The organism is Psychrobacter sp. AH5 (assembly GCF_040371085.1).
GTDB lineage: Bacteria > Pseudomonadota > Gammaproteobacteria > Pseudomonadales > Moraxellaceae > Psychrobacter.
In genome coordinates this window covers 865,074-980,416 of record NZ_JAMBMT010000001.1, presented here as the reverse complement: position 1 = coordinate 980,416, position 115,343 = coordinate 865,074, and the positions used below count along the sequence as shown (strand labels likewise).

99 protein-coding genes, 1 tRNA gene and 2 pseudogenes (2 of these 102 cut by a window edge) are annotated in these 115,343 nt (G+C 43.6%); 46 read left to right on the top strand and 56 right to left on the bottom strand.

Annotated features, from left to right (window positions below; all coding sequences use genetic code 11):
• A protein-coding gene (gene pdxA / locus M0N77_RS04205; protein WP_353103811.1) for a 4-hydroxythreonine-4-phosphate dehydrogenase PdxA crosses the window boundary here: on the bottom strand, positions 1-114 show its beginning. It extends 969 nt beyond the left edge of the window; 114 of the gene's 1,083 nt are visible here — the first part of the coding sequence; its start codon is at positions 112-114; its stop codon lies beyond the left edge, outside the window.
• A 302-nt stretch (positions 115-416) separates the two neighbouring features.
• On the opposite strand from pdxA, the gene dnaB reads away from it, so the two are divergent.
• The 3 genes from dnaB (at position 417) to argF (ending at position 4,135) form a co-directional block, all read left to right on the top strand.
• On the top strand, positions 417-1,817 hold the full coding sequence (gene dnaB / locus M0N77_RS04200; RefSeq protein ID WP_353103809.1) for a replicative DNA helicase: 1,401 nt from the start codon (positions 417-419) through the stop codon (positions 1,815-1,817).
• Positions 1,818-1,906: 89 nt separating this feature from the next.
• Entirely contained in the window at positions 1,907-3,061 is a 1,155-nt protein-coding gene (alr, locus tag M0N77_RS04195) for an alanine racemase (RefSeq protein ID WP_353103807.1), read from the top strand.
• Positions 3,062-3,217: 156 nt separating this feature from the next.
• The gene (argF, locus tag M0N77_RS04190; RefSeq protein WP_353103805.1) at positions 3,218-4,135 is read left to right on the top strand and encodes an ornithine carbamoyltransferase; all 918 of its coding nucleotides are present in this window, start codon (positions 3,218-3,220) and stop codon (positions 4,133-4,135) included.
• 444 nt (positions 4,136-4,579) lie between these two features.
• On the opposite strand, the gene rpiA is transcribed toward argF, so the two are convergent.
• On the bottom strand, positions 4,580-5,239 hold the full coding sequence (rpiA, locus tag M0N77_RS04185) for a ribose-5-phosphate isomerase RpiA (RefSeq protein WP_353103803.1): 660 nt from the start codon (positions 5,237-5,239) through the stop codon (positions 4,580-4,582).
• Between the two features lie 431 nt (positions 5,240-5,670).
• On the opposite strand from rpiA, the gene ilvA reads away from it, so the two are divergent.
• The 8 genes from ilvA to M0N77_RS04145 all read left to right on the top strand — a co-directional run bounded on the left by ilvA (position 5,671) and on the right by M0N77_RS04145 (position 12,323).
• Positions 5,671-7,224, top strand: a complete 1,554-nt coding sequence (gene ilvA, locus M0N77_RS04180; protein WP_353103801.1) for a threonine ammonia-lyase, biosynthetic — start codon at positions 5,671-5,673, stop codon at positions 7,222-7,224.
• Positions 7,225-7,350: 126 nt separating this feature from the next.
• Positions 7,351-7,767, top strand: coding sequence for an excalibur calcium-binding domain-containing protein (locus tag M0N77_RS13185; protein ID WP_371834186.1), 417 nt, complete (start codon positions 7,351-7,353; stop codon positions 7,765-7,767).
• A gap of 123 nt (positions 7,768-7,890) precedes the next feature.
• Positions 7,891-8,331, top strand: coding sequence for a S4 domain-containing protein (locus M0N77_RS04170; RefSeq protein WP_353103800.1), 441 nt, complete (start codon positions 7,891-7,893; stop codon positions 8,329-8,331).
• Positions 8,332-8,567: 236 nt separating this feature from the next.
• On the top strand, positions 8,568-9,065 hold the full coding sequence (locus tag M0N77_RS04165) for a low molecular weight protein-tyrosine-phosphatase (protein WP_353103798.1): 498 nt from the start codon (positions 8,568-8,570) through the stop codon (positions 9,063-9,065).
• 182 nt (positions 9,066-9,247) lie between these two features.
• Positions 9,248-10,372, top strand: coding sequence for a UDP-N-acetylmuramate dehydrogenase (murB, locus tag M0N77_RS04160; protein ID WP_353103796.1), 1,125 nt, complete (start codon positions 9,248-9,250; stop codon positions 10,370-10,372).
• Entirely contained in the window at positions 10,362-11,132 is a 771-nt protein-coding gene (locus M0N77_RS04155; protein ID WP_353103794.1) for a YdcF family protein, read from the top strand. Before murB ends, M0N77_RS04155 begins: the two co-directional genes overlap by 11 nt.
• Positions 11,133-11,212: 80 nt before the next feature.
• Positions 11,213-11,467, top strand: a complete 255-nt coding sequence (ccoS, locus tag M0N77_RS04150; RefSeq protein ID WP_353103792.1) for a cbb3-type cytochrome oxidase assembly protein CcoS — start codon at positions 11,213-11,215, stop codon at positions 11,465-11,467.
• Positions 11,468-11,513: 46 nt separating this feature from the next.
• Positions 11,514-12,323 carry a sulfite exporter TauE/SafE family protein gene (locus tag M0N77_RS04145; RefSeq protein ID WP_353103790.1) on the top strand — a complete coding sequence of 270 codons (810 nt, stop codon included), beginning with the start codon at positions 11,514-11,516 and terminating at the stop codon, positions 12,321-12,323.
• 118 nt (positions 12,324-12,441) lie between these two features.
• On the opposite strand, the gene M0N77_RS04140 is transcribed toward M0N77_RS04145, so the two are convergent.
• Together M0N77_RS04140 and M0N77_RS04135 are read right to left on the bottom strand one after the other, a co-directional pair.
• Positions 12,442-13,596 carry a DEAD/DEAH box helicase gene (locus M0N77_RS04140; RefSeq protein WP_353103788.1) on the bottom strand — a complete coding sequence of 385 codons (1,155 nt, stop codon included), beginning with the start codon at positions 13,594-13,596 and terminating at the stop codon, positions 12,442-12,444.
• Positions 13,597-13,833: 237 nt separating this feature from the next.
• Positions 13,834-14,049 carry a cold-shock protein gene (locus M0N77_RS04135; protein ID WP_353103786.1) on the bottom strand — a complete coding sequence of 72 codons (216 nt, stop codon included), beginning with the start codon at positions 14,047-14,049 and terminating at the stop codon, positions 13,834-13,836.
• A 516-nt stretch (positions 14,050-14,565) separates the two neighbouring features.
• On the opposite strand from M0N77_RS04135, the gene aroQ reads away from it, so the two are divergent.
• Together aroQ and M0N77_RS04125 are read left to right on the top strand one after the other, a co-directional pair.
• A complete protein-coding gene (aroQ, locus tag M0N77_RS04130; RefSeq protein ID WP_353105564.1) occupies positions 14,566-15,030 on the top strand; it encodes a type II 3-dehydroquinate dehydratase in 465 nt (154 codons plus the stop codon).
• A 159-nt stretch (positions 15,031-15,189) separates the two neighbouring features.
• Positions 15,190-16,485 (top strand): AarF/ABC1/UbiB kinase family protein, encoded by a 1,296-nt coding sequence (locus M0N77_RS04125; protein ID WP_353103785.1) that lies wholly within the window; start codon positions 15,190-15,192, stop codon positions 16,483-16,485.
• 21 nt (positions 16,486-16,506) lie between these two features.
• On the opposite strand, the gene M0N77_RS04120 is transcribed toward M0N77_RS04125, so the two are convergent.
• Positions 16,507-17,337, bottom strand: coding sequence for an ion transporter (locus M0N77_RS04120; protein ID WP_353103784.1), 831 nt, complete (start codon positions 17,335-17,337; stop codon positions 16,507-16,509).
• Positions 17,338-17,566: 229 nt separating this feature from the next.
• Between M0N77_RS04120 and M0N77_RS04115 the strand changes: the two genes are divergently transcribed.
• Complete coding sequence (locus tag M0N77_RS04115; RefSeq protein ID WP_353103782.1) at positions 17,567-18,316, top strand: YebC/PmpR family DNA-binding transcriptional regulator; 750 nt, start codon at positions 17,567-17,569, stop codon at positions 18,314-18,316.
• A gap of 101 nt (positions 18,317-18,417) precedes the next feature.
• On the opposite strand, the gene M0N77_RS04110 is transcribed toward M0N77_RS04115, so the two are convergent.
• Together M0N77_RS04110 and ftsY are read right to left on the bottom strand one after the other, a co-directional pair.
• Positions 18,418-19,005, bottom strand: a complete 588-nt coding sequence (locus tag M0N77_RS04110) for a methylated-DNA--[protein]-cysteine S-methyltransferase (protein WP_353103781.1) — start codon at positions 19,003-19,005, stop codon at positions 18,418-18,420.
• Positions 19,006-19,075: 70 nt separating this feature from the next.
• Positions 19,076-19,987, bottom strand: a complete 912-nt coding sequence (gene ftsY, locus M0N77_RS04105) for a signal recognition particle-docking protein FtsY (RefSeq protein ID WP_353105563.1) — start codon at positions 19,985-19,987, stop codon at positions 19,076-19,078.
• Positions 19,988-20,983: 996 nt separating this feature from the next.
• Here ftsY and M0N77_RS04100 point away from each other — a divergent pair.
• The 3 genes from M0N77_RS04100 to M0N77_RS04090 all read left to right on the top strand — a co-directional run bounded on the left by M0N77_RS04100 (position 20,984) and on the right by M0N77_RS04090 (position 24,357).
• Entirely contained in the window at positions 20,984-21,175 is a 192-nt protein-coding gene (locus M0N77_RS04100) for a hypothetical protein (protein ID WP_353103779.1), read from the top strand.
• A 67-nt stretch (positions 21,176-21,242) separates the two neighbouring features.
• Positions 21,243-22,748, top strand: a complete 1,506-nt coding sequence (locus tag M0N77_RS04095; protein ID WP_353103777.1) for a pitrilysin family protein — start codon at positions 21,243-21,245, stop codon at positions 22,746-22,748.
• Positions 22,749-22,809: 61 nt separating this feature from the next.
• Positions 22,810-24,357 (top strand): pitrilysin family protein, encoded by a 1,548-nt coding sequence (locus M0N77_RS04090; RefSeq protein ID WP_353103776.1) that lies wholly within the window; start codon positions 22,810-22,812, stop codon positions 24,355-24,357.
• Positions 24,358-24,410: 53 nt separating this feature from the next.
• On the opposite strand, the gene M0N77_RS04085 is transcribed toward M0N77_RS04090, so the two are convergent.
• On the bottom strand, positions 24,411-24,977 hold the full coding sequence (locus tag M0N77_RS04085; protein ID WP_353103774.1) for a hypothetical protein: 567 nt from the start codon (positions 24,975-24,977) through the stop codon (positions 24,411-24,413).
• 60 nt (positions 24,978-25,037) lie between these two features.
• Entirely contained in the window at positions 25,038-26,039 is a 1,002-nt protein-coding gene (locus M0N77_RS04080; protein ID WP_353103772.1) for a D-Ala-D-Ala carboxypeptidase family metallohydrolase, read from the bottom strand.
• 385 nt (positions 26,040-26,424) lie between these two features.
• Here M0N77_RS04080 and rodA point away from each other — a divergent pair, with 385 nt between their 5' ends.
• Together rodA and M0N77_RS04070 are read left to right on the top strand one after the other, a co-directional pair.
• The gene (gene rodA / locus M0N77_RS04075; protein ID WP_353103771.1) at positions 26,425-27,567 is read left to right on the top strand and encodes a rod shape-determining protein RodA; all 1,143 of its coding nucleotides are present in this window, start codon (positions 26,425-26,427) and stop codon (positions 27,565-27,567) included.
• 723 nt (positions 27,568-28,290) lie between these two features.
• Positions 28,291-28,632 (top strand): annotated as a pseudogene (locus M0N77_RS04070) (septal ring lytic transglycosylase RlpA family protein); the annotation flags it as partial.
• 115 nt (positions 28,633-28,747) lie between these two features.
• On the opposite strand, the gene radA reads toward M0N77_RS04070, so the two are convergent.
• The 15 genes from radA to M0N77_RS03995 form a co-directional block, all read right to left on the bottom strand.
• Positions 28,748-30,190, bottom strand: a complete 1,443-nt coding sequence (radA, locus tag M0N77_RS04065; RefSeq protein ID WP_353103769.1) for a DNA repair protein RadA — start codon at positions 30,188-30,190, stop codon at positions 28,748-28,750.
• A gap of 321 nt (positions 30,191-30,511) precedes the next feature.
• Positions 30,512-31,237, bottom strand: a complete 726-nt coding sequence (lptB, locus tag M0N77_RS04060) for an LPS export ABC transporter ATP-binding protein (RefSeq protein WP_353105562.1) — start codon at positions 31,235-31,237, stop codon at positions 30,512-30,514.
• Between the two features lie 226 nt (positions 31,238-31,463).
• Positions 31,464-32,027: a lipopolysaccharide transport periplasmic protein LptA gene (gene lptA / locus M0N77_RS04055; RefSeq protein WP_371834185.1), complete on the bottom strand. Its 564-nt coding sequence runs from the start codon at positions 32,025-32,027 to the stop codon at positions 31,464-31,466.
• A 129-nt stretch (positions 32,028-32,156) separates the two neighbouring features.
• Positions 32,157-32,753 carry an LPS export ABC transporter periplasmic protein LptC gene (gene lptC, locus M0N77_RS04050; RefSeq protein ID WP_353103767.1) on the bottom strand — a complete coding sequence of 199 codons (597 nt, stop codon included), beginning with the start codon at positions 32,751-32,753 and terminating at the stop codon, positions 32,157-32,159.
• Entirely contained in the window at positions 32,750-33,337 is a 588-nt protein-coding gene (locus M0N77_RS04045; RefSeq protein ID WP_353103765.1) for an HAD hydrolase family protein, read from the bottom strand. The genes lptC and M0N77_RS04045 overlap by 4 nt, the downstream gene beginning before the upstream one ends.
• 75 nt (positions 33,338-33,412) lie before the next feature.
• Positions 33,413-34,405: a KpsF/GutQ family sugar-phosphate isomerase gene (locus M0N77_RS04040; RefSeq protein WP_353103763.1), complete on the bottom strand. Its 993-nt coding sequence runs from the start codon at positions 34,403-34,405 to the stop codon at positions 33,413-33,415.
• A 246-nt stretch (positions 34,406-34,651) separates the two neighbouring features.
• Positions 34,652-35,197 carry an RNA chaperone Hfq gene (gene hfq, locus M0N77_RS04035; protein WP_353103761.1) on the bottom strand — a complete coding sequence of 182 codons (546 nt, stop codon included), beginning with the start codon at positions 35,195-35,197 and terminating at the stop codon, positions 34,652-34,654.
• A 447-nt stretch (positions 35,198-35,644) separates the two neighbouring features.
• A complete protein-coding gene (miaA, locus tag M0N77_RS04030) occupies positions 35,645-36,850 on the bottom strand; it encodes a tRNA (adenosine(37)-N6)-dimethylallyltransferase MiaA (RefSeq protein WP_353103759.1) in 1,206 nt (401 codons plus the stop codon).
• Positions 36,851-36,895: 45 nt separating this feature from the next.
• On the bottom strand, positions 36,896-38,809 hold the full coding sequence (mutL, locus tag M0N77_RS04025; protein WP_353103757.1) for a DNA mismatch repair endonuclease MutL: 1,914 nt from the start codon (positions 38,807-38,809) through the stop codon (positions 36,896-36,898).
• Between the two features lie 7 nt (positions 38,810-38,816).
• Positions 38,817-39,329 carry a tRNA (adenosine(37)-N6)-threonylcarbamoyltransferase complex ATPase subunit type 1 TsaE gene (tsaE, locus tag M0N77_RS04020; protein WP_353103755.1) on the bottom strand — a complete coding sequence of 171 codons (513 nt, stop codon included), beginning with the start codon at positions 39,327-39,329 and terminating at the stop codon, positions 38,817-38,819.
• A 199-nt stretch (positions 39,330-39,528) separates the two neighbouring features.
• Positions 39,529-39,990, bottom strand: a complete 462-nt coding sequence (locus M0N77_RS04015; protein WP_353103753.1) for an isoprenylcysteine carboxylmethyltransferase family protein — start codon at positions 39,988-39,990, stop codon at positions 39,529-39,531.
• Between the two features lie 28 nt (positions 39,991-40,018).
• On the bottom strand, positions 40,019-40,645 hold the full coding sequence (locus M0N77_RS04010; protein WP_353103751.1) for a hypothetical protein: 627 nt from the start codon (positions 40,643-40,645) through the stop codon (positions 40,019-40,021).
• A 313-nt stretch (positions 40,646-40,958) separates the two neighbouring features.
• The gene (locus tag M0N77_RS04005; RefSeq protein WP_353103749.1) at positions 40,959-41,234 is read right to left on the bottom strand and encodes a hypothetical protein; all 276 of its coding nucleotides are present in this window, start codon (positions 41,232-41,234) and stop codon (positions 40,959-40,961) included.
• Positions 41,235-41,555: 321 nt separating this feature from the next.
• A complete protein-coding gene (ppk2, locus tag M0N77_RS04000) occupies positions 41,556-42,680 on the bottom strand; it encodes a polyphosphate kinase 2 (protein ID WP_353103747.1) in 1,125 nt (374 codons plus the stop codon).
• Between the two features lie 370 nt (positions 42,681-43,050).
• Positions 43,051-43,872, bottom strand: coding sequence for a BPL-N domain-containing protein (locus M0N77_RS03995; RefSeq protein ID WP_353103745.1), 822 nt, complete (start codon positions 43,870-43,872; stop codon positions 43,051-43,053).
• 123 nt (positions 43,873-43,995) lie between these two features.
• On the opposite strand from M0N77_RS03995, the gene M0N77_RS03990 reads away from it, so the two are divergent.
• Positions 43,996-44,559, top strand: a complete 564-nt coding sequence (locus M0N77_RS03990) for a biotin transporter BioY (protein ID WP_353103743.1) — start codon at positions 43,996-43,998, stop codon at positions 44,557-44,559.
• A gap of 142 nt (positions 44,560-44,701) precedes the next feature.
• Here the strand turns inward: M0N77_RS03990 and M0N77_RS03985 are convergent, their stop codons facing one another.
• The 4 genes from M0N77_RS03985 to M0N77_RS03970 form a co-directional block, all read right to left on the bottom strand.
• Complete coding sequence (locus M0N77_RS03985) at positions 44,702-46,378, bottom strand: GMC family oxidoreductase N-terminal domain-containing protein (RefSeq protein ID WP_353103741.1); 1,677 nt, start codon at positions 46,376-46,378, stop codon at positions 44,702-44,704.
• 159 nt (positions 46,379-46,537) lie between these two features.
• Positions 46,538-46,744 carry a DUF2905 domain-containing protein gene (locus M0N77_RS03980; RefSeq protein WP_353103740.1) on the bottom strand — a complete coding sequence of 69 codons (207 nt, stop codon included), beginning with the start codon at positions 46,742-46,744 and terminating at the stop codon, positions 46,538-46,540.
• A 116-nt stretch (positions 46,745-46,860) separates the two neighbouring features.
• Positions 46,861-48,132, bottom strand: a complete 1,272-nt coding sequence (locus M0N77_RS03975; protein ID WP_353103738.1) for a saccharopine dehydrogenase family protein — start codon at positions 48,130-48,132, stop codon at positions 46,861-46,863.
• Between the two features lie 256 nt (positions 48,133-48,388).
• Positions 48,389-49,660: a carboxynorspermidine decarboxylase gene (locus tag M0N77_RS03970; protein WP_353103736.1), complete on the bottom strand. Its 1,272-nt coding sequence runs from the start codon at positions 49,658-49,660 to the stop codon at positions 48,389-48,391.
• 199 nt (positions 49,661-49,859) lie between these two features.
• Here M0N77_RS03970 and M0N77_RS03965 point away from each other — a divergent pair, with 199 nt between their 5' ends.
• Positions 49,860-50,525 (top strand): DUF924 family protein, encoded by a 666-nt coding sequence (locus tag M0N77_RS03965; RefSeq protein ID WP_353103735.1) that lies wholly within the window; start codon positions 49,860-49,862, stop codon positions 50,523-50,525.
• Positions 50,526-50,545: 20 nt separating this feature from the next.
• On the opposite strand, the gene M0N77_RS03960 is transcribed toward M0N77_RS03965, so the two are convergent.
• Genes M0N77_RS03960 through lpxB form a run of 3 tightly spaced genes read right to left on the bottom strand, consistent with a single transcriptional unit; the run spans position 50,546 to position 54,061 of the window.
• Positions 50,546-51,835, bottom strand: coding sequence for a CAP domain-containing protein (locus tag M0N77_RS03960; RefSeq protein ID WP_353103733.1), 1,290 nt, complete (start codon positions 51,833-51,835; stop codon positions 50,546-50,548).
• Positions 51,832-52,716: a ribonuclease HII gene (locus M0N77_RS03955; RefSeq protein ID WP_353103732.1), complete on the bottom strand. Its 885-nt coding sequence runs from the start codon at positions 52,714-52,716 to the stop codon at positions 51,832-51,834. Before M0N77_RS03955 ends, M0N77_RS03960 begins: the two co-directional genes overlap by 4 nt.
• A gap of 43 nt (positions 52,717-52,759) precedes the next feature.
• The gene (gene lpxB / locus M0N77_RS03950) at positions 52,760-54,061 is read right to left on the bottom strand and encodes a lipid-A-disaccharide synthase (RefSeq protein ID WP_353103730.1); all 1,302 of its coding nucleotides are present in this window, start codon (positions 54,059-54,061) and stop codon (positions 52,760-52,762) included.
• A 177-nt stretch (positions 54,062-54,238) separates the two neighbouring features.
• Between lpxB and M0N77_RS03945 the strand changes: the two genes are divergently transcribed.
• Positions 54,239-55,321 carry a 3-deoxy-7-phosphoheptulonate synthase gene (locus M0N77_RS03945; protein WP_353103728.1) on the top strand — a complete coding sequence of 361 codons (1,083 nt, stop codon included), beginning with the start codon at positions 54,239-54,241 and terminating at the stop codon, positions 55,319-55,321.
• 192 nt (positions 55,322-55,513) lie between these two features.
• Here M0N77_RS03945 and M0N77_RS03940 read toward each other — a convergent pair whose 3' ends face one another.
• The 3 genes from M0N77_RS03940 to pepN are packed head-to-tail and all read right to left on the bottom strand — an operon-like array spanning position 55,514 to position 61,567.
• Complete coding sequence (locus tag M0N77_RS03940) at positions 55,514-57,250, bottom strand: Na/Pi symporter (RefSeq protein ID WP_353103726.1); 1,737 nt, start codon at positions 57,248-57,250, stop codon at positions 55,514-55,516.
• A 60-nt stretch (positions 57,251-57,310) separates the two neighbouring features.
• Positions 57,311-58,879, bottom strand: a complete 1,569-nt coding sequence (locus M0N77_RS03935; RefSeq protein ID WP_353103724.1) for an inorganic phosphate transporter — start codon at positions 58,877-58,879, stop codon at positions 57,311-57,313.
• A 45-nt stretch (positions 58,880-58,924) separates the two neighbouring features.
• Positions 58,925-61,567 (bottom strand): aminopeptidase N, encoded by a 2,643-nt coding sequence (gene pepN, locus M0N77_RS03930; RefSeq protein WP_353103722.1) that lies wholly within the window; start codon positions 61,565-61,567, stop codon positions 58,925-58,927.
• A gap of 193 nt (positions 61,568-61,760) precedes the next feature.
• Between pepN and M0N77_RS03925 the strand changes: the two genes are divergently transcribed.
• From M0N77_RS03925 to M0N77_RS03915, 3 genes are all read left to right on the top strand, one after another.
• Positions 61,761-62,432: a DUF6231 family protein gene (locus M0N77_RS03925; RefSeq protein ID WP_353103720.1), complete on the top strand. Its 672-nt coding sequence runs from the start codon at positions 61,761-61,763 to the stop codon at positions 62,430-62,432.
• A gap of 257 nt (positions 62,433-62,689) precedes the next feature.
• Positions 62,690-63,226 carry a peptidoglycan-associated lipoprotein Pal gene (gene pal / locus M0N77_RS03920; RefSeq protein ID WP_353103719.1) on the top strand — a complete coding sequence of 179 codons (537 nt, stop codon included), beginning with the start codon at positions 62,690-62,692 and terminating at the stop codon, positions 63,224-63,226.
• A gap of 180 nt (positions 63,227-63,406) precedes the next feature.
• Positions 63,407-64,045 (top strand): 4'-phosphopantetheinyl transferase superfamily protein, encoded by a 639-nt coding sequence (locus M0N77_RS03915; protein ID WP_353103717.1) that lies wholly within the window; start codon positions 63,407-63,409, stop codon positions 64,043-64,045.
• A gap of 142 nt (positions 64,046-64,187) precedes the next feature.
• Here the strand turns inward: M0N77_RS03915 and M0N77_RS03910 are convergent, their stop codons facing one another.
• Positions 64,188-65,027: a hypothetical protein gene (locus tag M0N77_RS03910; RefSeq protein WP_353103715.1), complete on the bottom strand. Its 840-nt coding sequence runs from the start codon at positions 65,025-65,027 to the stop codon at positions 64,188-64,190.
• A 567-nt stretch (positions 65,028-65,594) separates the two neighbouring features.
• On the opposite strand from M0N77_RS03910, the gene M0N77_RS03905 reads away from it, so the two are divergent.
• Positions 65,595-66,362: an IclR family transcriptional regulator gene (locus M0N77_RS03905; RefSeq protein WP_353103713.1), complete on the top strand. Its 768-nt coding sequence runs from the start codon at positions 65,595-65,597 to the stop codon at positions 66,360-66,362.
• 42 nt (positions 66,363-66,404) lie between these two features.
• Here the strand turns inward: M0N77_RS03905 and mmsB are convergent, their stop codons facing one another.
• The 6 genes from mmsB to M0N77_RS03875 form a co-directional block, all read right to left on the bottom strand.
• The gene (gene mmsB / locus M0N77_RS03900; RefSeq protein WP_371834184.1) at positions 66,405-67,355 is read right to left on the bottom strand and encodes a 3-hydroxyisobutyrate dehydrogenase; all 951 of its coding nucleotides are present in this window, start codon (positions 67,353-67,355) and stop codon (positions 66,405-66,407) included.
• 174 nt (positions 67,356-67,529) lie between these two features.
• A complete protein-coding gene (locus tag M0N77_RS03895) occupies positions 67,530-68,765 on the bottom strand; it encodes an enoyl-CoA hydratase/isomerase family protein (protein WP_353103711.1) in 1,236 nt (411 codons plus the stop codon).
• Between the two features lie 65 nt (positions 68,766-68,830).
• Positions 68,831-69,991 (bottom strand): acyl-CoA dehydrogenase family protein, encoded by a 1,161-nt coding sequence (locus tag M0N77_RS03890; protein ID WP_353103709.1) that lies wholly within the window; start codon positions 69,989-69,991, stop codon positions 68,831-68,833.
• A 71-nt stretch (positions 69,992-70,062) separates the two neighbouring features.
• A complete protein-coding gene (locus M0N77_RS03885) occupies positions 70,063-71,550 on the bottom strand; it encodes a CoA-acylating methylmalonate-semialdehyde dehydrogenase (RefSeq protein ID WP_353103707.1) in 1,488 nt (495 codons plus the stop codon).
• A 220-nt stretch (positions 71,551-71,770) separates the two neighbouring features.
• Positions 71,771-73,444: a fatty acid--CoA ligase gene (locus M0N77_RS03880; RefSeq protein ID WP_353103705.1), complete on the bottom strand. Its 1,674-nt coding sequence runs from the start codon at positions 73,442-73,444 to the stop codon at positions 71,771-71,773.
• Positions 73,445-73,565: 121 nt separating this feature from the next.
• On the bottom strand, positions 73,566-74,774 hold the full coding sequence (locus M0N77_RS03875) for an MFS transporter (RefSeq protein WP_353103703.1): 1,209 nt from the start codon (positions 74,772-74,774) through the stop codon (positions 73,566-73,568).
• A gap of 220 nt (positions 74,775-74,994) precedes the next feature.
• On the opposite strand from M0N77_RS03875, the gene M0N77_RS03870 reads away from it, so the two are divergent.
• The 4 genes from M0N77_RS03870 to M0N77_RS03855 all read left to right on the top strand — a co-directional run bounded on the left by M0N77_RS03870 (position 74,995) and on the right by M0N77_RS03855 (position 78,151).
• Entirely contained in the window at positions 74,995-75,993 is a 999-nt protein-coding gene (locus M0N77_RS03870) for an alpha/beta hydrolase (RefSeq protein ID WP_353103701.1), read from the top strand.
• 179 nt (positions 75,994-76,172) lie between these two features.
• Complete coding sequence (locus tag M0N77_RS03865) at positions 76,173-76,919, top strand: hypothetical protein (RefSeq protein ID WP_353103700.1); 747 nt, start codon at positions 76,173-76,175, stop codon at positions 76,917-76,919.
• A 115-nt stretch (positions 76,920-77,034) separates the two neighbouring features.
• On the top strand, positions 77,035-77,778 hold the full coding sequence (locus tag M0N77_RS03860; RefSeq protein WP_353103698.1) for a hypothetical protein: 744 nt from the start codon (positions 77,035-77,037) through the stop codon (positions 77,776-77,778).
• A 61-nt stretch (positions 77,779-77,839) separates the two neighbouring features.
• Entirely contained in the window at positions 77,840-78,151 is a 312-nt protein-coding gene (locus tag M0N77_RS03855) for a DUF1244 domain-containing protein (protein ID WP_353103696.1), read from the top strand.
• A gap of 53 nt (positions 78,152-78,204) precedes the next feature.
• Here M0N77_RS03855 and M0N77_RS03850 read toward each other — a convergent pair whose 3' ends face one another.
• Positions 78,205-78,648, bottom strand: a complete 444-nt coding sequence (locus M0N77_RS03850; protein WP_353103694.1) for an SRPBCC family protein — start codon at positions 78,646-78,648, stop codon at positions 78,205-78,207.
• A gap of 449 nt (positions 78,649-79,097) precedes the next feature.
• Here M0N77_RS03850 and M0N77_RS03845 point away from each other — a divergent pair, with 449 nt between their 5' ends.
• On the top strand, positions 79,098-79,841 hold the full coding sequence (locus M0N77_RS03845) for a hypothetical protein (RefSeq protein ID WP_353103692.1): 744 nt from the start codon (positions 79,098-79,100) through the stop codon (positions 79,839-79,841).
• 72 nt (positions 79,842-79,913) lie between these two features.
• Here M0N77_RS03845 and M0N77_RS03840 read toward each other — a convergent pair whose 3' ends face one another.
• The 4 genes from M0N77_RS03840 to M0N77_RS03825 all read right to left on the bottom strand — a co-directional run bounded on the left by M0N77_RS03840 (position 79,914) and on the right by M0N77_RS03825 (position 83,936).
• Positions 79,914-80,426 (bottom strand): Rrf2 family transcriptional regulator, encoded by a 513-nt coding sequence (locus M0N77_RS03840; RefSeq protein WP_353103690.1) that lies wholly within the window; start codon positions 80,424-80,426, stop codon positions 79,914-79,916.
• Between the two features lie 197 nt (positions 80,427-80,623).
• On the bottom strand, positions 80,624-81,859 hold the full coding sequence (locus tag M0N77_RS03835; protein WP_353103688.1) for an NnrS family protein: 1,236 nt from the start codon (positions 81,857-81,859) through the stop codon (positions 80,624-80,626).
• Between the two features lie 209 nt (positions 81,860-82,068).
• Entirely contained in the window at positions 82,069-82,506 is a 438-nt protein-coding gene (locus M0N77_RS03830) for a DUF3429 domain-containing protein (RefSeq protein WP_353103686.1), read from the bottom strand.
• A gap of 80 nt (positions 82,507-82,586) precedes the next feature.
• Entirely contained in the window at positions 82,587-83,936 is a 1,350-nt protein-coding gene (locus M0N77_RS03825) for a DASH family cryptochrome (protein ID WP_353103684.1), read from the bottom strand.
• Between the two features lie 260 nt (positions 83,937-84,196).
• On the opposite strand from M0N77_RS03825, the gene M0N77_RS03820 reads away from it, so the two are divergent.
• The gene (locus tag M0N77_RS03820) at positions 84,197-84,427 is read left to right on the top strand and encodes a hypothetical protein (RefSeq protein WP_353103682.1); all 231 of its coding nucleotides are present in this window, start codon (positions 84,197-84,199) and stop codon (positions 84,425-84,427) included.
• Between the two features lie 168 nt (positions 84,428-84,595).
• Here M0N77_RS03820 and M0N77_RS03815 read toward each other — a convergent pair whose 3' ends face one another.
• A complete protein-coding gene (locus M0N77_RS03815; RefSeq protein WP_353103681.1) occupies positions 84,596-86,086 on the bottom strand; it encodes an aldehyde dehydrogenase family protein in 1,491 nt (496 codons plus the stop codon).
• A 225-nt stretch (positions 86,087-86,311) separates the two neighbouring features.
• Between M0N77_RS03815 and M0N77_RS03810 the strand changes: the two genes are divergently transcribed.
• The 5 genes from M0N77_RS03810 (at position 86,312) to M0N77_RS03790 (ending at position 91,133) form a co-directional block, all read left to right on the top strand.
• Complete coding sequence (locus M0N77_RS03810) at positions 86,312-86,959, top strand: TetR/AcrR family transcriptional regulator (protein ID WP_353103679.1); 648 nt, start codon at positions 86,312-86,314, stop codon at positions 86,957-86,959.
• 199 nt (positions 86,960-87,158) lie between these two features.
• Complete coding sequence (locus M0N77_RS03805; RefSeq protein WP_353103677.1) at positions 87,159-88,373, top strand: iron-containing alcohol dehydrogenase; 1,215 nt, start codon at positions 87,159-87,161, stop codon at positions 88,371-88,373.
• 179 nt (positions 88,374-88,552) lie between these two features.
• Positions 88,553-89,605 (top strand): NADP-dependent oxidoreductase, encoded by a 1,053-nt coding sequence (locus M0N77_RS03800; RefSeq protein WP_353103675.1) that lies wholly within the window; start codon positions 88,553-88,555, stop codon positions 89,603-89,605.
• Between the two features lie 154 nt (positions 89,606-89,759).
• On the top strand, positions 89,760-90,437 hold the full coding sequence (locus M0N77_RS03795) for a type 1 glutamine amidotransferase domain-containing protein (protein ID WP_353103673.1): 678 nt from the start codon (positions 89,760-89,762) through the stop codon (positions 90,435-90,437).
• A 48-nt stretch (positions 90,438-90,485) separates the two neighbouring features.
• Positions 90,486-91,133: a glutathione S-transferase gene (locus M0N77_RS03790; protein ID WP_353103671.1), complete on the top strand. Its 648-nt coding sequence runs from the start codon at positions 90,486-90,488 to the stop codon at positions 91,131-91,133.
• A gap of 77 nt (positions 91,134-91,210) precedes the next feature.
• On the opposite strand, the gene M0N77_RS03785 is transcribed toward M0N77_RS03790, so the two are convergent.
• The 8 genes from M0N77_RS03785 to cysS all read right to left on the bottom strand — a co-directional run bounded on the left by M0N77_RS03785 (position 91,211) and on the right by cysS (position 103,743).
• A complete protein-coding gene (locus tag M0N77_RS03785) occupies positions 91,211-92,551 on the bottom strand; it encodes a D-arabinono-1,4-lactone oxidase (RefSeq protein WP_353103669.1) in 1,341 nt (446 codons plus the stop codon).
• Positions 92,539-93,777: an alanine racemase gene (locus tag M0N77_RS03780; protein WP_353103667.1), complete on the bottom strand. Its 1,239-nt coding sequence runs from the start codon at positions 93,775-93,777 to the stop codon at positions 92,539-92,541. The genes M0N77_RS03785 and M0N77_RS03780 overlap by 13 nt, the downstream gene beginning before the upstream one ends.
• A 349-nt stretch (positions 93,778-94,126) precedes the next feature.
• The gene (gene pdxH, locus M0N77_RS03775; RefSeq protein WP_353105559.1) at positions 94,127-94,771 is read right to left on the bottom strand and encodes a pyridoxamine 5'-phosphate oxidase; all 645 of its coding nucleotides are present in this window, start codon (positions 94,769-94,771) and stop codon (positions 94,127-94,129) included.
• A gap of 73 nt (positions 94,772-94,844) precedes the next feature.
• Positions 94,845-96,218 carry a phosphoglucosamine mutase gene (glmM, locus tag M0N77_RS03770; protein WP_353103665.1) on the bottom strand — a complete coding sequence of 458 codons (1,374 nt, stop codon included), beginning with the start codon at positions 96,216-96,218 and terminating at the stop codon, positions 94,845-94,847.
• A 223-nt stretch (positions 96,219-96,441) separates the two neighbouring features.
• The gene (gene guaB, locus M0N77_RS03765) at positions 96,442-97,911 is read right to left on the bottom strand and encodes an IMP dehydrogenase (protein ID WP_353103663.1); all 1,470 of its coding nucleotides are present in this window, start codon (positions 97,909-97,911) and stop codon (positions 96,442-96,444) included.
• Positions 97,912-98,065: 154 nt separating this feature from the next.
• A complete protein-coding gene (locus M0N77_RS03760; RefSeq protein WP_353103662.1) occupies positions 98,066-100,030 on the bottom strand; it encodes a mechanosensitive ion channel family protein in 1,965 nt (654 codons plus the stop codon).
• 179 nt (positions 100,031-100,209) lie between these two features.
• A complete protein-coding gene (locus M0N77_RS03755; RefSeq protein WP_353103660.1) occupies positions 100,210-102,048 on the bottom strand; it encodes a mechanosensitive ion channel family protein in 1,839 nt (612 codons plus the stop codon).
• Between the two features lie 225 nt (positions 102,049-102,273).
• Positions 102,274-103,743 carry a cysteine--tRNA ligase gene (gene cysS / locus M0N77_RS03750; protein WP_353103658.1) on the bottom strand — a complete coding sequence of 490 codons (1,470 nt, stop codon included), beginning with the start codon at positions 103,741-103,743 and terminating at the stop codon, positions 102,274-102,276.
• 158 nt (positions 103,744-103,901) lie between these two features.
• On the opposite strand from cysS, the gene M0N77_RS03745 reads away from it, so the two are divergent.
• A complete protein-coding gene (locus M0N77_RS03745; RefSeq protein ID WP_353103657.1) occupies positions 103,902-104,531 on the top strand; it encodes a cob(I)yrinic acid a,c-diamide adenosyltransferase in 630 nt (209 codons plus the stop codon).
• 162 nt (positions 104,532-104,693) lie between these two features.
• Here M0N77_RS03745 and M0N77_RS03740 read toward each other — a convergent pair whose 3' ends face one another.
• Entirely contained in the window at positions 104,694-105,647 is a 954-nt protein-coding gene (locus tag M0N77_RS03740; RefSeq protein WP_353103655.1) for a hypothetical protein, read from the bottom strand.
• 392 nt (positions 105,648-106,039) lie between these two features.
• On the opposite strand from M0N77_RS03740, the gene M0N77_RS03735 reads away from it, so the two are divergent.
• The 8 genes and pseudogenes from M0N77_RS03735 to M0N77_RS03700 form a co-directional block, all read left to right on the top strand.
• Positions 106,040-106,894, top strand: coding sequence for a glycerophosphodiester phosphodiesterase (locus M0N77_RS03735; protein WP_353103653.1), 855 nt, complete (start codon positions 106,040-106,042; stop codon positions 106,892-106,894).
• A 484-nt stretch (positions 106,895-107,378) separates the two neighbouring features.
• The gene (locus M0N77_RS03730) at positions 107,379-108,581 is read left to right on the top strand and encodes a fatty acid desaturase (RefSeq protein ID WP_353105558.1); all 1,203 of its coding nucleotides are present in this window, start codon (positions 107,379-107,381) and stop codon (positions 108,579-108,581) included.
• A gap of 115 nt (positions 108,582-108,696) precedes the next feature.
• Positions 108,697-110,163, top strand: a complete 1,467-nt coding sequence (locus tag M0N77_RS03725) for a protein adenylyltransferase SelO family protein (RefSeq protein WP_353103652.1) — start codon at positions 108,697-108,699, stop codon at positions 110,161-110,163.
• Between the two features lie 388 nt (positions 110,164-110,551).
• Complete coding sequence (locus tag M0N77_RS03720) at positions 110,552-112,873, top strand: NADP-dependent malic enzyme (RefSeq protein WP_353103650.1); 2,322 nt, start codon at positions 110,552-110,554, stop codon at positions 112,871-112,873.
• A gap of 144 nt (positions 112,874-113,017) precedes the next feature.
• Positions 113,018-114,211: a tRNA nucleotidyltransferase gene (locus M0N77_RS03715; RefSeq protein ID WP_353103648.1), complete on the top strand. Its 1,194-nt coding sequence runs from the start codon at positions 113,018-113,020 to the stop codon at positions 114,209-114,211.
• 3 nt (positions 114,212-114,214) lie between these two features.
• Entirely contained in the window at positions 114,215-114,997 is a 783-nt protein-coding gene (locus tag M0N77_RS03710) for a pteridine reductase (RefSeq protein WP_353103646.1), read from the top strand.
• Between the two features lie 81 nt (positions 114,998-115,078).
• Positions 115,079-115,155 (top strand) — tRNA-Ile (locus M0N77_RS03705).
• 129 nt (positions 115,156-115,284) lie between these two features.
• Positions 115,285-115,343, top strand: a pseudogene (locus M0N77_RS03700) (IS3 family transposase) (its annotated part continues 151 nt past the right edge of the window); the annotation flags it as partial.

Here is a 115,343-nt window from a genome sequence, read left to right as displayed (position 1 = left end):
CCAAATAGGCCGCGCAAAATCTTCTAGCCTGCCGGCGTCAGCTAGCATTAGTACAATGTCCATGCCTATACCAGCAGGTTCTCCGGTAGTGATCAGCAAAGGGAATTTTTGCATTAGATATTTATCCTTATTAACTTATAGCATTGATTTTATTTCATTTATTATTATTTTCTGTTTTTATATCAAAAGTCCTTTATACCATAATAAGCGACTGGTCAAGGTAGATATAATTGCGGACTACAGCCGAAAAAAGCTCATAATGTGTTAAACTTCGCTGTTAATTGTAGCATCTATAGGCTAAATTTTATTTTGCGTTTTATGATCGCCCTCTTTGCTTATTTATAGCTCATCGACTTAAAATTTATCGTAGTTTTTGCAGCACTTTGTATTGTTTTTCAATTTAATATTAGGCACTCATGGCAGATAACGACAAAACCGACGACTTACTCAATCAGCAGCCTCCGCACAATATCGATATTGAAAAGGCGCTACTGGCCTCTTTGATGAGTATCGAAGAAGCTTATGACAAAATTGCCGAGATTGTCACCAAAGATGACTTTTATGCTGGGCGTCATCAGCATATTTTTGCGGCGATTGCGCATTTAGCCGCGGTCAATGAGCCTTATGATACGGTGATGGTACACGATTGGCTGGAGGCACAAAAGCTGCTCAAAAGCGCAGGCGGTGATAGTTATCTAGCCGATATCCTAAGTCAAAGTCCGGCGACTTTATTTAATTTGACCGCTTACGCGCAGCGGGTGCGTGAGCTGTCGACTTTACGGCAATTGATCACCGCTAGCAATGATATGCTTAGCCTCGCTTATAACCCAAAAGATCAATCGGTCAGCGACATCTTAGATAGCGTTGAGGCGACTATTTTTAGTATTAATGAGCAGCATAATAAACGGGCTGAACAGCGCGGCCCTGTTGGGATTACTTCAGTATTGACCAATGTCATCGACAAAATCCAAGAGCTCAAATCCAATCCTGATGGCATGATTGGTCTGCAAACGCCTTTTACTGAGCTGAATAATAAAACCCAGGGCTTGCAAGCGGGTGATTTAATCATCGTCGCCGCGCGGCCTTCTATGGGTAAAACCACTTTTGCTATGAACTTAGCAGAAGGCATCTTATTTAACGAAAACCTACCAGTGGTGGTGTTCTCGATGGAGATGCCAGCTGAGTCTATCGTGATGCGTTTGCTGTCCTCTTGGGGCGCGATTAATCAGACTCATTTACGCTCTGGACAGATGAATGAGGATGAATGGGCAAAGATGATGAATGCCATTCAGCATTTGCAATCCAAGCATTTATATATTGATGATAGTACCGCGCTGCCGCCCTCAGAGCTGCGTTCGCGCTGTCGCCGTATCGCCAAAAACCATGATGGGCGTTTGGGCGCTATCGTCGTTGATTATCTACAATTAATGAAAGTGCCTAATCTTGATGGTAACCGAGTAGGAGAAATCTCCGAGATTTCACGAAGTCTTAAAGCCTTAGCCCGTGAGCTTGAATGTCCAGTTATCGCTTTATCGCAGCTGAACCGTAGTCTTGAGAATCGGCCTAATAAGCGTCCGATTATGTCGGATTTGCGTGAGTCCGGCGCGATTGAGCAGGATGCCGATTTGATTATGTTTATTTATCGGGATGAGGTTTATAACGAAAACTCTGATCATAAAGGCGTGGCTGAGATTATCATCGGTAAGCAGCGTAATGGGCCTATCGGTACCATACGTTTGGCCTTTGAAGGACAATTTACCCGCTTTACTAATTTGACCCCTGAGTACTATCAAGGCGTCACTTTTGATGATGAATAATAAAAGCGCTACATTTAGCTTTTAATACACCTTATTACCCCTTTTTTTATTTTAAAACCTTTTCTAAAACTTAGTAAAAGAAGTCCACTATGCGTACTGCTACCGTCACTATCGATCCTAACGCTCTCACCCACAACCTCAAGCAAGTCAAAAAGCGCGCGCCTAGCTCAAAGGTGCTAGCCATGGTCAAAGCCAATGCTTATGGTCATGGCGTGGCGATGGTATTGCCCGCTTTGCAGCAAGCAGACGCTATCGGGGTCGCAAGCTTCACCGAAGCTTTAGAGGCGCGGCAACTGGGCTGGACTAAAAACATCGGACTGCTTGAAGGGGTCTTTAGTGCTCGTGAGTGGCAGCAAGCTATTGAGCAGGATTGTAGCGCAGTTATTCATCATCAGCCGCAGCTCGATTGGGCACTTGCTAATATCCCTAGCCCTGATAGCGCTACTCGTGTCGTTTGGCTCAAATATAATACCGGCATGAACCGCCTAGGCTTTAATTATCAGCAGACAATTGCGGCAGCCAAGCAGTTAAATGAGGCAGGTTTTCAGCTTATTTTGACCACCCACTTTGCTAATGCTGATGACCGCGATCACCCGTTAAATGCCAAACAAATTCAGCGCTTTTCTGAGATGCTGACACTATTGAAAAGTACGGTTAATAAAAACATTCAAGGTTCGCTATGCAATTCAGCAGGAGTAGTCAATTTCCCAGAGCATCACTATGATTGGGTGCGTCCGGGCATTATGCTTTATGGCAGCTCGCCTGTCGTCGATCAATCTGCCAAAGCGCTCAATTTACAAGCGGCTATGGAATTTGGCGCGCGGATTATGGCACTCTCTATGGTCAATACTGGCGAGGCTATCGGCTATGGTAGCCGCTGGATCGCAGATCAGCCCACCAGAACGGCACTAGTTAGCATAGGTTACGGTGATGGCTATCCTAGAGTGGTCAATGAAGAGGCTTGTGTCTGTGTCCTTGCCAAGAATAAGCAAGATAACTCAGTACAAAGTTATCTGTGCCCGGTGCGCGGCCGCGTCGCTATGGATATGATTGTTATCGATGTCAGCCAAATGCCTGAGGATATCTCGTTAGATAGTAAAGTTATCCTTTGGGGTAGCTCGCCACATGTTGATGAAGTCGCCGCTCAAGCAGGCACTATCGGCTACGAGCTGCTCTGCCGCTTAAGCACGCGGCCTGATCGCCTAAAAAATCATAACTTGCGTTGCCATCTTATCCAATTTTGAGATCCCTATCGTCTGCAAAATTGGCCATTTACATTAAAAGTAATTGCGCTATACTAAAAGTTTGTTATCAGCGCGGTCAATGCCTCGTTGCAAGACTATTAACAACGACTGATAACCTACCCCTTTACTTGACCGTGATCGACTGCTAGGATTGCTATGAGCTTGCGCCATTTTTTGACCTTATCTGATTTAACCAAACTAGAGCTTGAAAACCTTATCAAACGCGCAAGTGAGCTGCGAAAAATGCAACATGCTGGCGAGATTTATCAGCCCTTTGTCGGCCGCACCCTTGGGATGATATTTGAGAAATCCTCTACCCGTACCCGTATCTCCTTTGAGACAGGTATGGGTCAGTTTGGCGGTAGTGCTATTTTTTTGTCGCCCAATGATACCCAGCTCGGTCGCGGCGAGCCGTTAGAGGATTCAGCGCGGGTCATCTCTAGCATGGTCGATATCATCATGATTCGTACCTTTGGCCACGAAAAGGTCGAAACCTTTGCCAAATACTCAAGCGTGCCCATTATCAATGCTTTGACCGATGAGTTTCATCCTTGTCAGCTGCTTGCTGATATGCAGACTTATTATGAGCATCGCGGCAGTATCGAGAATAAGATCGTCACTTGGGTCGGCGATGGCAATAATATGTGCGCCTCCTTTATGCAGGCTGCCAGTCAGTTTGGTTTTGAACTAAGAGTTGCAGCGCCTTATGGCTTTGAGCCAGATCCTGAGCTGATGAAGCGCTTCTCGCATTGCGTAAGCTTAGTCGAAAACGTGCAAGATGCCGCTAAAGACTCCAACCTAATCGTTACCGATGTTTGGGCTAGCATGGGACAAGAGTCTGAGCAAAATACCCGCGCCCGCCGTTTTGCCCCTTATCAAGTGACGCCATCATTATTAGACAAAGCCGATCCAGAAGTGGTTTTTATGCATTGCCTGCCAGCACATCGCGGTGAAGAGATCTCGCATGATATGTTAGATGATCCGCGCTCAGTGGTTTGGGATGAAGCCGAGAATCGTTTACATGCGCAAAAAGCGCTGATGGAGTTCTTACTCAAAGATAAGATTAAAGTATAGCTCTGAGGGGTTAATAGCTTATTACCTTACCATCAAATAGTCTTAAAATAGACAGCAAAAAGGCAGAGTACTTATAGTAGTCTGCCTTTTTGCTGTTTATGGTTCAGGATTTATAGGTATACCCTACAAAAGCTTATTGCTCTGAAAACTCTATGACTATAGAGAATTTGATTTTGTAAGCCTTGAAATATAAATCTTATTCACCGACTAAAGCTAAAATTTCATCGATATGCTAGGCTTATTTTTTTGTAGGGTGCGCCCCGCGCACCATCGCCTAAACTTGGCTTAAAAATAACTGAGTATAAAGCGCTCTACTAATTATTTAGATATATAGCACAGAATCATAGCTAATTAACCTTACAAAGCATACGATTGCTGGGCTAAAGCCGTAGCCTACGTAAACCTTATCGTTTTTTCCACGTTGTCCGTTAATGCTTAAATCTTTTAACGTAATAAAGTCTCAACGCCGCTACTACTCGCCTTTAACAAAACATCGGCTTGATTGGCAGCAAAGATACCATTGCACACGACGCCAACGATATTATTCAGCTTAGCTTCAAGCTTGATAGGCTCGCTGACATCTAAGTCATAAGTATCCAATATCACATTGCCATAATCGGTGACAAAGTCTTCACGATAGACCGGCTCACCGCCCATCTGCGCTAATTGTCTGGCGACGTAAGAGCGCGCTTGCGGCAGCACTTCTATCGGTACCGGAAAGGCGCGGCCTAATATCTCTACCGTCTTGCTCTCGTCCACCATGCAGATAAATTTATTGGAAGCGGCAGCGACGATCTTTTCACGCGTCAGCGCGCCGCCGCCGCCCTTGATTAATTGCAGATGCGCGTTGACTTCATCAGCGCCATCGATATACACATCAAGAGTACCAGCAAAGTTCAAATCTACCACATCGATACCAAGCGCCTTGAGTTTATCTTCGGTCACTTGCGAGCTTGCAACCGCGCCTTTTAGACGAAACTTAGGCAACAACTCAATCAAACAATTAACCGTACTGCCTGTGCCCACACCCAATATCATATCGTCTTCGATATATTGTAGGGCAGCTTGGGCGGCGGCTTGCTTTTGTGCATGCTGATCACTCATGGTAAATCCTTGGGAAAATAAAATTCATTTTAAAACGGTAAAAGGCGCGGCTATTATAACTGATAACTTTTATAAAGGTTAGCTGCTAAGCACTGCTAAGTGCTCATTACGCTCTCGATATCAGCACTTTACAAACCAAAGCAAAACCAGTTTAATTATAACCGCTCAACCGCTGTTTAAAGCTCATAAAAATACAATTGTGTCTTGCAAGATGCGTAAAATCAGCATAGGCTAATCTATTTAATTTTTGGTGGTGTTTTAAAAAGTATGCTGGCGATAAAAGTCAATAAGAAATCTATGCTAAGTTCTCTGATTCTATAGGGCTTTCAAGGCTTCAAAAATTGTTCAAATTTTAATCAGCATACTTTTTGACACACCACCTAATTTTTTTGTCTCCCTTTATCATTATTAACCGTCTTTTAGGAAACACTATGCTGTCACACTGGGTAAGAGCCATTTTACAAGCCACCGTCTATGATGTTGCCATTCAAACGCCACTTGAGGCGGCTCCAAAGCTAACCCAGCGCTTTGATAACGATATTCGCTTTAAGCGTGAAGATTTGCAGCCTGTCTTCTCTTTTAAACTGCGCGGCGCATATAATCGTATTAGCCAGCTAAGTGCTGAGCAAAAAGCGCGCGGTGTTATCTGTGCCTCAGCCGGCAATCACGCCCAAGGGGTCGCTTATTCAGCCCGTAAACTGATGCTCAATAACATCATCGTTATGCCGACTACCACTCCCGATATCAAAGTGTCAGCGGTCAGAGCTTTAGGCGGTAACGTCGATCTGCATGGTGATAGCTTTGATGAAGCCAACCGCTATGCGATCAACCGCGCACAGATCGAAGGCCTCACCTTTATTCCGCCTTATGATGATGAGCTGGTCATCGCCGGTCAAGGCACTATCGGTCTTGAGCTGACCCAGCAGTGGCGCAATATGGACTACGTCTTCGTCGCAGTTGGCGGCGGCGGTCTAATCTCAGGGGTGGCGGCATTTTTGGGAGAAGTTGCGCCACACGTCAAAGTCATCGCCGTGGAGGCCGAACAATCCGCTTGTCTAAAAGCGGCGTTAGAAGCAGGCGAGCGTGTCAAACTTGAGCAAGTCGGTTTATTCGTCGATGGCGTAGCGGTGGCACAAATTGGTGAGTTACCGTTCGAGGTGGTACGCACGCAAAAAAGCGATGGCTCAGGGCCAATCGTTGAGCCTGAGGTCATCACTTGTAGCAATGATGAGGTTTGCGCGGCGCTCAAAGACGTCTTTGAAGAGAATCGCAGTATCGTCGAGCCAGCGGGCGCACTATCTATCGCTGGCATGAAAAAATATATTAAAGCCCATAACTTGCAAGGCAAAAACTGCGTCGGTATTGTTTGCGGCGCAAATATGAACTTTGATCGCCTGCGTTATATCGCTGAGCGTACTGAGATCGGTGAGAAAAAAGAAGCGATCTTTGCAGTGACTATTCCTGAGCAAACTGGCGCTTTCTTAAACTTCTGCCGCAGCTTACAGGGCCGAAATATCACTGAATTTAATTATCGGGCCGACAATCAGTTGTCGCCTGACTCGATGGAACCGGCCTCAATCTTTGTCGGTATTGCGCTAAAAGAGGGCTATAAGGAGCGCGAAACGATTAGCACGCAGTTGGCGGCCGATGGTTATGTCGCTCACGATCTGACCGATGATGATATTGCCAAATCGCATATTCGTCACTTGATTGGTGGTCATGCTCATGTCAAAGACGAGCAGTTATTGACGGTAAAATTCCCTGAGCGTCCTGGTGCTTTATTAACTTTCCTTGAAAAATTAGGCGATGACTTTAATATTACTTTATTCCACTACCGCAATCATGGAGCCGCTGAGGGCCGAGTCTTAGTAGGCTTGCAAGCTTCAATAAGCAACTCACGCCAGCTACAAGATGCGCTGCTTGATATTGGCTATGATTGTATGATGCATAACGACAATATTGGCTATCAGCTATTCTTAAAATAGTTGGTTTTTGCCTATTTATAAGTCTCGTTGTTTATATATTGACTGCTTAATTAGCGGCTATAGGAGCTAATTAAGCTCAATGCGTCCATAGAATAAATTTGTATCAGCAAATTTATGTGAGTAGCCATGAAACCAATTATTATGATAGTCGCAGCATTATTGATAGCTTTTTTTGCTTATATTTATCTACAGCCCAAACTCTCTTCAAATGAGACTCTCACTACTACCTCGTCCGAGAATATTGATAACATCGTGTTTAGTGAGGAAGAGCTTGCCAATATACCGCCAACTTATAACGAGTCGGTAGCCAATACGGATCTAGAAACAGTAGCCCCCATAGCTGATTATTCTAGTCCCGTAGAGACAACCGCTCCTAGTCCTAAAACGACTACGCCGACTCAAGCTTTTGTGTGTGACGGAAGAAAGCACTGCTCGCAGATGAGGTCTTGCGCAGAGGCGACTTACTTTAGCAACAACTGCCCTGGTACTAAAATGGATGGCAATAATGACGGCATCCCTTGTGAGCAGCAGTGGTGTTACTAATTGCATAACACTAACAAACTGCTAAATCACCTCGATGTGTGTGCTAATTATGGCTAATCGCTCTTTTAATTGCTAAATAAATCACCATTTATATCCTAATGTACTGATATCAATGAGGTTTTGATGAGTAAACATAATAAAAATCATAATCAGCCAAGCCATAGCCAACCAGACGCGGTGCGAATGCGTATCGACAAATGGCTATGGGCGGCGCGCTTTTATCGGACTCGTACTCTTGCCAAAGAAGCGATTGAGAGTGGACGCGTGCATTATGCCGGTAGCCGAGTCAAAACCAGCAAAGAGATTGCGGTGGGTGATGAGCTGCAGATTCGTCAAGGCTCTGCGACAGCAATGAGCGAGAAAACCGTGATTGTCGAAGCCTTAAGTGCTCAGCGCGGTAACGCTAGTGCAGCACAACAGCTATATTCAGAAACGGAGGAAAGCGCTGAGCGCCGTGCCTATTATGCTGAGCAGCGTAAACTATCAAATCTAGCTCGCCCTGACAATAAGCCCAATAAAAAAGAGCGCCGCGATTTACAGCGCTTTAAAAACAATCAAGATTAGAGCTTTATACTTATTAAGCTTAAGTTTTTAAACTCTAATTTTACTACTCCTTAGTTGATAGCTTACCTTGCCTTTATAACTATTTATCGTTACGCTAGTGGCTATTTTATGACAGGTTATTTACTCGTTAAATAGCCTGTTTTTTAGTCAAGATAGTCGCTAGTTATACCGCTCTACATAGCTTCTGTTATGTAGCTTTTGTTTTATAAAATAATCGCTTATAAAAAGGTCATCTCATGCCCATTAAAGCTTCTGCCCCCTCCTCTGTACTGCTAGTTTGTTTAGGTAATATTTGTCGTTCGCCTACTGCTGAGGAGATCTTTCGTCAGCAGGCTGCTATTGCTGGTTTGGATATAAAGATAGACTCAGCAGGAACTGGTGATTGGCATATCGGTCATGCTCCCGATGAGCGCGCTCAGCGCCATGCTAAGTCTAATGGCTATAACATTAGCAAACTAGTAGCGCGTCAAGTGAGCGCTGAGGATTTTGATAAATTTGACTTAATCTTAGCGATGGACGCACAAAACCTAGCCGATTTGCAGCAGATAAAAGACGGTATAACCGAGTCAACAGATAAACTTGCAAAGTTGGCGTTATTCAGTGAAGAAGATCCTACTTACGGCGGCGATGATGTGCCTGATCCTTATCAGGGTGAAAGTGAGGATTTTGAAGAGGTAATCAAGCGTATTGAGTCGAGTACCCAAGCTTGGATTGAGAGCTGGAAAACCAATTAGCCCTTTCATAAATAGCTAAAAACTAAGTAGGTTTTTAGCTTATAGGCTCATAACTGAGCTATTAGGATGCTTTTTATCCTTTATAATATCTGGTTAGAGCTGATTATCGCTCAAAATTATTGATTACATTATTATGTTTTAATAGCGCCTCCTCGTTAATTCTCAGTTATACAGGCTTATTTATGACTCTAGCTTTGCCAATTGACTCACCTACTACTGATGCTTATTCCTACCATTTATCGCATGACCTCTCTCACGCCAATACTATGGCGCTTGCCTGCGTGGCTGATAAGTCGGTAACTTTAAGCAGTGAGGCGCAGCTAGATGCCTTTATGGCTGAATATAATAACGCGCCTGACAATCCACCACCTTTATTTGTATTATCAGGCGGTAGTAATGTCTTGCTGCCCTCAAAGCTGAACGCTATCGTGCTGCGTCCCTTTATGCGCGGTATCAAAGTCACTAATCAGACTATAGACTATGTCGATATCGAGGTGATGGCGGGCGAGAATTGGCACGAGTTAGTGACCTATACCGTTAATCAAGGCTGGTATGGTTTAGAGAATTTGGCGCTGATACCAGGATTGACAGGCGCGGCTCCCGTGCAAAATATCGGCGCTTATGGCGTGCAATTAGATGATACCTTACAATCGGTTCGAGCTTATCACCTGCCGACGCAAACTTGGCATGAATTAACAAAACCCGAGTGTCAGTTTGGCTATCGTGATAGTTTGTTTAAACGTGAGCCTAATAGTTGGCTTATCAGCCGAGTGCGCTTACGCCTGCACACCGATCAGACGCAAATATCGGCCAATTACGGCGATGTGCAAGCGGTAGCACAGCATTATGCAATGCAGCAAAAGCGTCCTAAACCTACGCCCTATAATGTCATGCAAGCGATCATTGATATTCGTCAGCGAAAAATCCCTGATCCCAAAAAGCTGGCCAATTGCGGTAGTTTTTTTCAAAACCCTATTATTGATAATGCAAAGTTTTTGGCGCTACAAACCCGCTATCCCGATATTGTCGGCTATCCCATGAGCGAGCAAAAAACCAAAGTCGCTGCTGGCTGGTTGATTGAGCACGCTGGCCTAAAAGGTTTGGGGATAGCGCCCATTATCACTCATCAGCAGCAAGCGCTAGTATTAACCAATCATGCGCCTTATCAAGCCAAGCAGATTGATGTCGCAAGAGCGCAAGATTATATTAGCCAATGTGTTTATGATAAATTTGCTATCACTTTAACTCGAGAGCCCATTTGGGTAAACGCAGATGGCACTCTTGGATCGAGTAGCTATGGGGACTAAAAGACCCTTATCCAAACGGTTATGGCGTTATTATCTGCGCTCAGCTGAGCGTATGGTCAAAGTGTTTCGTATTATTAATATTACCTTTTTAGTTGGTTCAACCTCTGTCGTTTTAGTACTGATTAGCTTATTTACCCCGTTGTTTTCACAAGCTGTTGTTTATGTGCTAACGCGTCTACCCCTTCCTACTATGCCGTCATCGGCTATGAGCTCGCCGCCTACCGCTTACGTGGTATTAGGCGGCGGGTTGACCAACGACAATAATAATCAGATTATCCTTAATGGCTATAGCCTTAATCGTGCGCGCACTGCAGCTACGGCGTATCACGATCTACCTCTACCTATCGTTATCAGCGGCGCGGAAGCTCCTTGGCTTGGTCAATGGCTGCTTGAGCACGGTATCGATGGTTTGATTAGCGAAAATGCCAGTATGAATACTTGCGAGAACGCGCGCTTTACCGCTAAGCGCATTCCCTTAAATCATGTCTATCTCATTACCGATAGCTATCACATGGCAAGAGCGCGAAGACAATTTGCCTTAAATGGTATTAATAGCACTCCTTTGAGTGCGCCCTTACCTGTGAGACGTGATTGGAGGGAGCCTGCGCAGAACTTAACGCATTCAAGGCGGGCGGTTTATGAGATTGCAGCGTATTTGCGTGATGTCATTCGTCCGCAGAATAACTGCCGCCAAGCTCAAGAGGTGAGTACCGAGCAATTGCTAACCCCAAGAGGCAATGCGGTAAAAACCTTTAATTAGCTAGCTTGTGCCTTTAATCAGCTAAAGATAAGCGTATAATAGAATGATGTTTTATAAAAACGGTCACTTAGAGGTTTATTATGCTCAGTATCTTTTTATTAATCCCATTGAGTTTAATGTTATTTGTGGTGGCTATTTGGGCGGTACGCTATGCCGTCAGATCCAATCAGTTTGAGGACTTAGACAATGCCTCTCAGCGTATCATCTTAGAGGATCGTCAAGAACGCCGACAAACTATTCAAGCTCATGAAGACGCTACCGATAAGCCGCTTGATGTGACTACTGCTTCTTCTGTTACTACTGATATTAAACGTGAAGATCAGCATTCCAAATAATAATTCTAGACTCAATCATTTTACTTTGTAATAGGATACGCTCCCTATGACCACCGCTTTAATTGTTGCTGCATTTTTTATGGGATTTTTTGGTTCTCCGCACTGCTTAGGTATGTGTGGAGGTTTGGTCGCCGCTTTTAGTCTATCGATGAAAGATGTCAGCCCAGCTAAACGCCGCGCCTTAATTGCTACTTATCATTTTGGCCGTCTGACTAGCTATGCGATGCTAGGTTTAGCAGCTGGATTGATTGGTACTGCGGTGTTAGAGCCACTGATGAAGGGAAATAGTACACCGCGCATTTTATTGGGCTTAGTATTGGTATTTGTCGGTGTTACTATGCTTGGCGCACCGTTTTTGAGTAAGCTTGAACGTTTGGGTATGCGCTTTTGGCAATTTTTGAGTCCCGTGCGCCAAAAAGTGTTTCCGCTTAACACTTATCCGCGTGCATTAGCAGCCGGTTTATTATGGGGATTTTTGCCTTGTGGTTTGGTTTATGGCGCGTTATTAATTGCCGTGGTCGCTCATAACCCGCTAAGCGGCGCAGCTTTAATGTTTGTATTTGGCTTGGGTACAGTACCGATGTTGGTAGCAACGCACGAAACAGTAGGCTGGCTCCGCAACCAAATTGGCCGCCTACGTTTGCGTCAACTAAACGGCGCTATTATGGTGTTATCGGGATTAGCAGTAGTCTTTATCCCTATGCTAATGGCCAGTATGCATGGTGGTGGTCACGGTAGTAATCATAGTGACATGCCCATGAATCATAGCGCTCCTATGTCAATTACCTCTGATTCTGCTGATAGCCATGAGATGGGTCATAGCATGCATCACACGAATGGCTCACAGAGTAATTAGCTATTAGCGCATGCTAACTTTAGTGCGAGTTAGTTTATGCTAAAAAACCTTCAACAAAATCATTTGTTGAAGGTTTTTTTAGGTTTAAGTAGCTGTTTATTATGACTTTGAAGACTGACTATTCTTGCCACTGCTCCAGACTAAACTTAGTGCCTAAATGCTTCTCTAATGCTGGCAAGTTAAAGGCATCGTCTTCACTGACAAAGCTGATGCTAATACCAGTTTGTCCGGCGCGTCCGGTACGACCAATACGATGCACATAATCATCGGGTTGATCGGGTAAAGTATAATTGACCACATGACTAATATCGTCAACATGGATACCGCGTCCTGCTACGTCAGTGGCTACTAAGATAGAAGCATGACCTTCTTTGAAGCGCTGTAGGTACTTCTCACGCTTTTGTTGGATGACATCGCCAGATAACATCACAATTTTGTGTGCTTGACGCAGCTTATGATATAAGCGCTTGACCTGATCTTTACGATTAGCAAAAACAATAACCTTATCTACTTTATCATCAGCGATAATACGCTGCAAAGCGGCTAATTTTTGCTCTTCGGTTAACAGGTAAAAATGCTGATCTACCAGCTCACTAGTCTTGTGTTCAGGTTCAATCTCTACAAACTGCGGCTCATGTAACCAGCGATAAGCCAGATTCATCACATCTTGATTAAAGGTGGCCGAAAATAATAAGCTTTGACGATCAGTATTAGCAGGCATACGGCCCACTAAGCGCTTAATATCAGGAATAAAACCCATATCGAGCATACGATCGGCTTCATCCAATACTAGTACCTCTACTCTATCAAGATAGACCATACCCTTATTCATCAGATCTATTAGCCGGCCAGGGGTGGCAATTAATACATCGATATATTGGCGCTCAAGCTCATGCTGCTGAGCATCGTAGCTAGTACCGCCCATAATACAAACGCTATGCAAGTCAGTGTATTTGGTCAGCTCTATACAATCATCAAATATCTGCTGCGCAAGCTCGCGCGTAGGTGCCATAACGACCGCGCGTGGCTCACCAAGGTAGCGCTCTTCATCAGCAGAAAAGGGACGTTTAAGTAGCGTCTCGATAATAGTAATCAAAAAAGTAGCGGTCTTGCCAGTACCGGTTTGTGCCTGACCGATAGCATCTTGATGCGCCAAAGTATGAGGCAGTATTTGTGCCTGAATAGGCGTCAGGTCGGTAAAACCTAAATCTTTGATGGCGCGTAAAGTCGGCGCTGACAGTGGCAAATCAGTAAATTTGGTAAAATGACTCAAAAAATTATCCTTGTGAGTTAAGCGCTTCTAACATTGAGCACTTATGTAGCAAATGCTAGCCGTTTTTGAAGGCGTTTATTTTTATACCGCTCCAAAACGAAAAAGAGTCAAACCTATGAGCTTATCTTCACCTATACATGCTATATGCATTATCGGTTAGATAAGAGCGGTTTGACTCAGTAGTATAGCAGTAGTTACTGCTAGCGTAATGACAAAATGCCACAACTGCTAAATGGATTACTCTTCTAATTTTCTGACTTCTTCAGCTTGCAGACCTTTATCGCCTTCAACCACACTGAATTCTACTTTTTCACCATCTTTCAAAGAGCGATAACCATCACCTTGAATAGCGCGGAAATGGACAAAAATATCTTCGCCGCCATTACGTTGAATGAAACCAAAACCTTTTGAGTCATTAAACCACTTAACGATACCTTGTTCACGAGCTGACATAATAAGACTTCCTAAACAGTGCGCTTAGCCCCGAATTCCTTTGCAACATTGCATATAAGCGAGTACTAAGATGATGATATTAGAATTTTAAAATCTCTACATAAAATAGAAATCGAATGGTATTTATTAGACCATAAGCTACTTACCTAAATCATTATTGAACTTACCAGTAATAAATTTGTAAGGTATGTTGCTTAAAAATATCATAGCACGGGTATTTAGTAACTTAAAGGCTTTTGATACTATTTTTGCGCGCTATAATCGATTTTGGATAATTTTTTTATCAATTTTTGTCTAAGCTGTTATTATAATTGGCTATTAAGCAGTCAAATGGCTAGTAATGATTGATTTTTGCTTCTATTTTGATTGTTTAAGACGATGCTACCTATTATTTTTATTGAGAAAATCATGACCTCCTCTACTGAACTTGATTCCAAAAAAACCCAGTCTACTAAGCCGCTAGACCACCAGTCTAGTAAGGCAGATGCCGCTTTAAATAATACTGCTAAAACCGCGATGACGCGCAAATTATTATTAATCAACGGCGTTAATCTAAATCTACTTGGCAAGCGTGAGCCTGAGATATATGGGCATACTACTTTAGCCGATATAGAAGCGCGTGCAATAGCACATGCGGCCAAACACCATGTTGAGCTAATCTGCATTCAATCCAATCATGAAGGACAGCTGGTCGATGAGATTCAACACTATGGTTTATTGGCAGAGCTAGCAGCCCAAGTTGACGCTATTATCATCAACCCTGGCGCTTTTACTCATACCTCAGTAGCGCTTCGCGACGCTCTATTAGCCACAAAAAAGCCTTTTATAGAAGTACATCTCTCCAATGTCCATAGCCGCGAGCGCTTTCGTCAGCACTCTTATCTAAGCGATGTGGCGACCGGCGTGATTTGCGGTTTAGGGCATCTAGGCTATCAGATGGCCTTGCAATATTGGTTGAATAATCTTTATCAGCCAGCTTAAATTTTGACTTTTGTGTCTTGGTTGACGTAAAGGCGACTACTATTTAAAGGCTGAGCGCTTGATTAAAACAAAAATGCCTTAATAACACAGCTAGCAATCGATGATACAAATCAGCAGTACTACGACCCGTTAATAACTACTCTACAGATGGTGATATGAATGGCAAAAACGTCCGGAAAACGCTTTATGAAGCTTGCAGGTATGACCGCAAGCATTGCAGGCAAAGCCGCTAAAAACTCTTTAAAGCATCTCTCCAGTGACGAAGAAAAAAGGTTACTTGCCCGCTCAGAGTTGATGCAAGATGTCGGGGTACAAATCGCAGGAACGCTTGGTGAGATGAAAGGCGCGGTGATGAAAGTTGGTCAAATCGCCTCGCAGTATAAAGATGTTTTTCCGCCTGAGGTAGCTGCTGCTCTTGAAAAGCTGCAAAAAGATGCGCCGCCTATGCCTTATTCGCAAATACGCTCGCAAGTAGAGCGCGAGCTAAAAGCGCCTATTGATAAGTTATTTGCTGAGTTTGAAGAAGTGCCATTCGCCGCCGCCTCCATTGGGCAGGTGCACAAAGCCACCCTGCCTTCTGGCCAAAACGTTGTGGTCAAAGTGCAATATCCTGATGTCGATGAAAACTGTGATAGCGATCTAAAACAAGTACGCATGGCACTTAAGATCGCCGGCGTCCTTAATATGAGCCGCGAGCTACAAAACCAGTTGTTTGATGAGATACGTGATAGCCTCCATGACGAGCTTGATTATATTAAAGAGGCGCATAACTTAAGAGTCTTTGGCGCGTTTCATGCTGATGACACGGGGCTTATTATTCCTAAAGTCATTGGCAGTCATTCCTCAAAACGTATCTTGACTTTGACTGAAGAGATGGGTGAGAGTTTAGCGGTAGCAGCGACCTGGGATAATGAGATTAAGCAAAAAATAGCTGAGCGTTTATTTCACTTTAGCGCCGGACAGCTTTTTAACTTATATCGGATGCATTGTGATCCACACCCGGGTAACTTTGCTTTTCGCCCTGATGGTAGCGTAATTGCTTATGATTTTGGCGGTATTCGTAGCTATAGCGATAGTGAAGTAAAGCTATTTAAGCGCTTTGCCAAACATGCCGTCAGATCTGATGTGACAGCTTTGGAGCAAGATTTAATCGCTTTAGGGATTCGCCGTGAAGATGAAAAACAGGTTCCGAGCGAGTTTTATCAAGAGTGGCTTGCAATCGGTCTTAAGCCTTTGTCTATCGCCCCTTATCATAAAGGAGCGTTTGATTTTGCAGACAGTCAAGTGCATCACGAAGCGATTACTCAAATGCGCACCTCGCTTAAGTATTTTGGTCAGTTTCAGCCATCAGCGACCACTATGATGCTTGATCGAACGGTCTCAGGACAGTATTGGAACTTGGTAAATTTGGGCGTTAAGATTGATCTCTCGCCACTTGTGCATCAATACCTATAATGAGAGATAAGATAAAAACTGCTATATATGTAAGGCATGACCACAGCGATCACAGAACTCTGCGTTTACCGCATGGCCAAATTTACCACAATTTGGGCAAGCTATAGGGTTTAGCTGTGGGCGCATATTGCGGGCAAGCTCAGCGGTAAAAATACCGGTGGGCACTGCAATAATGGAATAACCCGTTATCATTACCATCGATGCGATAGCCTGACCTATCGGCGTTTTTGGTGACATATCGCCATAACCGGTAGTGGTCACGGTGACAACGGCCCAATAAATAGACACTGGTATACTAGTAAAGCCGTTTTCTGGACCTTCTACCACATAAATAATAGAGCCAAAAATAGTCACCAGCAGCACTAAGGATAAGAAAAAAACGGTGATTTTTTGTTGGCTAGTCTTGAGTGCTGATGCCAAAAACCCAGCTTGCTGCATGTAGGCCTTGAGCTTGAGTACGCGAAACACCCGCAAGATACGTAGTATGCGAATAACCAATAGGTACTGCACGCCGACAAATAATAAACTCAAATAACTCGGTAGCACCGATAACAAGTCCACTATCCCAAAAAAACTAAAGGCATAACGCAAGCGATTGGGCGCTGAAAATAGTCTTAGAGCATATTCAATAGTAAATAAAATGGTAAAAAACCATTCTGCATAAAAGAATATAGTGCCATATTGCAAACGCATATAGAGCACACTATCGAGCATGACCACAGCGACACTGGCTAAAATGGCAATCAACAATACGATGTCAAAAAGCTTACCCAAGCGCGTATCTGTACCCTCAATAATAATATGGATACGGTTACGTAAATGAGTAATGGCTTCAGCGGTAGGTTGCTTCATAGAATTTGGGGCTTAAATGAAAGTGTTAATCTGATAAAAAAAGAAGTTGCTAAAGGGCTTTTGTCAAAATAGCGCTAAGTGGTTTATAATATTATTCATCCGCTAAAGCTAATTTGCGTGCTCACTCATGCTAGGACATATTGTCACAGTGTAGCAAAAAATGGCTTTCAACAATATACAAATCGCACACTCAGACGTAAGCTATTTAAGTCAATTTTAAGGATGTAATATGGCAGGTCATTCCAAATGGGCAAACATCAAACATAGAAAAGCCCGTCAAGACGCGGTAAGAGGCAAAATATTTACCAAAATAATTCGTGAGATTGTCTCAGCTGCCAAGCAAGGCGATGCTGATCCTGATAAAAACCCACGTTTGCGTGCAGTCATCGAAAAGGCGCTTTCTGTCAATATGACCCGCGATACTATTAATCGGGCTGTCGATCGCGGTACTGGCGGCGGCGATAATGAAAACATGGAAGAAGTCAGTTACGAGGGCTACGGAGTCGGCGGCGTGGCGGTACTAGTAGAGACGATGACGGATAATCTTAACCGTACCGTCAGTGAAGTACGCCATGCTTTCACCAAATTTGACGGTAATTTGGGCACTAGCGGTTCAGTCGCTTATTTATTTACCAAGCGCGGCGAGATTCGTTTCGATGATATAAGCCTTGAGGATGAGGTGATGCTTGCTGCCCTTGATGCTGGAGCATTAGATGTCGAAAACGATGGCGAGTCATTAGTAGTCATTACCGAGTGGGAGGATTTTGGTAAGGTCAAAGATGCCCTCAATCAAGCGGGCTTAGTCTCTGATAATGCCGAGGTCACTATGGCCCCCTCCACCAGTGCAGAGATTGATAATGTCGACGATGCTGAAAAGGTAATGAAAATGATCGATATGTTAGAGGACATAGACGATGTGCAAGAAGTCTATAGCAATGTGCATATCTCAGATGAGGTGATGGCGCAGTTAGAGTCATAATGAGTTGACAGCGTAACCCGTTTAGAAATAAATAGCTATAAATACAAGCCGGCCAAACGTTATCAGCGTTTGGCCTATTTTATTGGTTAGAAAATTTATTTTTAGATTTTACACTTCACTCCTTCAAGCGCTAGTAAGTACTGTTTTTTATCAACACCACCGGTATAGCCGCCAAGCCTGCCGTCACTAGCAATGACTCGGTGACAAGGAATAATGAGACTAAAGGGATTTTTGCCATTAGCATTAGCGACAGCTCGGCAGGCTTTAGGATTACCGATACGGCGGGCTAAAGTGGCATAGCTTATCGTGTCGCCGTGCTTAATCTGTTGTAGCTCGCGCCAGACCTGTTGTTGAAACTTAGTGCCCAATGATAAATCTAGTGGCAGCTCAAACTCTTTTCTCTCCTCCATAGCGTACTCATGGATTTGACCGATAGTTTTGAGTAGTAAAGCTTGGGCTGGATCATTTATGCTTAGGCTATTTTTATCAATAAACTTAAAGTCATTATCAGTTAACTTATAATGCGTCTTGAGTTTGCTAAATGACTTTGAGTCTGTCCACCACTGATCTTTGCTCAGCCAGCTCACCTCGGCAAGCTTTGGCGACTCATCGCTAGTTGAACGTGCGTTAGTCTCTGTCACCATCAATACTAAGTGATAGGTTTGCAAATTGGTTATGGTAACTAGCATCATGACTCCTTAACCTAAAAAACCACTATTTTATATTTTAGACACGGTAGCTAAGCAATAGCTTTAACCGCTACTCTTTGTCATCGGTCTCAAATAACGCTGCCACAAATTGTTTGGGACTAAATGAGCGCAAATCGTCAATGGACTCACCAACACCAATATAGCGAATAGGCACATCCGTAGTTTCAGCAATATTGAAGACCACCCCGCCTTTTGCAGTGCCGTCAAGCTTAGTGATAGTGATACCCGTCAGCGGTACGGCTTTGTTAAAGAGCTCCACTTGATTAATGGCGTTTTGGCCCGTGCCTGCATCAAGTACAATCATCCCTTCATGCGGCGCAGTTTCATCGGCTTTACGCATCACGCGTACTACTTTTTCTAATTCCGCCATTAGATGAGTTTTATTTTGCAGACGCCCAGCGGTATCCGCTATTAATACATCGATGTTTTTGGCTTTCGCTGATTGCATGGCATCAAAGATTACTGAGGCGCTATCAGAGCCATGGCCTTGTGCAACTACCGGAATATTATTACGCTCACCCCAAATTTGTAGCTGCTCAGTAGCAGCGGCGCGAAAAGTATCACCAGCGGCCAGCATCACCGATTTACCCTCGCCTTGTAAGCGTTTGGCAAGCTTACCAATAGTGGTGGTTTTACCGACACCATTGACGCCTACTACCAAAATGACAAAGGGTTTTTTGCTGGTATCAATCACTAATGGGGCAACTTTTGGCGCTAAAATATCGACCAGCTCGCTTTGCAGCGCTTTATATAAAGAATGCGCATAGATCAAATCGCCGCGAGCGGTCTGCTCGGTTAAGCTTTTGATAATACGGTTGGTCGCATTGACACCGATGTCTGCCACCAATAATTGATCCTCAACCTCTTCTAATAGCTCATCATCAATCTCTTTACCACCAATAAGAATACTGACCATACCCTCAGCCAAATTCTTACGCGACTTACTCAGACCTGACTTCATACGGTTGAACCAGCTGCCCTTTTTGCGAGCGGCCGATTCCTCAGTCGTTGGTTCATTGTTTTCTTGCGCTACAGACGCGGTATTAGGACTAGGATTATCTTTGTTAGAGCTGTCACCTAATTGCTCTTGTAGTGGCATTTTAGGCGGTAAAGCTTTAGCTGAGTCATTGCTAGTTTTATGAGCAGTAGCTGTCTCAGTAACAGTATTAATGGCTTTGACATTGTGATGACTAATCGCTACGTCTGCTGCTGGACTTGAGGTTTGAGCTTTTGAGTGCTCTGTTTCAGGAGATAAAATAGGCGAGCCTAGCGCTATATTTCCCACTTGCGTAGCAGAAGTAACCTTGTCAGAAGCACCGGTCTGCTCAGCCGCTTTATTAGTCTCAGTAGTGCTGCTAGCTGTCTTCGCCTTATCAATAATAGCTACCGATTGCGCCGGCAAACTGGGTAAGGTAATATCATCGTCATCTAAGTCATCAAAGTCGCCATCTAGGTTGATGACTACACGATTGGGATTATCAGCATTGTTCATAGGTTGGCCCTAAAATTTATCAAATGATTAATATGGCTTTAGTTAGTTTATTTTTTATAAAAAACTCTCTATTGCAGCGTTTACAAGTTTAGTGCAGTTTGCCTTAGTTTATCATAATTCAGCTATAGCTCATTGCTGAGCGTTATATTTGCTTAAAATGGCCTATTATCATTAGTAGCGTCTGGTTAATACTTAGTGCTTATTTGCTAAGATAGATACTAATAGCTAGCGCTAAGAGATAGCTAGATTACGAAAGCTTCGCTTAAGATTTGGACACAAAACTCTGACCTTAGTTTAGGCTCTATTCGCCTATGCTTAGGACCTATAATTTATAGTCATCAAACTATGCAAAAGTAGTCTTTATAAGTTATAAATACCGCTATTTTGTAAAAAGCGCTATTCTCTTTTTTATTACTTGTTTGCCTTAATGAGTGGTTATTAAGGTTTTAATCATCAGGAACGCCAATGTCATCGAAGCTCTTAAATCAAAATCTTAATGAAAAACGCCAGCCTAAAGCTAATATCTCTAATATTGTTATGACTAGCAGTTTAGTCCTAGCTATCGCCATGACTGCTTTAGCCACTAGTGGCTGTAATACTACCCAAGGTTTTAAACCTACCGCTAGCGTTATGGTTGGTGGTCATAAGTCGATTTAATCACTGCTGTTTTTTTACTTTTGCCTTAATTATCGTTTTTATCATTTAAAAATACTTTGAGAATACTATGCTTGCTAAGCCGTTTACCTTTTTAATGTCGCCGACTACTCTGTCACTACGTCTAGCTTGCGCTTTGACACTAGCGGCTACGCTTACTGCTTGTCAAACCACCACGATGGGCTCTGGCTCAGAAAATAAAACAGCTACTAATACCGCAATTTCTAACGATGCGACTAGCGGTTCATCTGAGCTGGAAATGGATCTGTCCGGCCGTCATGAGTATCAATTGGCTAATGGTCTCAAAGTCATTATTAAAGAAGATCACCGCGCGCCGGTAGCGATGACTCAGATCTGGTATCGGGTTGGCTCCACTGATGAGCCGGTAGATAAAGGCGGCATCTCGCATTTGCTTGAGCATATGATGTTTAAGGGCACCTCCAACGTGTCAAGCGACGATTATGAGCGTTTGATTGCCAAATTTGGCGGCGTCAACAATGCTTTTACTAGCTATGACTACACCGGTTACTATGAGCTATTTCCCGCCAATCGCTTGCCGCTAGCGCTCGAGCTTGAAGCGGATCGCATGACCAATTTATTATTTAATGAGGATGAGTTTGCCAAAGAGCATCAAGTGGTGATGGAGGAGCGCCGTCAGCGTACTGATGATAATCCGCTGGCTAAAGCTTACGAGTCTTTTCGTCTGCTGGCCTTGCCGGATAGTCCAAAAGGCGAATCGGTAATTGGCCCTATGGCCGAGCTTGAATCTATCACTCTTGACGAGCTCAAAGACTGGTATAAAGCTTGGTACGCGCCCAACAATGCCACTTTAGTTATCGTAGGTGACGTGCAGCCAAAAGAGGTATTGGCGCAAGTTAAACGCTACTTTGGCGATTTAAAACCAAGCCCGCTTCCTAAGCGTCCCGCCGTCCGTCAATCAGGCTTTCGCGGCTATCAAAAAGTTGACTCAGAGCAAGCGGTACAAGTGCCAGTATTATTAATGGGCTATAACGTGCCAAGTCTGCTGACAGTAGGCGCAGGTAATGAAAACCAAGCTTACGCTTTATCTTTAGCGCAAGATGTATTGGATGGCGGCTTGTCAGCTAGGCTTGAGAAGCGCTTAATACGCGAACAAAACCTGCTCACTAGCGTCGGCACTTCTTATGATTTATTTGATCGCGGTGATGGTTTGTTTCTTATTCAAGCCACTCCGCGTGAAGGTGTAAGCTTAGATGAAGCGCAGCAAGCTATTACGGCTGAGATTGACAAGCTTGCTACTGACCCTATCGATGCCGATGAGATCGCTCGCGCTAAAACCAATACCGTGACGGGGCTAGTCTACGCGCAAGATAGTATGGCCGGTCAAGCGAGGATGATAGGTTCGCTACAGACCATCGGTATTGATGATCGAATAGTGGCTACTCTGCCGGCGAAGCTCGATGAGATCTCTGTGGCAGATATCCACGCCGCTAGCAAAAAATATCTAGTCAAGGACAATCTAACGGTTATGCATATTGTGCCGCCTAACAGCACAGATAATACTAATACTGATAAAGCAGCCAAAAACAGTCATTGACCCCAGTATACCTATTAATAACAAAACCATTGATAAAAAAACCATTAATAAGAAACCAGTTATGAAAAATAAACCCTTGCTAGATGCTAAGACAATGACAGTACCAGCTAATAAAAACCCTTTAGTCGCCACTTTAACCCGTAGCTTGCTGTTGGGACTATTGGTATTAGCCAATCCTGCGTTAGCGGATACTAGTATGGCTGAGGAGTACAGAGGCTCAGCAGCAGATGTAGATAGCAGCGCGCCTATTGCTGCTTTATCGACACTCACTAGCCTTGATAACGTTGCTCCCTTAAAAGTGACTGTGCCTGATATTGAGCACTTCACTACTAGCAATGGAGTGCCGGTCTCCTTTGTACGCAGCGATGCCCTACCTATCGTCGATATCGACTTGCGCTTCAACGCTGGTAGCGCCCGTGATGGCGATATCCGTAAGCAAGGTTTTGGGATTGCCAATATGACAGCGACAATGCTGACTCAAGGCTCTAAAAGCTTGGATGAAGATGCCTTTACTCGCGCCGTTGAAACTTTAGGAATTCATCTAAACAGTAGCGCTTATAAAGATATGTTTATCGTCTCACTAAGAAGCTTATCCGATGATGAGCATTTATTGCCCGCTATCGATTTAATGACTCAAATACTAACCGAGCCTAGCTTTGATGAGCAGATTTTGGCGCGCAATAAGGCTCGGCTACTAGTCGGTCTGCAGCAGCAAAAACAAGATCCTGGTAGCCTTGCCAGTCTTGCTTTTAATAATGCCTTATATGGTGACCATCCTTATGCTCACCCAGCATCCGGTACTCTCGATACTGTGCCTACTCTTAGCCAAAAGGATTTACTCGCTTTCAAAAACCGCTACTTAGTGGCGGCAAATGCTTCGGTGGCGATGACGGGTAATTTGACACTGGCTGAGGCAAAGAAGCTAGCGAACGCTATCACAGAGGATCTACCAAAAGGACAAGCAGCCGCGCAGTTACCTGAGCCTAAAGCTTTAACTCAAGCAAAGCATATTCATATCGACTTTCCTAGTAGTCAAACTACGGTACTAATGGGGCAACTTGGCAGTAAGCGCGCTACCGATCCTATCGCTCAGCAGCAACAAACGAGTTTTACCGTAGGTAACGAGGTATTAGCTGGTGGGAATTTTAATGCTAGGCTAATGACTCAGATTCGCCAAAACTTGGGCTATACTTATGGTATCTCAGGCTCAATGAATCCAATGCTAGCGCGTGGGCCTTATAAGATTGGATTTTCGACTCGCACCGATAAAACTCGCGCCGCTATTGACGCAAGCTTAGAGGTTATCAATGAGACTTTGGATAAAGGCATTACTAGCGCTGAGATGCGCTTGACGACTGATAATTTAAAAAACAGCTTTCCGATGGGTTTTGCTAGTAATGCGGGGATTAATGGGCTGCTTGGCATGATGAATTTTTATCAACTACCCGATAGCTACTTAAGCGACTATATCAGCCGTATCGATAAAGTTGAGTTATCAGAGGTTAATGAGACTTTGCGTCAAACTTTAGATCCCAATAAGTTTTTGATCGTCACTGTAGGCGCAGATGATCCACAGCTAAATAACCGTATTAAAGAGAGTAGTAAATGATGATAAATACAGCGCCTATTAGTTTTTTATGGTGTATTCATTTATGGTAGTAGCTACTCTATGGTAATAGCCACATCATAACGAAAATTCTCAGGCTTATAACCAGCGCCGTTATAGGCCAAGCGGATGACGTGCTTATCGTAGGAGGTAACTTCATAACCGCCGTTAGCAAAGTTATAAGTTCTGGGAGTAATTAATAAAGCCTCGATTTGATCATTATCGAGGCTGACAGCTATCTGCTCACCAATCTTAGGATATAAGAAATAATCACAGCTGTCTTTTATCATCACCTCAGCTGTGCGCTCAATAACGCTATTGTCTAGTTGTTTTTGAATGAGCTTTGGGCAGATATGGGCATGCTTGGATGCCACGCGAGCGTAAGAATTGATAATCTTATCTTCTATATCTGCGCTTACTTTTAGGTTTTGTGCTCTTTGCTCAGAGGCTATAATCGAGCTATTGTTTTCGACATCATCAGCAGGCTCACAGCCACTAATACTCATCCCGCCTAGCATTATTATCAGTGCCGCTAATGGTTTTTTTATTAACCTAGCTCTATCAATGTCGTTATCGCTATGACGCTGATAAAGCCAATGGTTCGTTTTTTTCAGATTTTGCATAGCCGGTATTTATACTCGATATCTCAAATAATAGACAATAGATAATAAGCTAGTCATATACTAATACCGGCAAGCAAAGCTGCTACTAGTGTTATTAAAGCCCCATTTTCGGTAGCCTTGAGTATCTAGATGAATCGCTCCTGTCGAGTATAACCCTAAGCCAAAATCCATAGACTGGCCTTGGTATTGCCAAAATTGGCATAAACTATCTTGCATACGACTAAGCTGCCACAAGTCGCCATCATATTCAGGCACCCAGATGTCCATCGCGCCAGCGGTCATGTGTTTGCTATTATCAGCGCCGCCAGCACAATCGTTTAAATTAGGACTACGATATACAGAGCGAATCTCAGTACTTCTTGGCAAAATACCTTGAGTTTTTAACTGACTATATAAGCGTAAGGTCGGTACAATATTTGCCCATAACTCTTGCGGAGGTAGCTGAAAAGGCTCGTAGCCACAGCGGTTCCAGCTACGAGCTGTGGTTAGTAGTTGCTCAAGTGGCGGGACGTTTTGTGCGCCGAGCCGCGAGCTCAAGTAACGTTGATAATTGGCAACTTCCTGTGCACGAAAACGATTATTGCTTAACCAAAGCTGGAAGTCAGCCGCGCTATTACCGTAATACTCATCGTTAATATATTGAGTATTGTAGGTGGTATTATAACTTGGCGCGCGCCTAGTAGTGCTAAGTCTTTTACTCTCTTCAATAGAGAGCTGAGCATCAAAATGGTATTGACGACTTTTTTGTTCTATTAAACCTTGGAGACTATCACCGCTAATAGCATAGTTGCTATTAGTAGGATTACTAGCAGGAGCAATATAGACTTGAGGATTAGCGCTGCCTTGACGTACTTGAATACGGCGCTCGCTGCTATCATTTAAAATAGCGGCATGCGCTTGCAAACTACTAGCGCAAACTATCGCTGCTAGGGTCAGCTGCCCAATAGTCGCTATGGTGGTAGCTGTAGTTTTATTGGATTTAGCGGTTTTCAGATAGGACTGATCTAGATAGCGGTGATGGTTATGGATGCCATTATCATCATTATTTTTTGTATTGTTCATATGTAATAATTACCACCCAAAACTTTTATTAGAACGATTAGCTCAAAACTCTTATTAGTACTATTGGCTCAAAACCACTTAATGACTAATGCTGTATTCAAAACAGTTGCAGCACTAGTTAACAGTCATCTGGTCGATACTGCTAAGTCGAGATACTTAGCCGCTGCTATTGGCACTATTGCTATAGTATAGATTATGGATACTATCAAATTTTAACTAAGCAAGCTAAACTATTGCCTTCGATAATCGTCAATAATGGTCTGTTTAACATTTATCATCATAATTTTTATAATCAGGTGACTTTTGCTAGCCGTTTATAATTAGCCGCTGTAAATTTTGTCTTATATACTCCCCTTTTTTACTTATTTAGTAGTCGACTTACTCTATGTCATCTAATTTACAATATCGCTTTTCCCGCCAAAGCCATCACTTTGGGCAAAGACATGAGCCCAATATTTGGCAACGTGTTCATATTGACCCTTGGTTAACTTTATTATTATTAGCAGTGTGCTGTATTGGCTTGACCATTCTTTATAGCGCTTCTACACAAAATGTCGATATGGTCATCCGCCAAATGGTCAGTTATGTGGTGGCCTTTATAGTGATGATAACTATGGCGCAAATTCCGCCCAGTGTTTATCGCAGCTTTACGCCTATATTTTATGTCTTAGGCTTGTTTTTATTAGTACTAGTTGATCTTATCGGCGAGGTGCGTATGGGCGCCCAGCGCTGGATAAATCTGCCAGGGTTTGGTAGCGTGCAGCCCTCAGAGTTTATGAAACTAGGTATGCCTATGATGTGCGCTTGGTTTTTAGCTAGGCGTGAGTTGCCTCCTTCTTTTATGAGTATAGCTGGCACCTTAGGACTTATCATTATACCGGTGCTACTCATCGCCAAAGAGCCTGATTTGGGCACCTCAATACTAGTAGCCGCTAGTGGTATTTTTGTGTTGTTTTTAGCGGGGCTGTCTTGGTGGTGGATTGGCGGCGCGGTCGCTTTGTCTATACCTTTAGTGACTTTTGCGTGGCATTTTTTATTGCATGATTATCAGCGTACTCGAGTATTAACTTTACTCAATCCTGACGCTGATGCTCAAGGAGCTGGATGGAATATCATTCAATCAAAAACTGCTATTGGCTCTGGTGGTATGACAGGCAAAGGTTATTTAGATGGCACCCAATCGCATTTGCATTTTTTGCCAGAAGGTCATACCGACTTTATTATTGCCGCTTTTTCAGAAGAGTTTGGCTTGGTAGGAGTTATTTTATTGATGTTTATTTACGCCTGTTTATTAAGCCGCGCTTTATTCATCGCTTTTACCCATCCAGATACTTATAGTCGACTATTAGCAGGTGCTATTGCTATGTCGTTTTTTGTCTATGTTTTTGTGAATGTCGGCATGGTAGGAGGTATCTTGCCAGTAGTTGGAGTCCCTCTACCCTTTATCAGCTATGGTGGCACGGCTATCGTAACTTTGATGGCAGGCTTTGGTTTATTGATGTCTATTCATACTCATAGAGCGGTATAAACTGCTTTCAAATTAAGATAAGCCCTGCACAACAGTAGAATATTTAGTTATTATTTATAACTTTTTTATAATATCATTGTGAAATAATAGTAATATAAAAGCAGTCATAAATTAGATATACTTAATTTATATTATAATATACATAATACTGTAAGGTTTTTCTCCTTGTTATTAACATTTAATTGCGTTAGTCTGTTTAAATCTTATTTTAGTACATAACTTATACAGAGCTGCTAAGCAACTTTTCATAAGTATATAATGAAGTCATAGCTTGTCCGTATAGTGCGTTGCTGGTTATATGATTTGTTATCTAATGGTTAAAAAACAAAGTTACTCTAACTTAGTATTTACAAGATTATTTTTTGATGGCTGTAAAAATATAATAACAGCGAAAATAATTGGTAAAGATTTTTACTACTAAGTTTTGGGGTATATGTTGGAGAGTTATATATGAATAAGCGTTTATCTGGTTTGATTACAATGTCAGTGGTTTTATTTACAGGCTCTGCAGTAGTGTCCAACGCGCAGGCCGTCGAAACAAATGCTTCATTAGCAGCATTGTCACAAGATAACACTTCTCATATTGATCGCGTCTTAGGCGAGTTAACTCGTCAGCATGACAGCGCATCAAGTTTAGTAAAATCAGCCCGTCAGCCTACCTCATTAGCGCTCAATAGCTCATTGTTAGCGACTGATACCTCACAAGTTAGCAATGATGAAGATGTGCTTGAGCGTCTGACTGCAGTGGCTTCTAACTCAGTCGGCAAGTTTAAGCAAACCGGTCTAGCCTCATGGTATGGTCGTAAGTTCCATGGTCGCAAAACCGCTAGTGGTGAGACCTTTGACATGAATGCCTTAACAGCTGCTCATCGCTCTTTGCCGTTGAACTGCTATGTTAAAGTTACAAACAAAACGAATGGTAAGAGTGTTGTGGTCAAAGTAAATGATCGTGGTCCTTTTCATGGTAAGCGCGTGATGGACTTATCCTACGGTGCCGCGAAACAATTAGGTATTACTAGTAAAGGGGTCGGCAACGTCTCTATCGAGCGCGTTTCAGGACCTTAATTTTATCAATCAGTTAGTCCTTATTCATCCTTATTTATCATATAAATAATAAAAGCGCCTAGTTCATGAACTAGGCGCTTTTATTTTATACCAAACTTAGTCAAAGACCATGCGCTTAAAAATCGATCTCAAAAGCGCTTTCAATAGCATCATCTAAGCGCTCTACAGCGATGACATTGATACCTTGAAACTGCGGGGAATTGGCCGCTGGTGCATTAGACTTAGGAATAATAGCATGCTTAAACCCATGCTTCATCGCCTCTTTTAGCCGCTCTTGCCCATTAGGTACGGGACGAATCTCACCTGATAAACCCACTTCCCCAAATACCGCTAATGATGATGGCAGAGGCTTCTCCTTTATACTCGAAGCACAAGCTAATAGCACTGCCAAATCAGAGCCAGTCTCAATAACCTTTACCCCGCCTACGACGTTGACATAGACATCTTGACCACTCGTGTGAATACCGCCGTGACGGTGCATTACCGCTAGTAGCATAGACATTCGCTGAAAATCAAGACCAAGCGCCATACGTCTTGGTTGCCCTTGCGAATCATCTACTAAGGCTTGCACCTCAACTAGCAAAGGCCTAGTGCCCTCACGACTGACCATCACCACTGATCCTGCTACAGGCTTATCATAACGGCTCAAAAATATCGCCGAAGGGTTTGCGACTTCTTTGAGCCCCATATCGGTCATACCAAAAATACCCAGCTCATTGACCGCGCCAAAACGGTTCTTGACGGCGCGAATCATTCGAAATCTTGAGTCGGATTGCCCCTCAAAGTATAGTACGGTATCAACCATATGTTCAAGTACTCGCGGCCCTGCTAGCGTCCCCTCTTTGGTGACGTGACCGACCAAAAACAATGCGGTACCTGTTTGCTTGGCATAGCGAGTTAAAATAGCTGCTGACTCTCGAATTTGACTGACGCCGCCTGGCGCAGAATTAATAGCGTCAGTATAAATGGTTTGAATAGAGTCAATAATAGCGATAGCAGGCTGTTCTTGAGTTAGCGCGGCACAGATAGTCTCGACATTGGTCTCTGCTAACACTCGCAGCCTATCAGCGGGCAAGTCCAAACGTTTGGCGCGCATGGCTACTTGTGCAAGCGACTCCTCGCCAGTCACATAGAGCGCGCTACCGGCTAACGAGTCAGCCTTTGCCATGTTAGTGGCAGTTTGCAGTAAAATAGTCGATTTACCGATACCCGGATCACCACCAATCAGCACTACTGAGCCGGCTACCAAGCCGCCGCCGAGTACTCTATCAAACTCACCAATACCAGTAGGTAAACGGGTGTCTAACGTCACGCTCACCGCGTTAAGCGGCATTACCGCACTGTGAGTCCCTGAATAGTTGCCAGCTGGCGCGCCTGTACTACGCGGCGTAGCGCGACTAGATGCTGATTTGGCTGAGCCTTTATTATGGTGCGGCATACTGACATTAGGCGCCTCGACTAAACTATTCCATTCACCACAATCGGTACATTGCCCAGCCCATTTACCAAAATGAGCGCCGCAATGTTGGCAGACATAGCTGCTTTTATTTTTTGCCATAGTGTATAAACCTTATTCGATAATGAATCGTAAACATTAAAAGGCGATAAGCTAAAAGGTTTGAGAGATTAGTAAAATAGGATTTAAAACACAGCAGTGATTACTGCTTGTAGAGAAATGAGGGATCGCTAATAAAAGCTATAAAAACAGTAGAAGATGATAGAACTTACTAAAGATAAATGCTGTTGAACCATAACAATTAAAAAGCTTTATACCATGATGATATAGCAACTAAAGAGCCTTATAAGCCTAAAAGATAAAATGCATTTGATAGGGTAAGTTATTTAAACCCTCACCCCATCAAATTTTTACTAAAAATATTTATACCTGAAAGTCTTTACCCAAGTAGACGGATTTGACCAATTCATTGCTTAACACCTCTTGCGCGCTGCCTTCAGCGATAATAGCGCCCTCTGAGACGATATAAGCTTTTTCGCAAATGGCAAGCGTGTCACGAACGTTATGATCAGTGATAAGCACTCCGATACCGCGATTCTTCAACGTTAAGATAACCTCTTTGATATCACCTACTGATATAGGATCGACACCAGCGAAAGGCTCATCTAATAAAATAAATTTTGGATCAGCAGCCAAAGCTCTTGCTATCTCACAACGCCGACGTTCACCGCCCGAAACGCTCATACCCAAAGACTTACGTACATGTTCTAGATGGAACTCGCCAATTAGTTTTTCAAGCTCTTGTTGCTGCTCATTGGCTGATAATTCACGGCGCGTCTGTAAAATAGCAAGGATATTATCCTCAATAGAGAGCTTGCGAAAGATAGAGGCTTCTTGCGGCAGATAACCGATACCTGCGCGAGCGCGCTCATGCATGGCATATTTGGATAAGTCCACTTTACCTAAGGTCACGCGGCCCTTATCCATATTGACTAGGCCTACAACCATATAAAAGCTAGTGGTCTTGCCAGCGCCATTAGGCCCTAATAATCCGACCACTTGGCCTTGCTCAACAGAGAATGAGACATCTTTGACTACCCAACGTTTGCCGTAGCGCTTGCCTAGATTTTGCATCACTAAGCGCGGCATCACTGTTTGTGTCGCAGCAGTATCGCGATTAGCTAAAGGATTGGCTTCACTATTCTCTGTCATAACTTACTCATATTTTATTAGCACCTTATAAATGAATGGCTGTTTGTACAAAGCCTTTGTACAATGTCTTTATAAAAGTGCTATTTGTCACGATGGTTATTTATAGGGTTTACTATCTAGCTAAAAATAGCACTTATCAAGTCAATATCTACTGCTAAGCTATCTAGCGTATGCCGCTTTGATTGGTATTACTATTGGGCGGGAAGATTAATTCTACGCGCTGATTGCCGCCTGCCGTCGCCTCAACATCGCCGGCCTTGAGACTATAGCGTATGACGTTACCGGCGAAACTAGCGCCGTTTTGAGTTAACTTGGCATTACCGGTCAAAGTCATGATACCAGTCACCGCATTATAATCAATCCTATTGGCTTGGCCTTTTGCTAAGCCTTTATCAGCGGTCACTACTTGCTGCATAGTAGCCGGACGACCCGTAGCCACTGCCGAATTAATACTACGCTGCTGTGATAGATTGACAGTGATATTATCCGCGGTCAATTTTAGTGTGCCCTGCGTAATCACTACCGTTCCTGAATAGCTAGTAACACCTGTGCTCTCGCTATAAGTCGCTCTATCGGCCAACAGCTTGATAGGCTGGTTGGCATCAGAAGGCAGCGCGTGACTATAGATGGGTAGGGCTAGCAGCATAACTACCGGCAATGAGCGCAAATGAGCTACTGACAAACGCTTCTTTAACAGATGAAGACGAGGTAAAAAGGATGATTTCATGACTGTTTACTCTTATTATGAAGAATATCAAATAAATGGTTTAAAAGGTTGAGGCGCTTAGTTTATATAACCAGTACGTCCTTGGGCTCTAAAAGGCGATACTGTTTATGAATTATTGAAACCGTTCCACTAAAACAATGCTTTGTCTTGACGCTCAGCTGGAGTGAACATTACCGCCACTTGTCCAAACTCATATTCGCCCGTCTCCAAATCAGCTTTCATAGTCGCCGCCTCAAAACGATTACTGCCTTGCACCACTTGTACTGGCTGCTCGCTATAAACCTGTCGTGATTTTGTATTACCTTTGAGCGCCTCGCCAGTTACCGTTATGGGCGCTATCTTCTCGCCACTTTGCGTAGTCTTTGCCTGATCTTCACTCGCCAAGCTAAAACCGCCGTAGAGATGCAAGTCGCCGGTTTCTTGATTGAGTGTGGCCGTCCCAGAGGTTATACGATACAGCTGCTCGGCGGAGGGCTGCCAATTCATGGTAATACCGGACATCACGTCTTGATTGGTATTGGGATCATGACTCAGCGACTCAGCGTTAAGCTCATATTCGGTTTCGCCTTGCTCATTAGTCTGTACCGCTTGAATATCGGTAGCTTCATAATCCACTTCTGTGGGAGCTATGCTAACGGGCGGCGCGATTTCGCCTTGCTGTTTAAAGAACCAACCGGCAATTGCAGCGATAACTAGGGCTAAGATGATTAAAACGCGAGTATTCACGATAGTTTATCCTGCGGCTGAAACGAGCTTTTTTGAGCGGTGCTACCCTCTAAAGTATACTGAGCAATATAGTCTTCGTAGTGTCCATGGCCTTTTAAAATAAGATCACAAATCTCCCGCACCGCTCCATAGCCGCCAGCGCGAGTGGTCACCATATCACTGCGATTGATAACCTCAGCGTGAGCATTAGGAACCGTAGCCGCAAAACCTACCGTTTGCATAGCTTTTATATCCGGCAGATCATCGCCCATATAAGCACAATCTGCGGTAGTAATATTAAGATCTTTGTCAATTAGACTCATCAGCTCTTCTAAAGCCACCAACTTATCATCACGACCTTGTACCACATAGTCGATACCGATCTCCTTGGCGCGCTTGTCTACCATTGGACTACTACGACCTGTGATAATCGCAGTCAGAATGCCAAAACGCGATAAAGACTTGATACCCACGCCATCTTGAACCGAAAAAGCTTTGGTCTCGGTGCCATTGGCATCATAAATAATCTGACCATTTGATAAAATACCATCGACATCTAATACTAGCATTTTGACTTGACCGGCTTTTTTGATTAGATCTTGCATAGGCGACCTCTTATTATAATGATGTCTGTTTATATATAGAGCTTTTATGGTTTATAACTTACAGAAGCTGAGCTGCTATTTTACCCCAGCTTGCAGCAAATCATGCACGGTAATAACAGCCTCTAAATGACTTTGCTCATCCATCACCAATAGCTGGCTAATAGAGTTTTCATTCATAACGCTCAAAGCATCTGATGCTCGCATAGTTTTACTAACGCGGCGCGGCGCAGTCGTCATTATCTCGCGCATCGGTGTTGCCAGATCGATACCTTTCTCAAGCCCTCGGCGTAAGTCGCCATCGGTAAATATACCTACTACTCTATTTTCATCATCAACCACGACAGTCATCCCTAAACGGCCATTGGTCATAGTAAATAGCGCTTCATGCAAAGAGGTTTGCTGCTTAACGACTGGCAAATTCTCATTATTGGTATGCATCAAATCTTCTACTCGAGTCAATAACTGTCGTCCAAGCGCGCCTGCCGGATGTGATAAAGCAAAATCCTCTGAGGTAAAGTTACGCGCATGTACTAATACTACCGCCAAGGCATCGCCTAAAGCTAACGTAGCAGTAGTGCTGGAAGTCGGCGCTAAATTGAGCGGGCAAGCCTCCTGCGACTGACCTAAGGTCAATACTATATCAGCGGCGCGCGGCAACATGCCTCGCTTATCACGACTAATACTAATAAGGGGTATGCCTAGACGCTTGATCACGGGTATCAAGGTCTTAATCTCATCAGACTCGCCTGAGTTTGAAATGGCTAACAATACATCACCAGGCACCAGCATGCCTAGATCGCCATGACCGGCCTCGCCTGGATGCATAAAAAAAGCAGGCGTACCAGTCGAGGCAAAAGTAGCCGCTATCTTTCGACCAATGAGTCCTGATTTGCCCATACCTGTCACCACTAGACGACCTTGACAGGCCAAAATAATGTCACAGGCTTGCGCAAAACGATCGTCTATTTGTTCAGTTAGCAAAGCAAGTGCCGCTTTTTCAGTATTGATGGCCTCAATAGCAGTCGTAATAAACTGCTCATGAGTAAGATGACTTTTACCGCTATTCATATATCGCTCAGTATTATTATTTTTTGATAAGTATTATTTAATAGAAATTATTTAATAAGTGTTATTTGTTAAGTATGATTTGATAAGCTATTTTACTATATTCTGGTGGTTATTAGTAATAATGCTATCTAGAGCTCAAAGATGAGCGCTACACAAAAAAGACCCACTATATCAGCAGGTCTTTCTTAGTAATAACGTCAATATGAACGAGAGAATAAATACGCTACTTGATAGTTTTAATAAAAATTACTCGTTATCACTGCTATCATCAAACTCGTCTTTGGGCTGATCACTAAAGCCTGTATTTTGACTTGGGCTTTCAAAACCGCGATCTTGACTAAAACCTGCACGCTCTTGGTTTTGTCCAAAACCGCTTCGTTCTGATACTTGACCTAAACCACCGCGCTCAAAGCCGCGATCTTGACCAAAGCCACTACGATTAAACCCGCTTCGATTAGAGGGAAAACCGCGTTCTTCAAAACCGCTAGTATTAGCGCTAGGATTACTACCGCGCTCAAAGCCACTACCCTGATAGCTACTAGTTACACCCGAAGTCTGTGAGCTGCTAGTAGCTGTCGTACTGTTGCGAGGATTACGGGCAGGCACTACCGTTGAGATAGCATGCTTATAGACCATTTGGCTGACGGTGTTTTTTAGTAGCACCACATACTGATCAAAAGACTCGATTTGACCTTGAAGCTTGATACCATTTACCAAAAAAATAGAAACAGGAATACGATCTTTACGCAGTGAATTCAAAAACGGATCTTGTAAAGTTTGTCCTTTTGACATAAAAATTCTCCTAATAGTTATTATTTTATTTTAAGTGTTATTTATTAATACGATACTCTTAATACCAATACCAAGTAATACTAATACCAAAGCTAAATACCCATATCGCTAAGAGATAGCAATCTTTAAAGCTACATTATACTAGTGCTACGCTTCACCTTAACGCAAATTATATTTTATTATTAGCTATTTAAGTAACTGCTTGTTTCTACAGCTATTATCTATAAAACCCCATAACTGATAATCATCAAATATTCATAAAAGCGTCAGTGTAATTTACTATAAATTAGCTTGGCGCTACCTGTTGTTTAGTCACTGTTTAATCCCTTCACTACAAGCTAGGTATAAATTATAACAGCTTAGCGTTTGGCTATTTGTCGCTTATCGTCATTGTAAGATAAATAAATGTAATAATTCACAATAGCGCTAAATCCTAACAGTATTAAGTTACAACAAATACTCTCTGACTTGCTCAATAGATATAAACGATTTTGTCACTAATTTTGTGGCTATGTCAGCGGGTATATTGGTATGGCTAGTACTATCTGCTGCTATAGTGTCAGTCGCTTGACAGGTCTCAAATGACGCAGCCTTTGATAATTTACGCAGCCAAGTATATTGGCGCTTAGCCAATTGCCTAGTAGCATATAATGCCTTATTTTGCATGGCTTCACAAGCAAGCGCTTGCTGTTGTTGTTGAGCTTTGCTATCGGTTTTTATAACATTGAGGGCTAACTTACTATCATCAGCTTTTAATATCCTGTTCTGCTCGTCATCATTATTAGCAAAGGCACTACTAGTAAAGGCGCTATAAAAGTGCTCTTTATCTAAATGAGGCTGCTCAAATATCGGATGCTGGGTTCGAACTAGATACTCTAATACTTGGCGATAGCCCACGCAGCGCATTGAAGGCATATTTGGCGTCAACGCATAACGCTCAAGTAGACCGATTACCTCAGCGACTAAACCCTCATTCCACATAATATCTAAACGTTGGGCGATGCGCTTATGCAGCCAAGGACGATCCGGTAATACCGATAATACCTGCCATCGCTGATCAGGATTATGAGCTAATGCTTGTTTAGGCTGACGCTGCCACTCACTAATTGGGATATGAGTTTGCTGATACACTTCAACAGCTCGGGTAATGCGCTGAGTGTCGGCAGGCTTTAGCCTTTTATGACTAATAGCATCGACTTTTGCTAGATAATCATATAAAGCCTCGATACCTTCTAGCTGTCGCCACTGCTCCACTTGCGCGCGCACGCTCTCATCGCTGTCAGGTACTGGTGATAAGCCTTCAATAAGCGCCATGTAATACATCATAGTGCCCCCTACCAATAAGGGAATTTTACCTTTTTTATGGCAATCTTCGATGAGGTGCTTAACGTCACTGACAAATTCGGCCACGCTATAGCTCTCGGTGGGGTCAATAATATCGACTAAATGATGGGGGTAACGTCTTAATTCAGCGGCAGTCGGTTTGGCAGTACCGATATTCATATCCCGATAAATCAATGCCGAATCGACTGAGATTAGCTCATAACGACCACTATCGTATAGCTCATAAGCTAGCGCAGTCTTGCCGCTCGCAGTTGGTGCCATCAGGCACACCACACTATTGGCTGGCAAAGAATCAGTGGCATCTAGCATATTTTTACCTATCAAACAAAGTGGTTATGGCTGAAATGAAAAAGGCTAAGGCTTAGCGGATGATAACATTAAAGGGATTAACTGCTGGCTATCGATATGGGTAATGGCTTTATGGTTAAATATCTGTGTCATATCGGTAGCAAAGGCTTGCAAGTCTGGCAGTGACATTTGCATGGCGTAATGGCTTATCTGTTGATTAATCTGCTGTTTTATATGCTGATTTGATAGCTCATTAACATTCAAATCTTTATCGATATTACTAGACGGATTATCATTATTAAAAGCAAACATAGAGTTAAAACTATGCTGCCAAGCGCTCTGTTCAATCACCGTTAGCTGTCCTTGATTATAAAATAATAACCACGGCGGCGAATAAGGTAACGCGCCGAGCTGATTATCATCTGCTACCCAAAAAGCGCTCATCGATAAGTCAGTGATAACTTCTAGGCAATAAGGCAAAGTACTAAGCATAGCAAGCTTGGCAGGGTTATTTATGGAGCCAATATTGATCTGCTCGTAACTTTTATCTATACTTTTTTGGGTCAAGTTTTTATCGGCAAAACTGTTATTTTCCAAGCTTTTTTCTTTATAAGCATTATCATCAAAAGTCGGCGGATAAGATGATGTCTGCTGTGAGCACTGATAAGGTTGCTTTGTAGAATGCAACTGATGATTTGTCGTCGAAGCATACTGTTTAGCACTATGGGCTACGCTTTCAATGCCACCGCTACTAGTATGGTTTGTGTTGTCTAAAAGGTTATCTGATAAATATTCATTAGATAAAGTCGCCTTAGGACTATTAACAACCACAGTTTTAAGCTTTTTAGCAATAACGTGACTTAGATGCGCTAACACATTATTTAAAGGACTAATTTTGATACGCTGCTTGCTAGGATGTACGTTGACGTTTAGCCAATGACTAGGTAGCTCAAAGTACAAAGCATAGCCCATAGCAGCAAGTCCAGCACTCGTGGCTAATTGTCTTAACTGATTACTGATGATAGGTTCTTTGATCAATCGGCCGTTGACATAAAGCAGCTTTGGTAGCTGCTTCGATACTTGTGCTGTCGGCCATAACCAACCGCTAATACTCGCCTGCTGAGTCTCCATGAGCTGTGGCTGATGTCCTGTGGTCGCGCTTGTAGCCTGAGTCAACAGGCTTGTTAAATCTACCCAAACTGCTAACGCCTCCTCAGCGAGCGCCAAATCTAAGGCTTGCTCAAGTCGGGAAATAGGCAGATAACGATTGTTATTAGCAGTGGCATTGGCAAAGCTTGTATTATCATTTGCCTTTATATTTGCCGATAAGCTCAAGCGTTTTTTATTATCATGACATAGCGTCAATGTCACATCGGCACGGGCCAAAGCCACCTCCCGCACTATCGTCTCGATATGAGCAAACTCAGTAGCGATGGACTTTAGGTTACCGCGCCGAGCTGGCACATTGAAATATAAATCCTTAATCGTCACCGTGGTACCGCGGCTATGCACTACCGGCATGAGTTTGGGCTCTTCTGCTAGCACTCCTGCAACTTGTAATTGCCGTCCTATGCCACTGTCATCGTAGCTACTCGCCAATGTTAAGCGCGAAACAGCAGCCGTCGCCGCAAGCGCTTCACCGCGAAATCCCAACGTACTGATACCATGCAAATTAGCGACATCAGCAATTTTACTAGTGGCATGACGAGTGATGGCCATCACCATATCGTCAGGATGTATGCCAACGCCATTATCTATCACTTGAATCATACCCATACCGCCTTGGGTGATATGCACCTCAATATCCGTGGCATTGGCATCGATAGCGTTCTCAAGCAATTCTTTAACCACGGCAGCTGGACGCGTCACTACCTCACCGGCGGCTAATTGGTTAATGAGTAGCGGTGATAGCTTTTTTATACGGCTATGCGCCGTATTTTCAGCTTTAGTCAAATCATTGGGCATTAAAACATCTGGCATTATAAAATCAAATTCTCAGGGTTGCTAAATTCAAGTTTTGCGCTTGACCTATTTTTGACAAACGTAGCTCTACTTGCCGAGCGCCATTATCGGCCTCCACTATATCAATGAACAAAGTGGGCGGCGGCAAATAGCTATCAGCGCGGCTAGCCCATTCGATAATAATTAAAGCATCCGGCTCGTCAAGATACTCATCAAAGCCAATAAACGATAGCTCTTCTGGATCTTGCAATCGATACAGATCAGCGTGATAAACAGGCTTTACTAAGCCATCACTTTGCTTAAGCTGATAAGGCTCAACCAAGGTATAAGTCGGACTTTTCACCGCCCCTTTATGACCTAACGCTTGTAGCCAATAACGCGTTAAGGTCGTCTTGCCAGCGCCTAAGTCCCCTGACAGCCAGACACTGCCTTTAATAGGTAATTTCGCTAGTTGCTGTGCCAATGTTTGAGTATCAGCTTCTGAGGATAACCTTAAGGTTTGCAAACTTGTGGTATCGTTTAACTTAGTATTAGACATCTATTTGCACCTACTCCGTTACCTCTAAATGGATAAAACAATCATGTTATCGAATAAATAAATAGTTTGGTCGTTTATTATAGCAAATCGCTGTGCTGTCGTAAGCAAGCACTTATTAACGCTTACGTGCAATAGTGATAACCCACTTAGTCTTTAATAGCTAAATACTTTGCTATCTGTATTACGCGCTTTGTTTTATCTAAATCCAACGTCTCACTTTTGCTAGATAAGCCTGATAATGCTTGCCAAACTTTTTTGCCATCATTCTCTCTTCTGGCCGAATTTGAAAGCGCGTAATATAAACTACAAAAAAGACTACGCATACAAAAGCTAGCAGATGCGATAAATAAAGCGCCCAACCTAACAATATAAGCACCAGTCCTAAATACATAGGATTACGGCTATAATTATAGACGCCACTAGTGACTAAACTAGATACTTTTTCGAGCGCCTGCGGATTAGGAGTGGTCTGAGCCTCTCTAAACTGAATGACGCCCATAATGCCACTACTCACTCCTATGACAGCCAAACCAAGCGCTAACACTGCTGAGCCATTGAACGAAAACTTCAAAGCCGGAAGCACTTTAGCGATGCCATACATAGCAGCCGCTGTGACAACGACTTGCGCGACAGGCGGTACTTTTAGCTCTAAAGTGCTCATACAATGACCTTAATTATTTATAACAAAATTAGTCGTCAAAACCAATGTTTTGCAAAGACGTTTGACCACTACTATCAGTTACAAATTTTTCTAACAATATTACGCATTTTCTGCCGAATACACCTGTTAGACGATAGTTAGTATCAGCCTCAGGTCTAAAAGTGCCATTTACACTGCAATTGCCAAAACTATCATTCCCTCTAAAGTTAATTGAGATAGGCTGATTTGGAGTAATATATCTCTCTGTCACCGTAAAATTTGGAGAGCTACTACCCGTTCGGCTATAAAAGAGCTTTTCTTCAGGGGTAGGTTTAGGTAAATCTAAATCGTTTTCGTAGATTAGAAGTTTTTCTTCATCGCTATAAGGTAGCATTGATAATTTGGCAAGTCCGGTAGGGTTTAAAGAGCCATTCATGGCTAATACGCCTCCTGTACCTGACTTTTTTGAGCTACGATATTTGTCAGAGTTTGGCGCGACATTAAATGATCCACCCCAATCGGTGACAACTTGTAATTTAGTTGAAGATCTCTCAGGTAGTTTGGCAACATACATATTATCTGTGACAAGATTTAATGAGCTTTTCATAGTTTGACAGCCCGTTAAAGCTATACTCGCTGCACTAAGTATAGCAACACTACTCCACGTTTTTTTCATATATTCCTCAAATTAAAATAGTCAAAAGTGTATCACTGGTTTAAAAGCTCACTACCACTTTTAAGGTAAGCGCTTAGTAACTGATCAGCAAACTTAATGTATTTACATTTATATAGCAATGACTAATTTACTGTAAAGCTGAAACTCCTTTACAGTGCAGATATTAATTGACTCACGAAGTCATTGCTGACTAATAAATGAAGTCAATCTACTCTTAACCAGCAGAAACTAAAGAACCGACATGACGTCAGCTCTTCGATAATTTTACTATTTATGGTAAAAATATGGAGATATGCACTTGTTCTTTATTTTCTTAAATGACAGTGTTGTATACCGACAGCCGATCATCCATAAAGCTGTTAGTGAAGTACCACATAGTCGTAAACATCGCCGTCAGCAATACCGCCATAACGGCTAAGATAAGCCATAGAGGCGTCTCACTCGTTAGCCTGTGCCTGATTTGATCCGGAATGGCCCAAAAAGGTGAAAATTCGTTATACATGATATCGACTAGCGACTGACTACTAACCCGTCTTTGTAGCCCTGCTACTGAGACTTTGATAGGCAGTTTCGCTAGTTGCTGTGCCAATGCTTGGGTATCAGCTTCTGAGAATAACCCTAAGGTTTATAAACTTGTAGTATTATTTAGATCTTCGACTATCTAATTGCTCGTTTTTAGTGTATTTGCGTTAAAAGCTTGCTATTAATAATAGCTATTTCGCTGTTATAGCAAAACACTCTTCATCCGTAAATAAGCGTTAATAAATACAAAAGACGCGAATTTTTGATGAGAGTTATGGCAAAAAAGCTTAACGACTCTATAGCCGCCAAGCTTTGACTATCTAAACGTTAAGAATAAAGCCTAAAGTTATAATACCAGTGTCCATTTAATTTAAAAAGACATAGCTTGCTACACTACTGCTAAATCGTCTTTTTCGCCAAGCTCATAGAGTGCCCCTGCGCGGCCCACGATAAGAGGGTCAACTTGTCCAACTTTTTTGTCGTCTTTTTTGTCATACGGCAGCTTATTGAGCACATAGCGCATGGCGTTGAGGCGGGCGCGTTTTTTGCAGTCGGATTTAATGACGATCCACGGCGAATCTGAGGTATCGGTGTTATAAAACATCGCTTCTTTGGCAAGAGTATAATCGCTCCATTTATCTAACGATGCCATATCAATGGGTGAGAGCTTCCACTGTTTGAGTGGATGGGCTTCGCGCTGGGCAAAGCGGCGGCGCTGCTCATCACGGCTGACCGAGAACCAAAATTTAATCAGGTGAATGCCTGAGTCGGTGAGGTTTTTTTCGAAGTCTGGTACTTGCTTCATAAAGGTTTGGTACTGCTCGTCAGTGCAAAAACCCATGACGCGCTCAACGCCTGCGCGGTTATACCATGAGCGGTCAAAAAAGACAAACTCGCCTGCGGTTGGTAGATGCTGCACATACCGCTGAAAGTACCATTGACCTATTTCTTGTTCGCTGGGTTTCTCTAAAGCAATCACTCTTGCGCCGCGTGGATTTAGATGCTCCATAAAGCGCTTGATCGTGCCGCCCTTGCCTGCCGCGTCGCGACCTTCAAAGAGGATGACGACTTTTTGACCGGTTTCACGTACCCAGCTTTGTAGTTTTAATAGCTCAACTTGCAGCTGATACTTTTCTTTTTCATAGATTTTACGCGATAGACGGTTTTTGTAAGGGTAGCCGCCCTCTCGCCAGTCATCAGATAGCTCATCGTCTTTATGACTGCCGGTTCTGACTTGATTGGCAAGCGCATGGTTGGCGAATAGATCTTTTAATTTGACCAAGTCATCGGGGGAGGCATCGTGAATCAGCGCTTGTAAGTGCTCTGAGATGCCCTTAATATTACCTTTTTTGAGATCTTTCAAGATAATATCATCGATCGCCTCTTTGGTTTTTATAGGATAGCTTATTTGTTTTTTTGTGGTTTCGTAACGTTCAATACCTTCGGCATCGGTCACATAATCGTCATTGATAAGCTCAATTTTGTTTGATTTTTTCTTGGCCGATTTTGCCATATCTTGCTCCTCAATAATGCCGATCAGTTGTGCTAATCGGCATTGGGTTTTAGTAAGTTTAAATCCTTTATTCTTGTAGGGATTATAACATTATTCTTACTATTTCTTAGTCGATAGAAGCGAAAACTATGGCTGTAGAGTATTCAAAAAATGTTTAATGAACTTAGTTATTCCCTATATAATTATCCTATTAGTGTCTTACAAAAACAGGGTGATTATATAAGTTATAGCAGTATAGATAACCTATATTAGGTTTAATATAAACACCCTCCAGTGGGACGGAACGCTACTTTAAATATCTAGTTTTTCAGTCACTCAATTTAATTTTTAATCAGGCGGGTTACGCTAACCTATCCTACACCAGCTAAATTTATGCACTCTTATAAGAAGCCTCTATCATCCCTGAAATCTCCTGATAAACAAGCGCTCCATAATCTTTATGGCTAACAGCTGATAATAAAGTTTGCTCTTTTTCCATATCCGATTCATTCGCCGATTCAACAGCATAGCTCTCATAAACATCAGCACACAACTCAAAATGCACGCCTGAGAGTAAATATTTACCTTTTCCAAAGTTACCACTCACCACCGCATTTTTGCCATCGCTATAAGTTGCTACAACCTTAAACTCCACATCTTTATCTCCTACAAAATAAGCGCCGCCGTGATAATAAACCTTGTCTTGTTCTGCATTTTCATAATCTAGAGTGACTAAGGCTTTAGAAGTGGCAGTCTCATCATAGAGCCGCCCATTAGTAAGCTTAGCTATACTACCGATAGCTGTACCTGAGAAAAAAGCAAGCTCACGCGGCCCATTGATTTCATATTTTTCGCTATTACCATTCTCATAACTTCGCCCTATAAATTCAATATCGCGCGCGCCGTAATAACCGCCTGCGCAGATACCGATATAAATATTTCCTTTGCTAATAAACTCACGGATAATAGCATTGCCTAGCCCATTGAGCTTTTGACAGTAAGGCAGGTCAGCACCGCCTGGCATAACTAAAATGCCAATGCCATTTAAGCCGCTAAGCTTATTATTAATGATGTCTTGGCTAGATATGGTTTGCACACTATTAGCCAAACCTATGGGTAGCTTATTTTTCATGGTCACTAGTGCTGATTTTACGCTAAGCTCGCTAGTACCTTCATCTGCATAAATCCAAATAGTGAGGCTATTATTTGTCATAAAATTGCTATCCATATAACTTTTAAATATCAGTTGAAAATTTATCAGCAATAGTATACTTTGAATTTCAGTTAACAGGCGTACACTATAAACAATAACCATAAATGAATAATAAGGATTTTTATGTCAACTGTCTTAGCTTCCACCAAACAGTGGTTTATGAGTAATGAGCAGGCTGCTTTTTTTATCAAGGTTGTTTTTGGCTCACTAATGATTGCCTTATTTGCGCAAATCTCAGTGCCTATGTATCCGGTGCCCATCACTGGACAAACTCTAGCCGTCACGGTAGTGGGTTTGGCATTAGGTAGAAAAGCAGGTGTCTCAGCGGTACTATTATATTTGGCGCAAGGCGCGATGGGTCTACCAGTCTTTGCTACCGGTTCAGCAGGTCTCGCCGCCTTTTTCGGTCCTACTGGCGGTTATCTATATGGCTTTATCGCCTCTGTTGCTATCTTGGGTTACTTCAGCGATAAAGGCGTTTTAAAAAGTTACTTTATGAGCACTGTCGTTGCACTGGTAGCGACTGCGACGGTATTTGTGTTTGGTCTAATTCATCTGTCATTCTTTGTGCCTAAAGGAAGCGTTTTACAGTTTGGCTTATATCCGTTTATCCTTGGCGGTATTGTCAAAGCAGTATTGGCAGCAGGCTTGGTAGTGCCAACTCATAAATTCTTTTCAAAGCTATAGTTTAAAGGACTGACTAATAGTTCAATAACATTAGCTTTAATTGGTTCTTTAAACAGTCAAAACTAACCAGCCAGATATTGCAATATCTGGCTGGTTTTATGGGAAATACTCAAAGTCTATAGACTGCTCTCACCGCTGTGCATTAAACACGAGCTACATGCTCAGCTTTGGCATAGTTATTAATCTGTGTTCGTACTTCTTGACTAGCAGCACGCTCAGACATCATTTGTTCAGCTATCTTTTCAGCGATAGCGATAGTTGGCGCATTGGTATTAGCACTAATAAGCGTTGGCATGATTGACGCATCAATCACGCGTAAGCTCTCAATTCCTCTTACCTTTAGATCAGTATCGACGACCGATAGCTCATCAGAGCCCATCCGGCAAGTGCCGACAGGATGATAAATAGTATCGGATTTATTACGAATATAGCCAATCATACCGTCTTTTTCGATATAGGGAGCGGCGTAATCTTCGGTGATAAATTTGGCCAGCGGTGCCTCCGACATAATAGCGCGCGCACGTTCAGCCCCTGCAACCATAAACTCTATATCTTTCTCGTTAGACAAGTAATTGGGATCGATAAGCGGCGCAGCGCTAGGATCAGTAGAGGCAAGTCTAACCGTACCACGGCTCTCAGGACGCAAATAGCAGCTATGCACTGAGACGCCATAGCCCCATTTGAGCTCACGACCATGATTGATGACTCGAGAGATTACAAAATGCAGCTGAGTATCTGGCCAGTCTTTTGGCGTCTTATCCGTTGCACTATAAAAAGCGCCGCCCTCGGCATAGTTGGTCGATAGTATGCCAGTGCCATCTTTTTTCCATTGTCCCAAAGCGGACATCATCTGGCTTACCGTACCCAGCCCAATACCGATAATATCTTTGGTATTGACCTTATAATCAAATACAACATCCAAGTGATCTTGCAAGTTACCACCAACATTTGGAGAGTCTTGAATGACTTCAATACCATGCTCCTCTAAATGCGCTTTTGGACCAATACCCGATAGCATCAGCGTCTTTGGCGAGCCGAATGCGCCTGCGCATAACAGCACTTCTTCTAAAGCGCTGACGGTATACTCTTCACCGTGCTTGACGTAAGCAACAGCCGTTGCACGTTTGTCCTTGATGATGACTTTTGAGACCATCGCAGCGGTGATAATGGTTAGGTTCGGACGGTCTTCAACTGGATGCAGATAAGCGGCGGCCGCTGAACAGCGTTGACCTTGTTTTTCGCCATGAAAATGCGTCACTTGGTAGAGACCAGCGCCATCTTGCTTGGTGCCATTAAAGTCGTTATTAGCGTCAAGCCCATTAGCGATGCAGGCATCAACGAAAGCTTTGGAGATAGGACGCGGACTTAGAAGCTCTGAGACATGCAGTGGACCTGAATCGCCGTGATATTCATCGCCGCCGTGGATATTATTCTCCGCCTTTTTAAAAAACGGCAGCATATCTTCATAACCCCAACCTTCACAGCCATTCTCTGCCCAGCGATTGTAATCTTTGGCACTGCCGCGAGTATAGACCATGGCATTGATAGCGGATGAGCCGCCCAAACACTGTCCGCGCGGCTGATAGCCAATTCGATTATTAAGATGGGTTTGCGGTACGGTATTAAAAGCCCAGTTATTGATTTTTACAGGCTTATCTCGCATCATCATAATGACACCCGCTGGCACGCGTACCGCCAAATCTTTGCCGTCGCCGCCGAACTCTAGTAGGCATACTGAAAGGGTAGGATCTTGAGATAAACGACTTGCCATCACGCAGCCGGATGAGCCGCCACCAATAATTACGTAGTCAAATTCCATGAATAAAGCGCTCCTTGCTTATGAGGGGTATCAATTTAGATAACTTGATACTAGCCTTTAACTATAGCAGAGTTTTTATCTGCTTTTGCTCTATGAGATAAAATTAATAGAAAATATGGATAAAATTAGCTTAGCATTTAGCTAAACTATAAGGCTATCTTAACGGTTGAATAGATTAAGCACTATAGTCGCCACTATACTTACTACAATCATACTGACTACTGGAAAGTATATTTTGGTATTGCCTGAGCGGTACTTGATATCTCCTGGTAGGTTTCCTATCCAGTTAAAAAGAGCTGGAAATACAAGCCAAGCTAGCCCTATAAGGACGAATACCACACCTATTATTATTAATACTTTTGCCATATCTAAAGCCTTGTAAAAACCACAACTAATAAATTTAAATATACCCTTTAGCGGATAATAGAGTCAAAAAAAGCTTATCTAATAAGATAAGCTTTTGGTTAAATCAAATTTGCAAATTAGTTATCAAACTCAAGCGCCCTATCCCCATCAGCATCTTGAATACGAGTCGGCAGACCAATCTTATTTAGCAGATTAATAAAGGGCTTGGCATCTAGCTCTTCAACGTTGACCATCTTGCCGGCATCCCACTCGCCAGTCGCCACTAGCATAGCGGCAGCGACGGGTGGTACGCCTGCCGTATAGGAGATACCTTGACTACCCATTGCCTCATAAGCTTCTTTATGATCAGAGATATTATAGATAAATACCTCACTATCAACGCCGTCTATCTTGCCTTTGATCTTATCACCAATACAAGTCTTGCCGGTATAATCTGGCGCAAGTGAGCTTGGATCAGGCAGTACCGCTTTCACCACTTTTAAAGGCACTACTTCTAAGCCCTCAGCGGTAGTGACAGGCTGCTCGGATAACAATCCTAAGCTTTGAAGTACTGTGAAGACATTGATATAGTGCTCACCAAAGCCCATCCAAAAACGAATGTTTGGCACATCCAAATTAGCCGATAGCGAGTGAATCTCATCATGACCGCTAAGATAGCTGTTTTGTACACCAACGACTGGCAGATCATCGTTACGCTTAACCTCAAACATTTTATTCGACTGCCACTTGCTATCCTGCCATGAATAAACGGTTCCGGTAAACTCGCGAAAATTAATCTCAGGATCAAAATTAGTAGCGAAGTATTTGCCGTGGCTGCCAGCATTGATATCGATAATATCAATATCAGTGACCGAGCCTTTATCCATCATGTCATAGCCGATACGCGCATAGGCGTTGACCATACCAGGATCGAACCCTGCGCCTAAAATAGCGGTAATGCCCTGCTCGGCACAGCGCTCACGGCGCTGCCACTCGTAGTTGTTATACCACGGCGGCGTCTCACAAATCTTACGCGGATCTTCATGGATAGCGGTATCAATATAAGCGGCGCCAGTCTCAATACACGCTTCTAGTACGCTCATATTGACAAAAGGTGAGCCTACATTAATAACGATTTGAATGCCCGTCTTTTCAATCAAAGCGATCAGTGCTTGAATATCTAGTGCATCAATTTGATGCGTATGCAGCGTCGCTGGCTGCTTAAAACTGCCTTTTTCTTCTACACTTTGAGCGATAGCTTGGCATTTATCTAAAGTACGTGAAGCAATATGAATCGCACCAAGCACATCGTTATGCATAGCACATTTATGCGCGACGACTTGCGCCACACCGCCTGCACCGATGATAAGCACATCTTTTTTAGCTAAGTTAGTTTGACTTATGTTCAAAGAACAATCCTCCTTTGTGTTACTGCCGTTGCCTATGATAAAGGTCAATCGAAACAGCAACGAGTGAATGATATGCGTGAATTAAAAAGGAAGACCGAGGAAAACCCACGCACCCGTCAAACAAAATATCGTTATGCCTCGATATTTTATCCGGGGCAATTATAACAATTTTTTATCTTCTTTTTGGCAAAAATAGCATCTCAATAAAACAGCTATACACGGCAGAACTAAGGTTTGCCGATAGCTATACTAATGATTAAGATAAGCTGGCCTTAAACTCTTGATAATCAAATTCTCTTTGTATCTCAATACTACCATCTAAGCGTTTAATCACAATCGCTGGCATGTTAACGCCATTAAACCAGTTCTTTTTGACCATGGTATAGCCAGCAGCATTACCAAAGGTAACGGTATCGCCAATAGCTAAAGTCTGGGCTAGTGAATACTCACCAAAGATATCACCTGCAAGGCAAGAGCGACCACAAATGATAGTATTCTCTGACTCATTAGCCACTTTAGATTGGTCATTGTCTTGGCTTTTTATTGGCATAATCTCAGTAGTATGGCCATTGATAGCCGCTATCGACGCTGACTCTTGATAAATCAGTAAATCTAGCATGTGCGCTTCAATAGAGGCATCAACGACAGCAATGTTTTTTTGATTATGTAGAGTATCTAATACGGTAGTTACCAGCGTTCCTGCCCCATGAATACTAGCTTCACCTGGCTCTAGATAGACCTGTACCCCGTACTTTTCACTAAAACCTTTTAAGCGCTGAGCTAATTTCTCTAGCGGATAATCCGGCGCGATAAAATGAATACCACCGCCGAGGCTCACCCACTCAAGCTGAGCTAATATATCGCCAAATCTAGCTTCGATATCTGCTAAGCTAGCACTAAAGGCCTCAAAACTATCATTCTCACAATTGTTATGAATCATCACCCCGCTGATATCAGCAATGACGGTCTCAATACGGGCTTTGTCATGCTCACCAAGACGACTAAAAGGACGCGCTGGATCGGCAATAATAAAAGAGGAGTTACTGGTTTTTGGATTTAGACGCAGACCGATAGGAGTATTTTGTGCCAAAGCTTGCGCTTTAAAAGCGCTCAACTGCGAGATTGAATTAAAAATAATCTTATCAGCATAGTTTAAGACCTCAGCAATCTCATCGCTACTATACGCCACACTATAAGCGTGCGTCTCCTTTTTATCATTTGCCTGATCATTACTCAAGCTATCGTCTTTATGATTAGTAGCGCCTTTGGCAAAAGTCTCAAAACCTAAGCGTACCTCATTTAGCGACGATGAAGTCGTGCCATGCAAATAAGGACGCATAACCTCAAACACACCCCAAGTCGCAAAACACTTTAAGGCCAATAAAGCTTTGGCGCCTGATAACTCACACAGCCGCGCAATAATTTGCATATTACTAACGATTGCTGCCTCATCCAATAAGTAATAAGGCGTAGCAGGCAGTGATGCTGACGTTTTAGGAGTAGATGTTGAAGCATTTGTGACATTCATATAAGACAACCTAAAGCTATTAAAAAAGAACGGTGAATAAAATGCGGCTAATAAAACCAAACTGGCTCTAGCACTAGTAGCGACTGATAATAAGGATTATATTGTATTTTGCAAGGTTAACTGTGGCTACATTTTAGCATTATGAGCCTAAAGAAAAATTGGTTATAGTAGGCTGAATCCACTACCAATAGAATAGCTTATGTCACTCTCTACTGATTATTCCAAATCTGTCAATAAAGCAGGTTTAGCACAAATTAATGCTAAAGATATCGATCTGACTCATCTAAATGCGGATGCTCGAGCGGTGTTGGAGTTTTGGTTCGATAAAGACAATCAGCCGTATTGGTTCGAAAAAAACGATGACTTTGATAAGTGTATACGCGAGCAGTTTGGCCAAATTTGGCAAGCGGCTAAGCAGGGCGAATGTGCCTCTTGGCGACGCACAGAGAGTCAAGCTGATAACAATAGCGCGATTACTAACTTAGCGGGTCGCTTAGCTGAGATTATCGTACTAGATCAGTTCTCACGTAATTTATGCCGCGGTGATGCTCGCTCTTTTTCGCAAGATGGTATGGCGGTAGTGTTGGCACAAGAAGCCATCAAACAACCCTACTTTGCAATCTTACCAATGGAGTGGCGCAGATTTACGATTATGCCTTTTATGCATTCTGAGTCGTTGGCTATTCATGAGCAGTACTTGCCGTTGTTTGAGCAACTAGGTGACGAAAGCACCTTAGAGTTTGAGCATCGTCACAAAGATATCATTGAGAAATTTGGTCGTTATCCGCATCGTAATGAGACTTTGGGTCGAGAGTCTAGCGCTGATGAAAAAGCATTCTTAGAGCAGCCTGGATCGTCGTTCTGATATATGAACGAGATAGCTTATCAAGAATAGTTAGTCTCTCCAGTTATAAAGCTAAAGGACTGAGTCTGCAGGCGTTTGTTATCAATACTAATATCAAAGCTCACTTGATACTCACTATTGCCATGTAGACCGCAGTTTTTAGCTTTTGACAGGTTATATTTTTTTATAACGCTCTTACAGCTATTTAGCAAGTCAGTGATAGGCAAGATAAAGGCTTCGTTTTTTGATAGCTGATACTCAGTATTTTTATAGGGATCATTTTGAAAATCGAGTAGCTGCGTAGGTACAGTGATATTGCGCTCTACCTCATAAAAACTGATATTACTAATTTTAATACTTCGAGCTTCTGGAACATTAATATAGATAGGTTGCCCTATCGGGTCAGTAGTTAAGTTGCGTCCGCTATGCCTGACTGGATCAGGCGTTTCGTTATAAAGTCCGGTAACAGTACCAGTGACGCCTTGACAAGGATAAGTAAAAACCCCTGAAAACTTTGCGTTCTTTGTGGCTTTAGTAGCCGCCGCGTTAGTGACTAATACGTAACCTTGATTAGTGCTCTGTTCTTTATCATAAGGCTTGTAATCGATCAGCGCCGTTCCTACAACTTTGGAGCTTGGTACCATTAGTGAGCGCAGATGATAAGGGGCGGCTAATAAAGATTTTGCCATAGAGATCGCTGCGGTCGTTGGCGATATGAGCCTGCCGGCAGAGTGATAATACATTGTCTGCGCAATATTTTCGGTAATGCCATAGCTGAGATTAGGGTAGCTGGCGTTAAACATCCTGTTTTTGACATCTAAACCGCCAAAAAAAGGGTTGTTGCTACCAGTAACGCTAGCAATATCGGCAATTTCATGTTGATAATGCGGATTAAACCTAGTAGGCGCTGAGTTAGCAAACACATAACCAATATAGTTAGCATGGTCTAGCGCTATTGCTTTGAGCTCAGGGTCTTGTGTCAAAGTCGTTAGCCCGCAGCGACTTCTAGCAAGATTAAATTCATTATTGGCAATACTAGCGACATTTTCGTCATGATCATTGTCAGCATTACTAGCAATTAAATCACTATTTGCTACCTTTGCGTTAATACCCTCCTCGATAGACTTATGAGCGGGAGCAGTAGCGCTATCCTCTGGCAAGTTAATGCTAGGATCAAGCGCCCTATCTAATTGAAGACGGGTTATTAAAGCCTCAAAATCACTTTTATAAATCGCGCTCAGCTGACGTCTCTCTACTCCATCATAGGCAGGCAACAATAGTAGCAACAGCATCGCTATTACTGAAGTTTTGCTTGATGATTTAGTGCTCATGGACTCTCATCCAGCTTTTTTGCCACCGGGGCAAAACTACGTCGATGCTCAGCTAACACGCCATGAGTATCTATAGCTTGCAGATGCACTTTGGTTGGATAGCCTTTATGCTTAGCGATAGCATACTGTGGATGCTTTGTGTCTAGCGCATACATAGTCTGGTCGCGGCTCACTTTGGCTAAGACACTCGCTGCCGCCATGCTAGTGTGACGCGCGTCCCCTTTGACCCAAGCTTGGCAATCGATAGCGGACTGAGGTAATCCTAAGTTAGACAACTTCATATAATCCAGCTCAGGGCAGCGATTGCCATCGACTAATACTTCAACAGCTAGCAGTTTAGCTTTATTTGTAGTTTCTATAAGCTTACTAGCTATTATTCCTTTTGCGATCTGCTCCAGTAAGCCCTCAATACACAAACGCATTCCTAGCATCGTTGCCTGCAGAATATTGATCTGATCTATTACCGCCGCTGGTATCTCAGCGATAAGAAACCCTAGCGCATGTTGCTGTATCAAAGGATAGAGAATGTCGCGCTTTTTTTCACTGAGCTTTTTGGAATCGGTTAGGATAGATAAAGGCGTATTCAATAAAGGCTGATTATCAATCAAATCAGACCAATTATTTGGCAAGAGAGCCGCGGCGACATTAACGCTGCCTAATAATGGTCCGCGCCCTGCTTCATCAATGCCTAACTGTAGCGGTTTGAGCGAAGTAGTTTGCCCCGCTGCTGACTGACGCTCAGCTAACAGCGCTGAGAGTTTTAGCTGGCCGGTTAACTGAATAGCTGCCGCCAGAGTAATACACTGACCTTTTATCTCAATACTTTTGATAGAGGTATCAATAAAGATGTCGATAGGAAAAATTTGGGTCTCAAAGCTCATGTTATACCGCTAAAAGTTATCAAGTTATTAAAAATTAAATAGACTAAGGTTTAGTCAAAGCCTGATTTTGCAGGTACCACTGCTCGACCACACTATTGGCAGGATCGTGATTGCTCTGCTGCTGCAAATCTCGCTTGGTAGCTAATAGATTATTGAGCTGCTCGCTATAAGCGCGTGGCTGCAATAATTTGGTCAAAGTACGGCAGATATTTTCGCCTGTCGCTTGCTCTTGGATCAGCTCAGTTACTATCGCCTCTCCTGCCAAAATATTAGGCAATGCTACAAAGGGAGTTTTGACTAAGCGCTTGGCAATTTGATAAGTCAACTGATTGAGCTGATAAATCACCACCATGGGGCGCTCAAGCAGCATCGCCTCCAAAGTGGCGGTGCCTGAGGCTAGCATGACAATATCGGAGGCGGCCATCGCTTGCTGACTAAAGGCTGGCTGACTATCATCATAGACCACTGCGATAGCGGCGCGTAGCTGCTCAGAGCGCTTATCTATCACGTCTTGCACGATGTATTGATGATTTTGATCGACGGTCGGGATGATAAAACATAGCTTAGGATCTACTAACAATAGCTTTTGAATGCCATCTAGCATTAAGGGTAAAATAGCGGTAATCTCACTGCGCCGTGAGCCTGGCATCACACAAATAAGCTGGCTAACCGCCTCAAAGCGCTCGATGAAGAATTGCTGCAGGCCATCATTATGCCAAACCAGCTCGCTACGTAACTGATTAGTCGGAGTGTGAGTAAGCTTCTTATCTAAAGTTCTGAGCAGCGGATGACCGACACAAATGGCCGGATGATTATAACGCTCATAGACGGGTAGCTCGAATGGAAATAGACACAGCACTAAGTTAGTAGCTTCTTTAATGCCATGAATACGCGACTCGCGCCATGCCCAGATAGAGGGGCTAACATACTGCACACAAAATACCCCTTTAGGCTTTAGCTTCTTAGCAACGCGCAAGTTAAAATCAGGGGCATCAATACCAATAAACCAATCAATATCAGCAGCGGCAAATGCTGTTAACAATTCACGACGCGCTTTGAATAAGTCAGATAGTTGTGAGACGACTTCCACTAAGCCCATCACCGCTAGACGCGATAAGGGAAACAGACTTTGCAGCCCTTGCGCTTGCATTTTTGTGCCGCCCACTCCAACCCAGATGATATCATCACGCAAATTATTCATCTGCTGCATAAAATCAGCGCCAAGACTATCACCAGATACCTCGCCTGCCACTATCCCTATCACTAATGGCGCTGATAATGGCGAATGGTTTTGTGAAGTATCTATAAGCTCAGTTGCAGCTTTAGGCTTAGCAATATCTGTCATGACCAACCTTTAATGTTAAAAAATAGCGGAGAATATAATCATAAAAAGCTAAGTATAACAAAATTTTGGTTTTCACATTCCTGTTATGAGTCAGTTAATTGACCGACTACCCTTGTCAACGGCAGCTTTTGACCGCATAATGAATATTCCTATAAATCAGCTAGACGATAGATAACCATGACTACAACCGCTACCCATAACGCAGATATTGATGACGTGAATATTGAACAATTCATTCCTTTAATCACTCCTGCTCAGCTAAAAACTGAGCTACCACTTACCGATGCCGCTTATAAAACGGTGCTAAAAGGTCGCCGTACTATTCAAGATATCTTGGATGGCAAAGATAAGCGCTTGTTTGTGGTGATTGGCCCGTGCTCTATTCACGATATAAAAGCCGCTCACGAATATGCTGATCGTTTGGCTGTATTGGCCAAAGAGATTGAAGACAGTATATTTGTGGTGATGCGAGTTTATTTTGAAAAGCCGCGTACTACTGTGGGCTGGAAAGGCATGATCAACGATCCTGATATGAATGACAGTTTCGATATAGAAAAAGGTCTGCGTAGCGCTCGTAAGCTGTTGATTGATCTAAATGAAAAAGGTCTACCTTGCGCCACCGAAGCGCTCGATCCCAATACCCCGCAGTACATGCAGGATTTGATTAGCTGGTCTGCTATCGGCGCACGTACGACTGAGAGTCAAACGCACCGCGAGATGAGCTCAGGCTTATCTTGTCCGGTTGGCTTCAAAAACGGCACCGATGGCGGTATGACCGTCGCGGTTAATGCGATGCAAGCGGTGAAAGAAGGTCATAGCTTCTTAGGGCTATCCGCTGATGGGCAGGTCTCTATCATCAAATCTAAAGGCAACCCATACGCGCATGTGGTACTGCGCGGTGGTAATGGCAAACCTAACTATGATGAAACAGCGGTAGCCGCCGCTGAAAATGAGTTAGAGAAAGGCAAAACCAGCACCAAGATTATGATTGACTCAAGCCATGCCAACTCCGGTAAAGATCCTTACTTGCAGCCGATGGTTATCAAAAACGTCGCTGAGCAAATCCAAAACGGTAATAAATCTATCATTGGCATGATGATTGAGAGTCATCTAAAAGGCGGCAATCAAAAGCTTACCGCCGATCTAAGCCAGCTTGAATACGGCAAATCTATTACTGATGGTTGTCTAGATTGGGATAGCACGGTCGTTGCCTTGCATGATTTACGTGACGCGGTCAAAGACGTTTTACCTAATCGTTAATTTGACTTTATGAAAATAAATAAGCCCATTTAGCAGACGATTAGTTATGCTAAACGGGCTTTTTTAGTGAGGCTGATTTAAGTTATTTATAAAAGTACTAATGATTTAGCTTTTTTATTCTGCTTAGGCTATTTTTATAGCTACTTTAACAGCTTTAGCCTCTTGCTTCTATAATCATGAATGAAGGCTAACTCATTTTTTGAACAATATTGTGGCAATCTCTAAGAGCTGATTGGCAATATTATTAGTATAGCTATTATCGTTCATCAAGGATGTCGCCATAGCAGCGCTAATCTTTCTGTCGCGAATGATCGAGTTGATATCAATGATAAACTGCTGATCTGCCTGAATCGCCTCGACTCTCATAGCCTCAATGGTTGGTAGTATTGTAATAAACTCACTGATTTTGTCCGAATTGTCTTGTATTTCAATAAGGCTTCTAAGGATGCTGCCCAATCGATAGCGAATCTTGTTATATTCGGCTCGCACAAAAGGATTGGGGTCATTTAAATATCGAGATAAATTTTTGTGCAGATGTTTGGTGCTTTTGATAGCCGCTAGCATACTACTGCCCGCTGAGCGTAGCTCAAATATTCTATTATTTTGTGCAGAAGTCATATTCTCATTATTGATCTGACCTGTGTAATTGACTATCTCAACATAGAGTCCCTTAATTTTGGTGGTATATTCTTCATCTAAATTAATAGGAATAGGCTTCTCAAAAGAATCTATAATCTCTTTTATTGCAATATTTGAGCGAATATCAGCGACTTTAAAGCTCAATCCATGACACAGTACGCCAAAGAAATAATTCGCTAGGTTCAGTGTTTCTTGATACACCGCCTCCACTGCCAGCTCCGGAATCTCCAGAGCGGAATCTAACAAATAAACTGGCTCTGCAACCGCAAAGACTTTATCAGGAAGTAGTTTGGTGATAATAGCGGCTAATTTATCGATGAAAGGCACCATCAAAATGACGCCTAATAGATTAAATAAAGTATGAAATACCGCCAGTTTAAGGGTGTAATTATCGTCTGCTATGTTTAATAGCTTAGATAACCAATCAACCGTTACCATCAATTGAGCGATTAGAGCTATGGCTACTAGTCCTGTAATGACGTTAAACACCAAGTGGGCGGCAGCTAGTCTTTTGCCGTTAACGCCAGCGCTGATGGCACCGATAATAGCAGTGACGGTGGTGCCGATATTACTGCCAATCGCTAAGGCCAACGCATTATCATAAGTGATTTGCTGACTGGCAAGCGCGGTGATAATCAGCACTAAGGTGGCGTGACTGGACTGCATAATCACTGTCGCGACGATACCTATCAAAGTATAAAGCAGTAAGCCTTTGAGACCCGTCATGGCATAAGCGGTCAGGTCGATATTTTCACGAAAGAGCTCGAAGCCCTCTTTCATATAATGAATACCTAAAAACAAAAATCCCAGCCCCGCCAATATATAGCCAATACCTTTTAGGTGCTTGGACTTTTGTAATATCAAAATAACCCCAAACACCAGCATTGGCATAGCATAAGCGGCGATATCGACTTTTAGCCCCAAACCTGCAACCAACCAAGCGCCTGTTGTCGTGCCTAAATTAGCACCGAAGATAATACCGATACCGGAGACTAAGCTGATTAAACCGGCCGACAAAAATGAGATAGCAATTACCGAAACTAAGGAGCTCGACTGCATTATAGTGGTGGTAACGACGCCAAAGCTCATGCTTTTCCATAAGCCAGTGGTGGTTTTTTTTAGAATTTTTTCTAATAAGCCACCCGTAAATGCTCTAAAGCCTTCCTCTAGCGCTAACATTCCAAACAAAAATATCGCCACCCCAGCACTAATCTGCTTTAGGTTTGGACTTACCCAAAAGCCATAAGCCAAAATGATAAAGACGCTTAGCAGTATTATCTTTCTATACATGCGCTTAATGATCCGTTTAGGGTGTCACGATGATACTTTTTGACCGAAAAAGTTAGAGACTTAAGGTAACAGCGCTCCTCTGATGGTATAAAAAATAAGCGCGGCCAAAAGCGCAGAAGCAGGTACGGTGATTACCCAAGCTGCGGCGATTCTAAGTAGCGCTGAGCGTTTTACTAGCTCATTTTTATACACTTTTTTAAGAGTCTTTCTTTCCCTTTTACTAAACTGCGTCGCGGTATTATTTTGTTTAAGTTGTTGGAGCATAGCATGCTTGCCCGCCACCGAAGCGGCTTGAAAATCTTGCAAAAAAGCCTCTACTATCTCTTGTTCGACGCCTTCGTGATGCTCCATAATCTCATCAACCATACGCTGATAAGATTTTTTGATGTACTCCCGCAAAAATCCTACCCCAAAGATACCGCCGACAGCGATATGGGTAGAGCTTACTGGCAGGCCTAATTGTGAGGCAATTATAACGGTGATGGAGGCGGCCATAGCCACACTAAAAGCGCGCATTTTATTCAGCTCAGTAATCTCCGAGCCCACCGTACGAATCAGCTTGGGGCCAAATAACGCTAAGCCCAATACGATACCTAATGCTCCTACCATCATCACCCACAAAGGGATAGAGGCCTGACTCGCGATACCGCCACTAGTGATAGCATCACTAATCGCCGCTAAAGGTCCTACCGCATTGGCAACGTCATTGGCCCCATGGGCAAAGCTGAGCATGGCGGCCGCAAATATTAGCGGTACGGTAAAAAGGGAGTTAATAGCATGTTTATCATTATCAATGTTATCTGCCGCTTTAGCGATTAGAGGTTTGATAATAATATAAATAGCAATAGCGACGAAAAAACCCAAGCCTAAGGCCATAGCAAAGCTCAGCTCCCAAAGCTTATTTAGGCCTTTCATAAGTAGATAAGTGGTAAATGACCATGCCATTAATGATATCAATAGCGGCACTACCCGTTTGGCGGCGGCTATTTTGTCGTCTTTATAAGTAATGGTGTGCTTGATAAGTAGCAAAAAAGCGGCGGCTATAATACCGCCCATAACCGGAGAGATAACCCAGCTCGACGCTATCGCTGCCATCTGACTCCAATTGACAATACCCCAGCCACCCGCCGCGATACCCGCTCCCATCACCCCGCCGACGACAGAATGGGTGGTTGACACCGGCGCCCCTACTGCCGTGGCAAAGTTCAGCCATACGGCTCCCGCTAATAAAGCGGCCATCATAATCCAAATAAACACATTACTGTCTTGAATTAGGCTTGGATCAATGATGCCATTTTTGATGGTGCTAACCACATCGCCACCAGCGATTAACGCGCCAGCCGCTTCAAAGATACCAGCGATAACAATCGCCCCGACCATAGTCAGAGCTTGTGAGCCTACCGCCGGGCCGACGTTATTAGCGACATCATTTGCGCCAATATTGAGCGCCATGTAGCCGCCAATCATCGCCGCGACTATCAGCATTATCCGGCCAGGCACAGCCGGAGTATTAAAGTGCGCGTACAGCATTACGCCAATAATAAACACCAACACCCAAGCCATACGTAGCGCCTCTGAGCGACTAAAGCCGGCCTTTTTTTCAATTTTTTCAATACTTTTTAGATCCATGCCACACGTACCCTTCGTTGGTGGATAAAGAAGATCTGATAAGAGTTAATTAGCTGCCGCACTTAACACACTATCTAAAGTTTCCAGCACGTTTTTAGAGCTCACTTGCTGCTGCAGCTTCGTGAGTTTATCGTGCGCCATTTGCCGTGTCGGCGCAACTAAGGTATACCAACACGCTAACACCTGTAGCAGACGCGCGGCGAGCACTGGATTGGTGCTGTCCAAAGTCTTGATCACGCCAGTATAGATATCTAAGCCCTGCTCGGTCCATAGCACCGTTGGCTGCGAGGTAAAGGCACTGATCACTGAGCGGATACGGTTAGGCGTATGCCAATCAAAATTATCATGCACTAATAGGGCTTTGATATCTTTTGTAGTCACATGAGGGCTGGCCGCTTGCACACTGAACCATAAATCTATCACCAAATCATTATCACTAAAGCGCTGATAAAAATCTGCTAAATATTCATCGGCCTTAGCGAGCTTATGATTAACCATCGCTTTTAGCGCGCCAAAGCGCTCAGTCATACAGCTGGCATTATGGTACTGCTGCTCAGCCCACTGCTCGGCGCCCTCAACTTTAGCCGTTAATGCCATGTCTAAGATGACATTACGTAGTGCGCGCTTACCCAGCGCTACTGGGCTATCGGTATACGGCTGTAGCGGCAATTGCTGATAGAGCGCCGCCCACTGATCTTTGAGGGATTCTGCCACTTGATTATATAAACCGTCGCGCTGCTCTTTAATGACTTTGGGATCATAGTCTTGATGAGTGGCGGCAGCTAGCTCTTGTGCGGAGGGAATATCGAGCAGGCGCGCCGCTAACATAGCATCGCTCGCGGCCAGCTTTGGCAAAGTCTTGGCTAAGGTCTGCAAATAAATATCAGGACGACTTTTGACGCTCTCTGTTGGCAGCAAGATACGATTGACTAGCATCTGCGTCACTTGCCACTGATTAAAGCCATTGGTCTCATGCGCAAGTAAGAACGCTAAATCCTCATCTTTATAATCGTAGTTTAACTGTACCGGCGCACTAAAATCACGCAGCAAAGAGACCACAGGCTCGCTAGTAATATTATTAAAGCTAAAGGTTTGCTCAGCTTGGTCTAACAGTAGCATCCGCTCATCAATAATAGCGCCTGAATCCTTGTCAAATAAAGCGGTCGCTACCGGAATGGGCAAAGGTTTTGGCGCAGCAAAGCCTGCTACTTGCCGCGTTTGCTGCTGCAAAGTGATAGTCAAAGTCTGGCTGTCGCTATCAAAGCTTTGATGTCCTGATACTACCGGCGTACCCGGCTGGCGATACCAATCGATAAAACCCTCAATCTTAGGATCAGTGATACTTAGCGCGGATAAAAAATCCTCAACAGTGACCGCTTGCCCATCATAACGGCGGAAATACTCATCGGTGCCCGTGCGGAAGTTCTCTTTGCCCAAAGTGTTGGCTATCATCCGCACAATCTCAGCGCCCTTCTCATAAACCGTAGCCGTATAAAAGTTATTAATCTCAACGAAGCTCTCAGGACGTACCGGATGCGCTAATGGCCCGGCATCCTCGCTGAACTGATGGGCGCGCAAAGTCGCCACATCATCGATACGCTGCACGGCGCTAGACTGCTGATCGGCAGAAAAGGACTGATCGCGAAAGACCGTAAAGCCCTCTTTTAGGCACAGCTGAAACCAGTCGCGACAGGTAATACGGTTGCCCGTCCAGTTATGAAAATACTCGTGAGCAATGATCGCCTTGACACTGAAACTACGCGCGTCAGTAGTGGTCTCAGGACTCGATAACACGCAGGCGGTATTAAAGATATTGAGACCCTTATTCTCCATTGCGCCCATATTGAACTGGCTGACCGCCACGATCATGTAACGATCGAGATCATAAGCGCGGCCATAATTGACCTCGTCCCATTGCATAGAGTCTTTGAGCGCTTGCATACCGACATGGCACTTATCGATGTCCTCCGGCTTCGCGTAGAGCTCAAGCAATACCTTGCGGCCTTCGCTAGTGGTGTAGCTGTCACTTAGTACTGCTAGATCAGCAATGACGCTAGCAAATAGATAGCTTGGCTTGTTGGTTGGATCGTGCCAAATAGCGTAATGGCGGCTGCTATCGCCCATCACCTCGCCTGCCTCAACTAAATTACCATTGGCAAGCAATGTTGGATAGCGCTTATCCGCCTCTAAACGGGTAGTAAATACCGCGAGCACATCAGGGCGATCCGGATAAAAGGTAATCTTACGAAACCCCTCAGGCTCGCACTGAGTGACAAACATGGTATCGCTGCCACTGCCAGCAATATATAGACCTTCAAGCTCGGTATTGCTATGCGGATGGATACGGACTTGTAGCTGCAAAGTCGCCTCATCTGGTGCGTTGCTAATAATAAGCTTACCGCCAGCCTGCTGATAGTAATCGCTAGTCAGCGTCTCGCCATTCATCTTGATAGATAACAGCTCAAGATCTTCGCCATATAGCTCAAGATCGCCGCTGCTTTGACGAGTCATCACCAAGGTACTATCAACCGTCGCAAAATCTGCAAACAGCTTAATATCTAAATCAACCGTTTCGACATCAAAGCTTGGGCGCTTATAGTCTTTTAGATGGATTTTAGTAGGCGTATGAGCTGGCACATCCGGCATGTCAGCATTGATAATATTGGCATCGGTTTGGGTCGTGGACATTGCTATTCCTATTATTGTTCTAAAAAAGTGGTTGAGCTTAGAGAGATATTTTTGATGAGTATTATAAGGCTTAGTTTAGGTTTAAGCTCAGTTATTAAATTAAGTTTGATTCTCGTAAGCTTTAACGCTACATTGGCTTAGCTGAGCAAATTTCAAGAGTAATCTTTTTGTTTAATCACTTTGGTAAACCCTTATGAGCAGTCACTCAAGTTGCCCTACTATTACCCTGCCTGCATTGATAGCTTATAGCGATGCTTTACTGACTTCCCTATTAGCAGAGAGGCAAAAGCAAGAGACTGATACGGTTACTCAAACGGCTGAGAAGCTCTCCTCGCCTCTTTTATGGGTGGTAGCAGATAATTACCAGGCTGAAAATCTAAATCAGCAACTTAATCAACAAGGCATTAATATCAAGAGTGATAGCCAAAACCTTAGCAAAGCTAACAGTGAAAACACTATAACAAACGACACTAAAAGACCTATTGAGATCAGCACCTTAGCTCAGCTTAACAAACAAAACGCTAGGCTACGCTACCAGCTAGGCTGCTTTTGGCTACCTACTCTTAAAGAGGAGCAGCTACAGCCCTTTATTCCTCTTATCATGCGCTATCGTGACCTATATGCCGCTCATTTGCTGATTGCGGTTAACGCTGATATAAACCTAAGAGCTTATGGTTTTACGCCCTTTGATATTATGAGCGAATACCCTTTAGAGTCAGCGGTAGCTTGGGCTGATGATGCAGCCGTAGCAAACCCACGACTAACCCTTTGGCAATTTAATCTTTATGATTATAAACGCTTGCCTAATTGGTTAAATAATAAATACTGGGCCAATCCTGAAAACTGGGACAAACATCGCTGGTAAGTATTAAAGTTAATTTCATCAAAGTCGATTTTGGCTATAGCCAAAAACGGTTAACCCTATAACTGGTTCATACTATAAATAGCTTGGTTTTAAAATTAAATTATCAGACACGTACTGTAATACCTACCAAACCTTGGTATTATTAACAGTAATGCTACTTACACAACGTAACATTGATTTTATGATAAACCTCAATTCCCTACGTTTATTATAAGTGATTTAAAATAATAATTTAATCAACACTTTAGGAGCTTCAAATGTCAAAAAATATCTCTTCTAGTAGCCGTTTTGCCAAGATTGCTGCTTTAGCTGTCCTCTCTAGCGCTGTCGCTTTAACGACCGGTTGTGCGACCAAACGCACTACTTCTGAGGTGGTAGTAGCGCCACTAGGTATTCCTGGTGGTCAAGGCGCTTATACTGGCGCAGTTATTGTCGATAATCAAGTTGGCGTAGTCAATGCTGCTAACAATATCCAAGCGGTGGTTTATTTTGCATTTGATAGCAGTGAGATTACTGCGCAGTCGGCTAGCGTACTGAATCAGCATGCCAGCCTATTAAGCTCAAATCCAACGGCTGAAGTGCTAATCGCTGGCCACACTGATGAGCGCGGTAGCCGTGAATACAACATGGCTTTAGGTGAGCGCCGTGCCCAAGCTGCCCGTGATTATCTAGCCGCGCAGGGTGTGTCAGCAAATAACATTCGAGTGATCAGCTATGGTGAAGAGCGTCCTGCGGTAGCGGGCAATACAGAAGAAGCCTACGCCCAAAATCGCCGTGCAGAACTGTCTTACTAATAGCGCCTTACTAATAGCGTCGTTTGCCATAAAAGGTTTATGGCAGATTATTTATAAGCCAAAAGTAACTAGCCTACTGTAAAAAAGTAAACCCAATGATAGTATTATCATTGGGTTTTTTAGAATTAAAACTGCGTTTATCTACTTTATAAACCATCACTAACACTACTATCATCACTTATGTTATCACTTAATAATATTCAGTTTACTCAGCTTGATCCTGGTAGCTACTGCGCTACGGCGACTCTAGAAGGAGTTTTGCCGATATTAAAAACAAATACGCCAACGGCTCAAAGTCTAAAACGTCAAGATCAGCGTCAGGGCGTACGGCTATTATTACAAAAGCTACTAGATGAGCTGGCTATCGTAGATACCTTAGAAGAGTTGGAGTTTCCTTATAGACTTAGCCGTCATGGTCATTATGTCTGCTTTAGTCACTCGGCTAACAAAGTAGCGGTCGCTATCAGTCATAAGCAAGCTATCGGTATCGATGTTGAGATTAATAAGGTAGCTTGGCAAGTGGCTAAACGTTATTATCATCCTAGCGAGATTGCTATGTTAGAGCTGCTACCTATGGCTAAACGTGATTATCTGGTCAAATTACTTTGGCAAATCAAAGAAAGCTTCATTAAGATTGATCAAAACAAACTAGCAGCTGGGTTGGGAATGCCTTATCCGGCCCTTACGCAGCAACTGCTTACAAATGACATGCTAACTAATCGCTTATTTGATAGCTCATTTACTGACTTGAATGATAGATCTTTTTCTCAGCACCAGCTGACTATTCTTAAAGCGCAGCAAACGGTCATTGTTTTTTGATAAAGCCTACTGCTAGTAGGCTACTTTATAAGTTTGGTCCATCGCTACTTTAGCTAGTTTAAAATACAAAACACAAGACACAAAAAAAAACGGCCCGAAGACCGTTTTTTATTCATTATTTATAGAAAATAGTCTCTATAAATTAGAAGCGGTAAGTTGCACCTAATTTAACAATTGGCAACCACTCGATCCAGTTCTTATCTTCTAATTCTCTTTCAGCAAGTGCAGCTACGTCATTTGAGCTAACACCTATCAGTCCTGCATCATTTCCTACAGCTAAATTATTACCGTTAGCAGTAACAGTAGCGTCTGTTTTACCTAGATAAGCCGCACCGATCTCACCAAACACACCAAAGTTGTTAGTGATGTTAGGACGGAAACCAACGGTTAAGTAAGGCGCTAATTTGTTACGATGCTCAAGACTACCTTGCAATACACCCACATCATTAGCGTCATATTCGACATCATTGATTTTATACACGCCACCTTCAGGATTAGCAGTAACATCAAGATCGTTATCAGGAACGATAATACCAGCACCCATAGTGAACCAGTTCGCTGCTGGACGTAACTGTACGCCTAAGTACGGGTTACTAAAATCAGCATCGACGTCATAATTGACATCGTTAGCATCAAAATCACCACCGAATAAGTCAGCTACGTCGCCGCCTGCCCAACCCGCTTGCAGTTCAGTTTTGTCATTTAGTGCCCAACCAATGTTAGCACCATAACCTAGTGAACCCACTTCAGCACTGATAGCTGCTGGATTTAATACTGTACCAAAGAAAGTTTTAGTACCGCCAACTACTGCGCCTGTGGTGTTGCGAATGACGCCAGCATCGCTTTGATACTGATAAGCTGGTGTCGCTGTTTCATAGACGACAGCATCATTGTTATCGACAACAACGATTGGATCAGCAGCCATAGCAGCGGTTGATGCCAAGATAGCAGCAGATACCGCAGTAAGTTTGATAAGTTTCATTATAAATCTCCTAAAAGTGTAGAGTAGCTTGCCCACTATTAATGATAATTTAGAGTTGTTTTTAAACCATCATTTTGTTGAGCAGATTAAAACAATTTTGGCTTCAAAAGTCATCCCTAAAGAGGCGCTTTTTGTTTACCATTATGTAAAGATTGCATGGCTATTGTAATCATTTCCATACTAATCAGTGATTAAGCTTAATATTGTTACTAAATATGTCTAATATAATTATTAGCGTAGCAAAGCCTTCATCCGACTAAAGCTATTCTAGTCTTAATACAGCTCTCAAAACAGTGTAGCTTATATAGGCAAACACTACTGTTTGTTGTCTTTTGTGAAATGATGTATCAAAGCTATCTTTTTAAAGACGCTTTGTAGTAAAGACCCTTGGTGATAAAGATGCTTTGCAGTAATGTGGCATGATAGCTTGAATCAATTTTCAAAATATAATTTGTAAAAACGTTATACTACTAGAAGTAACTAGCTATTTATCAAGTAACTGCTACTTAGTAAATTATCATTACTCGCGCTAATTAGTATTTAAATATCAATTATTGAGCTCATTTTATGCCTAAAGTATCGTCTATTACTCGTGTCTTAGAGATTGTTGAAGCGGTATCCTATGCCGTCAAACCTCTATCTCCTCTGGAATTATCCCAAGAGCTTGATATTCCAAAGCCTACCATTCATAGATTGATACAGACTTTGGTAGAAGAAGGGTTTGTAGGGGTCGATATAGGCGGCGGGATTATCCCAGGGAAGCGCGTGCGCAATCTTAGTATTGAGCTTTGGCAACAAAGACAGTTCTTTGATGAGAGGCAACTGATATTGCAAGAATTAGTTAAGCATACTAAGGAGAGCTGCGGTATCGCTGTGCCTTATCAGATGAGCATGTTATACACCAATCGGGTACAGACTAAGCTGCCAATACAGATCTACTTACCTGTTGGCTCAAAGTCGCCTATGTGGTGTACAGCGACAGGGAAGCTATATCTTAGTCAATTATCAGCGCCAAAACGGGCAAAAATGCTACGACAGCTGTCCCTTGATAAATATACCAACAACACTCTTACCGATATAGATAAGCTAAATGCAGAATTAGATGCTATCGCTGAAACCGCCGTTGGAATGGATAACGAGGAATTTATTCCTGGAACTTTTTCAGTCTCTGTTCCTATCCTCGATAGAAAATCGCGTTATGTCGCCTCCCTCTTTGTCAATGCTCCTACCACTCGCGTATCGTTAGAGGAGCTATTGACTCATGTGCCAAAGCTGAGAATAGCAGCGCAAGAGATTCAGACGCTTTTATACGAGCTTGATGAAGTACAAGCCTAGAGCGTATTGAATATTTATAAAATTAAGTAGTTATAATCAGGCTTAATTCAGCACCGACTTATCGTACATAGCCATAATGCTAGAGAAGTCTTTATTGTCATTTTCTTTTACATGCTCATCATACAACTGAGTCGCTCTTTGTCCCATTGGCGTCTCAACCTGAATCTCTTTGGCGGTTTGTAGCGCAAGATTGAGATCTTTTTGCATAAGCTTGCTCATAAAGCCGCCTTTATAGTGATGGCTAGAGGGTACATTTTCCATCACTTGCGGATAAGGGTTGTACACCTCTAACGTCCAATTACGTCCTGAGCTTTGTAGCATAATATCGGATAACACTTTGGCATCTAAGCCGTTTTTGACCCCTAGATTGATAGCTTCAGCGGTACCGGTCATAAGAATGCCAAGCAGCATATTATTGCATATCTTCGCCACTTGCCCAGCTCCATTAGCGCCTGCATGAAATATGTTTTTGCCCATTGATTTAAGGATAGGCTGAGCTTTAGTAAAAGCCTCTAAGCTACCACCAACGATAAAAGTCAAACTACCTGCTATCGCGCCGCCGGTGCCACCGGATACTGGTGCATCTAAAAAATCTATACCTAGCTTATCAGCCTCTTTGGCTACCTTTCGCGCATCAGAAGCCGCTATCGTGCTACTGTCTATCACTAGTGTGCCTTGGGGTAAATTCGCTAGTAAACCATCTGTTGCTTGCTCATCTTCGCCTAGATATATAGAGAGAACCTGCTCGCCGGCAGGAAGCATAGTGATAACCACTTGCGCATTGGCTACGGCCATCTTTGGATTGGCCGCGACATTAGCGCCTGCTTGTTGTAAACGCTCGGTGGCTGCTGCTGAGATATCATAAACCATCAAAGAGTAACCGGCTTTGAGTAAGTTCTCTGCCATAGGAGCGCCCATATGACCTAGACCAATAAAAGCAATATTCGGCTTTGAGGCTTTATTTTGCGCGGCTGTACTATCTGTCATATTCATCACATCTCTCCTTGATCAGTTAGCTGATAGTTTATCAGTCAACTATGAATTCATCACCTTTTGCTTATCTCAATACTTATTGTGGTGCTGGTACTCATACTAGCATTGACGCGTGTATAGTAAGCCAAAAGCACAATAATCCTATAGAGTTAAGCGTCCTATCAGCAAGCTCAACTATCTAACGTGCTGAGACCCTAACGCGTCCGCTCCTAGCCAATCTTGCAAAGGATGCTGTCCTTGCGCGTAAGGATTGTCAAAATGCGACTCAATATAGGCTTGTCCTTCTACATCTAAGCACTGAGCTAGCGTACGCGACCACTTTGGATTTTTATCTTTATCAATCAGTAGCGCGCGCACTCCTTCTTTAAAGTCAGGATTGGCCGCGCAGTGTACCGCAATGTTAGCTTCTAGATATAGCACTTGCTCTAACGATAAAGCGCTGACTTTATAATATAAAGCATAGGTCAAAGCAGCGGTCACCGGACAACCATGGCGATAAGTGGCGATAGCTCGCTGCGTCCAGCTATCTGCCGCAAAGTCAGCATCAATTTGCGCTAATGCTTCATCGTCCTGTAGCAGTCTATCTATATCTGCCAAACCTCCACTATTCATCACTCGCTGAATCGGCTGCCAGTACTTGGCAAGCTTACTCTCTGGCAGCTCTGCTACCCGATGAGAGGCTAAGGCCCGACTGGTCACGCTAGGCAACCTGCCAAAGCCTTGTTCCATCTCAGCTCGCCAATTAGCGCTCTTTAAACGCTCAATGATAGCGTCGTAATCCTCACTACTAGCACTATATTCGGCTAGATTGGCTAATAAAGCATCGCTGCCATTACACTGCGCGCCCGTCAGTCCCAAAAATAAACCGCTACTCGCTGGCATACGCTGCAAAAACCAGCTACCAGAAGCATCAGGGAATAAGCCAATGGTAATCTCCGGCATGGCAAAGCGGGTACGCTCCGTGACAATACGATGGCTACAAGCCGCCATCAGTCCCATACCGCCGCCCATAATAATGCCATCACCCCAAAGAATGAGCGGCTTTGGATAAAAATGCATTTGTCGATACAAGCGGTACTCATGACCAAAAAACTCAGTGGCATAAGGATTGGGTAGTGGCGCTGACTCTGACATGCTGTCATAGAGTTTACGAATATCACCGCCGGCACAAAAAGCCTTGTCCCCTGCCCCTCGAAGCACAATGGCAACTATCTGACTATCAGTTTGCCACTGCTCAAGCTGCTTGGATAACAGCTGACACATCTCGACGCTTAACGCATTGAGCGATTTGGGACTATTTAAGGTCATAATGCCAAGCCGATGCCCACAGGTAGTGTCTTCGGTGTGAAAAAGCACTGCCGCTTGTTTTTTGGGAAAAGGGATAGTTTCAGGGCTGGTTTTGGTGGTCATAAAAAGAACCTATTATGGTTATTAAAAGTACATAAATTAAAAGCTAAAAGGTATTAAAACAAACCCTAACGCAAGGAGCTAAGGGCATCGTCTTGCAGCATTTGCCGCGAGACTATCACCCGCATAATCTCATTAGTGCCTTCTAATATCTGATGCACCCGCAGATCTCTTACATGACGCTCAAGCGGATAGTCGTTCAGATAACCATAGCCGCCATGTAATTGTAGCGCTTGATTGGCCACCTCAAAGCTTAAATCAGTAGAGAGCTGCTTAGCCATAGCGCAATAGGTGGAGGCTTGCGGATCATTGTTATCGACTTTATTGGCGGCCAAATAAAGCATTTGCCGCGCGGCTATGGTTTGCGTAAGCATATCGGCAAGCTTAAATTGCACCGATTGAAAGCTTGCTATAGGCTTACCAAATTGACTTCTGTCTTTGACATAGCTAGTAGCCGTTTCAAGCGCTGATTGCGCAGTACCGACAGCGCAAATACCGATATTAATACGCCCACCATCTAAGCCTTTCATCGCAATACTAAAGCCTTGCCCCTCTTTTCCTATCAAATTGGCAGCAGGGACTTTGACGTCTTTGAAGCTAATAGTGCGCGTAGGCTGCGCTTTCCAGCCCATTTTATGCTCGTTTTTGCCGTATTCGATACCAGCGCTAGTCGCATCAATCACAAAGGCTGACACCCCTTTTGCGCCAGTATCACCAGTGCGCGCCATAACGACGAGCACGTCGGTAGAACCTGCGCCTGAGATAAAGGCTTTTTCGCCATTTAGGATATAGTAGTCGCCTTGCTTATCAGCCTTAGTCCGTAGCGAGGCGGCATCAGAGCCTGCGTTTGGCTCTGTCAAACAATAACTACCCAGCCACTCGCCACTCATCATCTTTGGTAGATACTGCTGACACAGCTCCTCGCTAGCGTATGCGCCAATCATCCATGACACCATATTATGAATACTCATATAGGCGGCGACTGAGGTATCGCCCCAAGCTAAAGCTTCAAAAACGATAGCTGAGTCTAGTCGCGGCAATCCCAAACCGCCATAATCAGGGTTGGTATAAAGTCCCAAAAAGCCAAGCTCGCCTGATTTTTTGATGACCTCTATGGGAAAATAAGAGCTGCGATCCCACTCCGCCGCATGAGGTCTAAGCTCTTTTTTGGCGAATTGTTTGGCGCTTTGAGCAAAAGCCAATTGGTCTTCTGTTAACGTAAAATCCATGGAATAATCCTTTAAATCTGCGGCAAATATAAGCGTATAGCTTCTTATTAGGCGTATAGCTTTTTATAAAGTTACATCGAAATAGTAGTATTGACCTTGCCTTGGCTGGATTCATCATCGAACCAGCGCGCGGTAACGGTTTTGGTTTGAGTATAAAACTGTACTGCTTGTTTGCCATAAGGACCCAAATCACCAAGCTTACTGGCGCGTGAGCCTGAAAAAGAGAACATCGGTAATGGCACAGGAATAGGCAAATTAATACCGATTTGACCGACCATCACATCTTGCTGGAACTTGTGCGCGGCGGCTCCTGACTGGGTAAAGATAGCAGTGCCATTCCCATTGGGATTGGCATTTAGCAGCTCAATCGCTGCATCCAAACTTTCCGCGCGCATGATACAAAGCACCGGACCAAAGATTTCTTGCTGGTATATTTGCATATCGGCTGTGACATGATCAAAAATTGTCGGGCCAACAAAGTTACCTTTCTCAAAACCTTCAACCTGGATGCCGCGACCGTCTAAGATGAGGCTAGCCCCTTCTTCGACACCAGTGTTGATTAGATGCTCAACGCGAGCTTTTGCTGTTGGAGAAATCAATGGCCCTAGATCTTTATCGTTCTTGCCCGCAGAGACCACTAGGCTTTGCGCTTTGGCTTTGATTTCATCGATCCACTCGCCTGCCGCGCCGACTAATACCACCACTGATAAGGCCATGCAGCGCTGCCCTGCTGCGCCAAAGGCGGCTCCTGCAAGCTGATTTAGGGTTTGCTCTTTATTGGCGTCAGGCAGAATAACCCCATGGTTTTTGGCTCCCATCATGCACTGGGCGCGTTTACCAGATAGGCTTGCACGCTCATAGACATGCTTGCCAACTTTGGTGGAACCCACAAAAGACACTGCCTTGATATCAGGATGGTCACAGATAGCATCGACCGTTGGCTTACCACCGTGCACCACGTTCAATACGCCTTTTGGCACGCCCGCCTCTATAGCTAATTCAACGAGACGCATAGTAACCATCGGATCTTGCTCAGAGGGTTTTAGGATAAAGGTATTGCCCGTGGCGATAGCCATCGGAAACATCCATAGCGGAATCATCGCCGGAAAATTAAAAGGAGTAATACCTACACAAACACCAAGCGGCTGCCAAATACTATAAGTATCGACATCTGAGGCGACATTTTCGACAAAATCGCCCATTTGTAGATTGGCAATACCAGCAGCATGCTCAACGACTTCTAAACCGCGAAATACATCACCGCGCGCATCGGCAAGGGTTTTGCCTTGCTCAGCTGTCAGTATTTCTGCCAGCTCATCCATATGTTCGCGGATAAGCTGTTGGTATTTTAAAAAGATACGCGCGCGGGTGGTAATAGGGGTCTTGCGCCAAGTCTGAAAGGCAGCTTTTGCCGTAGCTACGGCTTCATTGATCTCATCAGCAGTGCTTTGCGGTACTTTAGCGATGACCTCTTGCGTCGCAGGATTAGTGATATCTATCCATTCACTGGTTTTGGATGAGGTAAATTGACCATTAATCAGTTGTTGAACGTGATGCATAAGATATCCTTATCTTTTTTATAGAACAGAGAATTATATTAAAATGATTTATTTGTTATCGCTAAAGACTATAACAATAATGTGAATTTGTGGTCAATAGTTTAATTTTTACGCTGATTAAGTCCGTTGTTAACTGGCCTGACTCTACTATGAAAAATAAGCTCATGAGCGTTCATGAGCTTATCTTGATATTCAACAGATCCTGACAAACTGCGACTTTTTACTCATTACTATTTTGCTCTTTATAATGATCACGCATGAGTTTTTTATCATGTTTACCTACTGAGGTCTTTGGTAGATCATCAACGAATTGAAACTCACTAGGAATGCCGTACTTGGGAATGATACCTTTACTCACGGCTTGTTCAGCGACAGATTTTATATCCTCAGCATTTGTATCTTGATGGCTAGGCTTAAGCACTATTAAGGCTACGGGACGCTCGCCCCACTTTTTATCAGGCACGCCAATGACCGACACATCAGCTACCGCCGGATGCAATGATAAAATCGTCTCAATCTCTAATGAAGATATCCACTCGCCGCCTGATTTAATCACATCTTTGAGACGATCGGTGATTTTGAAGTAGCCGTCTTTGGTCATATAAGCAATATCTTGGGTATGCATATAGCCGTTTTCCCACAGCTCAGTGCCGGCATCGTCATTTTTAAAGTAGCTTTGCGTCAGCCAAGGCGCGCGTAGTACCAGCTCCCCTGTATGCTCTTTACCGACTCCGACCGACTGATTATTGGTGTTCCAAACTTGTGCATCGACCATCATCACAGGTTTGCCCGACATGCAGCGGCGATGGATATCTTCATCCATGCTCATCTCAGGCTCATCAATACTAAACTCAGTCAGACCGATAAGCGGCGCAGTCTCTGACATACCATAACCGGTGTACACTTCGATATCTTGCGTCAAAGCGGCTTTGGCCAAGCCTTCGGTCAATCGAGAGCCGCCAATGATCATCTTTAAACCATTAAAGCTTTCATTACGCTTTTGCGCTTCACCTAGCACCATTTGTAGTATCGTTGGCACACAATGGGTAATACTCACCTTTTCGTTAATGATTAAATCAAGCAAAGTATCTGGCGCATATCGGCCCGGATAGACTTGCTTAAGTCCTGTCATCGTTGCCGTATAGGGAAAGCCCCAAGCATGGACATGGAACATCGGCGTCATCGGCATATAGACATCGCCGTAGCTTACCCCTTGCTTATCAGGCAACATTCCTAACGTTGCCGCTTCCGCCATACTGTGCAGTACCAGCTGACGGTGGCTAAAGAATACCCCTTTGGGATTGCCCGTCGTGCCTGAAGTATAAAAGGTAGTGGCGATAGTGTTTTCATCAAAATCTGGAAAGTCAAAGCTATCCTCAGCGTCAGCCAACAATGCTTCATACTCGCCGGTAACGCGGCTTTGGTTATCGCCAAATACGCCCTCAGCGGTGACACCATTGTCATCAAGCCAGATGATATGCTCGATGCTTGAGTTTTCAAACTGATAGTCTTTCACTAATGGTGCAAATTCAGAATTTAGCATTAACACTTTGGGTTTGGCGTGATTGACGGTATATAGCACTTTTTCAGGAGACAGACGAATATTAACCGTCTGCAATATATACTCAGACATCGGAATAGCAAAGTAGGACTCCAGATAACGATGGCTGTCCCAGTCCATCACGGCGATGACATCTCCAGCCGCTAAATTTAGACTGGCTAAGACATTGGCTAAGCGATTAATACGGGTAAAAAACTCACTATAAGTAAAGCGTTGTTTGTCCGCATAAACGATTTCTTGATCTTGTGAGACGGTCTTGGCGCGGTTCAATAGCTGCTTGATAATGAGCGGATAATCGTAAGCAGAGGGCGCACTATGATAAGCTGTTGACATAAATGATCTTCCTTGTGATTTATATAGCTTGCAAAATAATCCCTTCGATAGTAAAAAAAACGACTAACGATGTAAAGTAGGCTTGCGTAAGTAGGCTGATTTTACTATGACCTTCATTCGCCTATCTTTTGGTTTTTATCATGCCAAAGCTAGCTATCATCAAGGCCAACACTTGCACCAATAGTAATAACCAGACTGTCGTTCGCCAGTGTCCGTAAGCATAGGCTAAGCCGCACAGCCAAGCGCCTATCGTCCCGCCAGCATAATAAAACAAGTAATATAGACCTGATGCAAGCGATCGGCCTTGTTTGACATTGACCGCGATGTAGCTAATCGTTGCTGACTGAGTAACGAACACTCCTGAGGACATCACCCCTAGTCCCATAACGATAAGCCATAAGGGCGACGCTAGCGTTAATAACACTCCTGTAATAGAGACAAGTATCGCTACTATAATCGTCCGAGCTGAGCCAAATCGGCTTAATAAAGTGGCGGATAAAGGAGTGATGATTACCCCAATTAAGTAAACTGCAAAGATATTGGCTAAGTCGCCAGTGCCCAAATTATAAGGGTTATCTGCTAGATATAAATTGATAAAGGTGAAGCAGCCGACCAAAGAGAATAAGACGCAAGCGCCAAGTAGACAAGCGGTCACCACATAGCGATTGACCAGATGTGCGCCCAATGTCTTCATAGCAGAGCGAAAGTTAGGATTGGCCTCAAAATGGCTGGAGCTAGGCAAGGTTTTGGCTACCCAAAGCGCGCTTAGCAAAGTCAATGCTGCTAAGACATAATAAGCATGACGCCAGCCTATAAACTCATGCAAATGGCCCAATAAAAACCGGCCCATAAAACCGCCTAAGACTGAGCCTGAAACATAAAAAGACATCAGCCCAGTCACGCTTTGTCCCTCAAACTCCTCGCCAATATAGGCAATAATAACCACAGTAATACCGGGTACAGATAAGCCTTGAATAAAGCGCCAAAGCCCTATCCATTCAACACTAGAGCTTTGGGCAATGAGCGCGGTAGGAATAGTCAAAAATAACAAGGCTCCGACCACAAAGGACTTGCGCCCTACTGCGTCTGAGAGCATGCCCAAAAATGGCGACATAATAGCGATAGCTAAGATAGTCGCGCCAACCACCATCCCCGCTTGCACTTCGCTAGCGGCAAACTCGTCTATGATTACGGGTAATATCGCTTGAATGGAATACACTTGCAAAAAAGCAAACATGCCTATTAGGCCGATAGTCAGCTTGAGGAGCAGCGAGGGTGGAGCAAAGGTAGGAGCTTGGGTCTGTAAGCTAGCAGGATTATTTTTATTCACAACATTCTGATTTATTATGACGCCGTATATAGGCGTAGTTGGACATAGTTCGACAAGGTCATTTAAATTTGACTAGGCGTTTATACTAGCAAAAAGATATTATGGTATCACGGTCTCAGACTACGCTAAGCATTTATGTGTTGTGGTTTTTTTATCCTCCCTTTTAGCCTACAACTCTAGACTTTTTATCCTTTTGCTAATCTATGAAAAATGACTGACTATGCTAATTAATACTATTTTTTTAACAAAACCTATTACTACTACTGCCTCTTTTACGGTTATCGTAACTTTCTTACTCGCTTCTGCCTCTGCGATAGCGGACATTAATATAATAGAAGAGCAAGTTATTTACTCAACTAAGACTGCGCTATTAAATGGGAGCTTATCAAAGAACGCGGTTGAACCTTTAGCGGCTACTACCAAATGCTTAGAGGATAGCGTCATTACCGCTGATAATCTGGCGCAAACTCTCGATAACGGCCCCTTCTCTATCACTAACAAAGTCATACCTCGCTCATCGGCAAAAGGTTTTGGCGGCGGTACTATTTATTATCCGACTTATCATCCAACCAACCCTAGCAACTGCGGCCTACTTGCGGCTATTGCGGTAGTGCCAGGCTTTGTCTCTTATGAATCCTCGATCAAATGGCTCGGGCCTAGACTAGCCTCTTGGGGCTTTGTGGTTATTACCATCAACACCAACTCTATCTATGATAATCCTGATAACCGCGCTCAGCAGTTGAGCGCCGCTTTAGATACTATCATCGCCGATAAAACCGTCGGCGCAGTAGTAGATGCTAGCCGTCTAGGCGCGATTGGTTGGTCGATGGGCGGCGGCGGCGCGCTAAAACTGGCCGCCCAGCGAGAGGAGGTTCGCGCTATTGTGCCGCTTGCGCCGTATCATGACAAAGACTATGGTGCAGTGAGTACGCCCACTTTGGTCATCGCTTGCGAGTATGACGGTATTGCTAACAATAAAAAATACAGCTCGGTATTTTATAAAAAAGCGATCGGTCCTAAAATGAGGATTGAGGTCAACAACGCCAGTCACTTTTGTCCCAGTTACCGCTTTAATGAGAGACTGCTGAGCAAACCGATTATCGCTTGGATGCAGCGCTATATTAATAAAGATCAACGCTTTGATAAATTTTTATGCGCTAATAACAACTACAGCGACAGCCGGCGTATCTCAAGCTACGATTATGCTAACTGCGTTTGAGACCTTGTATAGTTTTGAGACCTTGTATAGTAATGGTGAAAAACACTGCAATAGCTGCTGTGTTTAAGTATGATTAAACGCACTTTACTATCAATATAATTTTCGACCCTTCGGGTATAAGCGCAGTAGTTAGTCGCTATAGTGCACAGGCTGAGGGCTATAAAAAAGGATTATAATAAATGCCAGATCAACTACACGACTTAGGCAACAGCTTTTGGAATATTCGCGGCTCTTTTGTCAGAGATAATATGATCGATATCGGTAATCAGTCCGCCCTAGTTAGGCTAAACTCTGGCAAATTTATCTTACTAGACAGCTATACCTTGACAGGAGATGTCAAAGAACAAGTCATGGCTTTAACCGACGACGGTCAAGATATCGAAGCGGTGCTCAATGTGCATCCCTTTCATACCGTGCATTGCGCCCGCGTGGCCAAAGACTTGCCGCACGCTACTTTTTATGGCAGTGCTCGCCATCATAAGCAGGTGCCAGAGGTCGATTGGAGCGAGGATTATGTCGAAAGCGCAGCGGTAGCCAAGCGCTATCCTGAGCTTGAATTCTCAGTGCCTAAAGGGATTTATTATATAGCTCCTGATGATTCGGTACACTCAGGCTCTCTGCTGGTTTATCATGCTGCTAGTCAAAGCCTTTATGTCGATGACACCTTTGAGATTCCACCCTCCAAGCTGTTTGACAAAGTACAAGCTGGTATCAATTTGCATGCGACAACTTTAAAAGCCTTAAAGGATGAGGAAGATGCGGGTAAAGCATACTGTGATTGGGCAACCAAGCTTGCGCATGATTGGCGCAAGGTACGACATTTTTGCGGGGCGCATTCAGGACTAGTGGTCTTTAAAGAGGGCGAATTTGAAGAAAAACTGACCGACACTATCAATAAAGCGCGTGCCACTTTAGAAGCAGGCTAGTTTGTAAGCTTAATATTTAAAGCGGTTAGATTTAAAAGTATTAGATTAAACCCAGTCAAGCATTGCATAACTAGTTAAAAACCATTCATCAATAATGATTTATTAGGAGCCATAAATGTCAGAGAAAATACATGATTTGGGATCAGGGTTTTGGAATATACGCGGCGAATTTCGTATTGGCGGCATTATTAATATCGGTACGCAGTGCTCGCTAATCAAATTAGCATCAGGTAAATTTATTTTTTTAGACAGCTATAAGCTCACAGGTGAGGTGCGCGATAAAGTGATGGCATTGACCAATAATGGGCAGGACGTAGAAGCGGTACTTAATGTCCATCCTTTTCATACCGTGCACTGCGCGCAAATGGCTAAAGACTTTCCGCAAGCGATATTTTATGGCAGTAGCCGTCATGCCAAACAAGTGCCTGAGGTAAATTGGAGTGAGGATCTCGTTGAGAGTGAAGCGGTTGCTGAGCGTTACCCCGAGCTTGAGTTCTCTAAGTCGCAAGGTATTTATTATATTCATGCCAATGAGATGATTCATGCCGGCTCGTTATTGGCGTATCACCCTGCTAGCCAAAGCTTACATGTCGATGATACCTTTATGAGTCCGCCAACCAAGCTGCTTGGCAAAGTATTGCCAGAGGTGATGCTGCACCCTACTACCAAAAAAGCGCTTAAAGATGAGCCAAATGCGGGCAAAGACTATTGTGATTGGGCCACGCAAATAGCGCAGGATTGGGATGTGCGTAACTTTTGTGCCGCGCATTCATATTTGGTTAGATTTGAAGAAGGACAGTTTGAAAAGGCACTATTAAAAGCGGTTGCTAAAGCGCGTCCTAAGCTTGAGAATGCTTAATCACCTTAGCGCTTAAACGTCTTTAATTAATAATACACATTACGACTAGGAACACACCCTTATGGCAAAACTAGAACCGAATATCGAATTAGAGGCCGCAGCATTTCGTCGTCTCTTGGCTCATTTAGACGAGCGTAAGGACGTTCAAAACATTGAGCTGATGATCCTTGCTGACTTTTGCCGCAACTGTTTATCCAAATGGTACAAAGCAGCTGGTGAAGAGCGCGGTATCGATATCGATTACGAAGAGGCGCGCGAGCTGGTTTATGGCATGCCCTACTCTGAGTGGAAGGAAAAATATCAGCAACCAGCAACCCCTGAGCAGTTAGCCCGCTTTAACGAGATTGAAGCGGCTAAGAAAAAAGCTGATTAAAGTCATAAGTTATGAGACTAAAATCAAAAACAAAAATAAACGAAGCCGCTAAGTTAGCGGCTTTCTATGGCTTTGAGTATGCTGTTAAACCCTACTGTACCTTGTTTCTGCATTTTGCGATCAAGTAAGCGGCCAATCAATGGTAATGGCAGCACTAATCGACCTTCAGATATCCAAGTCACTTGTGTGCTGCCATCGCCCAAATCTTTTAAATCGATACTGCCTTTGTCGTGTCTCACTTTTACGGGTCTAGCTTTTTCGATTTTGTACTGCATGTGAGTTGGGCGCTCAAACGCCGTAATTCGCTCCCAAAATTTAACAGGTTCGGTTTGAATGGTGCGTAAAGCACCAGCACCATTGCGCTCGTCATCCCCTTCAGTCAACAGTTTAGCTTTCCCCACCGCCTTAAACGATCCATAACTGGCATGGTCACTTATGGCTTCAAACACCTCATCTATCGGTTTTTTTACTATGCGCTCTACTTTGATTTTAAACATTAGATACTCTCATTAATATTCAAATTATGATGATTTAGATTATAAATTTACTTTTATAGTATAGTCGATTCACTATAAAACAAACACAGTGCTACTGGGATGAATTTTGCGCAGCATCGAAGGGACGCAGCACGCAAGGAAAATTTATACCAGTAGCACGCTGACATAGCTGTATTCTTTTTAGTCAGGATTAGCCATATAAACTTTACTAAGTGGTTTTTTAGATAAAACTAGAGCTAATATCATTATCACTATGAAATCAGCCAAATAAAGATAAGCCAACAAGCTTAACAAAGCCTGACTACAAATTAATCTGACTATACCCTACCCTAATTTGCAGTGATAGCAAATACAGTTAGCATCTTGGCGCTTATTTGGCGCTCAAAGTTGCCTAAACACTAAAATCAAAATAATTTATAACGCATTTAAAGTAAATAAGGATAACTATAATGGCAGATTCAATTAACGATTTAAGTTCAGGGTTTTGGAATGTCCGCGGCTCTTTTAAGATAGGCGGCATATTAGACGTGGGCGCGCAGTGCTCGCTAGTGCAGTTAGAGTCAGGTAAATTTATCTTTTTGGACAGCTATGAGCTAAAAGATGAGGTGCGCAAGACGGTCATGAAGCTAACCAATGATGGTCAAGATGTTGAAGCGGTATTGAACGTGCATCCTTTTCATACCGTACACTGTGAGCAGATGGCAAAGGATTTTCCGCAAGCAGTCTTCTATGGCAGTCGCCGTCATCCTGAGCAAGCGCCAAATGTCGATTGGTCATCTGATTTGGTAGAAAGCGAAGCGGTCGCCAAGCGTTATCCTGAGCTTGAGTTTTCACTGCCCAAGGGTATTTATTACATAGCGCCTGACGATTCAGTGCATGCCGGCTCGCTATTGGTTTATCATCCCGCTAGCAAAAGCTTGCACGTCGATGATACCTTTATGACCCCGCCCGTTAAGATACTAGATGCCATATTGCCTGAAGTACTTTTGCAGCCGGATACCAAAAAAGCACTAAAAGATGAGCCTGACGCTGGTAAGCAGTATTGTGATTGGGCCACCCAGCTCGCTCATGACTGGGATGTCCGTCATTTTTGCGCCGCGCATACCCACATGATTGAGTTTGAAAAAGGTCAATTTAAAGAAACGCTATTAAATACTATTGAGAGAAAACGTGAAGATCTTGAAGAAGCTTAATGGCTAATCAATTTTCTATAAATTAGGCTGCTTATTTGGCAGCCTTTTTTAGTGGTATTTCACAATAATAAACTAAGATAAAATCCTAGCTAACTCGGCCTCATTACTGATAATATCTGCCAAAGTATAGTCTTCTAGGACTTTTACAAAAGCAGTAAGCGCCTCAAAAAACACCCCTTTTAGTCGGCAAACCGGGCTTATCACGCAGCCTGGTTTAGCCGGCGAATCGCTAATCGTCTGGTTAATAAGTTTTATGGGCAATCCCTGTTGCTCGACATGATCTAATGTCGGCACGCTCGCAGCAAAGCACTCTACTAATGCAAAATCAGGCTCTATCTGCTTAATGAGTATGCCTAAATTAATATCTTCAGGTTTACGCGCTAGCCGGATACCGCCATTCTTACCGCGAATGGTTTCTATATAGCCCAGCTGTCCGAGCTGATGAATAATCTTGGTCAGATGGCTTTTGGATATCTGATAGCTGTCTGCTATGTCGCTAATATTAGCTAATGCTTGCGGCTCAGGCTTAATAGCTAAATAGATTAACGAGCGCAGCGCATAGTCACTATAATTGGTCAGCTTCATGGTCAAGCGCTCCTTGATATTTTTAGTTTATAGTACTGCTATAGTCAATTCACTCTAAAAATAGTATAGCGCTGCTGGGATGAATTTTGCGCAGCCTCTGTGATAACAGCACGCCAGTAAAATTTATACCAGTAGCGCATTTAAATTTATAACAATTTTACTTTGAGCTGACTATATTGAGACAACACTTGCTTGAATTAACCAAACAAGCCATCCGGCCTAGGCTTTGACAGCATCGGCAGATAGCTGATACAAAACAGCACAAAGCACGCAATCCAAGCCCCTTGAGCGATCATAATCCATAATAGATAGTGCTCGATTGCGACAATAGGCAAAAATGCTCGGCTAATAAACACCACTACCATCAGCGCAAACATCGCATTCACTGACTTTGGCGGCTGATGAATATTGCGTCCGGTGTGCCCAAGCGATACTCGCGCCATCATCGCAAGCGTCATCATGCCAACGCCTGCAATAGATAATCCGTGCAGCGCCAAACTATGACTAAACCCTAGCCAAGGCTGCAAAGCGTATAGTACAAAGCTTAAACACATCCCCAAAAACGCAATATATAATGACCACAGTAGCGGCTTTTGCCAAATACTTGGATGATACCAGCCGACTAAGCGCACGATATTGACCAGTGCTACCCCGGTAGCGGTAATCGTCAGCAGATATTTATTAGTATAAAATAGATTGACTATAAAAAACGCTAAGAAAAAAGCTAGGCTCAAGATATCTTGCCATTTGCTATTGCGCACTTTGATATTGATACCATCATGGGCAAGGCCGCGCTCAATAAAGAACGGTACTACTCGCCGTCCTATGGTCAATACCAACCCAATAATCAAATAAAATCCAAGATAGATACCTATCTTAGTCATAGTCATATTATGAGTAAAAATGCCCCAATAACACAGACCATTACCCAAGGTCAGTAAAGCTAATTTGGCCAAAATGCCCATTTGCTTGTACTGCTTAACTTGCAGTACCGCGCGAAACACCACCCATGCCATTAGCCCAACGAACAGCATATCAAACACAGCAGCGATATAGAGTAAAAGGGAGTTTAAACCAAAATCCCACCCTAAACCAAAGGCTAGCCAACTTAGACGCGCTACTAACCAGCAACTAAAGATTCCCAATAGCTTGTAGCCGTAAGGCATCTTGACGCCAGTCCAAGTCTGCACTGCGGTCAATAAAAACCCAGCCACTACCGCGAGCGCGTAACCATAAATCATCTCATGACCGTGCCAATAAAACGGATTTAGCGTTTGCGCGTCAATATCAGTGTGACCGGTAAAAACAAAGGCCCACAACACCATCGTTACTACGGCAAATATAGCCGCTGCACTAAAAAATATGCGAAAACTTAGATTAAGAATGGGGTGCGGCGAGCTTGGTGGTTTGCTAGGTAAATTTATCGATTGCATAATTATCTGCTTAATAGTGTTCTACTTATATTTAGTACTTGATGTAACACGCTACTTTTAAAGATTCATTTTAAATGAATGTTATAAATTATACAATGTTTTTTACTTTTCTAAATAGACGAAACGCTCGTCTGCACTATTAAACCTCATAAAAAAACCATCTCATGGGTGGTCTTCATAAAGCAATAGAGTCAGCTTTATACGCTAACTCATAGTTGTACTACCGAGATAAGCAAAGAGATCACCACAATCAGTGTCACATACTTTCTGACGCTAAAATATTTAGCCGTGATGATACTAGCCTTGTTAAGGCTATAATCGATGAGCAGTAAGCTGATAAACCCTACCATCAATAGCCCAATAAAGGCGGCTGTCGATAGCAGCAAAAAGCCGAACCATAATATCAAGGTGATAATATTGCTCAAAATAGGCAAGCGAGAGGCCCAAGGATTATCATCCGCTAGCGCCAAATGATTGCCCCACTGCGCGCCTGCCATAAAAGTGGCAATCACTAAGCCATAAGTCGCTAATATATATCTTGTGCTTCCTAATGCCAAAATGCTATCGACGCCTAAAGTAATCAAAATAGCGCAAGCGATAAAGGGTATGGTACCTGCAAAGGTGAGGTAAGGACTGGGTTTTTTCATAGCTTATAGCTCATTCACGATTTATCCATTAGACATTTATTCTAGTAAAACCTACCTCAACACGCCCCTATGGTAATTTATTAAGACAACCACTTATTGATAAATTCGCCATTAGGATCATGCTGTTGGGTTTGTTTTTTTAAGTTGAATTGTCTGCAGCCGCGAGGGTCGGCCCCTACTCCGGCAAGATACTGCCAATTGCCCCAGTTACTGGCGACATCATAATCGATCAGCTGCTGCTCAAAATAAGCCGCGCCATAGCGCCAATCCAGACCCAATTCATGGATAAAGCAGCTAGCGACGATTTGGCGACCACGATTTGACATATAGCCGGTGTGATTGAGCTGCTGCATACAAGCATTAACGATAGGATATTTGGTTTCGCCCTTTTGCCAACTCTCTAAGCGCTGCTGATTATGCCGATTTGAGGGTCTATGATCGCTTATGCCTTTGAATAAAAATAAATCCTGTTGATGCTCTAGCGCATACCAATAAAAATACTCGCGCCATAGTAGCTCAAACCAGATCCAGTAAGTCGAGCCGTTCGCTACCACTTCGCGCTCGTATTGACGCAAACGATTAAGCAGTACTTTTACCGATAGCGTGCCGTTGGCAAGCCAAGCTGAGAACTTAGTAGAATGCGTCCATTCATCCAGAGCGTTACGAGTAATTTTATAGCTACTTGGCGCAGCAGAGCTGAAATAACGCTCTAAATGCTCAAGCGCGGCGCTCTCCCCGCCTTTATATTCAGGCTGATCTTTAGCAGGGTTGGCAGACTTATTAATTTTTGGTAATTGCAGAGCATACTTTGACGCGTCAATTAGCGCCTCAGGCAATGGCGGCAACGTCGTTGGTATCTTAGTTATCTCTAAATCCGTGTCTGCTTTGAGCAAATCTTGATCATACTCAACCTTTTTACGAAACTGGGTAAAGCTTTGCGGTAGCTTCTTAGTCGGCATTTTGGGATACAAGGTATTGATTGATTCACTATGCCAAGCAATATCAGGATATTTAGCGCGCAATAGATTATAGATCTTAATTTGCGCATAGTCGGCAGTATCACTGACAAAAATATCGCTAACTTGCTGCTGCTCTATAAGCTCACTTAATTGTGCAAAGGCGTTATGATTATGCTCTGAACCCTCTTGTGATAAGTAGAGTAATCTATTGCCCAAATTATTTAGGGACGCGTTTAGATCAGCCAAACTCTCATTGAGAAACTGCTGACGCGCATCACCCAATTTATCAAAATGATAAGACTGACCCCAAGCTTTTTGATTTAGCTCATTGGTTAAGTTGGCTGCATAAGCCAGTAGCAGATGCCCTGATTCTGCCTGCTTAGCCGCTTTGACCAACGTCGCGTTATCGTGCAAGCGCAAATCATTATGACATAATACCAAGACCACTTTATCATTTTGCTTTTTATTCATATTGTTATCTGCCGTTATTATTTACAAAGCTTTTATCTACTACATAAAATTTAGTTTTACTTGACCTTAACTGATAGGATTAACTGTTGAGATTAACTATAATATGATAAAGAGTTTAGCGCAGTATAAAGCGTGTTAAAAGGGGCGAATATATTCTCAGTAAAATCGTAAAATGCCTTTATGATAAACGTTGACTCCTAGTGAGTTGACTGCTTAAATGGTTAGATAGCTATAATTATAATAACTACTAGGAAGATACTATGACAGAAGAAAGCGGCTCCACTGAAAAACGTAAGATCATCAATAGATTTTTGACAAAGCTGACGCGCGATGAGCCGCAAATGTATTATGCTTCTACTTCAGAGATTTCTCGCAGCATTTATGTGTTAATCAAAGAGCATACCAATCGCTTAAGCGTAGAAGAGCAAGCGCTAGTTAGAAATATCAGCGTAGAAGAGATACAGTCCATTTTAGGTTTTAATCTCAAGTAGCAGGTTTTAGCTTCTTGTTTACGCATAAAAAAGACTGCTACTCAAGCAGTCTTCTCATTTCAAACTTGTGCATTATATGGGTTAAATCCAAGCTGTAATAAAAACTTTAACAAAAGTATAAGTCGCTTAGAGCGCATAATTTAAAACGCATAATTTAGAATGCATAGTTTAAAACGCATAATCACGCGGCTGATGCTGATAAGACACCCAGTGCAAGCGCGTCATCTCCTCAAGTACCCATTCACCATTAAAGCGGCCAATGCCTGAATTTTTCTCCCCGCCAAAGGGCGCATTGCTCTCATCATTGACGGTGATGTCATTGACATGGGTCATACCTGCGCGAATGCCGCGGGCAAAACGTAAGCCTTTTTCCATATCTGTCGTAAAGACCGAACTTGATAGGCCATATTCAGTATCGTTAGCAAGCTCTAACGCCTCATCCTCATCTTTAGCGCGGACAATACCAACTAGCGGCCCAAAGATTTCGTTACGGAATAAATCCATATCTTTAGTCACTTCGCTAAAGATATGCGGCGGCACCAGTTGACCTTTAATCTCGCCGCTTAGTAAGGTTTTAGCGCCCTGCTTATTAGCTTTAGCGATTTTATCTTTTAAGGATTCGAGCTGATCTTGGTTGATAATAGGGCCGATAGCGGTATCCTTATCACTAGGATCGCCTACTTTGATGGTTTTGACGTGCTCAACGAAACGCTGGACGAATTCATCATAAACGGCGTCCTCAACGATAATACGGTTAATCGCGATACAGATTTGACCTTGATGCAAGAATTTACCAAACACCGCCGCTTTTACTGCGTTATCCAAATCAGCATCTGCTAGCACTACAAAAGGATTATTACCGCCTAATTCTAATGCGACCGATTTTATCATATCGCCGCCATTAGCAAGCTCGCCGATATGTTTGCCCACTGAGGTTGAACCGGTAAAGGAGACAAAGCTTGGAATATCATGAGTGACAATAGCATCGCCAATCTCGCTACCTGCTCCTACAACTACGTTTAATAAGCCTTTGGGTAGACCTGCCTCTTCAAATATTTTAGCCAGTAATAGACCGCCGGTGATAGGCGTATCGCTTGCAGGCTTTAGCACCACGGCATTACCTAATGCTAGCGCAGGGGCGATAGAGCGCTGCGTTAAGTGCAGCGGAAAGTTCCAAGGACTAATAACCGCAATGACTCCGATCGGCTCACGGTAAGCGAAGTTTTGTTTGTCCGGGATATTAGAGGGGCGAATCTCACCATGCACGCGATTAGGAAAAGTTGCCGCCTCAATAGTAATCGCGCGCGCGCTGCCAAACTCAACCATCGCCTTAATACGGGTACTACCCGACTCTTTGATTAACCAATCAACGATTTCATCTTGGCGCTTATCTAAAATTTCTACTACTTTATACAATAAGCTTGCGCGCTCTGAGGGCAATGTCTTAGCCCATTGTTTTTGCGCTTTTTGCGCCGCCTTATAAGCTTCATCTAATTGCGTTTCGGTAGCCTGCTGAATCTCAACTAGGGTCTCACCACTAAAGGGATTGTTATCAGTATTGACGCTATTATCCTGCCCTTTGACCCACTCTCCTGCGATATATTGCAAATCAAAATCGCTATAGGGTTGCTGCTGGTTAGATATATTATTATTTGACATAGTTTTTCCTTCATTTAAAGTTTTATTTTTAATCGGTATGGTTTAGCAAGCGGAAAATACATAAGCTAACTTGCTAGACGACTGGTCTAATGCTAGCATAGCTATTCTAATTACAAGAGAGCTTTTCTCTTAAGCTTTGTTGAAAAAAAGTAATCTGTAAATAATATAAAGCTCGATTAACAACTATAAATGTAACTTAAGAAGAATAAGGATAATATTACTTTTATGTCTACCATTGACACCCTCACCCCATTAAGTTTTTTTGCAAATGAATCGATTGATACTAATACTACGGTTTCAAACACTAAGATTCACCTGTTAGAAACCGGCTATCAGCTTTTGGCCTATAAAGGTTTTAGCGCGGTTGGTATCAAGCAAATACTCGATACTGCAGGGGTTCCCAAAGGCTCTTTTTATCATTACTTTGCCTCAAAAGAAGCTTTTGGTGAAGCGATTATTACCCACTACTTCACCCGTTACAAAAGGCGCTTAGATTTGATCGCTGAAGAGGATGGTAGCGCTCAGCAAAAACTCTATGATTACTTTCAGAACTGGTACGATACTCAGCAGCACGGCTGCGACCACGAAAAATGCTTAGTGGTCAAATTAAGCGCTGAGGTCGCTGATATCTCAGAGCCTATGCGTGAGGCTCTACATCAAGGGTATCAGCAAACTATTGACTGGCTTACCGCGCAAGTCAAAGCGGGCTGGGCAGATGGCTCTATTGCCAAAATGGATAATATTTCAGCTGAGAGTGTTGCTAAGCGTTGGTATTTTGCATGGCTTGGCGCCAGTCTTATTGCCAAAATTAGCCAAACTACTACCCCGTTATCAGAGGTTTGGCAAATGACCACTACACAATTAGGTCGTTAATTGATAATTATAAATTATCTCTTTTATAATTTTATAGCATTAACTCTAGACGACCGGTCTAATTAATGTAAAATACTTTGACTATGAAGATGATTTACCTTTAAGACTATTAATATACGATTAAGATTATCAGTAAACAAAATAAAGTAAGCAAAATAATTAACTTTTCTATTCACTCTCTATTAACTCTAGGATCTTTATGAATAATTTTCAGTATTACAACCCGGTACGTATCGTCTTTGGTGAAGGTCAAATCAAACAACTCTCCAAACTCGTCCCTAGCGATGCACGCGTCCTTATTACTTATGGCGGCGGCTCGGCAGAGCGTACCGGTACTTTGGATGAAGTGCGCACTGCTTTAAAGAGCAATGGCGAGCGTGAGATTTTTGAATTTGGCGGTATTGAAGCGAATCCAGAATTTGTTACGCTTTTAAAAGCCGCTGATAAAATAAATGAGCATGACATCGACTTTATCTTAGCAGTGGGTGGCGGCTCGGTTATTGACGGTAGTAAGTTTGTCGCCTTAATCGCCTCAATGACTGAAGAAGATGGCAGCGTCTCGCGCGAGCAAGCTTGGGAGGCACTAATTAGCTATTGCAAAAATGTAGACTCCGCTATCGATTTAGGCGCGGTATTAACCATTCCAGCGACAGGCTCTGAGATGAACTCAGGCGGAGTTATCAACTACAGCGAACGTCAAGCCAAGCTCCCCTTCGGTAATCCCCTTGCCTTCCCTAAGTTCTCCATTTTAGATCCAGCCAAAACCTTAACGCTCCCAGATAGCCAAGTCATGAACGGCGTGGCAGATGCTTTTGTGCACGTGATGGAGCAGTATCTTACTTATCCGGTCAATGCCAAAGTGCAAGACGCTTTTGCCGAGAGCTTACTCAAAATCCTTATTGAAGAAGGTCATGCGGTAAAAGCGGATCCTGACAATATGGAAACGCGCAAAAACATTATGTGGACGGCAACCATGGCGCTAAACGGCTTGATTGGTACTGGTGTACCACAAGATTGGACCACGCATATGATCGGTCATGAGCTGACCTCGCTCCATGCTATCGATCACGCCCGTACTTTGACTATCGTGCTGCCTTCGGTGCTGCGTGAACTCAAAGACAGTAAAAAAGACAAACTACTGCAGTATGCGCGTAACGTCTGGAACCTACAGCCTAGCGATAGCCAAAGTGACGACGAGATTATAGAAGCCGCTATCGCACGTACCGAAGACTTTTTCCGTGACTTAGGTCTGCCCGTCAGCCTAGCGGATGCCAAGCTTGATGCGTCTGCCATTGAGCCTATTATTAAGCAGTTAGAGGCTCACGGCATGGTTAAATTAGGTGAGCATGGTAAAAACGATCTAGCAGTTTCACGTCGCATCTTAGAGCGCGCAACAACTAGCAAAGCTTCTTAACGCTTTGATAGTGATACTTAACACAGACTAAACGCTAGGGCTTGTTAGTATGATAGTTAAAGTCATCTATAAGCCTGAGCTTGTTTTATTAAAAGCTTATGAAAGTTAAGCACTAATAGTTTTTTAAGAGTTTGCAATCCCCTTATTACTCTAATAATAAATAAAATAGGAGAGCCATTATGAGTTTTGATAAATCACAAAATAATAAGCAGAACCGTCAGATCAAACTAGCTAGCCGTCCGCAAGGCGAGCCAAAAGCCGATAATTTTGAGATGGCTACTAGCGATATTCCCAAAGCGGGTAGCAACGAGATGCTACTACGTACCGTTTATTTATCGCTAGATCCTTATATGCGCGGACGTATGAGTGACGCCAAAAGCTACGCCGATCCACTAGAAGTGGGCGATGTGATTATGGGTGCAACCGTCGCGCAAGTGGTTCAGTCCAATATTGACAAGTTTAGCGCAGGGGATTTGGTGGTCTCAAATTCAGGCTGGCAGGACTATAGCGTCAGTAATGGCGAGGGCGTGCTCAAGCTTGATAAAAACATGGCCAATCCTTCTTATGGTCTAGGCGTGTTAGGGATGCCAGGCTTTACCGGTTACATGGGGTTGACCGACATCGGTAAGCCGCAACAGGGCGAGACTTTGGTAGTTGCCGCTGCTACCGGCCCTGTGGGAGCTACTGTTGGACAAGTCGGTAAAGAGTATGGCGTACGCGCTGTTGGAGTGGCAGGCGGTAAGCAGAAGTGTGATTTTGCCGTTAATGAGCTTGGCTTTGATGTTTGTATCGACCACTACGCCGATGACTTTGCTGAGCAGCTAAAAGCGGCTTGTCCTAACGGTATCGATATCTATTATGAAAACGTCGGCGGTAAAGTGTTCGATGCGGTGATGCCGCTTCTTAATGCCCATGCCCGTATTCCGGTTTGCGGCTTGGTCTCACAATATAACGCTACCCAATTACCTGATGGCAAAGATCGTTTGAGCGTGCTGATGGGCCTGATACTAAGACAGCGTCTGACCGTCAAAGGTTTTATTATCTTTGAAGAGTATGGCGAGCATTTCCCAAAATTCCTCAAAACCATGGGCGAGATGGTAGCCTCTGGTAAAGTTAAAACCAAAGAGTATATTGCTGATGGCTTAGGGCAAGCTCCTGATGCTTTTGTTGGGATGCTAAATGGTGACAACTTCGGTAAAACCGTGGTCAAAGTCGCTGAGGTGGCTCAATAGATGATGGCTTTATAAAGACACTGCATAGATACACTATTTTATAGATACTCTGTTTTATAGATACTATGATTCAATGCTCGTTATTTACTTAGCTGTCTTGAGTCATTGAATTGCAGATTTATTTTTAATACTGAAAACAATAACAAGGATAATTATGAAAATTTTAATGGTATTAACCTCACACGACAAGCTTGGCGATACTGGCAAAAAGACCGGTTTTTGGTTAGAAGAATTTGCCGCTCCCTATTATGCCTTTATAGATGCAGGCGCTACTGTCACCCTCGCCTCGCCTGCTGGAGGTCAGCCACCGCTTGATCCTAGTAGTGATACTGAGGACGCGCAAACCAAAGATACCAAGCGCTTTAAAGAAGATACTGACGCCCAAAATCATCTGGCTAATACCCAAAAACTGGCTGAGGTAACAGCAGAAGACTTTGATGCGGTGTTTTATCCTGGCGGTCATGGCCCCTTATGGGACTTGGCAGTTGATAAAAACTCTATCACGCTTATCGAAAACTTCGTTCAGCAAGACAAGCCGGTCGCTTTTGTTTGTCATGCCCCTGGGGCGCTCAAAAATGTCAAAATTGACGGCGAGTATTTAGTAAAAGGTAAAAAGGTCACCGGCTTTACTAATTCAGAAGAAGATGCTGTTGGGCTTACTGACGTGGTGCCTTTTTTGTTGGAGGACACGCTAAAAGCCAATGGCGGCAACTACCAAAAAGCGGATGATTGGGCCTCTTATGTGGTTGAAGATGGATTGCTAATTACCGGTCAAAATCCCGCTTCTTCAGAAGAGGCTGCCAAGCAGTTATTAAAAAGGCTAAAAGGCTAAGCCGTTCAATGTTTTTTATATTAGTAAATTTAGGTTTTAGGGTTAACTATGATTCGTTTGCATCATCTCAGTCAATCACGCTCTATGCGTATTCTTTGGTTACTAGAAGAGCTTGGGGTTCGGTATGAGATTATTAGTCATCAGCGCGATGCAAAAACTTTCATGGCGCCAGATAGTCTAAAAGCCGTGCATCCTCTAGGCAAATCGCCAGTCATTGAGATGGACGGTCAAATAATCGCTGAGTCAGGAGCCATCACTGAGCTGTTGATTGAGCGTTTTGCCGCTGAGCGCTTGCGTCCAAAGACGGATAGCAAATACTATAGCGAGTATCTGCAGTGGATTCACTTTGCTGAGAGCTCTATGATGGTGCCTATGCTGTTGGATGTTTTTACCAAAGATTCTATCAAAAGCGATGATACTTTTTTGCAGCGCTACATCGCTCGCGAAAAACACAAGATGCTTAGCTACCTTAATAAAGTAGTAGAAAACAAATCTTATATCGTTGCCAATAAGCTTAGTGGCGCAGATTTTATGCTGTCTTTTGATTTGATTTTGATGGCGCAAAGAAAGCTACTAGACGATTATACTCACGTAAAACAGTACGCTTTGCAGCTAGCCAGTCACGATAGTTATCAGCGCGCTATGCGACTTGAGGATAATCATGATGAGTCAACGAAACCTAATATTATGAAATAAATTCCTTTTTATCATCGTTATTTATCTAAAATAAACAGCTCCCAGTGAGCTGTTTATTATTTATTCTAAAACTAACATTAGCTATCATGCGCTAAAAATTTCTCTGTAAGCCAGCTGTTCATAAACACTTTATCAGGATCGTACTGCTCTCTAATCTCTAAAAAGCGCTTAAGATCAGGATACAGAATATGCAGCTCCTCAGCGCTTAGCTTATTGACTTTGCCCCAATGCGGACGTCCCTGCCATTTTTTCATGTAGTCATATAACCAATTAAATAGCGGCTCACTATCCATTCCTTTATAGACATGAAAGGACAATACCGCACAGTCTACGCCTTGCGTTGGACTGAGCATGCCCGTCTCGCCTTTGTGAGTACGCACTTCGATAGGAAAATGGGAGCCTTTATTATCTTGTAATAAAATACTATTGATCTCCAAGATACAAGCCTCAAAATCTTTGAGTTTTATAAAGTACTCAGACTCATTAAACTTGACCCCGCGCGGAGTGGGAAACACCTCATAGCTATAGCCTTCGCGCTTGGTATTGGGGATGGAGCTGGCGGAGATTTGACTGATCTTTTTAGTCCATTTCGGATTTATTCTTGCCAGCTCGGATAGCAAATAAAAAGCGCCATTCAACGTGACTTTACTATCGAATTGATCTTTGGTTTTTTGCCAAGCGCTCATAGCTTTGGGCTCAATCATCGATAGCGTTTTTTGTTGCAGCTTATTGGTGCCGGGGAATAAAAACCACTCCATGTGCCGATGGTTACGCGCGGCGTCATAAAACTGTGCTAAGCCTTGTTCAAACTCTATTACCTCATTACGCTCTGCCAAACCGTACAGATCCACCGCTTGAATAGTAAGCTTGGTAAAGATACCGAGCATACCGAGACTTGCATGTAGCGCATTACCAAGCTCATCCGTCTTAGCGTCTCCTCTTTGATGCCTGTGTAGCTCTCCTCTGCCATCGACCCACTCCCAAGCCACCACTTGATTGGCAATCGAGCCTAAGCTTAGACCGGTGCCATGCGTGGCGGTACTCGCCGAGCCTGCGATGCTCTGCTCTTGTACATCGCCCATATTCTCAAGCGCTAGCCCATACTCTCTTAATGCCTCCCCTATCTCGTACAAATAAGTGCCAGCATATAAAGTTGCCTGTTTTGCCTCTTGATCGACTGAGATCAGTCCGCGCATCTTATGCAAGCTAATAGCAATCTCTTCGGGTTTGGCGCAGCCACTAAAAGAATGCGCCGCACCAGTCACTCTGACACGTTGGTTATCAGCGCGAGCTTGTTTGACGATATATTGTAATTCTTCAACCGAGGCAGGGGTTAGCTTTTGTTCAGGTTCAGCGGTCACGTAGCCTACCCAGTTTTGCCATTGGTTACTGCGCTGCCACTTCATCAATGAAAACATTGTCCCGCTCCTCGGTAAGTCATCATGGTGTCAAAAGCCTTATTAGCCTTTAGCTCTTGGTGACTAGTTTGAGGACCGCTATGTTTTTGAGAGCTGCTATAAACCACAAGCTCATTAAAATGCTCGCATAGCTCGCCGGCCTTGGCATGTCGGCACCATACATAATCGCCGATAGTAATGGCTTTATTTTGTCCTAGCGTCTTTTTATCGATAAGCATAGGGGTTTGTACTTCGCCAAAACCCTCATCCGTCAGTACTGATAAATAGCTTGGATAATGAATCACAGGGACTTTGTCTGCACCTGCTGCGCCCGAGGCGATAAAGCCGCCACCTTGACAAGTGATCACTCCACACTCTGGCTGGCGCGTCACCGGCAACACAAAGCCTGCCGCTGGTTTAAATGCCTGCATGCTCTCCATATAATCAAAATAAGCGGGCTTAAAATAGGCAGAGCCTACGCTGATCTCAGTAATCTCAGGCTGGCTGCTGGTGAAGTCCATACTGCCACTACCCCCGCCATTGACGAGCTGTAGCTCATAGCCTTGCTTTTTTAGCCAAGCCACTATTGAGCGGCGGCGCTGACTGAGCTGTTTTTTGGAGCGGTTTTTTAGCAGACGAATAGCGGGAGACAGTAGAGCTTTACCTGGTACCTGCTCGGCTAGTCCTGCAATTTGCGCCTCATAACCCATGACGCCAGTTAGCTTCACATTAGCGCATTGTTTAATGGTTTTGAGCAAAGCTTTGACGTCTTTTTTGCTCATAAGGGCTGAGCGTTTAGTACCGAAGTATAGCTTCGGCAGCGGCATCGACATATTGATATCTAAGCAGATATCGACGCTTGCATTATTATCTTGAGCGACTTTATCGAGCAGCTCGACATGTTCGGGGCGATCTACCATCCAGATCATCGTGGCGCCTTGCGCAGTATGAGTAAAAGTTTTCGCTACGCTAGCGCTATCTAAAGTCGGATAAGCGCATAGGATATTATCAAAGCCGTTCTCTAACAGATAAACCGACTCAGCCGCAGTGTAAGACATCAGTCCGATATAATGGGGCGAGCTGTCTTTGATGTAGCTCAAAACCTCGATTGAGCGAATCGATTTGGTCGCTAGGCGCAGCTTGACGGCTTGGGTCTTGTGATTGACCCGTTGAATATTATGATCGAGGGCATCCATATCGAGCCAAGCGCTTGGAGCTTGGCGCGGGATAATATTAGCAAAATCCATTTTACTTATCCTTAAAATAGTCATAAAACTATTTTGTTACTTTTAATTCATAGTATGCGAGCACAGCACAGGGATAATGACTGCAAATCACATAACAGCGATGCTAGCTGATAATATATAGTTGATTAACTTTAAAACCGTTACAGTGCGGCTGGAATGAATTTTGCGCAGCATCGAAACAGCGTAGACACAGCACGCAAGGAAAATTTATACCAGCTGCACGGTTAATATTGGTGTATCGATTTTATTTCGTACTAACTATACTAACCCATCAATAGCATCTTCTCAAAAGGATAAAAAAACAGCCCAAGCTTAGCTAGGACTGTGCAAAAGTGAATAGGTTGTTTAGCTACGGCAATAAACGTTTCGTCGTCCATTGCTCATGGTCATCTTGGCTATAAACGACGCGATCATGGACGCGGTTCGCGCGGCCTTGCCAAAATTCAATAGTTTCAATAGTAATCTCATAGCCGCCCCAAAACTCAGGAGTTGGCACGGTCGTATCCTCGGGATAATCGACTTTTAACTGCGCAAACTTATCTTCCATCACCTCACGGTTGGCAACCTCGCCACTTTGCGGCTGACTCACCCACGCGCCCAACTGACTATCATGCGGACGCTTTTGAAAATAGTCAGCCGATTTGTCCGCGTCAATCTTAGCTATATGACCACTGATACGCACTTGGCGCTCAAGCTCATTCCAAAAGAATAACGCCTCAGCATTAGGGTTCTCTTCGATATCTTGACCCTTAGCGCTGTCATAATTGGTATAAAAGATGATGCCCGTCTCGGTCACTTCGCGCAGCAGCACGATACGTACGCTCGGCTTATTGTCCGCGCCGCAAGTCGCTAGACTCATAGCATAAGGCTCTTTTACCTTTTTCGATAGTGCTTCATCCATCCAAGTTTTGAATAGCGTGAAAGGTGAGTCTGGCACTGAGCGCTGATCGAGTTGTCCTTGCTCATACGATAAACGCTGATCGGTAAAGTCCATGCTCATAGTGTTTCCTTATTTAATAGATTATTTTTATCAAAAACATCACTTAAAGCTTTGAGTGCCTCAGTTTTTAAGCCAATTGCGCTTTGATTAGATCGGCCAACTCATTAGCCATCACATCACATTCAATCTCATCATCAGACTCAACCATGACTCGAATCATTGGCTCAGTGCCGGACTGACGAATAAGCAAACGTCCCCGGCCCTCCAAAGTGGCACGCGCTTTGTCAAAAGCGGCAACCAGCTCAGCATTAGCAAAAGGATCTTGCATTTGACTCAAGCGTACGTTGACTAGCTTTTGCGGCAGCACCTCAAAGCCTTCCATCAAGGCGCTCAAGGCTCGGTTTTGTGCTTGCATTACCGCTAGCACTTGCAAACCTGCGATAATAGCATCACCTGTGCGGCTCTTATCTAAACACAAGATATGGCCTGAAGGCTCACCGCCCAATATCCAATCATTAGCTTCAAGCTCTTGCATCACATAACGATCACCGACTTTGGCGCGCGTAAATTCGATACCTTTCGCTTGTAAAGCAAGCTCTAAACCCATGTTGCTCATGAGTGTACCAGCAACCCCTCGGGTTGGCGCTTTGCTTTGGGTAGCAAGCACATACAGGATGCCATCACCATCGACTAGCTCACCTAAATCATCGACCATCACAATACGATCGCCATCGCCATCAAGTGCGATACCAACGTCGGCACTATGCTCCAATACTGCTTGCTGCAATCGTTTAGGATGGGTAGAACCACAGTCGGCGTTGATGTTGATACCGTCAGGTTTATTATTAATAGCAATAACCGTAGCACCAAGCTCGCGCAGCACTCTAGGCGCTACGCTATAGCCAGCGCCATTGGCGCAGTCAATGACGATTTTTAGATGATTAAGATCATATTGATAAGGAAAGCTGCCCTTACAAAATTCAATATAGCGCCCTTTGGCATCATCTATACGGTGGTTTTTACCTAGTTTAGCAGGGTCAGCGATAGGCATCATTAGTGACGCATTATCCTCATTATCGGCTTTTATAATAGCGTCTAACTTATCATTGATAGCGTTTTGCATCTCATCGGTGAGTTTTTTGCCGTCTGCTGAAAATAGCTTGATACCATTATCATAATAAGGGTTGTGTGAAGCTGAAATCACCACGCCAGCATCGGCGTTAAAGCTGCGCGTCAAATGCGCAATAGCCGGCGTTGGGAGTGGCCCAAGCATATGCACGTCTACCCCTGCCGCATTAAACCCTGCTTGTAGTGCACCTTCAATCACATAGCCTGAGAGCCTCGTGTCTTTGCCGATAACGACGCTTGGTTTGCGCTCTGGATTAGGATTATTATCCATCAGTACCTGTCCGGTCACATAACCTAATTTTAGAATAAAATCAGGGGTGATAGGCAGCTCACCAAATTTTCCACGAATGCCGTCAGTACCGAAATAGCTCATTATCCTTACATCCTTACACTTAGTATTGAGGAACTTATCTTTTAAAGTCACTTAGCTTAGATAGTTTAATCCAAAAATGAAGATAAAAACCATCCTTTGATAAGGGTCTTTATTAACTAGTTATTTTACGAAAAAAAACAGTCAACAATGACGGCGCATTGTTGACTGTTTGTATCTCACTATGATTAGGCTATTAGCGAGATTTTACCAGTGAAAAACCCTATTATACGCGGTAATTAGGCGCCTCTTTGGTAATCTGTACATCATGGACATGCGACTCTTTCATGCCAGCTGAGGTCACCTTGATAAACTGCGGTTTGCTACGCATCTCCTCGATAGTACCGCAGCCGGTATAGCCCATGGATGAGCGCAGACCACCAACCAACTGATTGACGATGCCAGCAACCGGACCTTTATAAGGTACGCGGCCTTCGATACCTTCAGGGACGAGTTTTTCAACCCCATCTTTGGCGTCTTGGAAGTAGCGATCTGATGAGCCATTTGAGCCTGACATGGCGCCTAAGCTGCCCATGCCGCGATAAGCTTTGTAATAGCGACCTTGGAACAGCTCAACCTCGCCTGGTGCTTCCTCGGTACCCGCCATTAAGGAGCCCACCATAATACAAGAGGCACCTGCCGCGATAGCTTTGGCCATATCGCCTGAATAGCGAATACCGCCATCAGCAATCAGTGGAATACTATCTTTTAGCGCGCTTGCGACATTGTCGATAGCCGAGATTTGCGGCACACCGATACCGGCGATGATACGCGTAGTACAGATAGAGCCTGGACCTATACCAACTTTTACCGCATCGGCGCCAGCATCACGTAACGCTAAAGCTGCGTCACCGGTGGCGATATTACCGCCGATAATTTGAATATGCGGAAAATTTTTTTTGATCCAAGAGACTTTATCGATGACGCCTTTTGAATGACCGTGAGCGGTATCAACCACTAACACATCAACGTCAGCGGCAATCAAGGCTTCGACACGCGACTGAGTATCAGCGCCAGTACCGACAGCGGCCCCTACGCGCAGACGCCCTTTTTCATCTTTACAAGCGTTTGGATTATTTTCTGCTTTGGCAAAGTCATTAACCGTAATCAGGCCACGCAAACGAAAATCATCATCAATGACGATCACCTTCTCGATACGATGCTCATGCAGTAGCTTTTTGATATTCTCGTTACTCTCGCCTTCTTGTACAGTGACTAGCTGATCTTTTGGCGTCATAATCTGACTAACTGGCAGTGACAAATTGGTCTCAAAACGCCAGTCACGATGAGTGACGATACCAACCACTTTATCCGTGCCTCGCTCAACTACTGGTACGCCTGAGATATTATTATCTTCGGTCAAACGCAATAATTCACCAATAGACATCTCAGGATGCACGGTAATAGGATCGACTACGGTGCCCGCTTCAAACTTTTTGACGCGGCGAACTTGCGTGGCTTGTTTGTCGATATCCATACTCTTATGCAAAATACCAATACCGCCTAATTGCGCCATAGTAATCGCCATCTCAGACTCCGTTACCGTATCCATAGCCGCTGAGATTAGTGGTAAGTTCAAAGAGATATTCTTGGTTAAGCGCGTAGAGAGATCGGCAGTTTTTGGTAGGATTTCTGAATAGGCTGGTAACAACAACACGTCATCAAAAGTTAAGGCTTCATCGACAATACGTAACATACATACCCCTAATAGTGGCTATTTTGATGGTGGGAGCTTAGTAGATAGACTATAACAGCGTAAATATAACGCCATGCTTATCTGAATACCTCAGTTATCCCTTTAAAATAACGCCGTATTGTAGCAAATTTAACTTATGTTCGCATGAACTATTTTAGCCCTCTTTAAAGGTAATACGCTCCGCTGGCAAGTGCGCCTTTTGCTCCTTATACAGATAATCCAGCATTTGTTCGCGCAGATCACACTCCATCGCCCAAGCATTATCAGGACCATCTGAGGGCACCGCGCAGCGTAGCTTTATAGTATCCTCATTGACCGATACCGTCAGCACCACAGGCTCCGTCTCCCCATCCCACAGCTCATGCTCCTTGACCAATGCGATGAATTTTTGCCGTACCTCTTCAATATTGACCCCGTAATCTAAATAGAGGTACATCGGACGCATTTGCTGGACAAAAGGATGCGACCAATTCTCTACGATTTCAGTGACAAAGTAGCGCATTGGGATAAACAAATGGCGCTCATCCCACGTCTTGATCACCGCGTAGGTATAGCGCAAGTCATTAACGGTACACCAAGTACCATCGATCATAATAGTATCGCCAATACGGATGGGCTGAGTCATAGCGATTTGTACGCCTGCTACCAAATTGCCCAAAGTCGGCTGCGCCGCTACCCCTAATACCACCCCTGCGATACCCGCTGAGGTCAGTAAAGTCTTACCTAAGCCTTCGATATCAGTAAACTCGCTTAAGCCAATCCAGACACTAATGATAACCATGGCAAAGATAAATAGCCGGCGAAAGATAGAGACATAAGTACTTCGGCGGCGATATTTATCATAATCTTGCTCATCTAAGTTCTCAATCTGCAAGTCACGATAGCGATTGGCCATAAAATTGACCACTCGAACCCCAAGCCAGATAGCGCTCAGTACCAAAAATATCCAGATAATTGGTCTAGTTGAGGTCGCTACCGACTCTATAAACGGAAAACCGCCTGATACTAAAGTAAACACTAACGAGAAGCCAATAGTAAAAGTCAGCGGTACGATAAGCTTTTTGACAAAATCTCTTACCCCTCTTTTACTGTTAGGGATATCGACATCCTTATCCTCATGACTCAAATAGCGGCCGACTAGTTTTCCCACGCCTGCGCTTAGTAGCCAGCCAATCCCCATTGTCACTAGCAAAAATGATATCAATACCAAAAATTCCCATATCGCCATACCAAAATAGCGTAACGTCATCCATTCAGGCAGATATCGGGCGAACTGTGGCGGCTTATACTGCTCGTATAGATTATCAATATTACTTACTGTTTGCGCTGAGAATACCCAAATGGGCGCTTGATCATTGACCCTTACTCGCTCGATAGTGATAGGCACTTGACGCTCGCGGTAGTTCATGTAACCAAGCACTATAGAGCGGCGCGGTATCCCTAAGATACTACTGCTACTGCCGACGACAGGCTCTATCAATCCATCTGGACGATCCGGCAACTCCTCAAAGACATATAGATCTTTTTTGACCAATAAATAATCCAAACGCTTAGTCAACTCTATACTACGGCTCTTTTGTACACTTCTATCAAACAAATTCATATTGAGTGCATAAGCGGCAAGGTCATACTGTTGCCTCATCACCGCCGACTGAAAAAACTCCAGCATCGCAAGCGGTGTGGTCAGATTGGCGGGCTTGTTTAAGGGCGGTATAGTAGTATTGAGCTCATCCAATAGGTAGTAGTTTGGGTTGTAATCGCCGCTAAGCGCGGTATCTCCTTGCAAGTGCCCCGCTTGCTTGACGGTATTGCTCTCTGAGGGGTCAAAGATCTCGTCAGTTACCTCGCTTATATCAAAATCTTGCGCCTCAACTTGACTGATTTGCTGTTCAGCATATTCAGCAAAATTATCGGGCTGCGCGCTTGCCGCAAAAACAGATAGACTACTAAAAAGCAGCCATAGGCCAATCAAGGCCATAAACAAGCTGTTTATAGTTATAGAAGAATTAGGATTTTGGTTATCATTAAGGGGTGTTATAGAATCGTCAATGCAAGAGTTATCCAAGTCAAAGTCATGAATATCAGCAAGCTGAATGCTAGTCTTAACAAAGAGAATCATAAGCGGTCTAATTATGGCGGAGTAATCAATAACTTAAAACAGTAGCACAAAAAAAGCCAGCTTTAAGCTGACTTGTTTCGTTAGTTTACGTACTTAATCGTTGTAGGTTTTGTGCTAATACTCGTTCAATATAAGTGACAGTTAATGATGAAAATATAGCTTGTCAACGAAAGCGTACGCTAGCTATCAGCATCTTTATTTATTAAGACAATACGCTCAGCCGGTAGATAATGCTGTTGCTTATCGCTGAGATAAGTGACCATCTGCTCGCGCACCTGACACTCCAATAACCAAGCATCATCTGGATTGTCAGCTGCGATAGTGCCATACAATTGAAGAGTATCTCTTTTGGTTGACAAAACCTGCAAAGTCGGCTCGGTCTGTCCATCCCAGTATGAGTTGTTTTTGACTACTTCCACAAACTTTTTTCGTACCTCATCTACAGCTATACCGTAGTCTGTGAGTAGATAGATGGTTCGCGTTTGGTGAGGATCAGGATGCGACCAGTTCTCTACCGTTTCGGTGACAAAATAGCGCATCGGCACGAACAATCGCCGCTCATCCCAAGTTTTTATGGTGGCATAGGTATACCCTAAATCCTCAACGGTGCTCCAATTACCATCGTACATAATAGTATCACCAATGCGTATCGGCTGAGTAATCGCAATCTGTATACCCGCTACAATATTGCCAAGCGTAGGCTGCGCAGCTATGCCTATCACTATACTCAAGATACCTGCTGAGGTCAGTAGCGTCTTGCCTAGTCCTTCAATATTGACAAATTCACTGAGCCCAATCCAAACGCTACCAATAATCATCACAAAAATAAATACGCGGCGAAACACCGATAAATAAGTAATTCTTATACGGTATTCATCATATTGCTGCTGACCTAAGCCGTCAATTTGCAAATCTTGATAACGATCGGCAAAAAAGTTAATCAGCCGTACCCCAAGCCAAATGGCGCTGATGACCAAAGCGACCCAAATAATGGGCCTAGTATCGGTGGCAATATCATCCAAGTAAGGAAAACCTCCTGATACCAAAGTAAAAACTAAGGCCAAGCTAATCGTAATAGTCAAAGGGACTATCAGCTTATTGATCAAATCAGTCGTGCTTTTAAGACTCAAGGTAGCGCGTTTATTTTCGTCCTGAGCGTACTTAGACATCAGCTTGCCCGCGCCTTTACTAATCGCCCATCCTAAAGCGATAGTCAGTAAAAAAAATAACGATAAGGCTATATACTCCCAAATGGCAATATTTAGAGGTCTAAAAAGTAAAAAGTCAGGTAAATAGCGCTCAAAAGTGGCGGGTTTATATTGCTCATAGAGCTTATCGATATGCCCGACCGTTTGCGAGGAAAACACCCAAACGGGGTCCGCGCCTTCTACTTTTACGCGCTCAATATAAATAGGAATACGATAGCTAAGATACTTGATATGACCGAGCTGAATAGAGCGGCGCACACTGCCATCGATATCGCTATTACTGCCAATAGAGGGCTCGATTAAACCATCAGGACGATCTGGCAGTTGATTAAAGTCATAAAGGTCTTTTTTGGCTAATAAAAAATCAAGGCGCTCAGCGAGCTCATCACCGCGTGCACGCTGTATGTCAGGATTAAATAAATTCATATTTAAAGCCTGAGCGGCAAGCTTATAGTGCTGATTGTCAGTAGCTAATTTAAAGAACTCTAATGTGGCAAGAGGCGTGGATAAATTAGGCGGCGGGTTCAAAGAAGGCAGACCAGTATTAAGCTGATTTAATAGATAATAACTCTGATGGTACTCGCCAGTGACCTCACTGCTGCCTCGTAGCTTTGCGAGCTGAGACTTAAAGTTTTGCTGATTAATGGTTGCATCAGATTCATTATAAGTATGTTGTGGCTGTATGCTAGCTGCGTCAGTGCGTAGGCTATTATCACTAGCTGCAAAGGCTGGGGTGCATAATAAGTTTAGCCCTATCAGCAAAAGTCCCGTTAGCCTAAATAAGTCGCTAAAACGCTGAGGGTAAGACATCACTGTCAACACTGTTATCGCTCTACAGAAGTTGCAAACTGCGCAATTATTAGCGTTGCTTATTGCGTTTTGGTTACTATTCATCTTGATGCTACTCACGCCTATAGCTTATAAAAAAGCCAAATTTCAGATATCGTTTGCTAGTAACTTAAATCAGTAAACCCAAAAAAGCCAGCTCTAAGCTGACTTGATCGGTTAGTTTGCGTCTATAATTTGAAAAGCACCTTAAGCGCGTCGCCAAGTGGTGCCAGCTGAGCTATCTTCAAGCTCAATGCCCGCCTCTTTGAGCTCTTCTCTTATCGCATCTGCCTGCGCAAAATCCTTATCGGCTTTGGCTTGCTGACGCTGAGTAATCAAATCATCGATCTGTGTATCGCTTAGCGCCGCGGCTGATGCCTCGCCAATAATAGCCTGCAAAAACTGCGCTACTGGCTGCTGCAGTATATTGAGCGGTTTGGCTAATATCTTGAGTTGCTGCGCGTATTGCCAAGCGCCTGCAAAATCCTCAGCTTTGATCGCTTTATTTATCTCTTTTGCCAACCCAAATAACACACTAATAGCCGCTGAGCTATTAAAGTCATCGTTCATAGCGGCAATAAAAGCCTGTCCTGCTGCACTTGCAAAGGCGCTTTCTATCAGCTCTCTATCAGCTTCCTCTATCTTAAGCGTTCGCTCGCTTTGCGTCTCTACCACTTTTAGCGCTTGATAGAGTCTGCTTAGGCTATTATGCGCCTCATCAAGCGCTTTGTCTGAAAAGTTTACTTGGCTGCGGTAATGACTTGATAATAAGAAAAAACGCACTGTTTCAGGATGATATCTAGCTATGACTTCACGAATGGTAAAGAAATTACCTAATGATTTGGACATCTTTTCGCCATCCACATTGATAAAGCCGACGTGCATCCAGTTATTGGCGTACTGGCAGCCCGTCGCCGCCTCAGACTGGGCAATCTCGTTTTCGTGATGCGGAAACTGCAAGTCATGACCACCGCCGTGGATATCAAAAGTGTCGCCTAAGCATTTGGTCGACATCGCTGAGCATTCAATATGCCAGCCCGGACGCCCTTGCCCCCAAGGTGACGCCCACTGCGGCTCATCTGCTTTGGCCGCTTTCCACAGGACAAAATCAAAAGGATTACGCTTGACGTTGTCAACCTCAATACGCGCGCCCGCTTGCATATCCTCAAGCTTGCGCTTTGAGAGTTTGCCATAATCTTTGAAGCTCTCTACCGCATAATAGACATCGCCATTATCCGCGGCATAAGCATGATTGCCGTCGACAAGCGTCGCAATCATCTGCTGCATCTCATCGATATAGTCAGTCGCGCGCGGCTCAGCATCTGGACTTAAGCAGCCAAGAGCAGTGGCATCCTCATGCATAGCGGTAATAAAGCGCTGAGTCAAAGTGCTAATATCTTCATTATTCTCGATAGCGCGCGCGATAATTTTGTCATCGATATCGGTAATATTACGCACATAATTGACCTCATAGCCCAACTGCGTTAGCCAGCGTACCACTAGATCAAAGGCCACCATCACCCGCGCATGACCAATATGACAATAGTCATAGACTGTCATGCCGCAGACATACATCCCTACCTTGCCAGCCACCAAGGGCTGTAATGATTGCTTGTGAGCCGTCAATGAATCGTAGATGACAAGCTGAGACTGAGCATCGGTAATTGAGGTAGTCATAAAAAGTAGCCTTGTTAATTAAATGAAGGAATATAAAACTTAACGCATTATCTTAGCGAAAACGGGCATAAAATACTACAATGAGCGCAGCTTGATACTATTAGCTAAATAATAGCTATAAGTAAGCAAACCCTTAGACTAAAAATGTGGAGTTATAAATGAGTAATCGTTTGAGCAAAATATACACTCGTACGGGCGATGATGGCACGACCGGTATGGCGGATGGCAGCCGTGTTAGTAAAGCGGACATCTTGTTCAATGTAATGGGCGATGTCGATGAGCTCAACTCCCACATTGGACTGGTGCAAGCTTACTTAGCGCAGACAAATAAAGCCGCTAATCAACCCTTATCAGAGCATCTGCAACGACTTAATGCTGCCGATTTTGCGCAAGCTTTAGTGATTATTCAGCATTTGTTATTTAATATCGGCGGCGAGCTTGCCATGCCTGAATATGAAGGCGTAAGCGAGACTCACATCGACTGGCTTGAGCAGCAGATCGATACGATGAATAAAAGCCTGCCGCCTTTAAAAGACTTTATTTTGCCGACAGGTTCGGTATTGGTGAGCCAGTTGCACGTCGCGCGTACTGTTTGCCGCCGAGCCGAGCGCCAAGCGGTGCTATTGCAGCAGCAAAACCCAGCCGCTATTCGCCAAACTGCTATTCGCTTGATCAATCGTTTATCTGACTGGTTATTTGTCGCTGCGCGCTTTTGTACTGATCCTGCGCAAGTCTCTGAGGTACTATGGAACAGTCAAGCTTTGCAAAATCTTGATAACCATAAATAGTGTTTAGTAATCTGTAGCTTATGGCTGGGTTTATTAGCCCTATCTTAAACGCCAATTTTGACCTTTGCTTTATAACACAAAAAAGCATCTATAACTTTGAGCTATAGATGCTTTTTTTATTTACTCAAGACTTGATGAACAACAATTATAAAATCCACGGTATTAATAAGTAGCGCTATCATCTTCAACGATGACCATATCGATACTGTCATCTTTAGGAACCACTTTTGGTTCTGGCGGCGCTACCGGAGCTTTAGCCTCATTACTAGGAGCCGCTGCTGTAATGTTGCCTTCGTTGCTATTATTAATCGTTGGCGATGTCGGCGGCGTTGGTGGCGTGGCAGGACGGATAGGCGCTACCGGAGTCACCGTTCTTGGCTGACGAATATTTTGGTTCTCAGCTGGCTTTGGTTCAGCGGCACGGCGCGCAGCCGCAGCTTCTGCACGGCGAATGGCTTGCTGCTCATCCATAAGTGTTTTTAGTGATGAGGCGGCCATAACATCAGCGACAATACTTATCAAAGCAGGCTGTCCGGCGATACGCGCTTGTACTAAGCCGTTTTGAGTGCCAATAACGTAGCTAAAAGCATCATCGACGAGCATATTGTTATTGATACGGATATTATCGTTCGCTAAACGTGATTGTAGGCTGGATTTGTTATTGGCTGAATCTATAAGGCTGGCTTGATACAAGTCTTCGCTAGGTAAAGTCATACTGACACTGGCTTGACAAGTAGTCATGCCATTAGCATTGCCTTCTTGCAATAAAGCGGCGTTTTGTACATCGATCAAAATATTGCCGATTTTGTCATTGACCATGCTACTGCTGATAGTTACTTCTGCAGCATTGGCATAATTGTTAGCAAGCGTTTGTGCTTGTTGGTTCAAGGTGTTTTTTAACGCCGTTCTGAGTCGCTCTTGTACCAAGGGATCATCACAGCTCATAGCTGGAGCAACATCGACCTGATTCACGCTTTGCGCCTCAGCGATAGCCTCATTTGTATTGGCGCTTTCATCGTCATCTGAACGGCTACAGCCCGTAACGGCTAGACTACAAACCAAACCGATACCAGCCACTTGCTGCCAGTTCATCCCCTTTTTCTTTACTACGCTCATGCTTATCCAGCTCCTGATTTACTGATCTTTATAGCTGCCCTAGATTTATTAAATATCATATATAATTAAGCAGACTCGATCATACTGATTACTCATAAGGTTTGATAATAACCGCCTTATTGAAAATTACGTCATTATACGAGGTTTAATTAAGATGTTCATCATAGCGACTTGTCAATATACAAATAAACGCTTTTAATAGCGCTAAAACTCTCGTTAGTTGCAAAAACACAACAGAGCATCAATTAATTGGCCTTATAGAACCAGCTAGCGTTAAAACAATCAGCCTACTATAAGTTAAGCACGTGTCATAAGAGCGTATGCTATAAATGAAAATGGCCTCTATATAACTTAGCACTATTAAAACACTTCAAAAATAAGCTTCTATTGTTATGATAAATTTTAAGAATACTCAACTACTCGGTCATCGCGGCGCTCGAGTTGAGGCGCTAGAGAATACTTTGTTCGGCTTTCAACATGCCAATCGCTTGCAAGCAAAGGGGCTAGCAGGAGTAGAGTTCGATGTGCAGCTGACTGCTGATGGTCAACTGATTGTCTTTCATGATGACACTTTGCAGCGGCTGTGCGGCTTACAAGCGCGGGTGGATCAGCTAAGTCTGCGCGAGATTCAACGTCATACTCAGTCAGGTCATCGTATTCTTACGTTAGATATGCTAGCGCAGTTATTACCATTGTCGATGACTAAGCCTTTTTTTAAACCGCAGCGTCAGGCACTTAACCATCTGCTAGGGTTGACTAATAGTAATAGCTTTGAGCCAATAGACGAGCTTGAGAGCTTAGTTATTGAAGCCCATACTTTAACTAGGTTTACCCATATAGAGCTTGAGATTAAGACTAATGAGCGTACTAATTACTCCAAACTAAGGACTGCGTTAAAACGATATTTAGTCAATAGCCCTCTATCTACCCTACCTTTAGTGCTAACTAGTTTTGATTTGCAGCTGCTTGCCCAACTACATGGGGACAAAGACTTATCCACTATTACGCGGGGCTTATTAGTCCGTGAGCATAGCTTGGTAGCATCAGCGCCTAACATAGCGCTGCGTTTAGGCTGTAGTCAACTAGGGGTATATTATCCTTTATTAGATGAGCAAATAGTCGAGTATTATCATCGTCATCAGCTACCTATCAGCGCTTGGACGGTCAATGATATCGATAGTATAAAGCAGCTCATAAACTGGCAAGTAGATGTTATTATTACTGACATTCCAAGCCAGCTTTTATGACTTTAGCGTAAAAATTAGGGGTTGCTATTTGAATGATTTAGGGCAGTTTTTTTTCAAAATAACTCTATTTTTTAGCAAAAAAGCCATCAAGACTTAGCTCACTTATCTTCGCGCAATTTTACATTTCTACCTAATTCCTGATAGCTATTGGGGTTTTAATGAGAAATATCTCATAACTCCTACAAGTTATTGTTATTTAGCAATATTTTTCTAGTGTATAACTGTTCACTTTATCTATTATTTAGGGTAATATAGGCGCTGAAATCAATATCATTAGGAATACTACATGATTGCTAAAAAAGTAATAGGTTTACCACTCAAAGGCTTACGTCTCGCTATGAAGTCTAGTGATATGCTTATACAAAATGCTGGTACTCAAGCACTAAGAGTAAAGACGTGGCTTGAACATGGTAAAACGGATCAAGTAGCTGGTACTCGCATTGCTGCTAATGGCAGTGCTGATGATGCGCTAGCAACTGATACTATGGCTAATTATGAGGGTATTGATCCTCTTGAGCTTGAATTTCAAAAGGCGCCCATCAACTTAGTGCCAGCGATGTTCTTGATAGCCACTCCTATTGCTGCCGCTGTCATTACTCCATGGTACTTACTGACTCATGAAGTTAGTGCGCCAGTATGGGGCGTGTTTGGCGCATTTATGGCTTGGACGGGTATTAGTATTACGGCCGGCTATCATCGCTTGTTATCGCATCGCGCTTATAAAGCTCATCCCGTGGTAAAAAACTTCTTATTGCTAGGCTCAACCTTAGCAGTTCAGGGCTCGGCCTTTGACTGGGTATCAGGCCACCGTAGCCATCATCGTCATGTCGATGATCGTATGGACGACCCGTATTCAGCACAGCGTGGATTTTTCTTTAGCCATATAGGTTGGATGTTACGTAACTATCCTAGTGGTCGTTTTGACTACAAAAACATCCCTGACTTGACCAAAGATAAAGTGCTACAAATTCAGCATAAGTATTATGGTCTTTGGGTATTAGCGACTAACGTGGCGATGGTGGCAGCGGTAGGTTGGTTGATAGGTGACGTTTGGGGTACTCTAGTATTAGCAGGTCTGCTACGTCTGGTACTAACTCATCACTTCACTTTCTTTATCAATTCACTATGTCACATGTTTGGTACGCGTCCTTATACCGATACCAATAGTGCGCGTGATAATGCAATCTTAGCTATCTTTACTTGGGGTGAGGGCTATCATAACTATCATCACTTCTTCCAATACGATTATCGTAATGGCGTGAAATGGTGGCAGTACGATCCTACTAAATGGCTAATCGCTGGCCTCTCTAAGCTTGGTTTGACGAGTGAGCTACGCAGAGTCGATGATACCACTATTAAACATGCCGAAGTACAGATGCAGTTTAAGCGTGCTCAGCAGCAGATCGAAAAAGCAACCTCTACAGGTTTAGATATTCCGCAAGCGATGCAAAACTTCCAAGACCGCATCAAGTTTGAATACGAAGCTTTCAAACAAACGGTCGAAGAGTGGCAAGCACTAAAAGCTAAAGCGGTTGAGATGAAAAAAACCGAGTTTGCTGATCGTTTGCATGAGGTTGATGACAAGCTTAAGCACGAATACATCAAGGTTGAGAAAAAAATCTTTGAGCATAACGATAATTTAAAAACGGCGTTTCGCTCTATTAGTTTTGACAATAAAGCCGCTTAGTTTTAACTAAGCTAGTACTTAGCGGTTGTTTAAAAAATTACTACTTTTCTCCTTCCCTCTAACTGCTATAGTTAGGGGGATTTTTTTTATCTATCTATAAAAATAGGAAGCCTCTATGCGCTACCAAAACAGCTATGCCAAGTTAGATCCACGTCTTTACCATAAGCAGCCGCCAACTGCGCTTGATAATCCTCGTGCTGGGCATTTTAACCTGCAAGTAGCCGAGCAATTAGGCTGGTCTGAGGATAAAGAGCTGATGCAGCGCTGGGTGGATATTATTGGTGGTCATTATGTTCCGGATGGCTTTGAGCCTTTAGCAATGGCTTATGCTGGTCATCAATTCGGTCAATGGGCGGGACAGTTAGGCGATGGGCGCGGCCTCCTGATGGCACAAGTCTTGGATAATAACGATACTCTACAAGACTTACACCTCAAGGGCATTGGCTTGACGCCCTACTCAAGAATGGGTGATGGCCGCGCGGTGCTGCGCAGTACTATTCGAGAATATTTATGCGGTCACGCTTTTGCACAGTTAGGTATCCCCGCCTCCAACGCGCTAGGGTTTGTAGTATCTGACACGCCAGTACGCCGTGAGAAGATGGAAGCAGGAGCGGCGCTAATGCGTGTCGCTGATAGCCATATCCGCCTCGGTCATGTCGAGTGGATAGCGAGTTTTGCGCCGGACTTATTGGGCGAGTTTACCGATTATATGATCGATACCTACTATCCTGACTGCCGCGATAGTGAGCAGCCGGTATTATCGTTTTTGAGCGCAGTGGTCGAACGCACGGCGCGGATGATCGCCGATTGGCAACTCATTGGTTTTGCGCACGGGGTGATGAATACTGATAATTTATCGATTACCGGTAGCACCCTAGACTTTGGGCCTTTTGGCTTTATGGAGCGCTTTAACCCTGCTTGGATTAATAATCACTCCGATCATACCGGTCGCTATGCTTATCAAAACCAGCCGGCTATCGGCTACTGGAACCTCAATGTCTGGCTACCGCACTTTATGCGCTTGCCAGGCGTCACTCGTGAGACTTTAGCAGACTGCCTCGCGCCTTATGAGACTGTGTTTATGCAGCATTATCAGCAAGGGCTTTGTCGCAAGCTAGGATTACCGCATGAGCAAGTAAGCTTAGGGTTAGCTTTTGACTGGTTAAGTTTACTAGAAGATAATTTGCTTGATTATACCAATAGCTTTCGGGCGCTCTTAGGCCTGATTGCACCGGATAATTATCCCCATGAGAAGCAGCTGTTAGCTACCTTAACTCACGAGCTATCCGCCGAGGCATTAACGGTTTGGCAAGATTGGCGCAAGCGTTATTTAGCTCAAATCGCCACCTTATCTATTGACGAGGTGATTGAGAACATAGAAAATAACAATCCGGTCTATGTGCTACGCAATGATATAGCGCAGCGAGCTATTACCGCTGCTGAGCAAGGCCAGTTCGATGAAGTGGATCGACTTTATACTTTATTAGCCACTCCTTATAAGGTGCAAGAGCTAGCTACGGTGCTTGATAGCTCGCCGCCAGCGCCTAACGCGCCGCAAATGCCAATTAGCTGCTCTTCTTAGCCGATTAGATGATTGACATCACAGATAAACCGCTACAGACAAAATAAGCAATAGCAAATCTAGGATAGGTTATTGGTTTGGTCACGGCTACTTAATAATTTGCTTAGCTGATTTGCACATTTCGTGAGAGTTGACTAGGCAGTGAATTAACATTGATGCTAGAATAGTTATTTTTTTAGTGCAATGTCTTTAGCCGTGCAATTATTTTTGACTGACTCCAGCATATTATGATTTTTTGCTTATTATCTTTTTGATGACGGTTATCTGTCATAACCCTTATTTTTATAAGAGTCAGCTACTGGCATCACAAGTTTTAGGGGTTATTTTTAGTCCCTCGTTTGACCTCTTTAGAGTCTACCATCCTTTCATTCCAACTATGGCCATTATTATGAATGACGATACCACCTTGAATACGGACACCTCTTCTTCAGAAATAGAGCAATTCGAGCAAGCCGCCCTACACTATCATGCCCATCCTCGTCCCGGTAAGATCTCAGTCACCCCTATCAAGCAGATGGCTAACCAGCGCGATTTAGCTCTAGCCTATTCGCCAGGAGTAGCGGTACCTTGTCTTGAGATCGAAAAAGACCCAAAACTAGCGGCAAAATATACCGCTCGTAGCAATCTAGTCGGCGTCATTACCAATGGTACTGCAGTATTAGGTCTAGGCGATATCGGTCCACTAGCGTCAAAGCCGGTAATGGAAGGCAAAGGCGTACTATTCAAGAAGTTCGCCGGTATTGATGTTTTCGATTTAGAGATTGCCCAAAACGATCCAGATAAATTTATCGAAGCGGTAGCGGCGCTTGAGCCGACTTTTGGTGGTATCAATTTAGAGGACATCAAAGCGCCTGAGTGTTTTAAGATTGAGCGTGAACTACGCGAGCGTATGAATATTCCGGTGTTCCATGATGATCAGCATGGTACCTCTATTATCGTTGCCGCCGCTATGCTCAACGCGCTAATAATCACTGAGAAAAAAATAGAAGATATCAAGATTGTCTGCTCTGGTGCTGGCGCTGCTGCTATCTCGTGTCTAAATATTATCTGCGCTCTTGGGGTAAATAAAGATAATATCTTCGTCTCAGACTCACGCGGTATTATCAGCACCAAACGTGAAAACCTTGATGAGACCAAGCAGCAGTATGCGCGCGATACTGATGCGACTACTATCGACGAGGTCATGGATGATGTCGATATGTTCTTAGGACTATCGATGCCTGGTATCTTAAGTACCGATATGGTCAAGCGCATGGCAAAAGACCCTATTATCTTTGCTCTTGCTAACCCCACGCCTGAGATTATGCCAGAAGTAGCGCATTCTGTACGCCCGGACGTCATCATGGCGACTGGACGCTCAGATTATCCTAACCAAGTCAATAACGCTTTATGCTTCCCCTATATTTTCCGCGGAGCCCTAGATGTAGGTGCAACGACGGTCAATGAAGAGATGAAGATTGCTTGTGTTCGCGCCATTGCAGCCATGGCTCATGTGGAAGCGACACCGGTGGGTAATGTCAAAACGACAGATAAGATACGCCGTTTTGGTCGTGAGTACTTGATCCCAGGTCCTCTAGAGCCTAACCTAATCATCGAGATTGCCTCGGCGGTTGCGCAAGCGGCTATGGATTCAGGAGTCGCTACCCTACCGTTGGATGATATCAATGCCTATCGTCAACGCTTGTCTGAGTTTGTCTATAACTCAGCGTTTGTGATGAAGCCCATCTTTGCTCGCGCAAAATCTGATCCTAAGCGCATCGTTTATTGTGAAGGTGAGGATAATAACGTCTTGCTAGCGGTACAAGTAGTGGTCGATGAGCAATTGGCTCATCCTATCTTAGTAGGTCGTCCAGCCGTTATCGCCAATAATATCGAAAAGCTTGGCTTACGCCTAGAAGATGGCGTCAACATCACTATCGTCAATATTGATGATGATCCGCGCTACAAAGACTACTGGCAGGGCTATTATGAGAAGAATAAACGCAAAGGCGTCAGTATTGAGCTGGCTCGCCGTGATGTGCGCCGTAAAACTACGCTGATTGGCTCACTATTGGTCGAAAACGGCGATGCTGAAGGAATGATTTGTGGTACGTTTAGTCATTATCAATTGCATCTCAAATACGTGCAAAACGTCATCGGCAAAAAAGAAGGCGTTAGTGATTTTTATGCGATGAACGCGGTATTAATGCAAGATCGCAATATCTTTATTGCTGATACTTACATCCATGAAGATCCTACCGCTGAGCAGTTGGCTGAGATGACAGTGCTAGCCGCTGAGCAATTAGAGCGCTTTGGTATCACACCAAGAGTGGCTTTGGTCTCGCACTCTAACTTTGGTACCTCAGATCGCGCCAGCGCAGTAAAAATGCGTGAGGTTTATCAGTTACTGTCCAAGATGAATGTCAACTTTGATTTCGATGGCGAGATGCAAGGGGATGCTGCTCTAGATGAGCGTATCCGTTTAGAGGACTTCCCATCAACAGAGTTTAGAGGCGCTGCTAACCTGCTCATCCTGCCTACTCTGGATGCGGCAAACATTGCCTTTAACCTGCTAAAAACAGCTACTGGTAGTGCTTCTATCGGTCCTATTCTTTTAGGCGCTAACAAACCTGTGCATATCTTGACGCCATCAGCGACTGCTCGCCGTATCGTCAACATGACAGCGCTGGCTGTTACAGAAGCCTTAGATTTAGAAGAAGAGCAAAAGTAACACTGCAAGCCTAATAAAAGGTTTGCTGCGTGCTTATGATTTAGGGACTTATGCTTTAATGATAAGCGCCGTGCTATAATAAAAACAGCTAACGTCACGCGTTGGCTGTTTTTTTTGATTAAAATTTAGCTAAAAGAGGTAGTGATGCAAGTCTATCTAGTCGGCGGTGCGGTACGCGATGAGCTGTTAGGACGGCCTAGCAAGGATAAAGACTTCGTCGTTGTGGGCGCAAGTATTGAACAAATGCTAGCAGCAGGATTTCAGCAAGTGGGGGCTGATTTTCCTGTGTTTTTGCATCCGATCTCACATGAAGAATATGCGCTGGCTCGCACTGAGCGTAAACAAGGTCATGGCTACCAAGGCTTTAGTGTGGATGCCAGCTCAAAGGTCACTCTAGAGGAAGATTTACAGCGCCGCGATTTGACTATCAATGCTATGGCCATTGAAGTGACTAGCCTTACTGATGATACCCCTATCACGGGTGAAATTATTGACTATTATGGTGGCCTTAATGACATCGAGCATAAAACGCTACGTCATGTCTCAGAGGCCTTTAGCGAAGATCCTTTAAGAGTACTGCGAGTGGCACGCTTTTATAGCCGTTATTATGACTTAGGCTTTAGTATCGCTAATGACACCCTTGAGCTGATGCATGCGCTTGTCGCTTCTGGCGAGCTTAATCATTTAAGTAGCGAGCGCGTTTGGCAAGAGTCTAGCCGCGCCATGATGCAAACGGCCCCGCATGTCTATTGGCAAACGCTATTTGATATTAAGGCGTTAAAAGATTATTTTGCGCCTATTCACCAAGCTTGGCAAAACACCTCGATCAAAGAAACAGTACAAACAGCGCTATACTTTGCCGCTCAGATGCAGCTTAACCTCTCACAGCGCTGGGCGCTACTAATGAGTAGTGTTGATAACTTTTTATTTAATTCAACAACCTCTGCGAATGATAATTTGCAGACTGTCGCTGCTGAAAAGCAAACAACCGTCATAGCTAAGCTTGTCAAAGTTCCAAAAGCGCAAACTCAACTTGCTACTTTATTTATCCAGCAAGCGCAGTATTTAGCGAAAATAGATCAACTAAGCGCAGCCCAGAAGATTGATCTTATTCAAGCCTGTAGCGCTCATAAAACCCCTGAGAAACTCTCACAGCTGTTAGTCGTTAGCCAAGTGTTAAAACTAGCGAAGAATCACCGACAAATGATGATTGCGCTAGGCAGCTTTCATGCTATTAGCATGGATAGTATAGATAGTAGTCTAAAAGGTGTAGCTATTGGCGAAGCGCTACGAGCTGCTCGTATTAAGCACCTGCAGACTCAAAACAACCAAGCGTAACTCATGAATACTATAAACCATGCTCCTGTTATGCTCGTCACGGGCAGCGCTAAACGTATCGGCGCGGCTATTATTCGGACGGCTCATCAGCAAGGCTACCGCGTCATTATTCACGCTAATAGTAGCGCCCAACAAGCGCAGTCACTAGCTGACGCGCTTAATAATAAGTGCCCTGATAGCGCTAGATTATTGATTGCAAATTTGACCGTTATTAATACTAAAGCAAGCTTACAAGCCTTTGTTGATGATATCATCGCCGCTTTTGGGCAGATCGATGTATTAGTACACAATGCATCAAGGTTTTATCCTACGCCATTTGGTGATATCGATGATGAGCAGTGGGATGAGCTGTTTTTGAGTAATGCCAAAGCGCCGCTACTACTAAGTCAGGCGCTGCTGCCCTATCTGCAAGCACAACAAGGCTGCATTATTAGCCTGCTCGACATTCACGCGCATGATAAACCATTTAACGGATACAGCGTCTACAATATGGCAAAAGCTGCGCAGCGCACGATGGTTCAGTCGTTAGCGCTCGAGTTAGCGCCGCTAGTACGTGTCAACGGTGTGGCTCCTGGAGTCAATATCTTGCCTGAAACCGATAGCGACCAAGCGCTTGATCAAGCACAGCAAAATCGTATTATCAGCTCTATACCGATGCGGCGCATAGGTACACCAGAGGATATCGCTCAAAGCGTGCTATATTTGGCAAAAGCCAGCTATATTACCGGTCAGATTATTAGTGTGGATGGTGGCCGTAGTTTAACCTTAGCGGGCGGTAGCTATTAAATTTAAGCAAATAGTCTCTATTCTTATCATCTTTTACTTGAAAAATTAAATAATTGATGTATTATAATGCGTCTAACGTTAGGGCCCATAGCTCAGTTGGTTAGAGCAGAGGACTCATAATCCTTTGGTCGTAGGTTCAAGTCCTACTGGGCCCACCACATATTAAATCAGGCTTGTTCGCAGCGATGCGGCAAGCCTTTTTTTATGGGATTTTTTATTTTTAACAATAACTTGAGCTATGACTAAGAAGTTACAGTGGCAAATTTAAAGCCGAAGCTGTCAAGAAGATAGCAGATATTAAGAGCAATATTTCAGCGACCGCAAAGTAGCTTAGCATTGCCATGCA

Coding starts and splice junctions, on each gene's coding strand:
- dnaB (WP_353103809.1), top strand. CDS start 417: ATGGCAGATAACGACAAAACCGACGACTTACTCAATCAGCAGCCTCCG.
- alr (WP_353103807.1), top strand. CDS start 1,907: ATGCGTACTGCTACCGTCACTATCGATCCTAACGCTCTCACCCACAAC.
- argF (WP_353103805.1), top strand. CDS start 3,218: ATGAGCTTGCGCCATTTTTTGACCTTATCTGATTTAACCAAACTAGAG.
- rpiA (WP_353103803.1), bottom strand. CDS start 5,239: ATGAGTGATCAGCATGCACAAAAGCAAGCCGCCGCCCAAGCTGCCCTA.
- ilvA (WP_353103801.1), top strand. CDS start 5,671: ATGCTGTCACACTGGGTAAGAGCCATTTTACAAGCCACCGTCTATGAT.
- M0N77_RS13185 (WP_371834186.1), top strand. CDS start 7,351: ATGAAACCAATTATTATGATAGTCGCAGCATTATTGATAGCTTTTTTT.
- M0N77_RS04170 (WP_353103800.1), top strand. CDS start 7,891: ATGAGTAAACATAATAAAAATCATAATCAGCCAAGCCATAGCCAACCA.
- M0N77_RS04165 (WP_353103798.1), top strand. CDS start 8,568: ATGCCCATTAAAGCTTCTGCCCCCTCCTCTGTACTGCTAGTTTGTTTA.
- murB (WP_353103796.1), top strand. CDS start 9,248: ATGACTCTAGCTTTGCCAATTGACTCACCTACTACTGATGCTTATTCC.
- M0N77_RS04155 (WP_353103794.1), top strand. CDS start 10,362: ATGGGGACTAAAAGACCCTTATCCAAACGGTTATGGCGTTATTATCTG.
- ccoS (WP_353103792.1), top strand. CDS start 11,213: ATGCTCAGTATCTTTTTATTAATCCCATTGAGTTTAATGTTATTTGTG.
- M0N77_RS04145 (WP_353103790.1), top strand. CDS start 11,514: ATGACCACCGCTTTAATTGTTGCTGCATTTTTTATGGGATTTTTTGGT.
- M0N77_RS04135 (WP_353103786.1), bottom strand. CDS start 14,049: ATGTCAGCTCGTGAACAAGGTATCGTTAAGTGGTTTAATGACTCAAAA.
- aroQ (WP_353105564.1), top strand. CDS start 14,566: ATGACGCGCAAATTATTATTAATCAACGGCGTTAATCTAAATCTACTT.
- M0N77_RS04125 (WP_353103785.1), top strand. CDS start 15,190: ATGGCAAAAACGTCCGGAAAACGCTTTATGAAGCTTGCAGGTATGACC.
- M0N77_RS04120 (WP_353103784.1), bottom strand. CDS start 17,337: ATGAAGCAACCTACCGCTGAAGCCATTACTCATTTACGTAACCGTATC.
- M0N77_RS04115 (WP_353103782.1), top strand. CDS start 17,567: ATGGCAGGTCATTCCAAATGGGCAAACATCAAACATAGAAAAGCCCGT.
- M0N77_RS04110 (WP_353103781.1), bottom strand. CDS start 19,005: ATGCTAGTTACCATAACCAATTTGCAAACCTATCACTTAGTATTGATG.
- ftsY (WP_353105563.1), bottom strand. CDS start 19,987: ATGAAGTCAGGTCTGAGTAAGTCGCGTAAGAATTTGGCTGAGGGTATG.
- M0N77_RS04100 (WP_353103779.1), top strand. CDS start 20,984: ATGTCATCGAAGCTCTTAAATCAAAATCTTAATGAAAAACGCCAGCCT.
- M0N77_RS04095 (WP_353103777.1), top strand. CDS start 21,243: ATGCTTGCTAAGCCGTTTACCTTTTTAATGTCGCCGACTACTCTGTCA.
- M0N77_RS04090 (WP_353103776.1), top strand. CDS start 22,810: ATGAAAAATAAACCCTTGCTAGATGCTAAGACAATGACAGTACCAGCT.
- M0N77_RS04085 (WP_353103774.1), bottom strand. CDS start 24,977: ATGCAAAATCTGAAAAAAACGAACCATTGGCTTTATCAGCGTCATAGC.
- M0N77_RS04080 (WP_353103772.1), bottom strand. CDS start 26,039: ATGAACAATACAAAAAATAATGATGATAATGGCATCCATAACCATCAC.
- rodA (WP_353103771.1), top strand. CDS start 26,425: ATGTCATCTAATTTACAATATCGCTTTTCCCGCCAAAGCCATCACTTT.
- radA (WP_353103769.1), bottom strand. CDS start 30,190: ATGGCAAAAAATAAAAGCAGCTATGTCTGCCAACATTGCGGCGCTCAT.
- lptB (WP_353105562.1), bottom strand. CDS start 31,237: ATGCCGCGCTTAGTGATGCAAAATCTAGGCAAGCGCTACGGCAAACGT.
- lptA (WP_371834185.1), bottom strand. CDS start 32,027: ATGAAATCATCCTTTTTACCTCGTCTTCATCTGTTAAAGAAGCGTTTG.
- M0N77_RS04045 (WP_353103765.1), bottom strand. CDS start 33,337: ATGCAAGATCTAATCAAAAAAGCCGGTCAAGTCAAAATGCTAGTATTA.
- M0N77_RS04040 (WP_353103763.1), bottom strand. CDS start 34,405: ATGAATAGCGGTAAAAGTCATCTTACTCATGAGCAGTTTATTACGACT.
- hfq (WP_353103761.1), bottom strand. CDS start 35,197: ATGTCAAAAGGACAAACTTTACAAGATCCGTTTTTGAATTCACTGCGT.
- miaA (WP_353103759.1), bottom strand. CDS start 36,850: ATGCTAGATGCCACTGATTCTTTGCCAGCCAATAGTGTGGTGTGCCTG.
- mutL (WP_353103757.1), bottom strand. CDS start 38,809: ATGCCAGATGTTTTAATGCCCAATGATTTGACTAAAGCTGAAAATACG.
- tsaE (WP_353103755.1), bottom strand. CDS start 39,329: ATGTCTAATACTAAGTTAAACGATACCACAAGTTTGCAAACCTTAAGG.
- M0N77_RS04015 (WP_353103753.1), bottom strand. CDS start 39,990: ATGAGCACTTTAGAGCTAAAAGTACCGCCTGTCGCGCAAGTCGTTGTC.
- M0N77_RS04010 (WP_353103751.1), bottom strand. CDS start 40,645: ATGAAAAAAACGTGGAGTAGTGTTGCTATACTTAGTGCAGCGAGTATA.
- ppk2 (WP_353103747.1), bottom strand. CDS start 42,680: ATGGCAAAATCGGCCAAGAAAAAATCAAACAAAATTGAGCTTATCAAT.
- M0N77_RS03995 (WP_353103745.1), bottom strand. CDS start 43,872: ATGACAAATAATAGCCTCACTATTTGGATTTATGCAGATGAAGGTACT.
- M0N77_RS03990 (WP_353103743.1), top strand. CDS start 43,996: ATGTCAACTGTCTTAGCTTCCACCAAACAGTGGTTTATGAGTAATGAG.
- M0N77_RS03985 (WP_353103741.1), bottom strand. CDS start 46,378: ATGGAATTTGACTACGTAATTATTGGTGGCGGCTCATCCGGCTGCGTG.
- M0N77_RS03980 (WP_353103740.1), bottom strand. CDS start 46,744: ATGGCAAAAGTATTAATAATAATAGGTGTGGTATTCGTCCTTATAGGG.
- M0N77_RS03970 (WP_353103736.1), bottom strand. CDS start 49,660: ATGAATGTCACAAATGCTTCAACATCTACTCCTAAAACGTCAGCATCA.
- M0N77_RS03965 (WP_353103735.1), top strand. CDS start 49,860: ATGTCACTCTCTACTGATTATTCCAAATCTGTCAATAAAGCAGGTTTA.
- M0N77_RS03960 (WP_353103733.1), bottom strand. CDS start 51,835: ATGAGCACTAAATCATCAAGCAAAACTTCAGTAATAGCGATGCTGTTG.
- M0N77_RS03955 (WP_353103732.1), bottom strand. CDS start 52,716: ATGAGCTTTGAGACCCAAATTTTTCCTATCGACATCTTTATTGATACC.
- lpxB (WP_353103730.1), bottom strand. CDS start 54,061: ATGACAGATATTGCTAAGCCTAAAGCTGCAACTGAGCTTATAGATACT.
- M0N77_RS03945 (WP_353103728.1), top strand. CDS start 54,239: ATGACTACAACCGCTACCCATAACGCAGATATTGATGACGTGAATATT.
- M0N77_RS03940 (WP_353103726.1), bottom strand. CDS start 57,250: ATGTATAGAAAGATAATACTGCTAAGCGTCTTTATCATTTTGGCTTAT.
- M0N77_RS03935 (WP_353103724.1), bottom strand. CDS start 58,879: ATGGATCTAAAAAGTATTGAAAAAATTGAAAAAAAGGCCGGCTTTAGT.
- pepN (WP_353103722.1), bottom strand. CDS start 61,567: ATGTCCACGACCCAAACCGATGCCAATATTATCAATGCTGACATGCCG.
- M0N77_RS03925 (WP_353103720.1), top strand. CDS start 61,761: ATGAGCAGTCACTCAAGTTGCCCTACTATTACCCTGCCTGCATTGATA.
- pal (WP_353103719.1), top strand. CDS start 62,690: ATGTCAAAAAATATCTCTTCTAGTAGCCGTTTTGCCAAGATTGCTGCT.
- M0N77_RS03915 (WP_353103717.1), top strand. CDS start 63,407: ATGTTATCACTTAATAATATTCAGTTTACTCAGCTTGATCCTGGTAGC.
- M0N77_RS03910 (WP_353103715.1), bottom strand. CDS start 65,027: ATGAAACTTATCAAACTTACTGCGGTATCTGCTGCTATCTTGGCATCA.
- M0N77_RS03905 (WP_353103713.1), top strand. CDS start 65,595: ATGCCTAAAGTATCGTCTATTACTCGTGTCTTAGAGATTGTTGAAGCG.
- mmsB (WP_371834184.1), bottom strand. CDS start 67,355: ATGAATATGACAGATAGTACAGCCGCGCAAAATAAAGCCTCAAAGCCG.
- M0N77_RS03895 (WP_353103711.1), bottom strand. CDS start 68,765: ATGACCACCAAAACCAGCCCTGAAACTATCCCTTTTCCCAAAAAACAA.
- M0N77_RS03890 (WP_353103709.1), bottom strand. CDS start 69,991: ATGGATTTTACGTTAACAGAAGACCAATTGGCTTTTGCTCAAAGCGCC.
- M0N77_RS03885 (WP_353103707.1), bottom strand. CDS start 71,550: ATGCATCACGTTCAACAACTGATTAATGGTCAATTTACCTCATCCAAA.
- M0N77_RS03880 (WP_353103705.1), bottom strand. CDS start 73,444: ATGTCAACAGCTTATCATAGTGCGCCCTCTGCTTACGATTATCCGCTC.
- M0N77_RS03870 (WP_353103701.1), top strand. CDS start 74,995: ATGCTAATTAATACTATTTTTTTAACAAAACCTATTACTACTACTGCC.
- M0N77_RS03865 (WP_353103700.1), top strand. CDS start 76,173: ATGCCAGATCAACTACACGACTTAGGCAACAGCTTTTGGAATATTCGC.
- M0N77_RS03860 (WP_353103698.1), top strand. CDS start 77,035: ATGTCAGAGAAAATACATGATTTGGGATCAGGGTTTTGGAATATACGC.
- M0N77_RS03855 (WP_353103696.1), top strand. CDS start 77,840: ATGGCAAAACTAGAACCGAATATCGAATTAGAGGCCGCAGCATTTCGT.
- M0N77_RS03850 (WP_353103694.1), bottom strand. CDS start 78,648: ATGTTTAAAATCAAAGTAGAGCGCATAGTAAAAAAACCGATAGATGAG.
- M0N77_RS03845 (WP_353103692.1), top strand. CDS start 79,098: ATGGCAGATTCAATTAACGATTTAAGTTCAGGGTTTTGGAATGTCCGC.
- M0N77_RS03840 (WP_353103690.1), bottom strand. CDS start 80,426: ATGAAGCTGACCAATTATAGTGACTATGCGCTGCGCTCGTTAATCTAT.
- M0N77_RS03835 (WP_353103688.1), bottom strand. CDS start 81,859: ATGCAATCGATAAATTTACCTAGCAAACCACCAAGCTCGCCGCACCCC.
- M0N77_RS03830 (WP_353103686.1), bottom strand. CDS start 82,506: ATGAAAAAACCCAGTCCTTACCTCACCTTTGCAGGTACCATACCCTTT.
- M0N77_RS03825 (WP_353103684.1), bottom strand. CDS start 83,936: ATGAATAAAAAGCAAAATGATAAAGTGGTCTTGGTATTATGTCATAAT.
- M0N77_RS03820 (WP_353103682.1), top strand. CDS start 84,197: ATGACAGAAGAAAGCGGCTCCACTGAAAAACGTAAGATCATCAATAGA.
- M0N77_RS03815 (WP_353103681.1), bottom strand. CDS start 86,086: ATGTCAAATAATAATATATCTAACCAGCAGCAACCCTATAGCGATTTT.
- M0N77_RS03810 (WP_353103679.1), top strand. CDS start 86,312: ATGTCTACCATTGACACCCTCACCCCATTAAGTTTTTTTGCAAATGAA.
- M0N77_RS03805 (WP_353103677.1), top strand. CDS start 87,159: ATGAATAATTTTCAGTATTACAACCCGGTACGTATCGTCTTTGGTGAA.
- M0N77_RS03800 (WP_353103675.1), top strand. CDS start 88,553: ATGAGTTTTGATAAATCACAAAATAATAAGCAGAACCGTCAGATCAAA.
- M0N77_RS03795 (WP_353103673.1), top strand. CDS start 89,760: ATGAAAATTTTAATGGTATTAACCTCACACGACAAGCTTGGCGATACT.
- M0N77_RS03790 (WP_353103671.1), top strand. CDS start 90,486: ATGATTCGTTTGCATCATCTCAGTCAATCACGCTCTATGCGTATTCTT.
- M0N77_RS03785 (WP_353103669.1), bottom strand. CDS start 92,551: ATGTTTTCATTGATGAAGTGGCAGCGCAGTAACCAATGGCAAAACTGG.
- M0N77_RS03780 (WP_353103667.1), bottom strand. CDS start 93,777: ATGGATTTTGCTAATATTATCCCGCGCCAAGCTCCAAGCGCTTGGCTC.
- pdxH (WP_353105559.1), bottom strand. CDS start 94,771: ATGGACTTTACCGATCAGCGTTTATCGTATGAGCAAGGACAACTCGAT.
- glmM (WP_353103665.1), bottom strand. CDS start 96,218: ATGAGCTATTTCGGTACTGACGGCATTCGTGGAAAATTTGGTGAGCTG.
- guaB (WP_353103663.1), bottom strand. CDS start 97,911: ATGTTACGTATTGTCGATGAAGCCTTAACTTTTGATGACGTGTTGTTG.
- M0N77_RS03760 (WP_353103662.1), bottom strand. CDS start 100,030: ATGATTCTCTTTGTTAAGACTAGCATTCAGCTTGCTGATATTCATGAC.
- M0N77_RS03755 (WP_353103660.1), bottom strand. CDS start 102,048: ATGTCTTACCCTCAGCGTTTTAGCGACTTATTTAGGCTAACGGGACTT.
- cysS (WP_353103658.1), bottom strand. CDS start 103,743: ATGACTACCTCAATTACCGATGCTCAGTCTCAGCTTGTCATCTACGAT.
- M0N77_RS03745 (WP_353103657.1), top strand. CDS start 103,902: ATGAGTAATCGTTTGAGCAAAATATACACTCGTACGGGCGATGATGGC.
- M0N77_RS03740 (WP_353103655.1), bottom strand. CDS start 105,647: ATGAGCGTAGTAAAGAAAAAGGGGATGAACTGGCAGCAAGTGGCTGGT.
- M0N77_RS03735 (WP_353103653.1), top strand. CDS start 106,040: ATGATAAATTTTAAGAATACTCAACTACTCGGTCATCGCGGCGCTCGA.
- M0N77_RS03730 (WP_353105558.1), top strand. CDS start 107,379: ATGGCTAATTATGAGGGTATTGATCCTCTTGAGCTTGAATTTCAAAAG.
- M0N77_RS03725 (WP_353103652.1), top strand. CDS start 108,697: ATGCGCTACCAAAACAGCTATGCCAAGTTAGATCCACGTCTTTACCAT.
- M0N77_RS03720 (WP_353103650.1), top strand. CDS start 110,552: ATGAATGACGATACCACCTTGAATACGGACACCTCTTCTTCAGAAATA.
- M0N77_RS03715 (WP_353103648.1), top strand. CDS start 113,018: ATGCAAGTCTATCTAGTCGGCGGTGCGGTACGCGATGAGCTGTTAGGA.
- M0N77_RS03710 (WP_353103646.1), top strand. CDS start 114,215: ATGAATACTATAAACCATGCTCCTGTTATGCTCGTCACGGGCAGCGCT.